We start from the raw sequence: 104,756 nt of genomic DNA on the forward strand, positions 1-104,756 counted from the left end.
AGCTTCTCTAAGCTATATCCTTGTTTTCTAAGTTCATAGATCTGAACTTTATCATCATAAGTTAATTTCATAATAAAAATACCCCAAAAGTTAGATTTTTTCTGTCTAACTTTTGGGGTGCAGTTCATTTTGAAATTTTGATATTATGCGTTTTTTTAATTTTAAAGACTTTTTAACTATTTTCTACGATTTGTTAAATTTATCAAGGTTAAAAAAATGCTACAAGACAGTAGCCATCCTGAAGTTTCTATCTTATTTTTAATACTAATTGAGTTATAAAAGGGCATGCTCAAATAACACCTCATCTGTGTACAATAAAATGGACTAGGTAATCATTTTAGGGAATTGACCGATTACAATAGTATAGATCCGTGAATGCCATCTGCTTCAGTCTTTTTTCTGTTAATGTAGTATAATAAAGGGTGTAGGGATTCTATTTTTTAAAAGGATTTTTCTAAGAACGAAACTCCAATTAGAAAGAGGAGAAGCATGAAGCAATCACTTGAATTTTTAAGAGAAAGAATCACCGATAAGATGCCCTTAGAGGATATGGTAGCAATCTTTGAAGACTTGTGTCGTGATCCTATTGATGATGAAATGATTTTGTTTGAAACAGGGACATTTACTAGTATATCTGATAAGCCCTTGTTTCAACTATCGTTGGTAAGGCAAGCTCCAAATGAAGATGAAGAGTTTTATCAAGTTCACCTTGATATTTTCTATGAAGCAAGTCAAGACAATCAAATCTTTAGTGAATCGACCTGGGATGAAGATTTAGAGGAAAATATTTTTGACTACATTAGAAATTCAGAAGTATTTGCCTATGCTAAAGAGCAGGAATACCTAGCAGTCAAAATGTATCTTGAAGAAACTTAAGAAAAGGTAGTAATATGTTTGATTTTTTTAAGAAAAAAACACACAAAAAACTTGAAATCGATCTTCAAAACAATTCAATGATAATCAACGGAACTATCTTAGCTTTTCCTTTGTCCTTGAAAGATATTGAAGTTGTATTGGGGAAGCCTGACCGGGTTGTCAAAAAAGAAAATAAGTTTATCAAATACATTTATGACAAAGCTGGAATTGTATTTGAACATTCGTTCTCAATTAATAATCATTTAAAAAAATGTAAGACCTACATTGATGAGGAACATTTAATTACTGAGCTTTGTTTATATTTTGGAGAGAAGGTCAAACCCATGTGGGACGAGGAAGAATTACCTCTCAATTCTTGCAATACCCTGATAACTTGTAATGGAAAAAGCCCTTATTTTATTTCTGATAGACAGAGAGTAGGGGATTTTAACCTGATTTTATGGACCCCTTACGGAAGAAATTTTAATGGAATTCCAGAGACCATCACAGACACACTATCAATTTCCTACTTCCCAGAGGTCAAACATGAACGGGAAAGCTACAAGTTAAAAGAAACTGACGAAGAACTGCTACACTTTGACAATATAAATTTTAAACTAACTATTATCCAAGTTTTGATGTACGATTTACGAGTACTGAAACCCTTTTTTGACATCTATGATTTTGCGGAAGAATTTAGTGAAGAGGATATCGACACAGAAAGTATGGAGATTATTCAGCCGGCCCTTGAATATATGATGAATCTTCCTATACCTAAGAAATATGCTGAACAAGTCCAAGAAATCTATATGGATGGAGGAAATGAAATTTATCTGAATTTGATTCCTCAGTGGGACGGTGAAGATGATGGTTTCGCTCTAAATGAAGTTAGTCTTAAAGAACTGCGACAGTTTCCAAATCTGAAGCAAGCGACTATCATAAGCAGTAATTTTGAACATGTCAAAGAAACCTTTGACAGGCAAGGGGTTCAAGTGAAGTTATTATAATTGTTGCATTTATCTGAATAAATCATAAATGGATGGGATAAGTTTTTTAAGGATAAGGGCTAAAAAGGAAAGAAATCTGGTGATAGATAATGAACATTCTTGATCTTAATTCTAATCAGAAAGATACGATATTGTTAATCCACCCGATGTTATCATCGGCTCAAGGGATGAAGTCCCTGATTGCAGACCAGATGGGGCAAGAGTTTAGATATATCATTCCGGATTTGTCGGCGCATGGGCAATCATCTCTAGCCCTCTACGAATCGGCTCTCAAGGAAAGCCAGATGATTTATGATTATCTAAAGGCTCATCATATAAAAGACTTGTGTTTAGCCTTTGGCGCATCCTTGGGTGGAGTTGTATTACTGCAATTGTTGAATTACAAGGACATCAGGTTTGGAAAACTTGTTTTTGAAGGAGTTAGTTTATGGACAAATGCGCCCTTGCTTGATGTCTTTACTAGGTATTTATTGTTAATAAAGCATAGAAAAGCTCTGCGAAATAGAGATCTTGCTGTTCGTAAGATGGTTGCACTTTATGGAGAAAAAGGAGAGATGATGGCGGATTCTTTCATTGCTATGGATGAAGAAAGCATCAAACATATTTCCCATGATTGTGCCTTCGTAGCTTTGCCTAACCTTACGCCAGAGGAACAAAAAAATTGTGTTTTCTTTTATGGTTCAAAAGAATTCGACTTGATATCTGCTAAAAAAGTTCTCCCTAAAAAGTATCCTCATGCCACATTTCATATTTGGCAAGGATATGATCACTGTCGCAAGATCACTGAAAATTCGGTAGTTTACTGTAAATTATTAAAAGAAATGATTGTAAAGAAAAATACCAGTTTTAATGAGGTAACACATGACAAGTAAAAAATCTGATCTTGAACATTATAGAAATATGTTAAAACAACCTTGGGGAAAGATACAATATGAAATAACCTTTGCCCAACTTGCTCATCTGGAAGGTAAGAAAATTCTTGATTTTGGATCTGGATTTGGCTTGGTCAGTGAATTTCTTTCTCGCAAGAATCAAGTTATTTCTGTTGAACCTAATGAGGAAATGCTCTATGCCAACTCTTCCACCTCCTATGAAAAATTGTGGGGAAGTATTGACCAACTCGCTCGTTTTACGGATAAATCCTTTGATCTTGTCCTTTGCCATAATGTTTTAGAATATATAGATCCTAATAACCGAAAAGACTATCTTCTGGAGTTCAAAAGAATTTTAAAAGATGATGGCTTGATTTCAATTATCAAGCATAATCAAGTTGGAAAAGTACTACAAAGTGTTGTTTTTGCTAATGATATCAATCAAGCATTTAGTTTACTCAATGGTGAAAATTTTGAGAGTCCATCTTTTGCAAGTGGTTCTACTTATACGATAGAGGAATTATTAGCTTTGTCTGGTCTTAAATTAGAAAACTATTTGGGGATTCGAACATTTTACAGTCTACAACCAAATGAATTTAAGAGCAAAGAAAACTGGTTAGAAGAAATGACAAAGATTGAACTTGCAGTATGTGATTTAAAACCCTATAAAGATATTAGTTTTTTACAACATTTGTGGCTAAAAAAATAATAGAAGCATAGGTTTTGTTTTAAAGTAAAATAAAAACTGTCGTATATGAAGAAAGAGTGAATGAGATGATTTCTTCAGTTTGTAACTTGATAAAATTTTTTCTACAAATTTATTTTTCGAATTTTGAAAGAAAAATTCTTAGACAGTTCAGGATTGTATCTATTTTAGTTTACTACTTTCAATTTTTGTTTTTAGAAATTTCATTATATAATAAAGTATATCAAAAAAAGATATATTGATAGCTTAAAGATGTAAATAGATATTGAGGAGAAAATGAATGCAAAAAATAATGTTGATTATCAATCCAACCTCTGGTGGCGAAAAGGCTTTAGATTATAAGGAAAAGTTAGAAAATAAGGCTAAAAAATACTTCGAGCAAGTCGATACCAGAATTACACAAAAAGCGCAAGACGCAACCAACTTCGCCACAGAAGCTTCTCGGGAGCATTATGAGGCAGTTCTCGTTTTCGGTGGAGATGGGACTGTCAATGAAGTAATCTCTGGTATCGCTGAAAGAGACTATATTCCAAAACTAGCAATTATACCTGGAGGAACTGGAAATCTCATTACGAAATTATTAGAAATCAATCAAGATATTGATTGTGCAATTGACGAGCTTGATTTCAATTCTACAAACAAGATTGATATCGGAAAATCCAATGGAAATTATTTTGGTTATATCTTTAGTATTGGTTCACTACCAGAAGCCATCCATAACGTTGAGATAGAAGATAAAACAAAATTTGGCATGCTAGCCTATGCGGTTAATACTGTAAAGTCTGTCGTGACAGATCAAACATTTAACATTCAAGTTGAAACAGAAAATGGAAACTATATTGGTCAAGCAAGTCACGTTTTAGTTCTCCTCACCAATTATTTCGCTGACAAGAAGATTTTTGAAGAAGATAAGGACGGATATGCTAACGTTCTGATTCTTAAGGATGCATCAATTCTTTCTAAATTATCTGTAATCCCTGACTTATTAAAAGGGGATGTCGTTGAAAATGATCACATCGAGTACATAAAAGCTCGTCACATCAAAATCTCTTCAGATAGTGAATTAGAAACGGATGTCGATGGTGATAAATCTGATGACTTACCAGTAGAAATCAAGGTACTAGATCAGCATATCCAAGTCTATTCTCAACCGAAAGCATAATCTTATTTACCTTTAACAACAATTTTTTAAACAAAGGAAAACCTATGAAATTTAAAAAATTAGCAACTCTTGGTCTTTGCTCAACGCTTCTTTTGACCTTAGTGGCTTGTAGTCAAGTTCAAAAGTCGAGTGATGGAACTACAGAATCTTCAGTAACTCAAACACAGTCCAATCAGGTTTCCTGGAAAGCCTCTTATACCAATATGAATAGCAAACCAAGTGAAGAAGAAGTCAGAAAAGCTTTGGCTGCGCATTTGGATAAAGACAGTGTGGATGCATTTTTCAATCTTGTCAATGATTATAACAATACTGTTGGTTCAGTAGGCTTAACTGGAGATTTTTCTACATTCACCAAAACCGAGTATGACGTAGAAAAGATTAGCAATCTTTGGACACCGAAAAAAGGTGATTTTGTAGGTACCAACTGTCGGATTAACAGTTATTGTTTATTGAAAAATTCAATCGAAATTCCTAAGTTAGAGAAAGATGATTCCCTCTTGTTTGTCGATAATGATGCCATTGATAAAGGAAAGGTCTTTGGTGCAGAAGACAAGGATGCGTTTGATATTCTATTTTCAAGAGTTAAAACTGAAGCAACAACTGATGTCAAGGTTCATGCTGCTAAGATGGAAAACTTCCTTTCTCAATTCAAATTTAATGAAAATGCAAGAATGCTCTCAGTAGTTGTCCATGATGACTTAGATGGTCAATCCCTCTTTATCGGCCATGTCGGAATTCTTGTACCAAGTGAGGATGGCTGCCTCTTTGTTGAAAAGTTAACCTTCGAGGAACCTTATCAAGCCATCAAATTTGCGACCAAGGAAGATTGTTACAAATATCTAGATACAAAATACGAAAACTATACAGGTGAAGGTCTAGAAAAACCCTTTATTATGGATAATGATAAGTGGGTTCAATTCTAAAGGATGATTTGCCTAAAGAGTGGGATAAGAAGTTACCAATCGAATGATAGCTAAATTGATATGATTAGAGGACAGCAAACATGGATGAACATACATTAAGAGTTGTAAAAATTGATAAGAAAGCTATTTTTGAATTGATCTACGAAACGTTTATAGCGCAAGAGCAAGAACTGCTGGACCTGTCGCCAGTAGATCTTATCAATGATTGTGCTATGGATTGGGAAAAGGGAGAGTTTATCTTTGCAGCACATCTTCAGGAAAATAGTCTGGGAGAATTGAATCCTCTTCCCAACGATATTGATATCCAAGATTTGCTGCAAAAACTACCTGTTACAACAGATTCCGTTCTTGGCAAAGAAGTGATTTATAGAGACTTTTCATTCGATCAATTAAAAAAATAGTATAATAGTAGTAAATAAAATAGTCATAAGGAGACACAATGGATATTAAAGATTTTACAGAAAAAGAACAAGAAATGATTAAAAAGGGACTAACTTTCTCTAAGCTGAACGACAAAGAAACTGCCGATAAGATTATCGCTTTAATTCCTCAAGATATGATTAAACGAATTCCATTTTTTGTTAGAAAACATGCCATTACACGTACTGTTAAGAGAATCTCGATCGAGTATCCAGAGTTGTATGCCGTTGCTGAACAAGAAGGCCAACTTCCTGAAAAGGAAGCTCAAGAATTGCGCCAAATTCTTACAGATATTTTCCAAGAAAAAATGAACAAGCATAAGATTAAATAAGCTTTGAGATTTATCAATAAGATGTCGATTGAGCATTAGGAGTTGAGAATGGCTATTGATGGCGTTAAAATCATTGACAGTGATCAAGGGTATGACATTTACAATGAGGTAGTTGGTCGCTATAGAGACGGTGATCATGTGTCCAATATTATCAAGGATATTCTCGATGCGGAAAAAGATTACTGTCAAACAGACTTTTTTACAGAAATTTATTGGACTGCTCTTGCCTATTCACTGTGGAAGATTGGTCATCTGACAGATGATATCAGAGATAAAACCTTGGAGCTTCTCAAAAAAGGTCCTGATCCATTTTGGATGGAAATAGATCCAAAGGCTTTGAAGCAAAGGCAAAAAGTCTTGGAAAAACTTGCAGTTCAGTTGCAAACTGAAAATCCTAGACCTCTAAAGGTTCCTAAAGCAAAAGCTAATACTCAATGAAAATCAAAGAGCAAACAAGGAAGCTAACTGTAGACTGTACTTAAGTACGGCAAGGCGAAGCTGACGTGGTTTGAATTTGATTTTCGAAGAGTATAAACGCAAACCTTACTTTGAAGAAGGAGATATCCTTGCTGTTAAGTTCGAAGATGAATATGGTCTTGTCTTTGTATCTATGGTGGAGCAGAGTCCTAGAAAGCTTGAGTATCATCTAGCTTGCACGCGCCTCTTACAAACCAAAAAGCCCACCATCGATGATTTTTTGACCAGTCAAATCTCCTGTAAGATGGACAATACCAAGTTTGCTCTGGTTACAGATTGCTGGTTCAATCACAAAGATTTAGGGCAATTATTAGATAATATTGAAAAAATTGGACAGGTGAAACTCAGCCCATTTAGTCTTTGGATGCTAGCACCTGCCCAAAATTTAGAAGATATTTATGAAGAAATCACAAGAGATAAAGGTTCCTCTGGCCTTCGGTTCATCGAAACCTATAAACTTGTCGACGATATTTTTCCAGTTTAATGCCTATGTGATAATGGGAGAAATGGTCAATCATTCCCACATGCTGTGTTGGGCTCTGACACCATAGCTATCTAGGGAGCCATCTCTATTAAACTTGGCTTCAATCCGGTATCTTTTCCAGAGGTCGTAATCTGCTGTTTGAATGGTTAGGATAAAGTTGGCATCGGTATCAGAGACATTATAATCAGCAGGATTGACTTCAAAGATATCGATTAATTTTCGTGTTTGAAAATCTTGAAGCTTGAGATTGGCTAGCTTGACATGATTGATAGAAATTTCCTGCAACTGACGAGTATCCTTGGGCGTTCTGTAGTAGGTGACGACGCAGTTTTTGAGTTGATCAGTATCTTTGCTTGTGGGAGTGAGGCTCATAAAGCCATAGGACTTATCATCCCGCTTGACTTCGAGAAGCTGTCCGTAGTAGAAGTGGTCGTTTTTGGGATTGGTGATTGGACTATCTGCACTTTTATCTTCGAAGGTGAACCCATGCTCCAAAAGCTCGGAAGCCTTGGTCTCCCCGATAATGACAGTGGTATCTTGAATGGTGACTGGAACAGGTTGAGCTGGAAGCCCACTCATCATCATGCAAAACATAAAAACATAACTCGTTAAAAAAGCTGTCCCGATAAAAGCGTTGGTTGATGCATAGACATGACTGTTATGAAAGTTTTTTCTTATAGCCAGTACAACAAATTTACCAATACTTTTTAAAACCATACTAACAAGTACGATGAAAAATTGTTTTTTCAAACATTCATAAATGGCTTGAGGAAAGCTATTGCCATGATAGTAGAAGCCAGCCAATAGGAGTAGATTGACTATTAGATAGATCAGCAAGAACCAATGAATCTCTTTAAGGGCATTGGCATCAGTGATTTCTTCATAGTCAATGTGAATTCTTCCTTGAACAGCATGGCCAAGTTTATAAATCCATTTGGGAATGTCTTTGCCTTTTTTAACCGCAACTACAAGTCTAATATAGAGATAGATAGTAAAGGACAAGGATAGAAAGAAAAGAGCATAAAAACCCAAAACAATACTAGTGAACATGACTACTTCCCCCGTTTTTCAATTGCTAGAGAACAATTTTCTTAGCTCCATTATAGCACTTTCTTGGGAAACAGAGCTAGAAATATCCGTATGATACTAACTGATTCAAAGGAGGAAAATCATGGGAATGATTGCTAATTATCAATATTTACCAGACGATGAATTAGAACAAATAAAAGCTCTTTCTAACCAGGAAGATGACTTGTTAGACTTTGCTGAGGATTCCGCTGATAGTCATGATATTTTACTAGATATTGACAAAATGTGGGATGTCTTGGTCTTTGTCTTGACAGGATTTAGTAGTTCAGAATTTTTGGACGACAATCCCTTGAGAGAAGCTGTTTTAGGGGTGACTCCTCTAGAGGATGTATCTGAATATATCGCCTATACTGAAAAAACCAAGATAGCCGAGATCGTAGAAAGTCTAGAAAGTTTTGACATGCACAAAGCCTTGGCAGACTTTAGTATGGAAGCATGCAAGAAAGCTGACTTGTATCCTGATATTTGGGATTATCTTGAGGAAGAGGAAGAAATTAAGGATGACATTTTAACCTGCTTTGTCAAAATGAAAGACTTTTACAAGGAAATCTTAAATCACAAGGGGAATGTCCTAGTTACCATTTGTTAAGATTTTATGTCATCCATTAGAAAGGTAGTCCCATGAATCCATTTCTAGAAAAATACATTACATTAAAAAAGCAATACCTGGATCAAGATGGAAAGCCTTCAAGTGTTGCGGCACTTTATGATTTGGCTGATGAATTAGCTAAGTCTGATGATTTAGAAGCGAAGAAAGTCTTAGTTGACCTCTATGAACAATTGGGTCTCTACACTAGTGCCTATAGCTTATTTACTGAAATCTTAGACAAACCTGATCGAAAACAGATAAAGAAACTGAGCCGTTTACAAGAAATGAGTCAGAGTCATGGCGATCGTTTTGCCCTTCCTCGTCCTCTAAGAAAAGAAGAGAAGAAGCAAAGGCAGGACTTGTTAAAAGACTTACCCCATTTTCTCTATCATCCAGATCCCTTAGCTACAGGTTCATTTGTTGAAGGAGAAGCCAAGATTTGTCCATCTTGTGGGAAAGAAAGCAATGTTTATTATACCCTTATACCTTATTGTATCGAAGAGATAGAACATCTCTGCCCAACTTGCATTGCAAACGGTCATGCAGCCAAAAAATTCGATGCAGAATTTATCCAAGATGCCGAGTGGCAGGGTGAATTGGATCCAGAAAAGAATCAGCTACTTTTTTGTCAGACCCCAGGCTACTCTAGTTGGCAGGGAGAATATTGGCTTTCTTGTTGCCAAGATTATTGTGCTTACTTGGGTACAGTTGGAACTCGAGAATTGAAGGATATGGGAATCGCTGAGCAAGTCTTGGCAGACTATGAAGCGCGTGAAGAATATCAAGAGGTAGAAGACTACTTGGTCAAAGATGGGCCTATCTGTGGTTATTTGTTTAGATGTCTCCATTGTCAAAAATACCAGATCTGGGTTGATGCAGATTAAATCGAAATGTGATTAGCTATGAAAATTAAAGAGAAGACTATGGAAGAACTAGAATTATTCGAAGCTGCCTCCAAAGATTTATTTGATACTATGCAGGGATTTAAAGACAAGCTATCTGCTCAATTTCCCCTATTAGATAGTGATAACTGGCAGTATGATAAGGGATCGATAAAAGTTTGTAAGGCTGATGAGTCAGGATTCAAAAAAAGATGTAGGGTCGGAATCAGTTACAACTTGAAAGTCTCCCTATTAAACGAAGATTCCGAGCAAATCTGGTTACTGTTTAAAGACTGGTTTAATACTAGCAGATTGGGTCAAGTTGAAAGAAATCCTAATAATGAGGATTTGGGAAGATATGATTTTTCAGCAAGTTCCCCTCTTGGAGATCAGGTAGATTGTTCCATTTATTTGCCTAATGAGTGGAATATCCCTCAGATTAGCTTTTCAGGCTATCTAACAGCTCGCTATAGGGCTTGTGATCTTGATAAATCGCAAGGATAAGACGGAGGTTTTTAGAGATGAGAAAGATTGATTGGGACAAGATAAAGACTCGCTTAGATGCCTTGCTGATCATTGATGAGTATCTGACCGATCCGAGTGAGGATTGGCTCAGACTCGTGATTAAGACTGAGGAAGACTATGGACTCCGCTACCTTATTGACAATGGCTCTGGTGATTCTTTGGAAGTGATTTTGACTGATAAAATGATCCTTATAAAAGGCTTTGATCATGAAAGTAGTTTAAGCCAGTTTGCTGTTGACGAGTGGAATCAAGACGTCATTGATAGTTTTTATAAAGGACTGGATGAAAAGTATCTCTCACTTTATTCAGAAGACCAAAAAGATGAAACAACCTTCTTTATCTGGTATGATGGTCACATGCATCAACAGACTTACCAAGATAAGGATGGTGGAGAATGGTTGCTCTCTTACCTTTTTGATAGCTTTGAGCGATTTCATGAGTTTGTGACTGACTATTATGAAATTACCGTAGATAAAGATTTACTTAGGAAACTCTACATGGATGGACAACTTTCAGACATAGAAGTAAAGCAATTAATCATGGAGAGTTAAGAGAGTAATCATGAGAGTGAACTATAAAAATACCCCTGAAAACTATCGAGCTATGGCGGAAATAATCATCCCACCATTGCTTAATTTACTCAAAAGTTTAACCTTGTTAGAAGAGGAAATTTTTGAGCGTAACAGAGCACTGGATAAGGAAAAAGAAGGCCTTGGCATCCCAGCAAATCAAATTCATCCCAAGTGGAATGAACTTATGGATGACTATTTTCATAGGCAAATGCAACTTCTAACTGGACGAGTGACTCAAAATTACTTGGAAGGAGGAGTTCGAATTTCTTATGGCTCCCCAAGTGAGTATAACTATGTTCAAACGAATGATTTTTCTGTAGATTTTATCATGACAAAAGCTGAAGAAGCAAGAGTCATCACTCATTATCAAGAAGCTTTAGAAATGAAGCATCAGTTTGTACTTAGATTGGTGGATGGAAATTGGCTACTTGATGAGAAATTTTACGGTTTTGAGGATGAGGAAACTTGGTATGGCGACTTACTTTGAGTAAGAGAGCTTTGTTTTCCAACTGATATTAGAAAAAGGAGAAGTCCTATGAATTTTTTAAAAAATCTATTTACTAGTAAGAAAGAAAAGTCAGAGAAGAAAAAACAACTGAACTTGTCCATGCCTCTCTTCAAAGGCCAGCAAGCCTATTCTTTAGACCAGGTTGTTCAGGAATTGAAATCTCATTGGGGGCTTCAAGTTTCCGAAATTTCTGGGGATGATTCTAGTGCAACCTTTGAGATTGATGGTGCTCTCGTTGCGCTGGCTTTAATGGATTTTCCTATCCCAAGTCAAGAATTTGAAGAATTGTATGCCTATTCTTACCTCTGGCAGGATGTTGAGAAGGAAACACAGGAGCACACACAACACGCCATTGTTTCTATTTTGTCTGACAATCTTTCGCCAGTAGAAACTTATTCCCTATTAACTAAAGTCAATGCCTCTATCCTAAAAACTAGTCAATCAGCTATTGGTATTTATCAGGGTTCTACCACCTTACTCTTGCCCAAAGATCTTTATCTAGACCTGGCTGACCTTTTGAAAGAAGAAATGCTTCCCCTTCAACTCTGGATTTATATGGGAATTATCAACCAGGGAGATAAAACTAGTATTTACACTTATGGTTTGAAAGAGTTTGGAAAAACTGAGATTGAAATTATCGAGTCTCCTATGAATAGCGATGACTTATATTATTTCCTCTTGTCTATTCTTCAGTATGTTTTAGGCAGTGATGTCACCTTAAAGGACGGTGAAACCATTGGCTTTTCAGAAGATCAAAAAATCAAGATCACTGAGTCAAAAGCAGTCTATTTGGAAGGCAATTCCTTGAAATTAGATGTTTAGACCATGATTTATAATTGAGTGTCCTTCCTAGATTGGGGGTTTTATGAAGCGTGATATAAAAAAGTATTATCTCTACCGATTTCTGGCCTATAGATTTGAAAAACTCTCTTGTAAGAATCCAAGTCTCAAGGAAATAAAACCAGAGAAGAGAGAAAAAATCGTTCTAGAGGCTACTCGAACTAGTCAAAAGATTATTCTAGTCCTTGGAATTCTTTATGTTTTGCTATATTCTGCTATGTTCATTTACCTAAGGCTCAATGATTTTCAAAATCCCTTATTGACTTGGTTTACTGACTACATCGATTATTTAGGTGAACTGATAAACGGAGAATGGGGCGGCAGTTGGCGTCAAAAGCAAGCTAGTTTTTTGATGATTGCTATAATGGCTTTACCGATTGTACTGATAGAAGGCGGCCCCTTCTTCTTGCTGGTTTTATTAGTTGGGAATTGGACATTAAAGAGAAAGATAAGATTTGAGAGAGAAGATAAAGGAGTAGAAAGCCATGGGTAGAACGGTGATTATAGGTACTTTAATTGCTTTTGCAATTTTTAATCTGCTACTCGGTCTGGGCTTTTATCTCTTTCTAAAAAAGAGGAAAGAGAATGGACAGTCATTGTACGAATCCCCTGTAAACCAACAAACTCGAACAGAAAAACTGGGTCTAGGCGAGATTTTGGTCTACCTGTCCCTGATTGTAATCGCAGGGATCTTTGCCTTTCAGACCTTAAATCGAGGCGGTGTGGGGAATTCTATTTTAGCCAAAATGATCCTCCTCCCAGCTATAATGGCTCTTTTCAATGCAAGAAAAAGGACTGGAAAGTCTTTACTTGCCCTCCTTATAACCTTTATGGTCTTTCTGGTAGGAGTCATGTTTAATCTCACGATTGGTTTACCACCTCAAGCACCGATTTTGCAAATTAATGAAAGTAAAATCACTTTGGCAGAAACCAAAGCAAGCGACCTGATGGAAGCTGGATTTGATATCTATGTAAGACAGGGAGATGGTGCTAGCGACTACGAAGACCTCCTGACAGATGGCAATTTCCAAAAGTATTCAGGAGATAAATCAGTCACTATCGAAAAAGGTTTCAGACTTGATAGCAATGCTGTTCCCTACGCTCCCTATCTCTTTGCAAAAGATGGCATAGTTCTTGGGAGTATTTCCTTTTACGGTGCTGAGGACCAGAATGTGGCTTTAGAAGATTCTAAGATTATTCAGGTTCGATTTGACAAGGAAAGTATTGAGGCAGCTAAAAAACATTTTATCACTCTCAAATTAGATGAACTTGACTTGACTACTCGACTGGATGTTTCTCTTGTTCAAGAAACTTTTAAAAAGCATCTGTGGTCAATTCCCTCATCACATACAAGTGATGTCACTCAATTGTGGTATGGATTAAAGTGGTCCAGCAACAGTGACTCTCTATTTTGGAATGAGTATTATAGTCTCATCCGTCTGGATGAAAATTACTTGATGACTGATTTTGAGCTAGCTGTTCAAGTAGCACGAGATGACTAGATAGGATTTTGAATAGTTGATTATGCTTATAATTCATTAAAGAAACTAATCTATTTAGTTTCTTTTTTTGTTTTTTGATTTAAATTTAAAACGATTTCCATTTTTAAGTTAAATAAATTTCACGAACGAAAAAATGAATTTATTTAAAAAAGTTTCTAAAAATACTTTACAAGAATACGAAAACATGATATAGTAATGAAGCTTAGAAAATGAGATGATGTTTTCTAGCAAATATAAACCCGAGTAAAAAATGCCTACGGACAGGCAGGGTTGAATGCCGAAGCGTGGTTGAAAAGCCACATTATTGATAGGGTTAAAAGCCTACTTTTATAAGTTGATGTTAGGACACTTGTCCTAATTCGTATAGATTTGTTAGTGTGGTGAAAGCACACGTCATCTTGTGAAACGATCAATAAAGTACGTAATATTTGCTACTAGAGAGTTAGGAAACATCAGGAACAGACATACTCAAAAGAAACAAACATAAACACGTCAGTAGATTGTAGAGCAGGTGCCAACCTGCTCTTTTTTCATAAGTATCCTTTAGAGCCTTACATGGTTAAGGTGTAAAAAATATGATAAAGGAGTATGTCTTTATAATGTTAAATCAAAACCAAGCTCCCATCTATGAGGGGTTGGTCAAGTTACGAAAAAAAAGAATTGTACCATTTGACGTACCTGGTCACAAGCGTGGCCGTGGTAACCCAGAGTTGGTTGAACTGTTAGGGGAAAAATGTGTAGGTATAGATGTTAACTCTATGAAGCCCTTGGATAATCTGGGGCATCCTATCTCGATTATCCGAGAAGCAGAGGAGTTAGCAGCAGAGGCTTTTGGTGCTGCTCATGCCTTTTTAATGATTGGTGGCACAACCTCATCTGTTCAAACTATGATTCTCTCCACCTGTAAAGCGGGAGATAAAATTATCCTTCCTCGAAATGTCCATAAATCAGCCATCAACGCTCTAGTTTTATGTGGTGCTATTCCCATCTATATCGAGATGAGTGTGGATCCAAAAATCGGTATTGCTTTGGGGCTTGAAAATGATCGTGTAGCACAAGCTATAAAGGACCATCCAGATGCTAAGGCTATCCTGATAAACAATCCAACCTACTATGGGATTTGTTCAGATCTTAAGGGACTAACAGAGATGGCTCATGCTGCAGGAATGAAAGTCTTAGTAGATGAGGCACACGGTGCCCATCTGCATTTTACAGATAAACTTCCTCTATCTGCTATGGATGCAGGAGCTGATATGTCAGCTGTATCCATGCATAAGTCTGGTGGCAGCTTGACACAAAGTTCGCTTCTTTTAGTTGGGGATCAGATGAATCCTGAGTACGTTCGTCAAATTATTAACCTGACACAGTCAACATCAGCATCTTACCTGCTGATGGCAAGTCTTGATGTTTCTCGTAGAAACTTAGCCCTTCGTGGTAAAGAGTCCTTTGAGAAAGTTATTGAGTTATCTGAGTATGCTCGTCGTGAAATCAATGCCATCGGTGGCTACTATGCCTACTCAAAAGAGTTAATAGATGGTGTATCTGTTTGTGATTTTGACGTGACCAAGCTGTCAGTTTACACCCAAGGTATCGGCCTAACAGGTATCGAGGTTTATGATCTCCTACGAGACGAATATGATATTCAAATTGAGTTTGGTGATATTGGTAATATCTTGGCTTATATTTCGATTGGAGACCGAATTCAAGATATCGAGCGCTTGGTCGGTGCTTTAGCTGATATCAAGAGGCTTTACTCGAGAGATGGAAAAGATTTGATTGCTGGCGAATATATCCAACCAGAGTTGGTGCTATCTCCTCAGGAAGCCTTCTATGCAGAGAGAAGAAGCTTAACATTAGACCAGTCCGTTGGCCAGGTCTGTGGGGAATTTGTCATGTGCTATCCTCCAGGAATTCCAATCCTAGCGCCAGGTGAACGGATTACACGAGAAATTGTCGATTATATTCAATTTGCCAAAGAACGTGGTTGTTCCCTCCAAGGAACTGAAGATCCAGAGGTTAACCACATCAATGTTATTGAGAGAAAGGAGAACTAAATGGATTTATGGTTTTCTGAAGTTCATACTCCAGATGTGAAATTGTCTCTGAGAACAGCCAAACAACTCTACGCTGGTAAAAGTGAATGGCAGGATATCGAAGTTTTAGACACGCCTGCTTTTGGGAAGATATTGATTTTAAATGGGCATGTCTTGTTTTCAGATGCAGATGATTTTGTCTACAATGAAATGACAGTTCATGTTCCAATGGCTGTCCATCCTAATCCAAAGAAAGTTTTGGTTATTGGTGGTGGTGACGGAGGTGTTGCCCAGGTATTAACACTCTATCCTGAACTGGAGCAAATCGATATTGTAGAGCCTGACGAAATGCTGGTTGAGGTTTGTCGAGAATACTTCCCAGATTTTGCTGCAGGGCTAGATGATCCTCGTGTTACCATTTACTACCAAAATGGGCTACGCTTTTTGCGAAACTGCGAAGATGACTACGATATTATCATCAACGATGCGACAGATCCATTTGGACATACGGAAGGGCTCTTTACCAAGGAATTTTACGGTAATAGTTATCGAGCTCTGAAAGAAGACGGTATCATGATTTACCAGCATGGGAGTCCCTTCTTTGACGAGGATGAGTCAGCTTGCCGAAGCATGCACCGCAAGGTCAATCAAGCATTTCCAATCAGTCGGGTTTATCAGGCTCATATCCCAACCAGCCCTGCTGGCTATTGGTTATTTGGATTTGCATCGAAAAAATACCACCCTGTCAAAGATTTTGACAAGGAAGGCTGGAAAAAACGCCAGCTTTTCACAGAATACTACACTGCAAACTTACACGTGGGAGCCTTTATGTTGCCCAAATATGTTGAGGACATTTTAGAAGAAGAGGAAGGAAAAAAATGAGTCGTTTACTAGTTATTGGATGTGGGGGCGTTGCCCAAGTTGCTATTTCAAAGATTTGTCAGGATAGCGAAACCTTTGCAGAGATTATGATTGCTAGCCGTACCAAGTCAAAATGTGATGACTTGAAAGCTAAATTAGAGGGCAAAACAAGTACTAAAATTGAAACAGCTGCTCTTGATGCTGATAATGTCGAAGAAGTCATTACCTTGATTGAAAGCTACAAGCCAGAAGCCGTTTTGAACGTAGCTTTACCATATCAAGATTTAACCATTATGGATGCTTGTTTGGCAACAGGTGTTCACTATATCGATACGGCTAACTACGAAGCAGAAGACACAGAAGACCCTGAGTGGCGTGCTATCTACGAAAAACGCTGTAAGGAACTTGGTTTTACAGCCTACTTTGACTACTCATGGCAATGGGCTTATCAGGAAAAATTCAAAGAAGCAGGCTTAACCGCTCTTCTTGGTTCTGGTTTTGACCCAGGTGTAACCAGCGTCTTTTCAGCTTATGCCCTCAAACACTATTTTGATGAAATCCATTATATCGACATTTTAGACTGTAATGGTGGTGACCACGGTTATCCATTTGCGACGAATTTTAATCCAGAAATAAATCTACGCGAGGTTTCTGCGCCAGGTTCTTACTGGGAAGATGGAAAATGGGTCGAAGTCGAAGCTATGTCTATCAAGCGTGAGTATGATTTCCCTCAGGTTGGACAAAAAGACATGTATCTCCTTCACCATGAAGAAATTGAATCATTGGCCAAGAATATTCCAGGTGTCAAACGCATTCGTTTCTTTATGACTTTTGGTCAATCTTATCTAACGCACATGAAATGCTTGGAAAATGTAGGGCTCCTTCGTACAGATACCATTAACTTCAATGGACAAGAAATCGTTCCAATCCAATTCTTGAAAGCCTTGCTTCCAGATCCAGCCAGCCTTGGACCGCGCACGGTTGGTAAAACCAATATCGGTTGTATCTTTACAGGTGTCAAAGATGGCGTTGAAAAGACTATCTACATCTACAATGTTTGCGACCATCAGGAATGTTACGCAGAGGTTGGTTCGCAAGCTATTTCTTATACGACAGGCGTTCCAGCCATGATTGGGACAAAATTAGTTATGGATGGTACTTGGAAACAACCAGGAGTTTATAACCTTGAAGAATTGGATCCAGACCCATTCATGGAAGCTTTGAATGAGTATGGTTTGCCATGGGTTGTGGTTGAAAATTCACAAATGGTGGACTAATGAAGCTAGAACAAGTACCAACACCATCTTACGTCATTGACTTAGCCAAATTAGAAGCCAACTGTCGCATTTTACAATATGTACAAGAAGAAGCTGGTTGCAAGGTTTTGCTTGCCCAAAAGGCTTATTCCCTCTACAAAACCTATCCCTTGATTAGCCAGTATCTATCAGGTACGACAGCCAGTGGACTCTATGAAGCTAAGCTAGCTAGAGAAGAATTTCCAGGAGAAGTCCATGTATTTGCGCCTGCTTTCAAGGAATCAGATATGGAAGAGCTACTGCAAATATCTGATCATATTGTTTTTAACTCAGAGAGACAACTACGAAAATATGGTCAAACTTGTCGAGAAGCTGGTATTAGTGTCGGTTTACGCCTCAATCCTCAATGTTCTACCCAAGGAGATCACGCGCTCTATGATCCTTGTGCTCCTGGCTCTCGTTTTGGAGTAACTTTGGATAAGATACCAAGTGATTTATTGGAATTGGTTGACGGACTTCATTTTCATACTCTTTGTGAGCAAGGGGCAGATGATTTAGAAACAACTTTGAAAGCTGTAGAAGAGCAGTTTGGAGCCTATTTGCATGAGGTCAAATGGCTCAATATGGGAGGCGGACACCACATTACGAGAGCCGACTATGATGTGGACTTGCTGATTTCTGAGATTAAACGTATTCGTGAAACCTATAACCTTGACGTCTATATCGAACCAGGAGAAGCGATTGCACTCAATGCTGGTTATTTAGCTACTGAAGTCTTAGACATCGTTGAAAATGGGATTGAGACTTTAGTCTTAGATGCTTCAGCAAGTTGTCATATGCCAGATGTCCTTGAGATGCCCTATCGTCCCCCATTGAGAGATGGCTTTGAAGCGAAAGAAAAAGCCTATACTTATAGACTTTCTTCCAATACCTGCCTAACGGGTGATATCATAGGTGACTATAGTTTTGAAAATCCAGTTGAGATTGGAGATAGACTTTATTTTGAAGATATGGCAATCTACTCCTTTGTTAAGAATAATACCTTTAACGGGATTGGACTGCCAAGTTTGTATGTGATGGATAAAGAGGGTGAGTGCAGTCTAGTCAAGGCCTTTGGTTACCAAGACTTTAAGGAGAGATTATCATGATGGACAGTCCAAAGAAATTAGGTTATCGTATGCCTGCCGAGTACGAACCACACCACGGTACTCTCATGATATGGCCTACTCGACCAGGGTCTTGGCCATTTCAAGGTAAGGCTGCAAAAACAGCTTTTAGCCAAATCATCAAAACTATTGCTCAGGGGGAAACAGTCTACCTTTTGGTGGAGGAGGACTATCTATCTGAAGCGCAAACCTATCTTGGAGACAAGGTTGTTTATCTAGATATTCTGACAAATGATGCCTGGGCTCGTGATACAGGTCCGACGATTCTTCTTAATGATAAAAGGGAAAAGTTGGCAATCGATTGGTCTTTCAATGCTTGGGGTGGTGCTGTTGATGGTCTCTACCAAGACTATGAAGATGATGACCAAGTAGCCAGTCGTTTTGCTGAGACCTTGGAAATGCCTGTTTACGATGCCAAACCTTTTGTCCTAGAAGGCGGAGCGATACATAGCGATGGTCAAGGAACCATTCTCGTGACTGAAAGTTGCTTGCTTAGTCCTGGTCGCAATCCTCACCTGACTAAAGAGGAAATCGAGAATACCTTATTAGAGAGCCTTGGAGCTGAAAAAGTTATTTGGCTTCCTTATGGTATTTATCAAGATGAAACCAATGAACACGTTGATAATGTTGCTGCCTTTGTTGGTCCTGCAGAGCTTGTTTTAGCGTGGACGGATGACCAAGACGATCCCCAGTATGCCATGTCTGCAGCTGATTTAGCACTTTTAGAGAAGGAAACTGATGCAAAAGGCAAGAGTTTCACTATTCATAAACTTCCAATCCCAGCCATTCATCAAGTGGTTACAGAGGAGGATTTGTCGGGCTATACTTATGAAGAAGGCGAAGAGGAGCGTTATGCAGGTGAAAGACTAGCAGCTTCCTATGTGAATTTTTACATTGCTAATAAGTCTGTCTTGGTGCCACAATTTCAGGATGTAAACGATCAAGTAGCCTTGGATATTCTCAGTCAGTGTTTCCCAGACCGTGAAGTTGTCGGAATTCCTGCAAGAGATATTCTATTAGGTGGTGGAAATATCCACTGTATTACCCAACAAATTCCAGAATAGGAGAAAAAGATGAGAAATGTAACGGTTGCAGCTATTCAGATGCAATGCGCTAAGGATGTGGAAACCAATATCCAAACAGCTGAACGTTTAGTTCGTCAAGCTGCTGAGCAAGGAGCCCAAATTATTCTCTTGCCTGAGTTGTTTGAACGTCCCTATTTCTGCCAGGAACGTCAATATGACTTCTACCAGTATGCCCAGTCTGTTACAGAAAATACGGCTATTCAGCATTTCAAAGTGATTGCCAAGGAACTAAAGGTCGTTTTACCGATCAGTTTCTACGAAAAGGATGGCAATGTTTTATACAATTCCATTGCTGTCATTGATGCAGATGGAGAAGTACTAGGCGTTTATCGCAAAACGCATATACCAGATGACCATTATTATCAAGAGAAATTCTTCTTTACTCCTGGAAACACAGGCTTCAAAGTTTGGGATACTCGCTATGCGAAAATTGGTATTGGGATTTGTTGGGATCAGTGGTTCTCTGAAACAGCCCGTTGTCTTGCCTTAAAAGGCGCAGAATTACTCTTTTATCCAACAGCCATTGGTTCGGAGCCTATTTTGGATACAGATAGTTGTGGTCATTGGCAACGTACTATGCAAGGACACGCAGCAGCAAATATTGTCCCAGTTATTGCAGCCAATCGTTATGGCTTGGAAGAAGTCCAGCCTTGCGAAGAAAACGGCGGTCAAAGTTCAAGTCTGAATTTCTACGGTTCATCCTTTATGACCGACGAAACAGGAGCTATTTTGACTCAAGCAGAACGGCAAGCAGAAGCCATATTGTTAACTACTTATGACCTGGACAAGGGGGCAAATGAGCGCCTAAACTGGGGCTTGTTTAGAGACAGACGACCAGACATGTATAAAGATATTGTCAGATGAAAAAGCCTAACGTAGGCTTTTTTCTGTAGATACTATAATAATTTTTGATAATGTCCTAGGATTCTGATAAAATGGGGTATAAGAAATTAATAAGAAAGAGAAGCACCATGCAAACACAAGAAGAAATGAATATTCTGGTACCTGAAAAACTAGCGGAAATTGAACGTGATTATGATGTTACCGTATTGTGGGCAATTGAGTCTGGCAGTCGCGCTTGGGGCTTTGAGTCTCCGGATAGTGACTTTGATGTGCGTTTCATTTACAAGCATAAGCAAGATTTTTATCTTAGTTTGAACGATCATCGCGATGTCATAGAACTACCAATTGACGATACCTGGGATGTGAGTGGCTGGGATTTGGACAAGGCTTTAAAGTTGCTTTATAAGTCAAATCCAACTCTCTTTGAGTGGTTACAGTCGCCAATCGTTTACCAGCAAGACGAAGGCTTTATTGACCGTATTCGTCCGCTTGTTAGTCAGTATTTTTCAGAGAAAAAGATGCTCCACCATTACTTGAATACTGCTAGAACTCAAATGAATAAGTATCTTTCAGGAGACAAGGTCAAACCTAAAAAGTACTTCTATGCTCTGCGTCCCATTTTAGCTTGTCGTTGGATAGAAAAATATCATTCTGTTCCACCGATTTTATTTGATGATTTAGTGAAAGAATTGCTTCCTGATGAAATGAAAGAGCATGTGTCTAGACTGCTTGATATCAAGATAAATGGACTTGAAGGTATGGAAATTGAGCCGATTAAGCCCATCCAGGACTACATCATCAAAAATATCCAAGAACTAGATGATTACGTCCAAAGTGTTACCGAGGAGAAGAAAGATTGGGAAGCTCTTAATCAATTTTTCCTTGAAGAATTAAGTCGTGACTGAGGTTAGATATGGGAAAATGGACTTGTAGATGTGGTCAAGCAATGAACGACCACAAAGCGCCTGATCCAATGAGATATTCGGTTTATTCGGATGAGTTGCTTGAGGATATTTTTAACAATACTGACGAACATGATAGAATTTCCTATGAAGACATTTCGGAGGCTTCCTTTTATATGTGGAAGTGCCCAAATTGTGGTAGTTTTATGGTCTTTGGCGAAGAGGATAATAAAGATTGTTTCACTTTTTATGAGCGCCAGACCAGTGCAAAAGTTGAACCACTTTTCGATCCTGATCAGGAGTTGAATCTCGTTGTCGTTGAGTTTCAGGAAGGTGGAAATGGATATACTTATATCTGTGATGATCCAAGTATTCATATTGGGCATGGTGTGATTGTACCAACTGGAAAGGAAAATATTGAAAAAATAGCTCTGGTAGTCCAGAAATATCATGCTTTCCCAAGAGATATCACTTATCCCGCTGAAAAGTTAAAAAGGGTTATCCGTAGGTATTCTATTTTTGATCCCGAGACTTCAAAAATAGTTTGTAAAAATATACTTGAGCATGGAAGAATTCTAAATGCTTGCTCGAAAAAAGTAAAAATAGAGTCTAAACAAATTTACCATGCAATCAAAACTCCTCTAGGCTATTTTTGGTTGGAGTTAAATAGAGTTCCAATTCCGATGAAAATCACACAAATTCAAGTACAAGATAAAAAGTATCAGGTTGATGGAGCCTTTTATATAAAGCCTGCCAAGGTAAACTACAGAAAATTGTTAGAACTTGAATTATGTGCAGATTTTGATATTGATGCCTCTCGTTGGATTGACGTTCTATCAGACGAAAATGTTTGGGGAAATACCTGGGAACTGAATGGCCTTCAATTTGGAATTACTGCAGGAGAGTCCCCAGAATTTGAAGATGAAGTAGTTGCAAGAAAATTTAGCCGTATCCCACTTTATTATGACTGGCATCCAGAATATGAAGATTATTATGGCTTTAGCCTAGCATGGAAAAAATACGAGTCTGATAGTGATTTGTCGATTGATTTCTATACTACATAAGATGGAGGATTATAAGTATGAATCAAGCCTGGGAATTATTGTTTGAGGGGAAGATTGAAGAGGCCAAGAAATTAGTCTCAGAAAACTTCTCATTGGAAACATGCAAGGATTATGACCTTCTCAATTTAATGGGTTATATTAAGTTCTTTGAAAAAGATTACAAAGAAGCTTTGCTGATTTATCAAAACTATCTAGATGTGGCAATTTCAAGTCAAGATAAAGAAAATGAACATATAGGATATCACCAGTTAGCCATGGTTTATCGTGAAATGAATGACTATCAAACAGCTCTTAACTATATCAATAAAGAGCGAGAAGTTATTGAAGATTCTTTTTCAGAGGATGCACTAAAATTTTCTGTCAATAATTATGAGCAAGGTTATTTACGATTAAAGATAGGGGAAATACCAAAAGCAATCATGTATATGGAACAGTCCTTAAAGCAAGCATTACAAACAGATGATCTGATAGCTCAAGCCTGTTCCTTCAGAGGTTTGGGAGAGATTTATTCTGTAGAAAAATCTGAAAAATCGCAAGAGAATTTTTTACAAGCTATCGATCTTTTTGAAAAAGCAGGCGATCAGGTTGGAGCTCAAGAAGTTAAAGACTTACTAAACAAGAAAAAGTAGCCCACTCAGGCTACTTTTTTAAAATTCTTTATAAACATAAGGGTTCTCTGGTTTGTCAACTTTAATGAAAGATTGAACTTCAAGGGTTGGAAGGATTTGGTTGAGTTCCTTGTGATAGTGATTGTTAATCTTCCCTTTTACTCTCACCCAAGTGTTATTTTCGTAATGATTGGTATTTCCAGTGGTCAAAAGGCCAAAAACTCCTGAATCAGCGATACAGTGCATAATACCAAAGCGAAAGATAAATTGACTATTAGCGTGATTCGGATCATTGTAGACAAAGCCTGTGAACTCGATTTCCTTGCCTTCAAATTCATTTGGAAAATCATAGATAACTTCCATGACTTCCAAGTAATTCTCATCCTTGATGACAATGCTTGATTGAGCTAAGTATTTATCAGCACTCTTACGAACAGTGTCTACATAAGTTGTGTGTGAATAAAACCTACTCGTATCTGGTTTAAGATACTGACTGCTCGTTCCTTCACTTGCTTGGATTGCCTTGTCAGTTCCTTCCGACAAAGGGAAATAATAGCCTTTTGCAGATACAGTTTGTGAGTCTAGTGCAACAGTTGGAAAGGCAAATCCAACTAACAAAGGTAAACTTAAGAGGACAAAACTAGCAAGCTTGGCTGCAAAACTATGTAAGTGACTATGTTCTTTCAAACGCTTGAAGCAAATATAGGCTTGAACGATGGCTAGCAAGAAAGACAACACCATTGTTATATAAGCCAGATAAGAGTAGTGGAGGTTTAGATATTGATTGAGCTTACCAGATAGGTGTAGATAAAGGGTTAAGAAAAAATAACTAATCAAAATAAGAAATCGTATCATATCATCACCCCGACTAGATAAGAATAGACAAGAACAACAAGAGTCACAATGGTCATGAACTGCCAAATAAAGCGAGTTTTAAGATAATTCTTCATCATGAGTAGGTTTTTGACATCAAGCATTGGTCCAATAACTAGAAAGGCAAGAACTGGCGCAAATCCGAAACTAGAGAGCAGCGAAGAGCCAATAAAGGCATCCGCTTCACTACAGAGTGATAGAAGGAAGGACAAGACCATCAAGAGAACAATAGCAAGTAGTGGTGTTGCGCTGATAGAAGTCAGGATCCGGGTTGGCACATATACTTGGACTATACTTGCAAAAAGACAGCCAAAGACCAAATAACGTCCCATATCAAAGAATTCATCAATAGCTTGGATAAAGACCTGAAGAAGTTTCTGACCTTTGGTCAAGTGAGAAAAATCATGTTCATGACAAGCCAGCCTATTTTCCTTTTGAATCGATCCTTCCCAGAAAAATCCAAGTAAGATACCCAATATAGTAGCAACAAGAATCGAACCTAAAGCGCGGAGTAAGACCATTTTAAATGAATTACCAAAGGCTGAATAAGTTGCAAAAAGTACGATGGGATTGATGATAGGAGCTGTTACTAGAAATGGAACAGCTGTATAGCTTGGAACCTTCTTCTCCAAGAAACGGTTGATGATCGGAACAATTCCACACTCACAAGAGGGGAAGAGAAACCCTATAAATGTACCAAAAAAGATCCTCCCCAAACGATTTTTAGGGAGAAATCTATATACTTTTTCAGGAGTCACATAGACTTCAATAGCACCAGAGATAATACTACCAATCAAAACGAAGGGTAGGGCTTCAATGATGATTGATAGAAAAATAGCACCAGCTTGTAAAATACTAGAAGGTAGGCTTTGAAAGAAATCCATCTATTTTTTCTTTTCTGCCTTTTCTTTCTTTTCTTTGTCATCTGGAAATGTCACTTGCTTTAAATCAGGTAGTTTAGCGAACTCTTCGAACATCTTATCTAAGTCATCAGTTTTTGTAAATTTAACAGCCATTGGGCATACCTCAATTCTTATTGTTTCCTCTATTATACTATTATTTCAGCCAAAAGGTTTAATTTTAAATTGTTAAGACCAATGAATTTTTATCTTCAACAAATACCAAGCTAACTGTGACATTAATGAAAACAAGCTTTCTTCCTTATGGTATAATAGTCTCATGGATAAAAAATATGAAAAAATTTCCCAAGATTTGGGTGTAACCTTAAAGCAAATTGATACGGTCTTGTCTTTGACAGCAGAAGGAGCAACCATTCCCTTTATCGCTCGTTATCGGAAAGACATGACTGGTAGTTTAGATGAAGTAGCTATCAAAGCTATTATCGACCTTGATAAAAGTCTTACCAACCTCAATGACCGTAAGGAAGCTGTTTTGGCAAAAATCAAAGAGCAAGGTAAGTTGACCAAAGAGTTAGAAGAAGCCATCTTAGCTGCTGAAAAACTCGCAGACGTTGAAGAGCTCTATCTTCCCTATAAGGAAAAACGTCGCACCAAGGCAACGATTGCGCGTGAGGCGGGACTCTTCCCACTTGCTCGTCTAATCCTACAGAATGTTTCTGACCTAGAAAAAGAAGCAGAAACATTTGTCTGTGAAGGTTTTGAGACTCCACAAGATGCTTTAGCGGGTGCAGTTGATATTTTGGTCGAAGCTCTCTCTGAGGATGTCAACTTACGTTCAATGACTTATCAAGAGGTCCTTAGACATTCTAAGATTACATCCCAAGTCAAAGACGAGAGTCTTGATGAAAAGCAAGTCTTTCAGATTTATTACGATTTCTCAGAGACGGTTGCTAACATGCAGGGATATCGTACTCTTGCCCTTAATCGTGGTGAGAAGTTAGGCATCTTGAAGATTGGTTTTGAGCATGCAGTTGATCGTATCCAAGCCTTCTTTGCTTCTCGTTTTAAGGTTAAAAATGCCTATATTGAAGAAGTTATTCAGCAATCTGTTAAGAAGAAGGTACTGCCAGCTATCGAGCGTCGTATCCGTACAGAGTTAACAGAGAAGGCAGAAGAAGGAGCTATTCAACTATTTTCTGACAATCTGCGTAATCTTCTTCTGGTAGGACCTCTTAAAGGGCGCGTGGTTCTTGGATTTGACCCTGCCTTTCGTACAGGTGCCAAACTTGCGGTCGTTGATGCGACTGGTAAGATGCTGACAACGCAAGTCATTTATCCAGTCAAACCAGCTTCAGCTCGTCAGATTGAAGAAGCCAAGCGTGATTTGGCTGATTTGATTGGCCAATACGGTGTTGAAATCATCGCTATCGGAAATGGAACTGCCAGTCGTGAGAGTGAAGCTTTTGTCGCCGAAGTGCTCAAGGATTTTCCAGAAATTAGCTATGTCATTGTCAATGAGAGCGGTGCATCTGTCTACTCAGCTAGTGAACTTGCTCGTCAAGAGTTCCCTGACTTAACCGTTGAGAAACGTTCTGCTATTTCTATTGCACGTCGCTTGCAAGACCCACTTGCTGAGTTGGTTAAAATTGATCCCAAATCCATCGGTGTCGGTCAATATCAGCACGATGTTAGTCAAAAGAAACTATCTGAAAGTCTAGACTTTGTTGTTGATACAGTAGTTAACCAAGTCGGTGTCAATGTCAATACAGCTAGTCCAGCCTTACTTTCGCATGTAGCTGGGCTTAACAAAACAATCTCTGAAAATATTGTTAAGTATCGTGAAGAAGAAGGTAAAATCACTTCACGAGCCCAAATCAAGAAAGTTCCTCGACTAGGTGCTAAGGCCTTTGAGCAGGCTGCTGGTTTCCTTCGTATTCCTGAAAGCAGCAATATCCTTGACAATACTGGTGTTCACCCAGAAAACTATGCTGCTGTTAAGGAACTCTTCAAACGCTTAGATATCAAGGACTTGAATGAAGAGGAACAAGCCAAGCTAAAATCCGTTTCAATCAAGGAAATGGCTCAAGAGCTAGACCTCGGTCAAGAAACACTTAAAGACATTATCGCTGACCTTCTCAAACCAGGTCGTGATTTCCGTGATTCCTTTGATGCTCCAGTCCTTCGTCAGGATGTCTTGGATATCAAAGACTTACAAGTTGGCCAAAAGCTTGAGGGAGTTGTGCGCAATGTCGTTGACTTTGGTGCCTTTGTTGATATTGGTATTCATGAGGATGGTCTGATTCATATCTCTCACATGAGTAAAAAGTTTATCAAACATCCGAGTCAGGTAGTGTCGGTCGGTGATTTGGTAACCGTTTGGGTGAAGAAGATTGATGTCCAACGTGAAAAAGTAAATCTGTCGCTCCTTGCTCCTAATGAATCTAACTGATTACGTTAAACAAGTTTCTATAGAAGATTTTGGAAAACCTTTCAAACACAAAGCTCAATGGAATACTCGTCTACGGTCGACAGGTGGACGATTTTTCCCTAAGGATGGTCATTTGGATTTTAATCCCAAGGTATATCAAGAGCTTGGTTTAGAGGTTTTTCGTAAAATTGTTCGTCATGAGCTCTGCCATTACCATCTTTACTTTGAAGGCAAGGGCTATCAGCATAAGGATTTAGCCTTTAAGCAACTTTTAAAAGAGGTAGACGGTCTCCGCTTTGTTCCTCCCTTGTCAAGTTCCAATCAAAAACCAAGCTTAGTCTATGCTTGTCAGACTTGTCACCAAATCTATCAAAGAAAGCGAAAAATTGATACCAAGCGTTATCGTTGTGGTCTCTGTCGTGGAAAGCTCCTCTTGTTAAATCGGCCTAAGGACTGATGTAGCAAATCTAGCTTAGTGCTATACTAAGATTAAGAAATACGAAAGAGGAATAAATTATGAATACAAAATTTTATAAAATGAGAAGAAATCGCATGATATCAGGTGTTCTTGCAGGTCTATCTGACAAGTGGAATCTTGATGTAACCCTAGTTCGTTTCCTTTTTGCAATCTTTACAATCGCAAATTTTGGACTCGGGATTATTATCTACATTATCCTAGCTTCGATCCTACCAACAAAAGAAGATATCGAAGCTGAAATGTATGGAACAGGCCCACGCAAGATCAAAAATGCCCAGCCTATCAATGATGACGAAGGTTGGTTTTGGTAATTTTTATTAACTGTTTATATTTTGATAGCAAAAAAAGATACCGCGCGGTATCTTTTTTAAATACTAAACAATTGTCCAAACAGATAGGTCACTCCCATGGTCAGAAGGCCGATACAGAGGTTACGGATCATGGCTGTTTTTGTTGGGGCTTTCCCGAGTTTGGCACTAGTGTAGCCGGTGACTAATAAAGAAATGGCTACGATAAAGACAGTGGCAGGAATTCTGTATTCGCTTGGGAAAATAATAATCGAAAGCATTGGTGGTAGGCTACCAAGTACGAAGGCAATAAAGCTAGATGCAGCAGCATGCCAAGGATTTGTAAACTCTTCATACTCGATTCCGTATTTTTCTTCAACTAAGGCTTTAAGTGGATTTTTTAGAAAGGCTTTATTGACTAAAAGTTGAGCTGAAGTTTCACACTCACCATTTTGAAGATAAGCAGCATAGAGGGATTTTTTTGCAGCTTCGAGATCCTTATCCAAAAGTAATTGTTCACGCGCTACAGCGGCTTCCTCAGTGTCTTTTTGAGTAGATACAGAGACATACTCGCCTCCAGCCATAGAAAATGCACCTGCTAAGATTGCTGCTAAACCTGAGAGAAAGATAATCCAGATATTGCTTGTCGCACTGGCAACCCCGATAACAACACCTGCAATGGAAATAATCCCGTCATTAGCTCCAAGAACACCAGCACGTAGGATATTTAAACGACCAGCAAAGTTTGTATCTATTTCATGTTTATTTTCTGACATAGTATTCTCCTTTATATCTAGTATAAAGTATAGGAGAAGTGAAAACAAACATTTTTAACTATCTGAAAAAAGTTCTACAATTCTAATAAAAGATTGCTATTTATCTCAATCAGGCATAGCCATAGCTATTGCTTATGCCAATATATAACAAAGTTGTATTTGTAACCTAGTGTAATAGGTGATACAATGAACCTAATGAAATCTTTGGAGGTCTGATGATGACTCGTGAATTTAAATTTGAAACCCTACAATTGCATGCAGGACAAGTGGTAGATGCGACTACCAAGTCACGTGCAGTCCCTATTTACCAAACAACTTCCTTTGTATTTGAAGATACACAAGAAGGTGCAGACCTTTTTGCCCTTCAAAAAGCTGGTAATATCTATACTCGTATCACTAACCCAACAACATCAGCTTTTGAAGAACGTATTGCTGCTCTTGAAGGCGGAGTAGGAGCCCTTGCCACTGCTTCTGGGATGGCAGCTCTTACTTATACTATTCTTGGACTTGCTCACGCAGGAGACCATGTTGTTGCAGCTTCAACTATCTACGGTGGTACTTTTAACCTCTTGAAAGAAACCCTTCCTCGCTATGGAATCACTACAACTTTTGTTGATATCGATAATCTAGAAGAGATAGAAGCAGCGATTAAAGACAATACCAAACTTGTCTTGATTGAAACCTTAGGAAATCCAGTCATCAACATTCCTGATATTGAAAAAATAGCTGAACTTGCTCATAAACATCAGATTCCTTTGGTTGCAGACAATACCTTTGCAACACCTTATCTTATCAATGTCTTTTCTCATGGTGTAGACATTGCAGTTCACTCGGCAACTAAATTTATCGGTGGACACGGTACAACTATTGGTGGTGTTATTGTTGATAGTGGGAAGTTTGACTGGGTAGCTTCAGGGAAGTTCCCTCAATTTGTCAATGAAGATCCAAGCTACCATAATTTAAGCTACACTAGAGATGTAGGTGCAGCAGCCTTCATCGTTGCCCTTCGTGTTCAATTGCTACGTGACACTGGTGCAGCTCTGTCACCATTTAACTCATTCTTGCTCTTGCAAGGTCTTGAAACACTTTCTCTCCGTGTTGAGCGCCATGTTCAAAATGCTGAGAAAATCGTTGATTTCCTTGTTAACCATCCAAAGGTAGAAAAGGTCAACTATCCAAAACTAGCAGATAGTCCATATCATGCTTTGGCTGAAAAATACCTACCTAAAGGTGTTGGTTCAATCTTTACCTTCCATGTTAAAGGTGGAGAAGTAGAAGCTCGTAAGGTGATTGATAGCTTAGAAATCTTTTCAAACCTAGCCAATGTGGCAGATGCAAAATCATTGGTGGTTCATCCAGCAACTACCACTCATGCCCAGTTGTCTGACTCAGATTTAGAAGCAGCAGGAGTAACAAAAAATCAAATCCGTCTATCAATTGGTCTTGAAAATGTTGATGATTTGATTGAAGATTTGCGTCTTGCTCTTGAAAATATTTAAAAATAGATAAAATTTATCTGGTTTAAGCTCCTTCTCACGAATAATAAAGTGAGGAGGATTTTTATGTATAGTATTTCATTTCAAGAAGATTCGCTCTTGCCAAGAGAACGACTGGTGACAGAAGGAGTAGAGAGTTTGAGTAATCAGGAATTACTAGCTATTTTACTCAGAACGGGGACACGCCAATCTACTGTTTTTGAAATTGCACAAAAAGTATTGAATCAATTAAATTGCTTAACTGATTTGAAAAAAATGACACTACAAGAACTACAGGGATTATCAGGTATTGGTAGAGTGAAAGCTATTGAGTTGCAAGCGATGATTGAGCTGGGAAGTCGTATTCACAAACAAGAAACCATTGAGGCAGAGAGTATCCTCAGTAGTCAAAGACTGGCTAAAAAGATGCAAGCTGAACTGGGAGATAAAAAACAAGAGCACCTGGTGGCGATCTATCTGAATACACAAAATCAAATCATTCATCAGCAAACCATTTTTATCGGCTCAGCTACTAGAAGTATTGCTGAACCACGGGAAATTCTCCACTATGCTTTGAAGCATATGGCAACATCTATGATACTGGTTCATAATCATCCATCTGGTGCTGTCATGCCAAGTAGAAATGATGACCATGTTACGAAGCTTGTCAAAGAAGCCTGTGAATTAATGGGGTTGGTCTTATTGGATCATCTTATCGTCTCACACTCCGATTATTTTAGTTACCGTGAGAAGACGGATCTGGTGTAAAAAACCTGTATATGATACAGGTTTTACAATTCATTGACGACATAGTCGAAAAGTGTTTTATCTTTGGGGCGATTTTCAAAGAGAAATTCAGGATGCCATTGAACACCGAGGTAAGGGAAACCATCCGTTGTTGTAACAGCCTCGATAATTCCATCTTTAGGATCATGAGCTACAACCTTGAGATTTGGAGCTAGGTCCTTAATACTCTGATGGTGGAAAGAGTTGATATGAGAGATTTCTCCATAGATTTCTCGAAGAATAGTATCAGGCTCGGTGACTAAACGTTGAGTTGTATACTCGGCTGAAGTATCCTGCCAATGGTCTTCAATATCTTGATAAAGAGTTCCTCCCATAGCCACATTAAAGAGCTGGGTGCCTCGACAAACAGAAAAAATTGGTTTCTTTTGTTTGATTGCTTCTTCAATGAGTGCCAACTCAAAAAAATCGCGTTGAAGGTGGTAGTCATCGCTATCGATCGTTTTAGATTCACCATAGAACTTTGGATCGACATTTTGTCCACCAGTTAAAATGAGTTTATCAATCAAGCTAATGTAGTAACTGGCCATTTCTTGATCACCAATTGGTAGGATAATGGGAATTCCCCCAGCTTCCTTGACTCCTTCAACAAAGCCCTTCGCAGCATAGCTCATCATCAGCTCATCATCAGGATGAGCTTTTTCGTTTCCTGTAATCCCAATAACTGGTTTTTTCATAAATGCTTACGCTTTCTAATCCTCTTTTCTCATGAAATAGAGGAGAGTTTGCAATTCACTAGTTAAATCCACATACTGAGCTACCACATCTTTTGGTAGTTGGAGATGAACGGGTGAAAAGCTTAAAATTCCTTTAATACCTGCTTCAACAAGAAGATTAGCTACTTCTTGTGATTTGACACTCGGAACAGTTAAGATTGCAGTTTTAACATCTGCATTTTTTATTTTCTCCTTGATTTGGGAAATTCCATAAATTGGGATTCCATCGGGAGTTTTTGTCCCAACCTCAGGATGATCATCCAAATCAAAAGCCATAATGATTTTCATTTTGTTTCGTTCGTGGAAACGGTAGTGAAGGAGAGCGTGCCCCATATTACCAATACCCACCAACATAACATTTGTAATAGAATTATCATTTAGAAGATCAGCAAAAAACGTCATTAGTTTTTTGACATCGTAGCCAAATCCACGGCGACCAAGTTCACCAAAGTAGGAAAAATCTCGTCTAACGGTAGCAGAATCAATACCAATGGCCTCGGCAATTTGTTTTGAGTTGGCTCTTTCAATCTTTTCTGCATGAAATCTTTTAAAGATACGATAATAAAGAGAAAGTCTCTTTGCTGTTGCTTTTGGAATAGCAGACTGTTTTTCTTTCACAAAATCACAACCTTTCTAAATACTATTTTATAGAAAGATTGTGAAAAAATCAACAAAAATAAGAAAAAACTAAGAAAAATCTTAGCTTATCTTCGTAAAATCATAGTGAGATAGAAAACGATAGAGATTTCCCAGAAGCCCCTGATAGATTTCTTTTCCATTATAGGTCAGAGAAGTAATGACAGTAGTATCTGGAAGAGTCACACAGCCTGAAAGTGATAGCATGAGTGCTTCATAATCTTCGTATTCTAAAACGCGATCGACTTGATAGGTGTCTTTGTAAGTTAATCGAAACATGATTGCCTTCTATCTTTCGCTTTTAGTAAAGACATCACGTTCAACAAGACTATCCATCAAGAAGTAAAATTTCTCTTGGTGGATATGAGTTTTTTCTGACTTAAAGATATCGACTAAACGTAGACCAAATTTATCAGTGATGTTGATTTTTGCACCTGTTAAGTCTTTGTTGATGATAATCTTAAGTTGGAAACCTTCCCCACTATTTGGAACTTTTTCAAGAAGACGTGTTAGTTCATAGTTACCAACCTTAGTTTCAAAAAAAGTGTTATCTTTTAGAGTGAACTTTTTGACGGTTGGGCTAAGTGTGTAATTATAACGGCAATTTTTAAGACTAATGGTTTTTTCGAATGCCATTGAGTTAACCTCCAATGATTTCTTTTAGAGTTTGTGCGAGAGTGATTATTTCTTGCTCTGTATTTTGAGGTGAAATGCTGACGCGAACGGATTCGTGTAAGCGAGGAGAGTCTTCACCGTAGAAAGCCTGAAGAACATGACTAACTTGAACGACACCTGCAGTACAAGCAGAGCCAGTTGAAATAGAAATACCTTCAAGATCTAGACGAAGGAGTAGTAGATCATTACGTTGACCTGGGAATCCAATATTAAGGACATAAGGTAGCTGGTCATTTCCTTGATTGAGGTAATAGTCTGTGTCAGCCATTTCCTTTAAGAATGTTTCTTTTAGTTTTTGAACCTTTTCAAAGTTTTGTGCTTGGTTTTCAAGATCATCCTTTAGAGCTGCTACCATTCCCACAATGGCAGGAAGATTTTCTGTTCCTGCTCTTTTTTTCTGCTCTTGATCGCCACCATGAAGGTAGGAGTCAAAATCTGTAGATGCAGCATAGAGAAAACCAACTCCTTTTGGACCATAAAATTTGTGTGCAGAAGCGCTAAGAAAATCAATTCCCAATTTTTCGGGAAGAATCTCTAATTTACCAACTGCCTGAACCGCATCGACATGATAGACGGCTGGATGATTTTTTAGAACTTCCCCAATTTCAGCAATAGGTAAAAGTGTACCAGTTTCATTGTTTGCAAACATAGTAGAAACAAGAATGGTATCTTCACGCAGTGCATTTTTGACCTGGTCTGCAGTAATTTCTTGATTTTCAGGCTGTAAAATAGTCACTTCAAAACCGAAATTTTCAACCAAGTATTTGATGGGTTCTAGAACAGCATGGTGCTCAATCGCAGTAGTGATAATGTGCTTTCCACGATTTTGATGGCGAAGGCAGTAGCCGATGATAGCAGTATTATTGCTTTCAGTACCACCAGTGGTAAAGAATATATGTTGTGGCTTTGTTCCTAGTAAACTTGCTAGTTCTTGACGAGCTTCTCGTAATAGTTTACCTGCTTGGCGCCCATGTCCATGAATACTAGAAGGGTTGCCATAAGTTTCCTGCATGACTTGAGTCATTGCTGAGATAGCAACTGCTGACATAGGAGTCGTAGCAGCATTATCCAAATAAATCAAAAGCTCACCTGATTTCTATTTAAATAGTGGACTAACTGGTTTTCTTTCGTGAATACGAACCATAGCATCACCAATCAATTCGCTAGCAGTGATGTATTGTACGTTTTTAGGTGTTTTCCCTTTAGTTGCAACAGAGTCTGTTACCAAGATTTCCTTGATATTTGCTGCATCTAACAATTCTGCAGCACCTTCAACAAAAAGTCCGTGACTTGAAACAGCATAGATTTCAGTTGCGCCTTCGCGTTCCACGATTTTAGATGCTTCAGAGAAAGTACGTCCAGTGTTAAGAATATCATCGATTAAGATTGCTTTTTTACCTTCAACATCACCAATGATATAGCCTTGGTTGCGTTCAGAATCATCTTGCGCATAGTCGATAATCGCAATTGGAGCATCAAGATATTCAGCAAGGCTACGAGCACGTTTTACACCAGAGTTCTTAGGGCTAACGACAACCACATCTGAACCAACGAGTCCTTTATCACAATAGTGTTTTGCAAAAAGTGGAATTGTGTAGAGGTTATCAACTGGAATGTCAAAGAAACCTTGAACCTGAACGGCATGGAGGTCTAGAGTCAATACGCGACTAACTCCAGCTTTGACCAACATATTTGCAACAAGCTTGGCAGTAAGTGGTTCGCGAGAAGAAGCGATACGGTCTTGACGCGCGTAGCCAAAGTAAGGAAGGACAACGTTAATCGTATTTGCACTAGCGCGAACACAGGCATCAACCATAATCAAGAGTTCCATCAAGTGATTGTTGACAGGGTAGCTGGTTGATTGGATGATATAGACGTCATAACCACGGACACTTTCTTCGATGTTGACTTGGATTTCACCGTCTGAAAATTGACGGGAAGACAACTTCCCAAGTGGTACACCAGCTGCATCAGCAATTTTTTGAGCAATTTCCTGATTGGAATTGAGAGCGAAAAGCTTCATGTTTTTTGTATCTGACATTGATAAACCGTCCTCTATAAACTATGTGAAGCTATGTAGTAAACTATTTTTCTTAAAAATCCTTGTCTCTTAGTCTGAGAAAAGCTTATTTGAAGAAAGTATTTGCGACACAGATTCTATTATTTTTTATCCCTTCTATTCTATCAAAAAAAGAAGATTATTTCAGTATTTTTTCATATTTTCTATAAAACGAACTAATTTTGAGGGTGCTTTTTTGTAATGGATTTCATTGGCTTGTAAAAATTCTTGGAAATCAAGACTACCTTGGTTTCCATCTTCCACTTCTAATTCAAGCTCATAGTCAACAATATCAAAGTATTGGCTTTGATCAAGTGCCATGAGTCCAATCGGAGTTTGCTTTTCGTAGCGAACAGTAGTTAGGCAACCTAAAACTACCCAGCCACTGGTTGAAAGTCCACGGCTAGTCAATTCGTCAAGAATCATTCCTTGTGGAAGTTTACATTCTTTAAGACAATGGTTTGCTTCCTCAAGGCTGAGATCTTGATTGTACTCCATATTTCCAACTTTTTGTGGGATTTTTATGGTCAATTCAGCGCTATTTTCAAAAGTACGAATGCGCATAGCGATTTTATGTTTACGAAGGTAAAAATCGGGCGTGTCTAGGTAGTAATTTTTTTGTGTAATAGGTGTGACTCCTGAAAAGTGCTCCTGCAATCTTTGATATTCGTCCTTGTTTAGAAGTGTTTTCATTTCAATTTCTAAATGTTTCATTTTTTTTACTTTTTCCTTATCTTTGAAAGCGATTGTATGGTATAATAAGCATTGTATTTATTGTATAAGATTTTTCCTAGAAAATCAAAAACTAGATAAATCGAAGTGTATAGAGAATTGGATGAAAAAGATATATGATTACAGAATGGGAAGAATTTTTAGATCCTTACATTCAAGCTGTCGGAGAGCTGAAGATAAAACTCCGAGGTATTCGAAAACAATACCGCAAACAAAATAAACATTCTCCAATTGAGTTTGTAACTGGTCGAGTCAAACCGATCGAAAGTATAAAAGAAAAAATGGCTCGTCGAGGGATTGGATACGATACGTTGGAACAGGACTTGCAAGATATTGCAGGTTTACGCGTCATGGTTCAATTTGTAGATGACGTGAGCGAGGTTGTTGCCATCCTTCGTAGGAGGCAAGACATGAGAGTGGTACAAGAACGTGACTACATTACTCATCGAAAGGCTTCAGGCTATCGTTCTTACCATTTGATTATTGAGTATACAGTTGATACGATCAATGGGGCAAGAACGATTCTGGTGGAGATTCAGATTCGTACTTTGGCTATGAATTTCTGGGCTACCATCGAGCATTCTCTAAATTATAAATATCAAGGGGATTTTCCAGAAGAAATTAAGAAACGCTTGGAAATCACAGCAAGAATCTCTCACCAATTGGATGAAGAAATGAGTAAAATTCGTGATGATATCCAGGAAGCACAGGCACTCTTTGATCCATTGCATAGAAAGTTAAATGACGGGGTAGGTAATAGTGACGATACCGATGAAGAATACAGGTAAACGAATTGATCTAATCGCTAATCGCAAACCTCAAAGTCAAAGAATCTTATATGAATTAAGAGATCGACTAAAAAAGAATAACTTTATATTAAATGATAAACATCCCGATATCGTGATTTCCATAGGTGGGGATGGGATGCTTTTGTCTGCTTTTCACAAGTATGAAGACCAGCTGGATAAGGTTCGCTTTGTGGGAGTTCATACGGGGCACTTGGGCTTTTATACGGACTATCGTGATTTCGAACTGGATCAACTGGTTACTAATCTGCTTTTAGACAGTGGAGCTCGAGTATCCTATCCGCTTTTAAATGTAAAGATTTTTCTGGAAAATGGAGAAGTAAAAATTTTCCGTGCTTTGAATGAGGCTAGCATTCGGAGAGCTGATAGGACTATGGTTGCCGATATTATCATTAACCAAGTGCCATTTGAACGTTTTAGAGGAGATGGCCTGACGGTATCGACGCCAACTGGGAGTACAGCCTATAATAAATCTCTTGGTGGAGCTGTTTTGCACCCTACAATTGAGGCCTTACAATTGACAGAAATTGCGAGTCTCAACAATCGTGTCTACAGAACCTTAGGTTCTTCTATCATTGTGCCTAAGAAGGATAAGATAGAATTGATACCAACTCGTAATGACTATCATACGATTTCTGTTGACAATAGCATTTATTCTTACCGTAATATTGAAAGAATAGAATACCAGATAGACCATCATAAGATTCATTTTGTAGCAACACCAAGCCATACTAGTTTTTGGAATCGTGTCAAGGATGCCTTTATTGGTGAGGTGGATGAATGAGGTTTGAATTTATTGCTGACGAACATGTCAAGGTAAAGACCTTTTTAAAAAAACACGAAGTCTCGAAAGGTTTACTTGCCAAAATCAAGTTTCGAGGTGGAGATATTCGCGTAAACGGTCATCCACAAAATGCAACCTATCTCTTAGATATTGGGGATGTAGTTGTCATCGATATTCCTCCTGAGGAAGGTTTCGAGACACTGGAAGCCATTGATTATCCACTGGATATTCTGTTTGAAGATGATCATTTCTTGATTTTAAACAAACCCTTTGGTGTGGCCTCGATTCCTAGTGTCAATCATTCTAATACCATCGCTAACTTTATCAAGGGCTATTATGTGAAACAGAACTATGAAAATCAGCAGGTCCACATTGTAACCAGACTAGATCGAGACACTTCGGGTCTTATGCTTTTTGCTAAACACGGGTATGCTCATGCTAGGCTAGACAAACAGTTGCAAAAGAAAGCTATTGAAAAGCGCTATTTTGCTCTGGTTAAAGGAGATGGGTTTCTGGAGCCTCAAGGTGAAATCATTGCACCGATTGCTCGAGATGAAGATTCCATTATCACTAGACGAGTTGCAAAAGGTGGCAAGTATGCCCATACTTCCTATCGTATAGTGGAGTCTTATGGCGATATTCATCTAGTTGATATTCGACTGCATACAGGAAGGACACACCAGATTCGTGTCCATTTCTCACATATCGGTTTCCCTTTGCTTGGTGATGACCTCTATGGTGGTAGTCTTGAACATGGCATAGAGCGTCAAGCTCTGCATTGCCATTACTTATCGTTTTATCATCCTTTTCTTGAAGAGCAGTTGGAGATGGAAAGTCCACTGCCGGATGATTTCAACACTCTTATAACTCAGTTATCAAATAATAATTTATCTTAAAAGGAGTCAAAACTCATGGAAGTTTTTGAAAATTTAAAAGCCAACCTAGTTGGTAAAAATGCACGTATTGTCTTGCCTGAAGGTGAAGAACCACGCATTCTTCAAGCAACAAAACGCATCGTAAAAGAAACAGAAGTTATCCCTGTCCTACTTGGAAATCCTGATAAAATTAAAATCTATCTTGAAATCGAAGGAATCATGGATGGTTATGAAGTAATCGATCCTGCACATTACCCTCAATTTGAAGACATGGTAGCATCACTTGTAGAACGTCGTAAAGGAAAAATGACTGAAGAAGAAGCTCGCGAAATATTGGTTAAAGACGTGAACTATTTTGGTGTTATGTTAGTATACATGGGCTTGGTAGATGGAATGGTTTCAGGAGCTATTCACTCTACTGCGGCAACTGTTCGCCCAGCCCTTCAAATCATTAAAACACGTCCAAATGTTAGTCGTACTTCAGGTGCCTTCCTTATGGTTCGTGGCACTGAGCGTTACCTATTTGGTGACTGTGCCATCAATATCAATCCTGATGCTGAAGCATTGGCAGAGATTGCGATTAACTCTGCTATCACAGCTAAGATGTTTGGTATCGAACCAAAAATTGCGATGCTAAGCTACTCAACTAAAGGTTCTGGTTTTGGTGAAAGCGTAGATAAAGTTGTTGAAGCAACTAAGATTGCTCATGATCTTCGTCCTGACCTTGAAATTGATGGGGAATTGCAATTTGATGCTGCCTTCGTTCCAGAAACAGCTGCTCTTAAAGCACCAGGAAGTAAGGTTGCTGGACAAGCAAACGTCTTTATCTTCCCAGGTATTGAAGCAGGGAATATTGGTTACAAGATGGCAGAACGTCTCGGTGGATTTGCAGCGGTTGGTCCAGTATTGCAAGGTTTGAACAAACCAGTTAATGACCTTTCACGTGGATGTAATTCAGACGACGTCTTCAAACTTACTCTTATCACAGCAGCCCAAGCTGTACACCAATAAAATACAAGATAGCTCCTTTTCTCTTAAAGGAGCTTTTCAAGTAGGGAGTAATTGAAGAAGGCCTTTTGTTTTTTACTAGACTTTGGGGCAAGTTATACTCATAATCAATTATTTTCAAAAAGCAACCTAGTCCATTGTCTGCTGACAGTGGACTTTAAAACGGTTTTTTCCAGTCCTTGAATAACTTCTTGAAGCTTATCAATGACGGCTTCTAATGTTTGGAAAGCCTTATTTTTAAAGCCTCGTTTTCGAATTTCTTTCCAGACTTGTTCAATAGGGTTCATTTCTGGTGCATAAGGTGGAATTAGAGGGGATTGCTTTGGGCAGTTCCTTTTTAATGTAAAAGGAGTAGAATCATAGCGTTTCTAAATTGTTAATCATTCAAAACAGATTGTGATGGGACTATTCTAGCTTTAGAATTCTTCAAAAATTAACATTTAAGGTAATCAATTACTTAGAAGAGTACAAAAACATTTAATTTATAGGGATTCTAAGTCTAGAATTGCATGGATATTTATGAAAACAGAATATTCGATAGATAGGATTGTTCTATTCTGAAAGATTTGAGCTGTCAATTGTGTAGGATAGTATTATTCTATGTTAGATTCCAGTAAAAATGATTGGATAAATGATATTAAAGAAAAATCAAAATCATAATTTTGTTTAATATGGTATAATATTTCTAATAATTTAAACATAATGAGGTAGTAATTTATGGATGAAGTTTTATTTTTTGGAGAAGATGACTTCGATATTCTTGATATTGATGGTTATGAACTAAAACCCTCATCGTTTTTTAATAAGTTACCAGAAATAGCCAAACCTTTAGTCAAAAATGCAAATAAAATCTTATCTGAAGTAGAAAAAATGTTATATTCTGCTCCAGCCTTTATCAATGTTGTCCAATCTAGTATACCTGAAGAGGTTTTTCAGGCAATTCTTTCTCCAGAACAACGGGAACAAATTGCTCAAGGAGTGTTAAAATTAATGACAAAGAAAGATGGCTCTCTCTTGGCTGTATTAGTAAACACTAATACTAATAAAGTCATTGGAAATGTACCATTGAAATCTGTTAAGTTGACACCAGAATTAAATAAAGCGTTAGCCGATTATTCGTCACAAATTCAAATGGCTCAGATTGCAGAGGAGATTCAGAATGTACAATATGCTATTGAGGACGTCAGAAAAGGACAGGAGTCAGATAGACTTGCAATAGCCTATAGTTGTCAACAGAAACTCTTGCAAGCTAGAGAAATATCAGATTCAAACATTAGAACAATGATGTTACTGCAAGTTATTTCAGATGCAGAAGATAGTAGAAATCTCTTAATGCTTAGTCAAAAATCAAATGTAAATTTTATCAAAGAACAACCAGATTCTACTTGGGGTAAGTTATTAAAAGGGGATAAACCAGATAAAATTGAAGCTCGTATGAATGAGATTAGAGATGGATTAGCAGCTGTAAATATTGTTTCACTATCAGCAGCAATAGCTTATAATGAGTTGGGCGAGAAAAAAGCTGCTCAAAAAAGTTTGGATTACTTTGGGAAATTTATTAACGAAACTTATCTCAGTTCTCAGGAATTAGTAGAGAGACTCGATCTACTTGATCCTTCTCCTACAAATTACTGGACAAAAGAATTGCCAAAAATTGAAACTTCTATAATGAAATTGCCAAATAAACCAGATTCTATTGAGACAGAGGTGTTAGAATGAAAAAAATAAAAAAATGCAAGACATGTACTAGGGATTTACCATCAAGTTATAAGCACAATAAGTGCGAATCATGTAGAAACAAAAAAATAGATGAAGCAAAAAAGATACTTAAAGTTGTTGGACAAGTTGGAAGTGTGGTTACTCCAGTTGTAGTTGGTATGTTGATGAATAAAACTAAGAATAAGAAGAAATAAACTAATCTATTAAGTACCTAGAAAGGAAACTCTCAAATTGTCCTACAAATTTCTACTCTTCGACCTCGATCACACCTTACTCGATTTTGATGCTGCTGAGGATATAGCTCTGACGCAACTCTTAGAAGAAGAAGGAGTAGAGGATATCCAAAATTACAAAGATTATTATGTGCCCATGAACAAAGCCCTTTGGAAGGATTTGGAACAGAAAAAAATTACAAAGGATGCGTTAATTAACACTCGTTTTGAAAAATTGTTTGCTCATTTTGGTATTGAAAAAGATGGGTCCTACTTAGCAGAGCGCTACCAGTTTTTCCTTTCCAAACAGGGGCAGACTTACCTAGGTGTGGAAGATTTATTAAAAAATTTGATAAAACAAGACTATGAGCTCTATGCTGCGACAAATGGCATTACTGGCATTCAGACGGGACGTTTGGCTCAATCGGGTCTGGCACCTTATTTCAATCAAGTTTTTATCTCTGAACAGCTGCAAACACAAAAACCGGATGCTCTCTTTTATGAAAAAATTGGTCAGCAGATTGAAGGTTTTAGCAAAGAAAAGACGCTGATGATTGGAGATTCCCTAACCGCCGACATTCAAGGTGGCAATAATGCTGGAATTGACACGATTTGGTACAACCCTCATCACCTAGAAAATTACACACAAGCCCAGCCGACTTACGAAATCCATTCTTATCAAGACTTGCTGGATTGTTTAGATAAACTGTAAAAAGTGGTTTAGATAGCCACTTTTTGCTATAATAGAGGCAGTAAAAACGAAGGAGTTGGCTATGGAACACTCGTCTTGGCATGCTTTGATTAAGGAGCAATTACCCAAAGGTTATTTCGGTAAAATCAATCAGTTTATGAACCAGGTCTATGCTCAGGGAACCGTTTATCCACCTAAGGAGAAGGTTTTTCAAGCTCTCTTGACAACACCGCTTGAAGAAGTTAAAGTGGTGATTCTAGGGCAAGACCCCTATCATGGGCCAGGTCAGGCGCAAGGCTTGAGTTTTTCTGTTCCTAACTCTATCCCGGCTCCGCCATCCCTGCAAAATATCTTGAAAGAATTGTCAGATGATATCGGAGTTAAGAAATCACATGATTTGACAGCTTGGGCTGAGCAAGGAGTCTTGCTTCTTAATGCTTGCTTGACTGTTCCTGCTGGTCAGGCCAATGGTCATGCTGGTCAGATATGGGAGCCATTTACAGATGCTGTGATTCAGGTGGTCAATCATCTAGATAGGCCAGTCGTTTTTGTACTCTGGGGAGCCTATGCACGCAAGAAGAAGGCCTTAGTTACCAATCATCAGCACTTGATTATCGAATCAGCCCATCCCAGTCCGTTGTCGGTTTATAGAGGATTTTGGGGTTCCAAGCCTTTTTCCAAGGCTAATGCATTCTTAACAGAAACAGGACAAGAGCCAATCGATTGGCTTAGATAAGGAGAGAATATGCCTCAGCTAGCGACAATTTGCTACATTGATAATGGAAAAGAATTGCTCATGCTTCATCGCAATAAAAAGCCTAATGATGTCCATGAAGGAAAATGGATCGGTGTAGGTGGAAAGTTAGAGCGTGGAGAAACTCCACAAGAATGTGCTGCTCGTGAGATTTTAGAAGAAACTGGTCTAAAAGCAAAACCAGTATTAAAAGGAGTTATCACCTTTCCAGAGTTTACACCGGACTTGGACTGGTACACCTACGTCTTTAAGGTGACAGAATTCGAGGGAGAATTGATTGACTGTAATGAAGGAACATTAGAATGGGTTCCTTACGATGAAGTTTTAAGCAAACCGACCTGGGAAGGTGACCATACCTTTGTCGAGTGGCTTTTAGAAGATAAGCCCTTCTTTTCAGCTAAGTTTGTCTATGATGGTGATAAATTATTGGACACTCAAGTTGATTTCTACGAATAAAGGAGAAAGCAGATGCTAGTAATCAAAAATGGTCGTGTCATGGATCCAAAGTCTGGTTTGGATCAAGTTTGTGATGTTTTGGTTGATGAAGGGAAAATTGTTCAAATTGCTCCTGAAATCCAGGAAGAAGGTGCTCAAGTAATAGATGCTACTGGTCTTGTAGTTGCGCCTGGTTTGGTGGATATCCATGTTCATTTCCGTGAACCAGGTCAAACACATAAAGAAGACATTCATACAGGAGCACTAGCAGCAGCTGCAGGTGGTTTTACGACAGTCGTAATGATGGCTAATACCAATCCAACTATCTCAGATGTTGAGACTTTAGAGGAAGTTCTTCAATCAGCAGCAAAGGAAAAGATTAACGTTAAGTCTGTCGCAACGATTACCAAAAACTTTAATGGCCAAGATTTGACAGATTTTAAGGCGCTTTTAGAAGCTGGTGCTGTTGGTTTTTCTGATGACGGGATTCCTCTTGAAAGTAGTAAAGTTGTCAAGGAATCCATGGAAGAAGCGAAAAAACTAAATACTTTTATTAGTCTTCATGAAGAAGATCCTGGCTTAAATGGTACGCTTGGTTTTAACGAAAATATCGCTAAAGAACACTTCCATATCTGTGGGGCAACAGGAGTAGCTGAGTATGCTATGATTGCTCGCGATGTTATGATTGCCTATGCAACAAAAGCTCATGTCCATATTCAGCATTTATCTAAAGAAGAAAGCGTTAAAGTAGTGGAGTTTGCTCAGGGGCTAGGTGCGCAAGTCACAGCAGAAGTAGCGCCACAGCATTTCTCTAAAACAGAAGCACTCCTTTTGACACAAGGTAGCAATGCTAAGATGAATCCTCCACTTCGTTTGGAATCAGATCGTCGTGCCGTGATTGAAGGTCTCAAGTCGGGTGTCATCACAGTTATTGCGACAGACCACGCGCCTCATCATGCAGATGAAAAAAATGTTGAGGATATTACCAAAGCGCCATCTGGTATGACAGGTTTGGAAACATCTCTTGCTCTCGGTTTGACTTATTTGGTCGAAGCTGGTGAGTTAAGTTTGATGGAATTGCTCGAAAAGATGACCTATAACCCAGCCAAACTTTATAACTTTGAAGCAGGTTACTTGGCTGAGAACGGTCCAGCAGATATCACTATTTTTGATGCCAAGGCTGACCGTCTTGTGGACTCCCATTTTGCTTCTAAAGCGTCTAACTCACCATTTATCGGTGAAAAGTTAAAAGGGCAGGTCAAATACACCATCTGTAAGGGCCAAATCGTTTATCAAGCAGAGTAGGAGCTTGAGGATGAATTATTTTCGTAAACTTAGAGATAGAAAAAGAAAGGCTTGTCACGGAGTGTTTTGTCCTGCTGCCAACCGTACTAAACTTCAATATGAAACCAAGGAAAAAGCTGACCACGCCGTAGACTATGATAATGGTGGCTTGGTTAGGAGCTATTATTGCGACACTTGTAATTGTTGGCACACGACATCGAAAGCTAGTAATCCACCATTAAGCTTGAAAAAATACGGCTTAAAGCTTTTTGGCTTGGATGAAAAGGAGTAGAAAGAGAAGGTATGTACTCAACTCAACATCTCAAAGATAAAATTATCTTATTTTTAAAAATATTCTTTCCGATATTGATTTACCAATTTGCTAATTATTCGGCCTCCTTTGTTGATACAACAATGACGGGTCAGTATAATACACTGGATCTGGCAGGAGTTTCCATAGCTACAAGCTTATGGAATCCTTTTTTCACCTTTCTGACAGGGATTGTATCAGCCTTGGTCCCTATTATTGGTCACCATTTGGGACAAGGAAAAAAGAAAGAAGTTTCTTCGGATTTTTATCAATTTCTTTATTTGGCTTTAGCCTTATCTATCGTACTTTTTGGCTTGGTTTTCTTTTTAGCACCAATTGTGTTACAATTCATGGGACTGGAAGTGGCTGTATCCAGCGTTGCCATACGTTATCTGTGGCTCTTAGCCATCGGTATTATTCCTCTCTTGCTTTTTAGTGTTATTCGATCGCTACTTGATACGCTAGGACTGACAAAATTGTCTATGTATCTCATGCTCCTCTTGCTACCCTTAAATAGTGGTTTCAACTATGTATTGATTTATGGAGCTTTTGGTTTTCCTGAGTTAGGAGGTGCAGGAGCAGGTCTGGGAACTTCCCTTGCCTACTGGGCTTTGTTGCTGATTTCGATTTTGGTCTTGTTAAAGCATAAAAAGCTCAAGGAATATCAACTCCAAAAACCTATGCCCCTACAAATCAAAAAAATCAAGGAAGCTATTTATCTTGGTCTACCAATTGGTGGGACGGTATTTGCTGAAGTAGCCATTTTTTCAGTTGTTGGTTTGATTATGGCGAAATTCTCATCACTTATTATTGCAAGTCATCAGTCAGCTATGAACTTTTCAAATCTGATGTATGCTTTTCCTATGAGTATTTCAACTGCGATGGCCATTGTGATTTCTTATGAGGTAGGAGCTAAACGGTTAGACGATGCAAAACAGTATATCCATATTGGCCGTTTAACAGCTATGGTATTTGCAGTTTTAACACTTAGTTTTCTCTACATCTATCGTGAAAATGTAGCTAGACTATATGGTCAAGATTCAGAATTTATTCAACTGACAGCATCTTTTATGACCTATAGTTTGTTCTTCCAGTTAGCTGATACCTTTGCGGCACCTTTACAAGGAATTTTAAGAGGTTACAAGGATACGATTGTTCCTTTTTGTCTTGGTCTTCTCGGATACTGGGGTGTTGGGATTCCGCTTGGCTTATATCTTGATTATTCGACTAGTTTAGGTGCGTACTCCTATTGGATTGCTCTTATCATTAGTTTAATGGTAAGTGGAATTCTTTATCAGTGGCGTTTACAAGTTATTATGAAAAGATTCAAATAATTTGTTGAAAAATGATGAAAAAACAACTTGTGAAATTTGTATTTTACACAAAGAAAAGTCTTGATTTCATTGGCTTTTCTTTTTTTATATTGTGAAAAATTATCAAGCATAATCTTTGACTCTAGTTAACCTATAAGTTAGAATAGAACTATAAGAAATTAAACTTAGAAAGGCAAGATTATGTCAACTTTAGATAAAAATCTTTTGCTTGAGATGTTCCGTAAGATGGAAGAAATTCGTCGTATGGACTTAAAAATTGCTCAATTAGTAAAAAAAGGAAAAGTGCCAGGAATGACGCACTTTTCTGTTGGTGAGGAAGCTGCCAACGTTGGGGCTATGTTAGCTCTAAACGAAGACGACCTCATAACATCGAACCACCGTGGTCACGGACAAGCCATTGCTAAAGGAATCGACCTTAATGGTATGATGGCTGAAATCCTTGGTAAGTATACTGGAACTTGTAAAGGTAAAGGTGGATCAATGCACATCGCCGACCTAGATGCAGGTAACCTTGGTGCTAATGGTATCGTAGGTGGTGGTATGGGGATTGCAGTAGGTGCAGCCCTTACTCAACAAATGAAAAACACTGGTAAAATCGTTGTCTGCTTCTTTGGTGATGGAGCAACTAACGAAGGTGTATTCCACGAAGCTGTTAATATGGCTTCAATTTGGAATCTTCCAGTAATTTTCTACTGTATCAATAACGGTTATGGAATTTCAGCAGATATTAAGAAAATGACCAATGTTCAACATATCCATGAACGTAGCGCAGCTTATGGTATTCCTGGTATGTTTATTGAAGATGGTAACAATGTTATCGATGTCTACGAAGGATTTAAGAAAGCAGTTGACCATGTTCGTTCTGGTAAAGGTCCTGTCTTGATTGAAAGTGTAACCTATCGTTGGCTTGGTCACTCATCATCAGACCCTGGTAAATATCGTACACGTGAAGAAGTCGATATGTGGAAGGAAAAAGATCCAATCGAAAACCTCCGCAAGTACCTTGTTGAAAATAAAATTGCTAGTGCAGAAGAACTTGAAGAAATTCAGGCTCAAGTCAAGGAAGCAGTGGAGGCATCTGTTAAGTTTGCAGAAGAAAGTCCATTCCCTCCGCTTGAATCAGCATTTGAAGATATTTACGCAGACTAAGGAGAAGTAGAGAAAATATGGAAACTAAATTAATGTCTTTCCGCGATACCATTATCCTTGCAATGTCTGAGGAAATGCGTCGTGATGAAAATGTACTCTTGATGGGTGAAGATGTCGGTGTCTTTGGTGGAGACTTTGGTACATCTGTAGGTATGCTTGAAGAATTTGGACCAGAACGTGTACGTGACTGTCCAATTTCAGAAGCTGCAATTTCTGGTGCTGCTGCTGGTGCTGCTATGACTGGCCTTCGTCCAATCGTTGATATGACTTTCATGGACTTTTCAGTTATTGCCATGGATGCTATCGTCAACCAAGCAGCTAAAACTCGCTACATGTTTGGTGGTAAAGGCCAAGTCCCAATGACTATCCGCTGTGCAGCTGGTAACGGAGTAGGTTCTGCAGCTCAACACTCACAATCATTGGAATCTTGGTTTACTCATATCCCAGGATTGAAGGTTGTAGCTCCAGGTACACCAGCTGATATGAAAGGGCTTCTTAAGTCTTCTATTCGCGACAACAACCCAGTTATCATTCTGGAATACAAATCAGAATTCAACCAAAAAGGTGAGGTTCCTGTTGATCCAGACTATACTATCCCACTTGGTGTCGGAGAAATCAAACGAGAAGGAACGGATGTTACAGTTGTAACCTATGGTAAAATGCTTCGTCGTGTTATGCAAGTAGCTGAAGAGTTAGCTGAAGAAGGCATCTCAGTAGAAGTAGTAGACCCACGTACTTTGGTTCCACTTGATAAAGACATCATTATTAATTCAGTTAAGAAGACTGGAAAAGTAGTTCTTGTCAACGATGCCCACAAGACAAGTGGTTTTATCGGTGAAATCTCAGCTATCATTTCTGAATCAGAAGCATTTGATTACTTAGACGCTCCAATCCGTCGATGTGCAGGTGAGGATGTACCAATGCCTTATGCACAAAATCTTGAAAATGCAATGATTCCGACAGTTGAAAGCATCAAAGATGCCATCCGTAAAACATATAATAAACAATAATACATAAAATAAATTATGTAATATGTATTAGTATTTTATGTTTAGTTTTAAATTGATAAAAAGCGACAGTTTTTTGACGAATCGATAATATTTGGCAAAAAACTTAGTAAGTCTACTAGGTTGGCCGCCTAATAGCGGCAACCGTAGCAACTTGAGACACGTTCCGTGTCCAAGTTGCTTGTAGAGTTGAATCCGGACGGAGGACCGTGAAAAAAAGATAGATTTCCTTGTGTTCATCGAACACAGCGTCAATCTCCTATTTTTTCTTTGTCCTCTACGTTCTTGATATCTTAGATTAGAGCACGGGCTAAAAGCCCTTTGCATCATAAAATTGAACTCGGGCTAAAGTCTGGGTGAAAAAGATAAACTTTCCTAGAAACTAAAGTTTCTTCGTCAAGTTTCCTATTTTCACTGAGACTTTTGACGCCCTTAGTATCTTATAATTGAATTCGGACGGAGGTCTGCGAAAAAAAGATAGATTTCCTTGTGTTCATGCAACACATCGTCAATCTCCTATTTTTTCATTGCCCTCTTCGTCCTTAATATCTTGTAATAGAATAGGAGAGGTCATGGCTGATGATAAGCTAAGAGCGACTCCTGCGGCTAGAAAATTAGCGGATGATTTAGGAATTAATCTCTACGACATTTCTGGCTCAGGCGCAAACGGTCGTGTCCACAAAGAAGACGTGGAAACATTTAAAGACACTAATGTGGTTCGCATTTCACCACTCGCAAAACGAATTGCACTAGAGCATAATATTGCTTGGCAGGAAATCCAAGGAACTGGTCACCGTGGTAAGATTATGAAGAAGGATGTTTTAGCCTTCCTTCCTGAAAATATCGAAAACGATACGATTAAATCACCTGCTCAAATTGAGAAAGTCGAAGAAGTTCCAGATAACGTAACACCTTATGGAGAAATCGAGCGTATTCCGATGACTCCTATGCGTAAAGTTATTGCTCAACGTATGGTTGAGTCTTACTTGACTGCTCCAACATTTACGCTTAACTACGATGTAGATATGTCTGAAATGCTTGCCCTTCGAAAGAAAGTGCTTGATCCAATCATGGAAGCAACTGGCAAGAAAATCACTGTTACCGATTTGCTTTCACTAGCAGTTGTTAAGACGCTTATGAAACACCCTTACATCAACGCTTCATTGACAGAAGATGGTAAGACAATCATCACTCACAACTATGTCAACCTTGCGATGGCAGTTGGTATGGATAATGGATTGATGACACCAGTTGTCTATAATGCAGAAAAAATGAGCTTGTCTGAGTTGGTAGTTGCATTTAAAGACGTTATTGGACGTACCTTGGATGGTAAACTAGCTCCTAGCGAATTGCAAAATTCAACCTTCACCATCAGTAACTTGGGGATGTTTGGTGTTCAATCATTCGGTCCTATCATCAATCAACCAAACTCAGCAATTCTCGGAGTTAGCTCAACAGTTGAGAAACCAGTTGTAGTTAATGGTGAAATCGTGATTCGTCCAATTATGAGTCTTGGATTGACAATTGACCACCGTGTCGTAGATGGTATGGCTGGTGCTAAGTTTATGAAAGACTTAAAAGCTTTGATTGAGAACCCAATCTCAATGTTGGTTTAAAGTATTTGTTTTAGAAAAATAGATAGAGGAAGTAAGATATGGCCTTAGAAGTAATTATGCCAAAAGCCGGCGTGGATATGACAGAAGGACAAATCGTCCAATGGAATAAAAAAGTCGGAGAATTTGTAAAAGAAGGAGAAATCCTTTTGGAAATCATGACTGACAAAGTCAGCATGGAATTGGAAGCAGAAGAAGATGGATACTTAATCGCTATCCTTAAAGGGGATGGTGAAACTGTTCCAGTTACAGAAGTAATCGGCTATCTTGGTGAAGAAGGGGAAAATATCCCATCAGCAGGAGCTGCTGCACCAGAAGCTAGCCCAGTACCTGCAGTAAGTGCTTCAAACGATGATGGTAAGAGCGATGATGCTTACGATATCGTTGTTATTGGTGGTGGACCTGCTGGTTATGTTTCTGCTATTAAAGCAGCTCAATTAGGTGGTAAAGTGGCTCTTGTTGAGAAATCTGAACTTGGTGGAACTTGCTTGAACCGCGGATGTATCCCAACTAAGACTTACCTTCACAATGCTGAAATCATCGAAAATATCGGTCATGCAGCAAATCGTGGTATTGTGATAGAAAATCCTAACTTCACAGTTGATATGGACAAACTTTTAGAAACAAAATCTAAAGTTGTTAATACTCTTGTTGGTGGTGTTGCAGGACTCCTTCGTAGTTACGGAGTTGATGTTCATAAGGGTATCGGTACAATCACTAAAGATAAGAATGTCTTGGTAAATGGTTCTGAATTGCTTGAAACTAAGAAGATTATCCTTGCTGGTGGTTCAAAAGTAAGCAAAATCAACGTTCCTGGTATGGAATCATCACTTGTGATGACGAGTGACGACATCCTAGAAATGAACGAAGTACCAGAAAGCCTTGTGATCATTGGCGGTGGTGTTGTCGGAATCGAACTTGGACAAGCCTTCATGACGTTCGGTTCAAAAGTTACCGTTATCGAAATGATGGACCGTATTGTTCCAGCTATGGATGCGGAAGTATCTAAGAATCTTCGTTTAATCCTTGAACGTAAAGGTATGACTATCTTGACAGACACTAAACTTCAAGAAATCATTGAAGAAGATGGCAAACTTCGTATCAAGGTTGAAGGAAAAAATGATATCATTGCTAACAAAGCTCTTCTATCAATCGGACGTGTTCCAGACCTTGAAGGTATCGGTGAAGTTGAATTTGAATTAGAACGTGGCCGTATCAAGGTTAACGAATACATGGAAACTTCTGTTCCAGGTATCTACGCACCAGGTGATATCAACGGTACTAAGATGTTGGCTCACGCTGCCTTCCGTATGGGTGAAGTTGCGGCTGAAAATGCGCTTAAAGGAAACCACGCTGTTGCCAAATTGAACTTGACTCCTGCAGCTATTTATACACTTCCTGAAGTAGCAGCTGTTGGTTTGACTGAAGAACAAGCTCGTGAAAAATACGATGTTCAAATTGGTAAATTTAACTTTGCTGCAAACGGACGTGCAATTGCATCAGATGCTGCTCAAGGATTTGTTAAAGTCATTGCAGACAAGAAATATGGTGAAATCCTTGGTGTTCATATCATTGGTCCTGCTGCTGCAGAGTTGATCAACGAAGCGTCAAGTATCATCGAAATGGAAATCACTGTTGAAGAAATGCTTAAGACAATCCACGGACACCCAACATACTCTGAAGTTATGTACGAAGCATTTGCTGATGTTCTTGGAATGGCCATCCATTCACCTAAGAAAAAATAAAGATAGATAGTTTAGACTGGAATTTTTTTCCAGTCTCTATCGTATAAAGGGATATCATGAAATATATTATCAATCATTCAAACGACACTGCCTTTAATATCGCTTTAGAGGAATATGCTTTTAAACACCTTTTGGACGAGGATCAAATCTTCCTTCTTTGGATTAACAAACCGTCTATCATTGTTGGTCGTCACCAGAATACTATTGAAGAAATTAACCGTGATTATGTTCGAGAAAATGGTATTGAGGTGGTCCGCCGTATCAGTGGTGGTGGAGCTGTTTACCACGATTTAAACAACCTCAACTACACCATCATTTCAAAAGAAGATGAAAACAAGGCCTTTGACTTCAAGAGCTTCTCAACTCCAGTTATCAATACCTTAGCTCAACTAGGCGTTAAAGCTGAGTTCACAGGCCGTAATGACCTTGAGATTGATGGCAAAAAATTCTGTGGCAATGCCCAAGCCTATATCAATGGCCGTATTATGCACCATGGTTGTCTTCTCTTTGACGTGGACTTGTCAGTCCTAGCTAACGCACTTAAAGTGTCTAAAGATAAGTTTGAATCAAAAGGGGTTAAATCAGTCCGTGCTCGAGTAACTAATATTATCGATGAGTTGCCAGAAAAAATCACTGTTGAAGAATTCCGTGATCTACTTTTGGAATACATGAAAAAAGAATATCCTGAAATGACAGAATATGTATTTTCAGATGAAGAATTGGCTGAAATCAATCGAATCAAAGAAACTAAGTTTGGAACTTGGGACTGGAATTATGGGAAATCACCTGAATACAATGTCCGCCGTGGAACAAAATTCCCAAGTGGTAAGGTTGAAATCTTCGCTAACGTCATTGAATCAAAAATCCAAGACATCAAGATCTACGGTGACTTCTTCGGTATCGAAGATGTTGCAGCCGTGGAAGATGTTCTTCGTGGCGTTAAATACGAACGTGAAGATGTTCTTAAAGCCCTTCAAACCATTAACTTAGGCCGTTACTTCGCAGGGATCACTGCAGAAGAAATTGCTGAGGCAGTGGTTGAATAAAGCAAAAAGAAGTTGGTTTTTCCCAGCTTCTTTTTTTGTAGCTATTATTTACATAAATTATATTATGTAGTTTATAAGCTGTCTAAAGCATTTTTCTGTTCATCATTGACAATATGGGTATACAAGTCAGTAACTTGTGTGCTGGCATGTCCCAGTTGATGGCTTACCAAAACCTGCGACTTGGTTGCATCATAGAGACGAGTTGCAAGCGTATGGCGTAGTTTGTGGGGAGTTACCCGAACTTTGAAGTCTTCTGAATACTTGGCCACCATCTTTTCGACACTAGAAGCATCGATACGGTTTGGAACACCTCGATACAAGGTCAGAAAGAGAGCTGTATCAGTCCTTTCTGTCTTATAACGTTTGTCTCGAATAGCAAGATATTGCTCCAGATAAGGCTTAGCAAAGGCGGCTACATTTACCGAATCGCGTTTCCCACCTTTTCGAGTGACGTCAATGACCATCATCTTAAGATTGAGGTCACGAAGGTCTAGGTTAACAGCTTCAGATAAACGGACACCAGATGCCAAGAGAAGGGCGATAATGGCCAAATCACGTTCCTTATTTTTTTTAAACGATGATAGAGCACGATTTGAGAGTTGTTGTGGGTACTCTTGGTCGATATAAGTCAGAAAACCTTCTGTTTCATCACCTAAAAAGAGTTTTTGCTTGATATTCTCAGCCCGTGCAGCCAAGGTTTCTTTCTTTTTCTTGGTAGCAACCTTCTTCATGACATTACGATAGAAATAAGGTTCCCCTTGCTCGTTTTCAACTTCCTCAGTTAAATACTTATAAAGACTAGAAAGAGCTGATAAAGTACGGTTAATGGTTGTTTGGAAGACACCATTTTTAGTTGTATTAGCATTAAGCAAAGGACGTTCACGTAAGTAAAGAATAAAAGATTCCATGTCTTTCTTAGTCATGTTCTCCAGAACATCCAAAGGAATATTTGCCATAGTATCAGCATCCGATATACCAGATTCCAAAACCCAGGTGAAAAATCGATCGTATTCCTTTAAGTATTCGTACAATGTCGTAAAACTGTAGGGAACGGCCAATTTTGATTGGTAGTATTCCAGAACGTACCAGGGCATAACTTGTTTGAGTTTATCAATCCGTTCTAATAAGATCTCGCGTTTCATGTTTTTCTCCAAATATTCTATACTAGTAGTATAGCATAGCTAGTTATATTTTTCAAGAAAATTATAGTTTTTCGGAAAGATGTTATAGGGGAGATTTAGGAATGTTCAAATAAGACTAACAATTCTAGAAACCGTCTAGATTCGCTAAGTAAATAATTGATCATTAATTTATTGACTTAAAAAATTTCTAAAGCTTCTACAGTTTAAGTTTATTAGAATACAATATAAAAACTCGATACCATTATTTAGGAATCGAGTTTTGATTCATATGATTCGGTCTATCATTTTAATTACTAATCTTAGACCACTAATATACAAGACATAATATAATTTATGTAAATAACTAATTCTACAACAATAAATCTTTCACTTTTCCAATTTCACTTTTTGGAATCACGAGATGAATCATATCACCTAGATACATCCTTGTAGATCCATTAACTGTCTTACTTTTACCATTATGTACTTGGGTTGTGATGAGTACGTTGTGTGGTAAATTGAGTTCATGTACTTGCTTACCAGCTATTTTGTCTGATACTGGAATTTCAATTAGGGTAATTTCTCCATCATTAGTTGCTGTTTCAGGTAACATTTTTTCTAGCATGGCTTCATAGACGGGCGCCCCTTTGAGCAGATCCATAACAATATAGGCAACTAGGGTCACCATACCTAATGGCATGAGATTTCGGATATCACCGACCATCTCAGTCACAAGAATCATAGCTGTCAAAGGAGCTTTTGAGATAGCACCAAAATAGCCACTCATTCCAAGAATCACAAAGATAGGGAATTGCTGCTGGCTAACAAGGCCAAGATTGACACAAATAACACCGACCAGAGCTCCAAGTAAGGATCCTAAAGCTAAAATAGGTAGGAAAATTCCACCAGGAAGTCCACTTCCGTAACTGATCATGCTCCAGATAAAGCGAATGATGAAGTAAATTAAGAGAATTTGGAAGCTAAAATCTTGTTCTGTTAATGATAAGACAACCTGATTTCCCCCCCCAAGTATTTGAGGTAGGAATATTCCCACAGGAATAATCAGGATAAAAGCAAAAATTGGATGATAAGCTTTGTCAATGTGAACCTTTTTCCCAATCCAATCATAAACTTTGCCGACATTCAGAACGGCTTTCTCATATAGATATCCAGAAACTCCAAGAAAAATCCCCATAACCAGATAAATCCAATATTGACTAAGACTCATGAGAGGGATATCATCCGGCATATCAAGCACAGGAGTTAAGCCAAAGATGAGAAGGGAAACGAAGTTTGCTACTAGACTAGCAGCCAAGGTAGAAACCCAGAAGAATCTTGAAAAATGGTGATAGACTTCTTCCACTACAAATAATAACCCCGCAATCGGTGCATTAAAGGCTGCAGCAAGTCCAGCAGCAGCTCCGCTAGCAATCAAAGAACGCTCCTCAACAGGGCTAGACTTGAGCCATTTAGCAATTCCTTTTCCTCCAGCGGCACCTAGCTGAATACTGGGACCTTCACGACCTAGCATGAGTCCGCTAGCAATTGCCAATATACCTAAAATATATTTTTTCCAGAGAACACTCCACCAATTGAGAGACATGAGACCTTTTAACTCCGCTTCAACTTGAGGAATACCAGAACCTTTAATATCTTTTTCTGAGCGTGTTAATTTGGCACTAAGTAAGCAAATGAGGATATAAAACAATAAAATAATCAATAGATTCCGTATCAGATTCTCTTGGTCTTGATAAAATCCTTGAACGATATGAAAGCCTTTTTCGATCAAAAATCGAAATGATCCTACAATAAGTCCTACGACTAATCCAACAATAATACCTCGCCCTACTTGAGCTAAGATCGTACTGGACGCGAAGGCAAACTCTTTCTTGGAACTAAGTATTTCCGACTGTTCCTCCATAATTTTCTCCTCTAATTATCTTTTTCAGCTTCTGAAACGATTGTTTTAATCGGTTCAAAGCTTGTGCGATGAATGGGTGTAACACCGTGCTTTTCTAAACCTTCTAAATGTTTAGCCGTTCCATAACCAGCATTTTGAGAAAAATCATAACCTGGAAATTCCTGATCATAGTTAGCCATGATTTTATCTCTGGTAACCTTAGCAATGATGGATGCAGCTGCAATGGATAGGGAATTCGCATCTCCTTTGATGATGGATGTCTGAGAAATCGGCAAATCCAACTTCATAGCATCAATCAAGAGGTGCTCTGGTTGAGGCTCAAGCTGATAAATAGCTTCTTTCATGGCTAGTTTCGTCGCTTCGTAGATATTGACTTGATCAATGACTTGATTGTCCATAATCCCAATACCGATTGCTAGGGCATTATCTTTGACAGCCTGAAAAATCTCTTCATGTTTTTTCTTGGGAATCTTTTTACTGTCATTCAAGCCTTTTATTTTACAATTTTTGGGCAGAATGACTGCTGCAGCAACAACAGGACCAGCTAAGGGACCTCTACCAACTTCATCAACTCCAGCAATGAAGCTTATTCCATTCTCGTAAAGCTCTTTTTCATAGCTAAGCATAGCCTCTAAGCGGAGATTTTCATCAATGTCAGATTGAAGGGCTTTTTTCCGCTTTTGAATTTCTTTTTGGACACCTGAACGAGAATCTTTTTCAAATTCCTTGAACAAGGGACTTTCAAGTTCAGTTATCTTTGCTAATGCTTCTCTTATTTCTTTAATCGTTGCCATTGAGGTCTTCCAATGTATCTAATGTATAGTTGCCTAGTTTTCCATCACGAACTTCCTTGACAAAGAGGTTGTAAAATCGATCGTAATCATCACGGAAACCAAGGATACGCGTCATATCCATGATAATTTCTGGAGCTTCATCATCCAGATTCATTTGTTTGAAACGTTCTTGAAGCTTATCGGGATAATGGGTTTTAAAGTAGTTGAGTCCAAAAATCGTCACTTCATCCATTGGAAGCAACTGATCTTTGATAGCTCCAGTCAATGCGAGTTTAAGGGCGACCGTTTCATCTTCGAATTTTGGCCAGAGAATCCCTGGGGTGTCCAAGATTTCAAGGTCCTTATTGGTTTTAAGCCATTGTTGGCCTTTTGTCACACCTGGCTTGTTACCAACTACAGCAATTTTCTTACCAGCCAAACGGTTCATCAGCGTTGATTTACCAGCGTTTGGAATCCCGATAATCATGGTGCGTAAGGTTTCAATTTGAATTCCACGTTCCTTTTGACGAGCAATCTTATCTGCCATGAGCTTCTTAGCAGCATCCGTTACGACTTTTACAGTAATTTGTTCTTTAGAATTAATGGCCAGTGTTTGAATTCCTTGGGATTCAAAGTGCTGACGCCATTCTTTTGTTAATGCTGGGTCTGCTAGGTCTGCCTTGTTCAAAATCAATAGTCTTGGTTTATCTCCTACAATTTTAGTTAGCATCGGATTTTGACTAGACAAGGGCAAACGTGCATCTACCAAAATAGTCACAAAATCAACAAATTTTAAATTTTCCTGAACCTGACGACGCGCCTTAGACATGTGTCCAGGAAACCATTGAATAGTTGCCATTCTGTAAAATTCCTTTCTCTTATTGGATTTATATCTATTTTTCCAGTTTCAAAAATTAAATACAAATCCTTTTTCTAAAATAAATCACTATCTTTTATTATAACATGATTTCTCGTATTTGACGCTTGATTCAATGCCGATTGTAAAATGTTTTCTAAGTAAATCAGTCACAAATGAAAATCGTCATCGTCTAAAACGATTGAAAAATAATAGTGTTCACCATGATTTTTTACATAGTTGCTAATAAACTTTATGTTTGGAAAAGGGATTTCCAGATATCAATAGTTGGATCTTGTTTCTCGTAATACCAATTATCATAAGTATGTGTCAGTTGGCCATTCTTGTAGCAAAAGACATCCCCACCTAGTATAATTTGATTATTGGCTTTGAGATTATCAAGTAAGTCTGGGATTACTGAATAATCATAAGCGTATGCATCAATCCCTAAGTCACGTAAATCAATTCCTCTTTTATTTATATTCTCAATATTCTGTTTCATAAAGTTCATTTCTCAAGTTTCTCTTGATAAGCAAAATCGATAACCACTTTGCAGTCGTTATCGATTTTAATGATTTTTAATCTTTTTCACCTAGCTGACTATTGATTCTCATCATGATACTTGCAATTTTTTCTCCCCAGTATGGATCTGAAGCATAAAGAACATTCATACCTGATGATTTATTTCCTAGGTATGTTCTGCCATTATCGATGTAATTTTCGCGAATCCACTTAGCTGCACCTAAGATACCCTTGTCAACATCGTCGAAGCTTTTAGCTGAATCATATGGTGTTGTATCGTAAGCTGCGATACCGAAGAAATTATTTTTATCCTTAGCAATTTGGCTACGTCCCCATGAACTTTCAAGGGCACTATGGGCGATTAGATAGAGAGCGTTGATCTGATAGCGTTCTTCAGCTTCTTTAAAGATTGCCCCCTTACCTGCCAGACGACTTCCCTTGATATTCATAAGAGAATAGACTTTATCTAATTCCTCAGCCGTGTAATTGCTTGGTTTTCTTAAATCTCTAAATAAGAAAGGATTTTTAACTGTAAAGTTTTCAAAGTTAATACCATCAGCTGAATAATACTTTTTACCAATAGTCATTGATGAACTATGTGGTGCAACTCGAATACTTGCGTAAGGTGACAACTCATGGTAAAGATAACGACCATCCGTAGTATAGTGAGGAATGAATTCACTATCTGAGCTGACCGCTACTAGATCACTCTTGTTCATATATCCTGAAAGTCCTGATATTTTGACTGGAAGTCGACCACCTTGAACTTCAGCCCCAGTAACCGAAACAATGCTACCTTGTGAGATATAGCTGAGTCTATCACCAGAAGCACTGTATACATAAGCTGTAATTGGTGTTACTTTATAATAGGATGATGGATCAGAAATCCATTTTCCATTGCTTTGGAATGAATAGTCTTTACCTTTGATTTTGAAAGTCCCTGTTACATATACCCCATCATCTTTGAGGTAATACCAAGCATCATAGTTCTTATCAAAAATCCATTCATTCTTAGCCATATAGCCACCAGATTTTAGATAGTAAGCACCCTGCCATTGATTTTCAGCATAGGTGCCGTCCGACTTGAGGTAGAACCAGCTATTATATTTCTTATCAAAGATCCATTCATTCTCAGCCATGGCTCCACTATCTTTTAGATAGTATTTCGATTTCCATTGGCTACTTAGCATGTCACCATCTTTATTAAAATAGTACCATGTACCGCTGATTTTTTCCCACTTGTCGCGAATAATTTTTCCTGATTCTGTAGCATAATACCACTTATCCTCAAGTTTTAACCAGGAATTTTCCACCATAGCACCACTACTTTTGAGAAGATAATCATTATAAATAGTATTGCTTAACATTGTGCCAGATTCATCAAATCGGTACCAAACACCAGCTATCTTTTTCCAAGTATTACGAGTAACTTTCCCGTCCTCAGTGGCATAATACCATTTATCAGCAATTTTTACCCAAGAATTTTCTGCCATAGCACCACTAGTCTTGAGAAGATAATCATTATAAATAGTAGCACTTAGCATGGTACCAGATTCATCAAATCGATACCAAACACCTGCTATCTTTTTCCAATTATTACGAGTAACTTTCCCGTCCTCAGTGGCATAATACCATTGGTTGTCAATTTTTACCCAAGAAGATTCTGCCAAAGCACCGCTATTATTCAATAGGTAATCATTAAAGATAGTATTACTAAGCATGATGCCATCTTGATTAAAATAGTACCAAACACCAGCTATTTTTTTCCAATTTGAAACGGGCTGATTATCCTCATAATAACGCCATTGGTTATTTTCTTTTTGCCAACCTTCTTTGTTAACTACCTCTACTACTGCTTCTTTTGAAGGTTGTTCTTTGGTCTCTGGAGTTTGAGAAGTTGCTTTTTCAGCTTCGCTTTGATTTTTCTTCTCATTGCTTACTGTATTGGTAGCAATCTTTTCTGATGATTGAACATTATTGGTAGCTTGAGAATCCTCGGCATAGACGGTCGTTTTTGCAAAACCTGCCATAGAGAGGGCAACCGTACTTGCCAGCAATATTTTTTTCATTCTTTTCTCCTTACAAATACCTAGATATTGTATTTTATGTTTCTATATATTGTGTAAAAAACAGTATTTATCCACTATATTATACAATATTCTGTTAAATATAAAAGTAGTATCTTTCAGAAGAAAAGAACTTGTAATATTTTTAAAATATTTTAGAAATAAAAGTCAATAAAAAGTAGTCGAACATCAGCTGAACGACTACTTTTTTATAACATTATGCCTGACCATAGACTTCTTTACGATTTGTTTTGGTTGCTTTAGTAGAATTCTTCCAAAGGTTTGGATTGATGAAAATAGTGACAATCGCTAGTATTGCAAAACCAATCCCAACATGCCAGTAGGGTGTATCCAAGGTTGTAGAGCGTCCTGAAAGATTGACAATTCCTCGGAAAAGTGTACCCGCTGTAATAATCGCTACTGCCGAATTCCATAGATTTAGACTAATACGAGAGAAATGAGGGAGAACCTTGAGAAAGATTGCTAGTAGAATCCCTCCTACAAGAGGTGCTGCAAATAAATAGTGCATATGAACAGAAGTTTCTCCAAAACTAAAAGCTTCATAAATTCTAGAAAATGCAAAGAAGAAAATAGTGATTAGTGTATAAGAAATGACTGTTTTTTTTAACCGTTTTTTGCCAAGATTAGTAACCGATGTAGACAATGTCACTCACCGCCCTTTCTGAAATTTTGTTTCCACCAGTCGTTGGTTTATTGATAACCTGACCGTTGAAGTAAAGTGTAGATGATCCACCACCATCAAGATTGTAGGCAGTCTTTACTCCATAAGATTTCATGACTTCAGCTAGCTGATAAAGAGAGAGACCTTCACTTTCTGAGGTACGTCCATCTGAAACAACGATGATATAGTGGTTTTCATCGATCATACCAATAGCTGTACGAGGATTTGAAGCCATTGCTTGTCCTACTTCTGTACTGGTATCAACTGCAATTTCACCATTTTCGACCAAAGCTGGTCCAAAAGCCAAGAGATTGACGACACCGTCATTTACTAGTTGCTCAGCTGATATCTGATCTTCGTAAATAATCTTAAAAGAGCCGTCTTTATAAATAGCTAAGTCCCCATTACTAGAATCTTCACGAACAGTATCACGATAGACAACGCCATTACGGATAACATAACCTGTAGAGTTAGCACCATAGTAGTCCCCGTTTACCGATAAAATGGCATTGTTGTCAGCTGCGGTTACAGAGGTTTTTGCAGTTACGTTAGTTCCATAAGCATTTTGAGCAAAGGCAGTTTTCAGATAATTTGATGAGCTCAGAGTAATATCAGCAACGTAGACTTGTGTATTATTGACCGTCGTTTCAGAAAAATTGACGGAAATATTGTCATCTTTATAACTAGAGTCAGTGACAGTAGCTGTCTTAGCAGCTTGACTTGCTGCTGCAGCATTGGAACTTGTGCTAGTTGTGGCAACTGTCGAGATAGTTTCAGCGAGGACAAAGGTCTTTAGCATGGAGTAACTAAAGGATCCTGTCAAGAGTAAACCGAGAATCGATGCATAAGCATATGGTTTCTTTATAAATTTCATAATACAGTTGATGTCCTTTCCTTAAAGATGAATTTCTTCTGCACTGTCCAAGAGACAGCGAAGAGAAGGATGCCGACGATAACTTTGGCGATCAGAAGGTTGATACCAAAGACTGTAAAGAAGAGACGAATCATTAGCGTGTCTAAGACAAAGAGTCCAACTGCTAGACCAAAGTATCCCATCCCTGTTTTCACAAGGCTATCGTCATTTTTAAAGACTAGTTTTTTATTTGTAGAATAGTTGAAAATAGAACTAGTCACACGAGCGACTCCGTTTGCTAGAAAGATTCGTAGACTCGTCGGAACTGTCGGCAAAATCAAGATTGCTAGGGCGTAAACGACATAGTCTACAACAAAGCTACTGAGAGATGATAAGGCAAATTTAAAGATATTTTTATAGATCATGAGCCCGTCTTGGATTGGGCGGAAGTGTGAAGCCTCATTGTCATTAATATAGACAGTTTCAATAGGAACTTCTAAAATCTCATATTCTTTCGTTGCTTCGAGCAACATATTCATTTCATATTCGTAACGTTGGCCTTCAATCTTAAGCATAAACGGTATCAAGTTTGTAGTAAAAGCACGAAGACCTGTCTGCGTATCTGTTACTCCTACTCCTGTTTGAAGCTTAAAGAGAGCTTTGGTTAAGCTGTTACCAAAACGGCTACGAAGAGGAACTTTTCCTGAAAAGGCACGTACACCCAAGATTAGCTTGTTTGGATTTTCGGAAGCTTTATTAACCGTGCGGAAAATATCCCATACCTTGTGCTGTCCATCCGCATCTGCTGTGACAACCGTACCATAAATGTTTTGTTCTTGGATATAAGTAAAGGCTGTTTTTAGAGCCTGCCCTTTACCTTGGTTCACTTGGTGACGGATGACAGTTGCATATTGTTCTGCTTTGTCAAAGATTTTTTGGCACTCTGATGAACTGCCGTCGTCTATGACTAAGATATGAAAATCATTCTTTTTGTGAATTTTTTCGATGAGTTTGATAAGTTGCTTATCTGGTTGATAAGCTGGAATGACTATGTAGTTCATATCGATACCTCTTTCTTTGATGATGGTATAACTATACAGAACATCGCTTAAAGATACCTTATATCAGTTTTCTTTAAGATTAGGTTTAAAAAACTTTAAGCTTAAAGAAAGACTTATCACTTAATAAGAAATATGGTTTGAATTTTCAGATAAAAATAAATATACAAAAATCCCCAAATAGTAACTGTATTTGAGGATGAATCTTATCACAAAGTGAGAGTTCTTAATCTATCTTCTCTCTTAATTTTTCAACAAAGAGATAAGCTGCTGGGCAGGTCAAAGTGTTTTTGATTGTTAGATTATTGATTTGATAGATTTTTTTACGGTCTGTATGTGGGAACTCGCGACAAGCTTTGGGACGGACGTCGTAGATTGAACAAAGATTATCGCCTCCTAAGAAGGGACAAGGCATTGACTTAAAGACTTTATCACCGTCTTCATCTACTTGCAAAAACTCAGCTTCAAAGGCTGGCAATTTCATTTTAAAGTATTTTGCGATACGTGTGATATCTGCTTCTTTGAAGTCTGGACCAAGACTCTTGCAACAGTTAGCGCAGGCTGTACAATCAATTTCAGTAAAAACTTCTTGATGGATTTCAAGGGCAATTTTATCCAAATTTTTAGGTGCTTTCTTTTTCAGATTTCCTAAAAACTTCCGATGCTCTTTTTGTTTTTGCAAGGCTAGTTGGTGATAATATTCGATATCGATTTCTTTTGACATAGTTTCTTTCTATTTTTTTAATGTTGATACAAATATTTTTGGTTTATACATAAGATAAATTATGTAAAATTGTTTTAAGACATAATTTTAACAATAATGAGTCTCTCCATGCAGAACGAAAACTACTGCTATACTATCATTCTTTCTAAAAAAGGTTTGATGCAGTTGGTTAAAATGCCTTCTATCCATGATTTTTGTGCGGATGATAGGTTTTCTGCATTTAAAGTCTCCTTTAAAAAATCACGTACCTGGTCGGGTGCTATTTCAAACTCAAAAGCCTTCATTTTGTAGAAAAAATCAAATAGATTATTAGATAGGTATTCTCTTGAAAATGGGATTTCTCCAGTTTTTCGATACGTGGTTAAAAGTCGAGAAAAGCGAGCTTTTTCTTCTGGAATATCTTGAAAATAAGAGTTTAACAACCATACTTGCTTTTGTTTTCTTTCAAGGGGATCTTGACTAGCAATGCGTTGATCCTTTTCGAGTTCTCTTTGATACTGTTTTGATTTTATAGAACGTTCTGCACGATTTTTACCAAAGAGAATTTTTTCCCATTGGCGCTCTTCTAGAGTCAGTGTTTCGCTCAGTCCAAAGTAATCTTGATAGACACGTTCAGCTGGTCCCATTGCTAGAACTAGATTATCCGCATATTGTTTAGCAATCTTGTCTCGCTTCTTTCGTTCCTTTTCTGCTTTGATGCGAAGTTCTTGCTCATAGTCAATTTTTTCTTTTCCTAGTTTAACTAGATAGAGTTGATCGTCAGATTTTCCAAGTAGAAAGGGTTTAATAAATTTCTCAAGAACTTCTTCCATACGAGCTTTCTTCACAGGCTCTGCCTTAGTCCAACTTCCACCTTGAAAAACCTCCAAAAAGAGTTGATAATCCTTTTCTGGTGAGAATTGATTACCTCGATTTGACTTAAAAGCTCCCTTTTTCCATAGCCAGTTGATCAGTCGCTCATCAAAATCTGTTTTATTAACTCGAATGCTTTCTTTTTTCTGGGCTTTTCTGGTCAGATTTTCAAGCTTTCTGAGAAGTTTTTCCTCCTCTTCTAGCTGTAGATCTAGGTTGATTCTTTGGAAATGGCGAACACAGTCACTCCCAATGGGAAAGAGACGTTTGCCGGTAACACCGTTAAAAAGTTCATAAGCATACTTAATAGCATTGCCACAGACACAATTACTCCGACCGATTCCATTAAAAATCAAGGAAACTTCACTCCATTCTTTGGTAGCTTGTTCCCAAGTATCGGCTTTAGAGGCCTCTAAAACTGCATCATATAAGTTTTTTCTAACAGGAATGGACATGATACCTCCTTTCTTTTTATAGTTTAACGACTTCTACTTGGTCTTTACCAAGTAGAATCAAATATTTCTCAACTGTTTCTATCTGATAAGAGCGAGATAGAGCCTCTGCATAGAGATCTAATTGTCCTCGATAGCGTTCAACAAGCTGACTAGCATGCTCATAACGGTCTGTCTTGTAGTCAAAGAGAACAATTTTATCCTCATAAACTAGATAACCATCTAAAATTCCACGGACAACAAAGTTTTCTTGGCTTTTCTCGTCTCTTTTTAACATTGAGAAAGGTTGTTCTCGATAGAGTTTATCTTGATTTGCAAGAATCTCTTGACCTAGAGCTGTATCAAAGAAAGACAAGATTTTTTCCAGATTAACTTTATCTTTAACAGCTGAAGTTGCCTGAACTTGCTCCAAGGCATCTGTCAAGGTTTCCAAAGTAGGTTTCTTAGCGAGATTGATTCGTTGCATCAATTCATGAGTAGCACTACCAATTTCAGCTCCAGTGACTTTTTCTTTCTTGGAGAAGTCTGGAAGTTCAAACTGAATAATAGTTTCTTTTGGTTTAGATTGACCAGCAACTACTACACCTTCCATATCCATGACTGGTTCATAAAACTTCTTAATCTGGCTTGGGGTCTGAACACTCGGAAGATTAATCGCTACACGGTGGATTTCATTATACACTTCCACTTCTTTCAGCATTTGTAAAGCTTCCTTAATGGTATCAGACTGACGGTTGCTTGCCTGAGAAAGATCTTGGAGTTGGCTTTTAGTTTCCAATTTACCGATAGCTTCTTCTGTCAGTTGTTCTTCAGCCTCGAAACGAACAATAAAGTGTAAGTCCTCTTTAGAAAAAGCTTGATAGATGGCCCAAATCCAGTCCTGGAAATTTTGAGCATCTAACCTGGTTTGACGAGTTAGGAGACCTTGCCCATTTGTCATAAATACTTTAGACTCCAACTTTTCTCTTGATCCCTTTCCGACTAGATAGAGTTTTTTTTCAGCACGAGTCATGGCTACATACAGTAAACGCATCAACTCAGAATAGCTTGCTAATTGGAGCTCCTCCTCATTTTGACTATAAGTCAAGCTTGGGATGGATAACTTAATCGTAGATGGAACATATTCCTCTTTTGCATTTGTAGCTACTCTAGCTACGTACTTAAGACCAAGGCCATTTTTACGACTTAGGATAACTTCAGACATGGAATCTTGCTTGTTAAATTGCTGATCAATATTAAGGATAAAGACATAAGGAAACTCAAGGCCCTTACTTTTATGAATACTCATAAGTTCTACAGCATCCTTAGGTGGTGCCACAGCAACATTAGCAAGATCATGTTGGGCTTCCAAGACCTGATCTATCATTCGAATAAAGCGAGATAATCCCTTGAAATTACTCTTTTCAAACTGATCAGCTCGTAAAGCTAAGGCATAGAGGTTAGCCTGTCTGGCCTGTCCATTTGGTAAAGCACCGACATAGTCATAGTAAAAACGGTCGCTATAGATTTTCCAAATGAGATCATAAAGTGAGTGCGTTTTAGAATACAAGCGCCAAGCCTGGACTGTTTCCATGAAGAAGTTTAGTTTCTTTTGTAATTCAGCTTTGATTAAATCCTTTTGAAGACCAATTTTCTTCTGAACATTAACTAGTTTCTCATAAAAGTTTTCTTGAACCTTATCCTCGGATTTCTGAAGAGCTAATCGAGCCAATTCATCTTCATCAAAGCTAAACATTGGAGACTTCATGAGAGCAACCAAAGCGAAATCTTGAAGAGGGTTGTGGATGACACGAAGAGTATCCAACATAACCTGCACTTCTAGGGATTGCAAATAGTTTGATTGGGCACCGTCTGTCTTGACTGGAATACCATAGTCAGACAAGGCAAGTAGGACCTGGTCATTGCGACTTCTGCTGGCAGTTAAGAGAGCCATGTCCTTGAAAGGTACACCCTTATCATTATGAAGGTGAATTATCTCCTTAAGCACCATGCGCATCTCACCAGTCAGTTTGTTGCTTGTAAGTTCTTCCTCATCATCAGAATCGCTATCATCCTTATCATATAAGAGAACTTCTGCCTTGTTTTCAGGATTTGCTTGAATATCAGTATTTCCAAAAACAAGTTGATGCATACCATCGTATGAAATTTCCCCAACTTCCTCGTCCATAAGATGCTTAAAGACATCATTTGTAGCATCTAGAACCTCTGAACTACTACGGAAATTTTCCTTAAGCAGAATTAACTGACCTTCTTTGCCATCTTGAGCAAATCTATGAAATTTTTCGTTGAAGATTTGGGGATCTGCCTGTCTGAAACGATAAATAGATTGTTTAATGTCACCCACCATAAAACGATTATGACCGTTTGAGAGGAGTTCTAACATTCTTTCCTGGATGTGGTTGGTATCCTGATATTCATCGACCATAACTTCGTGGAAGCGTTCCTGATACTCTTGACGCACATGTGGGAAGTTTTCTAAAATCTCAATGGTATAGTGGCTAATATCAGCAAATTCAAAGGCATTTTCTTCGCGTTTACGCTTTCGATAGGCATCAACAAAATCACTCATAAAAACTTGAAAAGTCTTTGCTAAGTCCCAAGACTCTTGATGATATTTTTCCTGGAATTTTAGTAAAGTAATTTGGTCATTTAGTGCAATTAGCTTTTCAAACTTGTCTTTTCTCTCTTGGTTGTACGCTTCTTTCAGTTCTAGGAGTTCGGCCTTACGACTAGCATTTGTAAGAGCACGACCTCCCTTATCCTTAGAGATACTAACAACTCGGTCTAAAACTTCTAGATATTGATTAAAAGTTGATTCGTTGGTTAAAGCTCCGATTTCATCAAGTACTTGTTGAACAGACTCTAAGTAAGTCGCCTTACCGAATTCCTTGGCATCATTATCCAGATGATAACGGAAAAAGCTTTCTAAATCCCAAAGTCTTTCTTTTATATCCTCTGCAAGGATTTCTTTAGCAACCGTAAAATCAGCCTTTTCAAAGCCTTTTAGAAAGGAACTTTTTAGCCAAGCCTGAGGATTACTTGTGGATTGCAAAAAGTCATAAATCATATAGACCTGTTTACGCAGTCCACGCGCATCCTTGCTTCTACCTGCAAAGTTCTTGACCAATCGACTAAAATTATCTTTATCCTTACCTTGGTAGTGACTTTCAAAAACTTGGCGAAAAACCTCATTTTTTAAGAGAAGCTGCTCACTTTCATTCTGAAGAATGCGAAAATTTGGAGCGAGTTCAAGGAGATAACCATGCTTGGTCAGGAATTTCTGGGTAAAAGAGTCCATGGTTCCGATGGCAGCGTTTGGTAAATCAGCTAATTGTCTTCCAAGATGTTTTTTAAGCTCCAAATCTTGAGCCTCTTGGATTTGTTGGCTGATTTTCTTTTCCAAGCGTTCTTTTAACTCGGTTGCTGCCTTTACCGTAAAGGTTGAGATAAAGAGTTGGCGAATTTCTACACCACGCGCTAGTTGATCAAGAATTCGTTCAGCCATGACAAAGGTTTTTCCTGAGCCAGCTGATGCTGAGACCAGAATATTTTGACCAGAACTATAAATAGCTTGAATTTGCTCAGCAGTTTTCTTGGGTTTCTTGTCAGATTGAGCTTCTTCTATTTGCAACTTTTCAATCTCTTCTTGGGATAAAAATTTCATCGCTCCAACTCCTCTCTAATTTTATTAAACCATGCTTCCTTATCATTGCTCTTAGCAACCTTATCTAACAATCTAGCCTGACCTAGATGGTAATTGGCTTCAAAACCTGTAATAGCTTGATATTGTTGAACATAAGGTGCAATGCTTCTACCATCTTCTGTATAAGGATTGATAGCAAAACTACCAGATAAAATCTTCTCTGCCGCCTTCTTGTAGATAAGCGCGTTATAGTCAAGCAACAACTGGAATTCATCATCAGACAACTGATAAGTTTTGTTTTTATTATATAGTTCACCAAGGTTCTTTATCTCTTTTTCGAGAAATAGCCCTTGATATTTCATACTCTTAGTCGTTTCTGCTAAAGCCTTTGAAAGAGTTTTAACAGTTTGTAAGGACTGAACTGGTTCAGCCATCTCTAAATACATAGCACCAAAGAAATCGTTATTTCCTTCTTTCTTAAGAGCAGCTAGATAGGTTGGTAATTGTGAATTAAGGCCGTTATAGAAGAGAGGGAAGTTAAACTGAGTTAGAGAAGATTTGTAATCGACAACACCTATAGCTCCATCTAACTTTAGACGGTCAATGCGGTCAACCTTACCACGAATATAGACATTACGACCATTATCTAGCTGAATAAAGACTTGTTCCTTGCCACCAAAGACTGCCTCTTCCTGAATGGTTTCAATTTCAGAATTGTGACGCAGAATGTGTCCAGTAGCGCGTGCTACATCCAAAAGAACTTCCTGGGTTAATTGGGCTTCCAAACTTTCTTGATAAATGGCTTGAAACTCACGTTCTTGACTGGTTTCAGAGATTGCTTGTTCTAAACGATGATCAAAGGATTCATCACTCGGAAGTTTCAATACACGTTCAAAGATACGATGCAAGAAATTCCCGTGACTTCGTGCATCAGGTCGCAGACGCAATTCTTCCTGCAAGCCTAAGACATAACGAAGGTAATAGCTGTATTCATTACGATAAAACTCTGTTAATCCAGAAGTTGATAGATAGAAATCCTGACCTTGAGGATACAAGGCATCTAAAGTATCTGCTGCTAAGGTCTTACTTTTTGGACTTGTCGGTAGGACAGGATTATCAAGACCTTTACCCTCCAACTTTTTATCCATAACGCGGGCTAAAACTTTGACAAAGGTTAAGTCTTGGTCACTTGTCTCCGTCTCACCTTGCTGATGATAGGTAACCAGACTAGACAAAAGACTGTGATAAGAACCGATATCATCCTTTGATAGGTTTTTTCGATCGATTCTTTTTTCAATCTTGTAAAATCCAAAATCCTGCAATTCTTTCAGATATACCGACTCTTTACTCTCATTTTCATTGAGTAAACTTGGTGCCGATAAGACCAATTCCTTCCTAGCAGAATTGACCAAAGAAAGCATGGTATAGCGATTCTTCTTGAGATTCTCTTGACTTGCAATCAATAATTGAGAGCCATCTTCAGTACCTTGGTTTAAAACTTCTCTTTCTTCATCACTCAAAAGACTAGTATTTTGGGTGATTTTAGGTAGATGATCCTGGGTTAAGCCAAGAGCATAGATGTAATCAGAAGTCAAAGGCGAAATCAAATCATAGCTTTGCACCAGAACCGTATCTACCGTTGCTGGGATTGTACGATAATTTGATAAGGACATCCCTGAATGAAGAAGAGCCAAAAAATCATCTAAAGTGACCTGAGTCCCCTCAAATACGGTCGCAAATTGCTCCATTACGTGGCAAAATGCTTTCCAGACCTCTTCTTGTCTTTCTTGCTCTGTCGCATCCATCGTTTCAGATAAGGATTGTAATTGCTTGGTAACAGATGCATCCTTCAAAAAGTTATTCCATTTTGTAAGGATATTTTCAGTCTTTTGCTTACGACTGGATAATAAAGTTTCTAGTGGATTTAGGACACGGACACGCAGCTCATTTAATTTTTCTAAATCAAATTTTCCATGATGATTTTTTGTAAATTCTTGTTTAAAGTTAGAAAGTCCATCAATACCTAAATAGCGGATATATTGTTCAAAGCTATCGATTTCTTCTTGAGTAAGGTCGGTATATAAGCCGGTTCGTAAGAGGTTAATCAAATCTTCCTGACGGAAATAGTACCGTTTGAGACGTCCCACAGACTCTACAAATTGAGTCAAAGGATGATGAGCCATAGACTCAATTTTACCCAGATAGAAGGGAATCTGATATTGATTAAAAATTGTCTGCAAGGACAGTTTATAGGAATCTACGTCACCAAGTAAGATACGAAAATTCTTATAGCTAAGTTCTGGCTCTTGGTGCAATTTCTGGCGAATGCTACGAGCAACTAGCTCCAGCTCTTCTTTTTGTGTTAGACAAGACCAGATTTGCAGGTCTTCTCTATCCTTAGCATCCACTTCTAAGCTAATTTCAGAATAATCATAAGCACTTTCCAGTGATTTTGAGGCCTTGGCAAAAGCATCCAAGTTTTCATGTTCTTGACAGGCATCTTCTGTCTTGGTCTGATATTTAAAAGCTAAATGACGTAGAAATTCAACACTGGCTTGATAGAGGTTCCCTTCACTAAAAGGGCTATTATAGGCTCTCTTAGACGCATATACACCAATAATAATCTCAACACCCTTACGATGAAGCAAATCCACTAGGTGTTCCTCTTCTGCAGAAAAACGGGTGAAACCATCAATGACTAGTGCAATCTTACTAAAATCACTACTTACCTTGTTTTCTTCGATAGCATCAATCAGATAGGATAATGGACTCCCCTGTGAAACTTGACCTTGATTTAAATACGCTGTTACCTTTTCAAAAATTAAGAGTAAATCAGAACGTTTATCAGCATCTGTCAAACTTTCCAAGTCCAAAAAACTCATCTTTGCAGTTGAAATTTCATGATAAATCTCAATCAGTTGCTGGATGAATTGCGGATCTTGTTTAATAGCCCCATAAACACGTAAATCCTTAGCGTCTATCTCAGACAGACATTTATAGAAAGCCATACCAAGACCGATATCATCGAGACTTGACCTCTCAGGAATATCATTTAAAACTAGATAACGAGCCATTTGAGCGAAGCGCGTGACTGTGATAGCAAAAGAAGCCTGCTGACTCAAGCACTCCAGCACGGCACGTTCCTTTTCAAAAGAAAGAGAGTTAGGGGCGATATAAAAGACTCGTTTGCCTTGGGCAACTAGTCCTTGAGCCTCCTTGGTTAGGATTTCTGTCAAAGAAGTCCGAATATCGGTATAAAGTAGTTTCATCTCAGCCTCGTTTGATTTTTTCATTACCTTTCATTATACCATTTTTTGACTGCTAATCCTATAAATAGAGGGCTCTTTAACATCTCAAGAAAAGAAAAATGCCAGAAATTTCCGGCATTGATTGATAAGCACTAACTTCATGAAAATACGAGAATCCATAATTCCCAAAATGCAGCAATGTTAATCATGATATGGAGCAAAATAGGATAATAGAGAGAATGAGTTTTTCGGTAGAGGAAAGCTAAAATTGCTCCTCCACTTGCATAGGTGAAAAAGGCGAGCGGTGTTATACCATCAGCAACATGCACATAGCCAAAGACACAGGCTGATAGTAAAACATCTCCATACCAAGGTGAATCTTTAAAAAATGTATTCATCAGAACTCCTCGGTAAACCAATTCTTCTGAAATTGGTCCTAGCAGACAAGTAATAAGCAAAAAATACAGCAACTCTTGTCGCCCTGTCATCTCAATCATTTCATTTAAAGCCATTTGATTGGACGTGGCTGGGGTTAAAAAGGAAAACACAATACCTGAAAGATGATTGACTCCATAAGCAAGAAGCAAATAAACTGGATATCTCCATTTCCACTTCAACTCAAGAATTTTCCTACCTTCGAATACTAGTAAATAAAGAATAGCTATAAAAGTAACGATGAGCTCTAAAAAAGCAAGAATCAAGAAATACTCTCGACTAGCAACTACAAATCTAGCTGAAAAGTGATTAAAAATCCACCAAAACCAAGTCTTCCTATAAATGATTACCAATAAGGCTAGTAAAATCTGTACTACTCTTTTTTTCATGCCAAGTCCTCTGCTTTTTTATCCATTATCAGTATATTGCAAATTTAGTATAGCATATATTTGCCAAAAAGCTTCTTCCAATCATGAATTGTAATTGAAACGTCCTAAATTGACATAGTAATCCTTATTTCCACTAAATTATGCTATAATATAGACAAAACACGTGAAAAGGAACTACTATGATTAAACTACTTGCCCTTGATATGGACGGAACTCTGCTCAACGAAGCCAAAGAAATTCCTCAGGCTCATATTGATGCCATTCATAAGGCTATCGAAAAAGGCGTCAAACTGGTTCTCTGTACTGGTCGTCCTCTCTTTGGGGTTCTTCCCTACTACAAGAAACTAGGACTAGATTTGCAGAATGAATACGTCATCGTCAACAATGGTTGTTCTACCCACCAAACTAGTGACTGGGGCCTTGTTGACTGGCGAGAACTTAGCAAATCAGACATTGAATACCTAAATGAACTTGCAGAAAAAAGTGAGGTTCAATTGACTCTCTTTGACGAGGAACACTACTTCGTTCTCGGAGGCGAACCAAATCCTGTCGTAAAATACGATGCGACACTCGTCTTTGCTGATCTGACTGAAATCTCACTGGAAGAAGCTACTAGTGGTAAGTACCGTATGTTCCAAGGCATGTTCTTAGGTACAAAAGAACAAACAGATGATTTTGAACAACGATTTGCTGATGAACTTTGTCAGAGATTTAGCGGAGTTCGTTCACAACCAGTTATCTATGAAGCAATGCCACTCGGTACCACAAAAGCTTCTGCTCTTTCTCGTTTGGCAGAGATTTTGGATATCCAAGCTTCTGAAATCATGGCCATGGGTGATGCCAACAACGATATTGAGATGTTAGAATTTGCAGGGCTTGGGATTGCCATGGGAAATGCTAGCGACTATGTCAAATCTCTCGCGGATGCCGTAACTGCTAGCAATGAAGAAGACGGTGTTGCACGCGCTATTGAGAAATATATTTTGTAGAAAATAAGCCCAGTCAACTAGCATTTCTAGCCAACTGGGCTTTTTATTTTTTAGAAACTTAAAAACTTTAGAAACTCTTTAGAAATGCTTGACGATTCTTTGATATCTATGCTTTATACTAGAATTATAAAAATAAAACATCTTAAAGGCTAAAGGAGAAAACTATGAAAACAGTCCTCGAAATCCATGGCTTGTCCAAACAATTTGGCAAACAACCTATTCTACAAGATCTTAATCTCTCAGTAAAAGAAGGAGATATCTATGGGCTTATCGGAAAGAATGGTGCTGGTAAAACTACTCTGATTAAAATCATTACCCAATTATTATCTGCTGACTATGGAACCATTTCCCTCTTTTCCAGTCAAGGTTATAAGGAATGCACCAAAGCCCTATCCCGAGTAGGTTCAGTCATTGAATCCCCAGTAGCACACAATCATTTAACAGCCTATCAAAATCTTAAATATTATTGTACTATTCGACATATCCCAAATGCTGATCAAGTCATTCAGGAAACGTTAAAATATGTAGGGTTATCAGATACAGGTAGAAAAGTTTTTCGAGATTTCTCTCTTGGGATGAAACAACGTCTGGGCATTGCTATTGCTCTCCTATCAAAACCAGACTTTCTCATCCTTGATGAACCCATCAATGGACTTGACCCAATCGGTATCAAAGAGTTTCGTCAAATGATTCAACGTCTGAATCAAGAACTAGGAATGACCATTCTCATCTCTAGTCATATCTTGTCAGAACTCTATCTCGTTGCCAATCGATTTGGAATCCTTGACCAAGGGAAGATCATTCGAGAAATCAGTAAGGCCGAATTTGAGACACTTAATGAAGACTATATCGTTCTGAAAACAAGTGAAAAAGAAAAAGCTAGTCAAATCTTAAAAGACAAAGTGCGTCTTGAGTTTAAAGTTGTGAATTCAGAAAATGAGATTCATATTTTTAGTCATGAACAAGATGTCAAACGAATTCTCAAAGAACTTACTCTAGCAGATGTCGCTGTTGATGAGATTTACTATGCTCGTCAAAATCTTGAAGAATACTTCACACAATTAGTAAAATAGGAGGAAGATCATGATTCATACAATTCAAGCAGACTTTTACCGTCTTTTCCGTTCCAAAGGTTTTTGGATTACAGAGATTGTTCTCTTTGCACTCATGTTAATGGGAGCTACTATTGGGGCTACAGGACATCTAATGTCAGTTAATACAACGCCCCCAGAATCAGAAATTCCAACCCAAGGTTGGAATGGTGTGCAAGCCCTGATTAACGCATCGAGTCAAGGTTCAAACCTCGTTTTTCTCTGTATTATCCTTGCTTGCCTCGTTCTGGGAGTTGACCTTATCGGAAAACTCTATAAAAACAGTTTGACAGTAGGGGTTTCTCGTACAGAATTCTTTCTAGCCAAATCTGTTGTATTAGCCAGTATCGCTCTAATGCAAATTCTTATTAGCCTAGTTATTGCTTTCGTACCAGCAACTATCCTAAACGGAGTAGGAACCATGCCAGAAGGATTTATTGGCAATCTCCTTCTAACGATTGGTCTTCAATTCCTCTGCCTTCTTGCTTGGCTTTCCATTATTTCCTTCATTCTCTATGTGACTCATTCTTATCTGGCTGTTTTCATTGGCTATTTAATCAGTTCTATCTTGCTTTCAATGCCGATGCTTATATTCCCAGATATTGAGATTTTACGCTATTTATCCTTAAATGTTGCCTATGCCATGACTGCCTATAGTCAAGCTGTTCTATACACCATTATCGTTACAGTGACTGTTATTCTATTCTTTACCATCAGTGGACTTGCTGTATTCAAGAAGAAAAGCTTATAAAAATGACCTCCTCTATTCAAAAAGAGGAGGTTTTTTGTTTTAAAAGAGAATCTTAACTGTAAACCAAGCACCATCTGTACTTAGTTGTAGTTCTGCTCCAAGGAGATGGGAAAGTTCTTCAGTAATATAAAGACCTAAACCAGAGGATTCTTCTGTATCTGAGAGATTTTCAGAGTAAAATCGCTGACTGAGATTTTCAATTTTGCGAATGGGTTGTTTGACCAGATTTGAAATTTCCAAACAAATGTGATTATCCACTTCCTTCAAAGAAAATCTCGCTTCATCCTTCCCATGTTTTAAAACATTGCCAATGAGATTTTGCAACATACGGTCTAATAAATCCGAATCTGTCAGTAAATACAAACCAGATTCTACTTGCAAATCAAGGTCAATCTTTGCCGTTTGAAAAGAATCATAATAGGTTAGTAATTTTTGCGTCATAAATGTCGAGACTTCTAACTCAGATAAGTCAGGTTTAACTGCTCCTTCCATTAACCGACGATAGTCCAAAAGAGCCTCTAGACGTTTTGAAACTTGATTGAGATGGTGGGAAATTTTTTTCAAACTCTCAGACTCAGGATTTTCTGTTTTAAGCAATTGCTGAGTATAACCCGACGCAATCGTTAAAGGCGTCCGAATATCATGTGCAATATTGCTAATAGCCATGTCCAAAGTCTGCTTTTCACGTTTCATAATCAAGCGTGACTGCTCAACTTCTTGAAAGAGATGATTGATTTGCTGGTAAAGATGTAAAAAATCCTTGGAGAAAGTTGACACTCCGATTCTCTTCATACTTCCAGTCAGAATCTTATCTTCAATCTGTTGGCTCAAGTTAACGAGTGCTAGATGATAGCGAATCAACCATATCGTCAATAGGATAATGACCAGCACTAGCAAAGATAGTAAAATGTAGATCATTGCTCATCTCCTTTTAACCGAACACCAACTCCCCAGATAGTTTCAATATACTCTTGCTCTGGATCCAGTTGGCCTAATTTTTTACGGAGATTACTTAAATGAGTGTTGAGAGTATTGTCGCCTGGTAAATAAGTATCCTCCCAGACCAATTCATAGAGTTCTTCTTTCGTGAAAATTTTCTTAGGATGTCCCAGTAAGGTTTGAAGAATCAAGCACTCTTTCTTAGCTAGGCGAATAGTTTCCTGGCTATTTTTGATTTCAAAACTATCTGCATCAAATTGAATATTTTTTAACTGTTGAATCAATTTGTCAGGATTTTCGATTTCAGCTGCTTGCTTGTCACTATTTTGACGTAATTGAACCGTAACCCTGGCAAAAACTTCATCCAAATCAAAAGGCTTTACGATATAATCATTAGCGCCATCTAAGAGATATTGACTGATGAGCTTTTTATCGCTTAGGGCAGTTAGCATGATGACAGGAACTGAACTATCTTGTCTAATGGCTTTTAAAACCTGATCGCCATTTTTTCCTGGAAGCATAATATCTAACAAGATTAGATCAATGTCACCTTGTTCAAATCGTATCATTCCTTCAGTACCAGAAAAAGCCTGAATCACCTCATGCTCCTCAGAAAGAAGAGTTCTCAAAATTTCTTGAATCTCATTATTATCTTCAACGATAAGTATTCTAGCCATAAACACCAACCTTTCTAATAGTATTATATCATGTTTTTTTAGGAATTTCGGATAAAGAAAAACTCTCCTTCATAACTAGATACGAAGAAGAGTTTACTTTATGTTTTAGAATAAAGCTGTCAATGCGGTAATAATCCCAAAAACGATGCCTGGTGCATTGGCTGCTGCCAAAGGAATATCACGTTCTTTTTTAAAGAGTCCGTAGTATACCCAAAGACTGCAGTTAATTGCAGCTACTGCTGGTTGGATAAAGTTTCCTTTTTGACCCGCAAGGTTGTTCATAATTTGAGGAATATATGAGATATACATCATTACAGACATAAAGGTTGCAATCCAACCTAAAGTTTTCATTTGTTTTTCAGTCATTTTCTTCTCCTTTCAAAAATTTTCAATTATACACTATTTGTTTTAATCGTGTAAGCAAAAAACTTTTTGTTATGAAAATGTAAATTATCACAAGATTGTGATAAGAGTATTCATAAAAATGGCGGTGGGACAGAAATCGATAGACAAAGTCTCGATTTCGTAGTCCCAGCCCCGCGAGGATGATTAGGAGCTTTTTGGAGTCTAAAAGACGAACAAAAAGTTCAATCAGCTACCGCGTCAAAGTTTGATTGCTAATAAAAAGTGAGGTCGGGATCTTTTGTCCCAACCTCAATCTTATTCATTTAGAAAACTTACTTCTTCTCAATCGGTGCTACACTGGCTAGGAGTTTTTTGAGGCCGACTTCTGGGAAATTGATTTTCAATTCCTGAGTAGATCCACTTCCTGAAACTTCTAGAACAGTTCCTTCACCCCATTTCTTATGAAGGACAATATCACCAATAGACCAGTTGGTTTCACCAGAAGCCGATTTAGAACCGGCTGAAAACTGTCCAAAAGGTAGTCCTTTTGATTCAATTGATCTTGGTGCTGCGTTGCGTTTACGATCTTGTAGAGCTTGAGCTAGACTCATGCCTTGACCAAAGGCGACACTTCCACTACTATAGGATGCTTTGAAGCTGCTATTAGCTGGACGCGCCAAACCTTGATAAGTTAACAAATCTGAACTAATCTCATTGATAAAGCGTGTTGGACGATTATAGTTCGTTCGACCAAATAGCAAGCGTGAGTTAGCATTGGTTAGATAAAGGATTTTCTCTGCGCGCGTGATACCGACATAGGCTAGACGGCGTTCCTCTTCTAGTTCATCCATGTCTTCTGCTGCACGACTAAGTGGAAAGACATTTTCTTCCATCCCAATCAAGAATACAACTGGAAACTCGAGTCCCTTTGCCGCATGGAGCGTCATCAAGGTTACTTCTGATGTTTCCTGACTGCCAGAGTCTGTATCTGCAATCAAGGCCAAATCGTTCAAGAAGCGACTGAGCTTATCCAAGCCAGTTTCTTCTTCCTGATTATCTGGATTATCATCAAAGTTCTTGGTAACAGAAAGGAACTCTTCGATATTTTCAACACGAGCCTTACTTTCTAAGGTTGCTTGAGCATTGAGAATATCCACGTAGCCTGTTTTTTCCAAGACTGCTTCCACTAACTCAGTAATGCTTAATTGATCCAGTTGCTCCCGCAAATCAAGAATCATATTGGCAAAATCCCAGATTGACTGGGCTGCCTTACCTTTAATCCCTGATAACATGATGTTAGCTGAAGCATCTAGCATAGACATATTTTGTAGGTTGGCAAAGTCACGGATTTTCTCTACTGTTCCTGGTCCAATGCCACGCTTTGGTTCATTAATAATCCGCTCAAAACTGATATTATCACTCAAATTGGCGATGAGATTCAGATAGGCGATAATATCACGGATTTCCTTACGGCTGTAGAATTTTGTTCCACCGACCATGGTATAAGGAATATTGGACTTGAGCAGAGCTTCTTCAATGGTACGAGACTGGGCATTGGTACGGTAAAGAACTGCAAAGTCCTTGTGAAGGAAGTTTTGGCTTCGACCAAGTTCATCAATGGTTTTGGCGACAAAGACAGCCTCGTCTTGTTCATCATTAGCACGATAGTAGACAATTTGTTCTCCATCCGCATTTTGAGTCCAGAGATTCTTAGGACGGCGATTTTTATTGTTTTTGATAACATCATTAGCAGCTTGGAGGATGGTCTTGGTCGAACGGTAATTTTCCTCCAACAAAACAACCTTGGCTTGAGGATAGTCCTTCTCAAAATCCAAGATATTCTGCATATCAGCACCACGCCAACCGTAGATAGACTGGTCAGCATCCCCAACTACGCAGATATTTTGGAAACGAGAAGCCAAGAGTTTAACGAGTTGATACTGAGCATGGTTGGTATCTTGATACTCATCAACATGAATGTACTGGAACTTTTGCTGGTAGTATGTCAAGACATCGGGATTTTGGTCAAAGAGACGCAGAGTAAACATAATCAAATCATCAAAGTCCACCGACTCTGACTGACGAAGTTCTTTTTGATAGGCTGTATAACACTTTGCTACAATTTGCGTGTACATATCTCCTGCCTGGGCAGCATAAGCAACATCGTCAATCAGATCATTCTTAGCATTGGAAATGGTTCCCAAAATAGTCCGTTCATTCCATTTTTTAGGATCCAAGTTTAACTGCTTGAGGATGCGTTTCATGAGCGTTCGCTGCTCTCCTGGATCTACAATCGTGAAATTGCGATTATAGCCAATATGATCCGCATCGCGACGTAGGATACGCACGCACATAGAGTGGAAGGTCGCGATCAAACAATCCTGAGTAGCTGGGTTGAGGTTATAAGCACGCTCCTTCATTTCACGGGCAGCTTTATTGGTAAAGGTAATGGCCAAGATATTCCATGGGTTGACCATCTTTTCATCAATTAAGTAGGCAATACGGTGGGTTAAAACACGAGTCTTACCAGATCCCGCCCCCGCCATGATCAGCAAAGGTCCTTCTGTGGTTTGAACGGCCTCGACTTGACGGTCATTCATTCCCTTTAATAATTCGTTCATTTTCTTTTCCTTATTCTTCAAGTCAATGCTTCTATTATATCAAAAAAGTTTGAAAATAACTTTTCTTAGGAGCCTTCTGATTATTTAAGTTGGCAAGACAAGAAAAGGCTGGGACAAAAGTCCTAGCCTCTCAATTCTCTTTTGATTGTCGAGCAAGGCGCAGTGGTTGAGTGGGCTCTACTACGCTGATTTCATCAGCTTTTACAGCCCTACTCAACTGTGCGGAGGTGGGACGACGAAATCGAATTCTAACGAATTACCGATTTCTGTCCCACTCTCAGTAATTCTTCTATTAGTCCTTTATAGACTGCAAAAGCGTCATTAGGGCTTGGGCAGAACGACGTCCTGCTTCTACGATAAATTCATCAAAGGAAACGGATGCTTCATGGTTGGCATTGTCACTCATGGCACGAACGACTAAGAAAGGAAGGTTCAAAGCCTGAGCTGCTTGAGCAATAGCTGCCCCTTCCATCTCTACAGCAAGAACTTGAGGGAAATGCTCTTTTATCGCTTTGATTTTATCTTCTCCAGCAACAAAACTGTCTCCTGTCGCAATCAAACCTAAATGCCAAGTTTGGTCCAGTTTAGACAAACTCTCTTGAATCAAATTGATAAACTTTTTGTCTGATTCAAAATAGAGAGGCTGTTGAGCCATTTGACCGTAATCATAGCCAAAGGCAGTCACATCAACATCGTGATAGGTAAGCTTGTCTGCAATCACTACATCGCCTACTGCAATCCCATTTGCCACTGCACCAGCAGATCCAGTATTAATCACTGCATCCACCTGAAAGTGATCTGCTAAGATAGCGACACTCATAGCAGACATGACTTTTCCGATTCCACTCTCTACAAGTACAAGCTCGACAGAACCAACTTTTCCTGTGTGATAGCTATTTCCCAGAACCTTTTCTTCGCTGGCATCGTCCAAGTGTTGAATCAAGTAAACTAGCTCTTCTGGCATAGCTGCTATAATTCCAATTTTCATGATAGACCCCTTAAAAAAATCTCATTGCTAAAATTAACAAAATCAAGAGAAGAATAACTGCAAATAGAATCTTATTCAATTTAGAATTAAAGACATTTCTCTTAGTATTTTCAATCCGACGACTTTTGTGAATAGAGGGTTCAACTTCGATAGTCAGTGTATCCTGACTAAAACCATGATCTCTGCTTCGTGAATAGCCAAAATTTTGAGAAGAAGTCGGTAAAATCTTAGTTTCCTCATCATCTAGCAAGGGAGGACCTGAGATGTCCTCTCCTCGATTGGCACGTTCAATCATTTCATCTGTTAATAAAGGTTTACCCATGGGTTCCTCCACTATTTTTTTGTAATTCCCAGTACTGGATAGCCATGATGGTCTTAGCATCACAGATATCTCCTGACTGGATCAGTGCTTTAGCTTGGTCAAGACTGACTTCAAGCAACTCCAAAGTCTCATCTTCATCCTGAGGACGAGGATTTTCAACTTTTGTCAAATCGATTGCCAAGTAAAGTTTTAAGCGCTCGTTACAAAATCCAATCGCTGAGTAAAAATCATAAAGAAGGCTTAATTTACCAGTATAGGCCGCTTCTTCTTCTAATTCACGAAGGGCTGCAGCTTCTGGATCTGCATTCTCCCCAATTTCAAGCTTACCTGCTGGAATTTCATATGAGACTTTTTCAATCGCCTTGCGATATTGTTTAACAAGGACAATCTTATTTTCTGGAGTGACTGCAAGGACACAAACTGCTCCATTGTGGAAAATCAAATCACGTTGCGCTCTACCTTTGCCAGAAGGTAGTTCAACCTGGTCTTGAACCAATTGGAAGATCGGTCCTTTATAGATTTCTTTACGACTTATAGTCTTTTCTTCGAATTCCATCGTTAGCTCCTATTTATTATTAGGATGATGAGGGAGGCGAGTTGCATATTCATCCTTATTGACTTGACGACCTCGTCCAATAGCAATGGCATCAGCTGGGACATCTTTAGTAATGGTTGAACCTGCTCCAACAAGAGAATTATTTCCAAGCTCTACTGGAGCAATGATAGTTGAATTTGAACCAACGAAAACATTGTTACCAATGGTTGTTTTAAACTTGTGTTGACCATCGTAATTTACAGTGATTGTTCCAGCACCAAAGTTGACATCACTACCAACTTCACAGTTACCAATATAAGTCAAATGACCTGCCTTAGTATTCTCCCCAATGCTAGATCCTTTGACTTCAACAAAGTTTCCAATGTGCACATCTTTTGCAAGGCTTGATCCTGGACGGATATGAGCATAAGGACCAACTGTAACACCATCAGCAACTGAGCTTTCCTCAATCATTGAATTGGTAATCACTGCTCCTGCTCCGATACTACTATCAACGATATAAGTTCCGTTGGTCAAAACAGTTCCTGCACCAATCTTACTAGAACCTTTGAGGGTTACATTTGCTTCTATTTGAACTTCTGGAGCGATCTCAACATCAATGTCAATGTAAGTAGCTTCAGGATTCACAAAACTAACTCCATTGATCATATGCGCTTGGTTAATACGGCGACGCATAATGCCTTCAGCTGTCGCAAGGGCAACACGGTCATTAACTCCGAGACTTTCATCAAAGTCTTTTAGAGTATAAGCACCAACTTTTTCCCCTGCTTCACGGAAAATGCCGATGACATCAGTGATGTAGTATTCACCTTGGGCGTTGTTGGTATTGATATTTTTAAGAGCTTCAAAAAGACGAGCATTATCAAATACATAGGTTCCTGTATTGATTTCCTTGATTTGTTTTTCAAAATCAGTCGCATCCTTCTGCTCCACGATACGAAGCACTTCAGCATTCTCATTACGAACAATACGTCCATAACCAAATGGATCTTCAGCTTCTGCAGTAAGAATTGTAGCTACGTTCTTGTGATTAACGTGGAAATCAATCAAGTTCTTTAGACTTTCACCAGTAATGAGTGGTGTATCACCAGCAATAACCAATGTTTGTCCAGAAAGTCCTTCAAGAATTGGCTCAGCCATCATAACCGCATGACCAGTTCCTAATTGCTCAGACTGTCTTACAAAATCAGTTTGACCAGCTAAAACTTGTTCAACTAGCTCTGCCTTATGACCAACAACCGTTACTGTTTTTTCAGGATTGATTGCCCCTACACTACGAAAAACATGCTCCAGCATTGAAATTCCTGCAACCTTGTGCATGACTTTTGGTAGATCTGACTTCATACGAGTACCTTTACCCGCTGCTAAAATAACTGCATAATTTGCCATATTTTTCTCTTTTCTATAGAAATTCCTTTTAATTATATCATATTTTTGCTCTTTCAAACACAAAAGAGGGCAAATGCTTTAAAACATCGCATTCTCTAGATGATTTCGAGTATTTTTTTTTGATTTTTTTCACCATTTACGATACACTATAAAAGTATGAGAAAGAAAATAAATCCTGTTTTTATTTTTACTGTATTAGCTACTCTTGTGGGTATTTTAATCATCAATAGACCCAAGTTTGAAGACCATCCAGTCAAAACAAAGCAAAATCCAGTTCAAGTAGAAACTCAAGCTTTACATAATATCAACAAGCCGATTATTGATGTTTCTGGCTGGCAAAGACCATCAGAGATCAATTATGACACCTTAGCTCAAAATATTTCAGGTGCAATCGTTCGGGTTCATAGTGGAGCTCAAGCTTCTGTTGAAAACGATGCTTCATTTAAAAATGGGGTTGATAAGGCTTATAAAGAACACATCACAGAATTTCAAAAACGGAATATTCCAGTCGCTGTTTATGCCTATGTAGCTGGTAAAAATGTCGAAGAAATGGAAAAAGCTGCCGAAGTTTTTTATAATGCTGCTTCTCCCTATAATCCTAGCTACTATTGGTTGGATGTTGAAGACAAGACTATGTCTGACATGAACAAGGGTGTTGAGGCCTTTCGTGCTAAATTAGCTTCATTGGGAGCTAAAAATATCGGTATCTATGTTGGTGTCTACTTTATGGAGGAGCATAGTATCAGTACGGAAAATTTCTCAGCAATCTGGATACCGTCCTATGGAACCAACTCGGGTTACTACGAGAGTGCTCCAAAAACAGATCTTAACTATGAACTTCACCAATACACCTCTCATGGAAGCCTTGGAGGCTTTGAAAATCATCTGGATTTGAACCTTATTTCTTCATCAAAGAACAAGGAAGAAACCTTTAGAAAATTATTTTTAAATCCTTAATCACTATCACCATAAGCAAGTCAGACATTGCTTTCTGCTTGCTTTTCTTTATTTTTCAGTATTAAATCACTGTTTTATCTTTATAGAATATGAATCTCGGAGGAACTCTATGTTATCATGGCTATCAAAAATTATTAAGGGAATTGTTATTGCCCTAGGTTTCATTCTACCAGGGATTTCTGGTGGCGTTCTTGCCGCTATCTTGGGAATTTATGAAAGAATGATTCGTTTTCTTGCCCATCCTTTTAAGAATTTAAAAGAAGATGTACTCTTTTTCCTTCCTGTCGGTATTGGGATGCTTCTAGGTATCGGACTTTTCTCCTATCCAATCGAGTATCTTTTAGAGAATTATCAAGTGTATGTATTGTGGAGTTTTGCTGGAGCTATCATTGGTACCATCCCAAGTCTTGTCAAAGAATCAACTCGTGACTCTGATAGAGATAAGGTTGACCACATATGGTTTTGGGCAACCTTCATCATCTCAGGTATCGCCCTCTATGCCTTGAATTTTGTAGTTGGTTCTCTATCTGCAAGCTTCCTTAACTTTACACTGGCTGGTTGTTTGTTGGCGCTTGGTATTTTGGTTCCAGGGCTTAGTCCTTCCAATCTTCTCTTGATTCTTGGCCTTTATGGCCCTATGTTAACAGGGTTTAAGACTTTTGATTTATTTGGTACCTTCCTTCCAATAGGAATTGGAGCTGCTGCTACTCTTATAATTTTTTCAAAATTTATGGACTACGCTCTCCGAGTCTATCAATCTCGTGTCTACCACTTTATCATCGGAATTGTTCTTTCAAGCACAATCTTAATCCTCATTCCAAATGCTGGTAATGCTGAAAGCATCAGCTACAGTGGATTATCTCTTGTGTCTTATGTCATCATTGCCTTTTTCTTCGCTCTAGGTATTTGGTTAGGTATTTGGATGAGTCAATTGGAGGATAAGTATAAATAATGGCAAAAAAAGTAAAAGTCAAGAAAACCTTGGTCCAACAAATTTTAACCAAGGCAGGAATAAACCATACAGGTATTCAAATTAATGCCCTGGAAGGTGAGATGCCTCAAGGTTATGAAAAGAGTCAGATTTTTAAGACTCTAGCACTTCTGGGAGATAAAACTGGACCAATTATTGGAATCGTGCCTATCACTGAACATCTTTCTGAAAAGAAACTTGCTAAGATTTCTGGTAATAAGAAAGTCAGCATGATTCCACAAAAAGACCTAGAAAAAACAACAGGCTATATCCACGGTGCCAATAATCCAGTTGGAATCCGTCAAAAACATAACTATCCTATCTTTATCGACCAAACTGCTCTTCAACTGAATGAAATGATTGTTTCCGCAGGGGAGGTTGGTCATAGTATCATTATCAATCCTCAAGATCTAGCATCCTTTGTTAAAGCTGAATTTGCAGATATCTTGGAGGCAAGTAACGCATGAAATTCTATTTTATTCGTCACGGTAAAACACTTTGGAATCTCGAGGGACGTTTTCAAGGAGCGAGTGGGGATTCTCCACTCTTAGATGAATCCATTGAGTCCTTAAAAAAACTAGGGCAGTATCTCCAGGAAACTCCATTTGATGTGATTTATTCTAGTGATCTTCCTCGTGCTAAAACTTCCGCTCAAATTATCCAAAGTCAACTGAAAAATAGCTGTCCATTAGAAGAGATACCCTCACTAAGAGAATGGCAACTTGGAAAACTTGAAGGTGCAAAATTTGCAACCTTAGAAGCCATCTATCCCGAGCAATTAAAAGCTTTTCGCACCAATCTAGCGAAGTTTGATTCGACTATGTTTGGTGCAGAGTCTGTCTATCAAACAACTCAGCGTACCATTCAATTTATCAAATCATTAGAGTCCAAACCTTTTGAACATGTTATGATTGTTGGTCACGGGGCCAATCTCACAGCCAGTATTCAAACTCTTTTAGGCTATGATACTCCACTACTTAGAAAAGATGGCGGTCTCGCAAATGCCAGTGTTACAATTCTCGAAACCAAAGACTTTAAAAACTTTAACCTCTTAGTCTGGAACGACACTTCTTATCAAAATTAGAACTGAACTTAACAATCACTGTTAAGTTCTTTTTAGATTTTGTAGAATATCCGTGAATTTATTTGACTTTTATGATAAAATGGGAGTATCGCAAAAAAGACTCATCGTATCAAGAATTGAGTAAAAACTAGGAGGAACCCATGTCAACAGAACATATGGAAGAATTGAATGACCAGCAGATCGTTCGCCGTGAAAAAATGGCTGCGCTCCGCGAACAAGGAATCGATCCATTCGGTAAACGATTTGAACGCACTGCTAACTCACAAGAATTAAAAGATAAATATGCTGACCTTGATAAAGAACAATTACACGAATTAAACGAGACTGCTACTATCGCTGGACGTTTAGTAACAAAACGTGGTAAGGGTAAAGTTGGATTTGCCCACCTTCAAGACCGCGAAGGACAAATTCAAATCTACGTTCGTAAAGACGCTGTTGGTGAAGAAAACTACGAAATCTTTAAAAAGGCTGACTTGGGAGACTTCCTTGGTGTCGAAGGGGAAGTGATGCGTACTGATATGGGAGAACTCTCTATCAAGGCGACTCACATTACACACTTATCTAAAGCCCTTCGTCCCCTTCCAGAGAAATTCCACGGACTTTCAGACGTTGAAACAATCTACCGTAAACGCTACCTCGATTTGATTTCTAATCGTGAAAGCTTTGACCGCTTCGTCACACGTTCAAAAATCATTTCTGAAATCCGTCGCTACCTCGATGCTCAAGGTTTCCTTGAAGTAGAAACACCTGTACTTCACAATGAGGCTGGTGGAGCATCTGCGCGTCCATTTATCACTCACCACAATGCTCAAAATATTGATATGGTGCTTCGTATCGCGACCGAGCTTCACTTAAAACGTCTTATCGTCGGTGGTATGGAACGCGTTTATGAGATTGGCCGTATCTTCCGTAACGAAGGAATGGATGCTACTCATAACCCTGAGTTCACTTCTATCGAAGTTTACCAAGCTTATGCAGACTTCCAAGACATCATGGACTTGACGGAAGGCATTATCCAACATGCTGCTAAATCAGTTAAAGGCGATGGTCCAGTCAACTACCAAGGAACTGAAATCAAAATCAATGAACCATTTAAACGTGTTCACATGGTTGATGCTATCAAGGAAATTACTGGTGTCGATTTCTGGCAAGAAATGACTTTGGAAGAAGCCAAAGCTATCGCTGCTGAGAAGAAAGTTCCAGTTGAGAAACACTACACTGAAGTTGGTCACATTATCAATGCCTTCTTTGAAGAGTTTGTTGAAGAAACCTTGATCCAACCAACCTTTGTCTATGGACATCCAGTAGCTGTATCTCCACTGGCTAAGAAGAATCCTGAAGACGAACGCTTTACTGACCGTTTCGAACTCTTCATCATGACTAAGGAGTACGGTAATGCCTTTACTGAGCTCAACGATCCAATCGACCAACTTAGCCGTTTTGAATCCCAAGCTAAAGCTAAAGAACTTGGTGACGATGAAGCGACAGGTATCGACTACGACTACATCGAAGCCCTTGAATACGGTATGCCACCAACAGGTGGTTTGGGAATCGGTATCGACCGTCTCTGCATGCTCCTCACTGACACAACAACTATCCGTGATGTATTGCTCTTCCCAACAATGAAATAAAATACAAATCTCCTAGTCACATTCTAGGAGATTTTTTTGTGTTAATAAAAAGACAAACTCGATTTTGAGCTTGTCTATTTGTTGTTCAATTAGAATAATCCAAGAACTGTTCCATCGCTTTCAACATCCATGTTGAGAGCTGCTGGTCGTTTTGGAAGTCCAGGCATGGTCATGACATCGCCAGTTAGGGCAACGATGAATCCTGCACCTAATTTTGGTACCAATTCACGAATGGTAATTTCAAAGTTTTCAGGTGCTCCAAGTGCATTTGGATTGTCTGAGAAGCTATACTGGGTCTTAGCCATACAGATTGGCAATTTGTCCCAACCGTTTTGAACAATTTGAGCGATTTGTGTTTGAGCTTTCTTCTCAAAGTTCACTTTGCTACCACGGTAGATTTCAGTAACAATCTTTTCAATCTTTTCTTGAACAGAAAGGTCATTGTCATACAAACGTTTATAGTTAGCTGGAGTTTCAGCAATAGTCTTAACAACTGTTTCGGCAAGTGCTACTCCACCTTCTGCACCATCAGCCCATACGCTAGCTAATTCAACTGGAACATCGATTGAAGCACAAAGTTCTTTCAAAGCTGCAATTTCAGCTTCTGTATCAGAAACAAATTCATTGATAGCAACAACCGCTGGAATACCGAATTTACGAATATTTTCAACGTGGCGTTTCAAGTTAGCAAAACCTGCACGAACCGCCTCCACATTTTCCTCTGTAAGAGCGTCTTTAGCCACACCACCATTCATCTTAAGAGCACGAAGGGTTGCGACAATGACAACTGCATCTGGAGATGTTGGCAAGTTTGGTGTCTTGATATCAAGGAATTTCTCAGCACCAAGGTCCGCACCAAAACCAGCTTCAGTAACTGTATAATCAGCCAAGTGAAGGGCTGTTGTCGTTGCCAAGACTGAGTTACATCCGTGTGCGATATTGGCAAATGGGCCACCATGTACAAAGGCAGGTGTTCCATAGATGGTTTGAACCAAGTTCGGTTTGATAGCGTCTTTCAAAATCAATGCCAAGGCACCTTCAACCTGTAGATCACCTACTGAAACAGGTGTACGATCATAACGGTAACCAATGACGATATTGGCCAAACGACGTTTCAAATCTTCAATGTCAGTTGCCAAGCAAAGGATAGCCATGATTTCTGAAGCAACAGTGATATCAAATCCATCTTCGCGAGGAATACCATTAAGAGGACCACCGAGTCCAACAGTTACATGACGAAGGGCGCGGTCGTTTAAGTCAACAACACGTTTCCAAAGAATACGACGTTGGTCAATTCCTAGCTCATTTCCTTGGTGCAAGTGATTGTCAATCAAAGCAGAGAGAGCATTGTTTGCAGTTGTAATAGCGTGCATATCTCCAGTAAAATGAAGGTTGATGTCTTCCATTGGTAAAACTTGGGCATAACCACCTCCAGCAGCGCCACCTTTAATTCCCATGACAGGTCCAAGAGAAGGTTCGCGGATAGCAATCATGGTTTTCTTACCAATCTTATTCAAAGCATCAGCAAGTCCGATAGTGATAGTTGATTTTCCTTCACCAGCAGGTGTTGGGTTGATAGCCGTAACAAGAATCAACTTACCAACCGGATTTGCCTCAACTTCACGAATTTTATCAAAGCTAAGTTTAGCCTTGTACTTTCCATACAACTCCAAATCATCGTAAGAAATACCCAGTTTCTCTACAACATCAACAATAGGCTTCAACTCAATACTCTGTGCGATTTCAATATCTGTTTTCATTCAAAACTCCTCTAACCTCTTATATGATAATTCATTATAACACAAAACAAGATTTTTAACATCCTTAAACTCTCTAAACGTTCGTAAATATCACAATACTTCAGACTTTCTTTGCTTCTTTTTAAATTTTTATATGCCTTTATAGGTTTTAACTATAGTTGAAAGCTTTCTACTAACTCAGAAAGTAGCTATCAATTTCGGATAAATCATGTAGAATTTCGTCATTAGAAACTCCTATATACTCAGCTAATTCAATTGAATACTCAAAACGAAGACGTGTATTGATAGATAAATCAAAAGAGTAATCCTGTAATCGTCCTAGTTTATGATATTTATCCATAATATCATTAAAAATAATTTTGTATTTATCATCTAAGTTTTTGATATGGTTATCTAAGTTTTCCCTGTAATTTTGAATTAATTCCTGTTCCCTATCACTTAAAATCCCTTTGCCTATTTCCCAAATTATTGAAGTAGCTATTGAACCTACTACTGCTCCTAAGACAGGGACAGGAATAAGTGTTTGACCAACACATGAACCAATTGTCGCTAATGTTGTATCCAATGTATTGATAGTTATAAAATTTATAAATTCATCCTCAGTAATCTCATTTGTTCTAAGTTTAGTAATAATATCTACCATGCCGTAACTTGCTGTTACAAACGCACTTGCATTAGGAGCACTCATTTTAAAAACATTAGTGAGACCATAAATCGCGTAACCTGATATACAACCTTTTACCGCACCTTCCACTGTTTCCAGTCCACAGTCTAACCAATCTGATTGTTCAAATTCAAAAATTGTTTTTCCTTCTTTGTATTTCCCATACACAGCTGACATTAATGCTAAACCACCTTGTAAAAAAGCTGCGTTTCTTGCAATCTTGTTAGCTTCTTTTATTCTTGGTAATGAATTTTTTTGTGCTACTAACCGTTTTCTATTTAACTCTTGTTGTTTTAGTCTGACAGTTTTACAAATATTCTTCTCCTCGGAATCTAAAATGGAATTTATTGAATTTCTTTGAGCATCATCATAATTTAGAACAGATGATTTCATCCAAGATTTATATGAAGTAAGTCCCTTGCTTTTGGTAATATCATTGATCATTTGTCGTATATCAGTAATTTGTTTAATAGACAATTTTTTACCATTAAATTCAACTTCTTTGGCGCCAGCCATAATTTTTTCGTATACTAACACGTGATCTTTTGGAAACATCATTTTCATTTTTTTACTGTAATGAAATGATTGAGCTAGTTCATCACGTAAATTATTATAAAACTTCATTTGAATAGTATTTCTACCAATTAACAAATCAGCTGGTCCATTATCATTCAATACTTTTACAATAGGATTTAACCCTTCAAAAGCTCTTCTCGCATTCACAATTCCTGCTTCTGCAAATTCAGCAATAAAACCGTGACCGCCGTATTCACCTCCACGATTCTTTAGAATAACGTCTTCAATGTTATCTCTAGCATAGTTTAAGATTTTAGAGGCATTGTCCTTGTTTAAAATGACATGTCGAGATTCATCCTCAATCATTTTCATGGCAATTTGTAAGTCTTGAATTCTCAAGTTGTTTAAACAATTGACATATGCACCTATCCCTTGATAAAATGCTCTATTAACAGCCTGATTCATCATTTATTTTAATTTCCTTATTAATCATCGAAGTAAGTGAGAGGGTTGAATTTACTAAAGCACCTGCTTGATATTTTTCTTCTTCAGAAAATAAGCTATAGTCCAGCCCAGTTAAAGATAAGTTGGCTAAATAAATCCCCTCAGTTTGCTTTTCAATTAAATTAATTAATTCACTAATTTCTATTATTGATTTATCAGTTTGTCTAATTAATAACTCAATTTTCTTTTGTTCATCAAGCGCTTCTTTAGCTACTTCTTCATTTTTTTTATTAGCAAAAACACCTGCTCCGACAGACGCTGTTAACATTAAGCCAGCAATCCCCCAACCAACAGGGCCCGCCATGGCTAAAAAGGCATTGCCAGCAGCCATACCTCCTCCTCCTGCTGCTAGACTTCCTCCACCTAACCAAGCTAATGCCGCACTATTTGCTGCTGCACCTGTCAAGCTAGAAATTGCTGTTCCTGTTGATGCGACACCAAAAGTAGTTGCAACTCCCATAGCTGCAGTAGGACCTAAAGTTGCGACTGTCACACCTAAAGCACTTAAAGAAGCTGTAGCTGCCGTACTACCGCTGGCTAATTCTGCTTCTTTGATTGCCTGAGTAATAGCTAACTGCTTATCTTCGAAATTCTGTATTTCAACAATTATTTCGTCTAATTTTGTTTCAAATTCTTTCGGTTTATTTGCTAATTTACTAATTCTTTCTTCAATGATTTTGACAACTTTGATCGCCTTGTCTCTACTTTTATAAAGCTCAGTCGATTTATTCGTTAGATCTGTGGCTTTTTCATTATATGTTTGAATAGATTCATGATAGTTCTCAACAGCTTCGGACCTTAGTTTACCATTAAAAAGATCTATTGAATCAATTTGAGATTTTGCTTCAGTTGCAACTTTTCCAGCTTGATTGATTGTGCTAGTTGTCACCTCTGTTACTTGTTGAACAGTATCATTCGCTACTGTAGCAGCTTGACCTGAAACGTCTGAAACAACATTTCCTATCTTATTTGATACATCTCCTATTACTTTTACAGAATCTGATAATAAATCTCCTGTAACTTTCCCAGCGCTATCTAAAGCTTTTCCAGCTTCATTAAGTACACTACTGGTTGTCTTACTAGCATCATCAATTACTTTACTAGCTTCTTTAACCATATTATCTGCAAACTTAAAAAAGTCCATAACGGCTTCCCCTTTTCATATATAACTAAAATAATTATCTTATATCTTAAATTAATTGTCAATAATAATATAGTTATAAAGTTTAGTTATATTTTATCGCTTTCATTTTACTTACTGCTCATTTTTTTGTACAATAGTTCTATGAAAATTTTAGTTACATCTGGTGGTACAAGCGAAGCAATAGATCGAGTTCGCTCCATTACCAACCACTCTACTGGTAGACTTGGTAAAGTTATAACTGAGGCTTTACTAAAGGCTGGGCATCAGGTCTGTCTGATTACTACGCAACAAGCGTTAAAACCAGCACCACACTCAAATTTATCCATCATTGAAATCAAAAACACTTCCGATTTACTTCGAGAGATGAAACGGATTGTTCCTGATTATCAAGTTTTGATTCATTCCATGGCAGTCTCTGACTATAGTCCTGTTTACATGACTGATCTTGACCAAGTCCAAGCAAGCCAAGATTTAAGTGAGTTTTTGCATAAGAAAAATATGGAAACAAAGATCTCCTCTAAGGATGAGGTGCAAGTCCTATTTCTCAAGAAAAATCCTAAAATTATTTCTCTTGTCAAAGATTGGAACCCCAGTATTCATCTCATCGGCTTTAAACTGCTTGTTGATGTTACCAAGGAGCATCTGATTCAAATCGCTAGAGAAAGTCTTAAAAAGAATCAAGCTGACTTGATTGTCGCTAATGACCTCACTCAGATTAATGCTGATCAACACCTGGCTTACCTAGTAGAAGAAAAAGATTATCAGATTGCTGCTAGCAAACAAGAAATTGCTGACTTGTTAGTGGAAAAAATTCAGGGATTTGATCGTTAGAAAGGAAAATTATGGCTCGTATTACACTCGCTGTGACAGGCTCTATCGCCTCTTACAAAGCTGCTGATTTGGTAAGTGGCTTGAAGAAACAAGGGCATTCTGTTACTGTACTTATGACCCAGGCTGCGACTGCCTTTATTCAACCTTTAACCCTTCAAGTCTTATCTCAAAATACCGTACATCTCGATCTTATGCAGGAACCTTATCCTGATAAAGTCAATCATATCGAGCTTGGCAAAAAAACAGACTTGTTTATCCTTGCCCCTGCGACCGCTAATACGATTGCGAAAGTCGCGCACGGTTTGGCTGATAATATGGTAACTGCTACAGCTCTTGCCTTGCCAAACTATGTTCCAAAACTAGTAGCACCTGCTATGAATACCAAAATGTATGACCATCCAGCAACTCAAACAAACTTAAAAACTTTAGAAACTTATGGTTATACAATTATTGCTCCAAAAGAGTCCCTACTGGCCTGTGGCGATGTAGGACGTGGTGCTCTTGCTGATCTTGATACTATTTTACAACAGATAAAGGAAAAACTTCATGAACAAACGCTCTAATATTGCTCCTATTGCTATCTTTTTTGCCAGCATGATTGTCATTCATTTGCTGAGCTCTATTGTCTTTAATGTCTTGCCATTTCCAATTAAACCAACCATTGTCCATATTCCAGTCATCATTGCTAGTATCATCTACGGACCACGGATTGGGGCCATCTTAGGTTTCTTGATGGGGATGATTAGCTTGACTGTCAATACGATCACTATTCTCCCAACTAGCTACCTCTTCTCTCCATTTGTACCAAACGGTAACATCTACTCCCTAGTTATTGCGATTGTACCACGCATCCTTATTGGTTTAACTCCGTACTTTGTCTATAAACTCCTCAAAAACAAGGCGGGGCTTATCTTCGCTGGAGCACTCGGTTCCCTCACAAATACTGTATTTGTACTAGGCGGAATCTTCTTCCTCTTTGGAAATGTTTTTGACGGAAATATCCAAAAACTATTAGCTACTGTTATCTCAACAAATTCTATTGCAGAACTCATAATCTCAGCAATACTGACCCTAGTTATTGTTCCGAGACTTGAAAAAATCAAAAAATAAGAGGTCGGGAAAATCCCGGCCTCGATTTTTATTTGACCTAAGTAACTGACTCTGTATTTAATTAAGATTACAGACTTCTAAAAGTCCCTTTGACGAGACTATCTAAAAGCATGATTGTAAAAATTCACGGATATGAGAAAAAGGTTCAAACTTGATAAAATCTTTACTTTCCCACAGCCTTTTTATCTGCTTATTATTGGGCAAGACGTGCTTCTTCTAAAATCTTTTCAATTTTTGTCGTCAGCAAATCAATAGCTACTGTGTTGGTCACTCCTTCTGGAATAACGATATCTGCATAACGCTTTGTTGGCTCGATAAATTGATGATACATGGGTTTTACTACACCAAGATACTGGTCAATGACGCTGTCTAAACTACGACCACGCTCTTCCATATCACGCTTAATACGACGAATAATACGGACATCATCATCTGTATCTACGAAAATCTTGATATCCATCAAATCACGAAGACGTTTGTCCTCCAAAACCAAGATTCCTTCTACGATAAAGACATCTTGGGGTTCTTGACGATAGGTTTTAGAACTTCTGGTATGGGCAGCATAGTCGTAGGTAGGAATATCAACTGGACGTCCTGCCAACAACTCTTTGATTTGCGCAATCATCAAATCAGTATCAAAAGCAAAAGGGTGGTCATAGTTGGTCTTGATACGTTCTTCAAAGGTTAGATGTGATTGATCTTTATAGTAGGAATCATGCTCAATCATAGCTATTTTCTCGTTTGGAAAATGCGATAAGATTGCTTTAGATACGCTTGTCTTTCCTCCTCCAGATCCCCCTGTTACTCCGATAATGATTGGTCTATTTTGCATTGTAGCCTCCTTGTATTTTCCCTTGTCTATTTTACCATATTTTTGATAAATTTTACAGATGGAGTTTTCTACAAAATAGAAGAAAAAATCCTCATAGCTAGAAGCTACAAGGATTTGTAATTGATTAATCGAAGTTAACGTATTCTTTAGAAAGTTCAAGAACTTCTTCCATTGTTGAACATTCAGTAAGAGCACGGTTAGCGTATTCTTGCATTTTAGCAGTGTCGAGTTTCTTCATCAAGCTACGTGTACGAAGTACAGATGTTGCTGACATAGAGAACTCATCCAAGCCCATTCCGACAAGAAGTGGAACAGCTGTTTGGTCACCAGCCATTTCACCACACATACCAGCCCATTTACCTTCAGCGTGAGCTGCTTTGATAACGTTGTTGATCAAACGAAGGATTGATGGGTTGTATGGTTGGTAAAGGTATGAAACTTGTTCGTTCATACGGTCTGCCGCCATTGTGTATTGGATCAAGTCGTTTGTACCAATTGAGAAGAAGTCAACTTCTTTTGCAAATTGGTCTGCAAGCATAGCTGCTGCAGGAATTTCGATCATGATACCAACTTGGATGTCATCCGCAACTGCAACACCTTCAGCAAGAAGGTTAGCTTTTTCTTCATCGAAGACTGCTTTAGCTGCACGGAATTCTTTCAAAAGCGCAACCATTGGGAACATGATACGCAATTGACCGTGTACAGAAGCACGAAGAAGAGCACGGATTTGAGTGCGGAACATTGCGTCTCCAGTTTCAGAGATAGAGATACGAAGAGCACGGAATCCAAGGAATGGGTTCATTTCATGAGGCATATCGAAGTAAGGAAGTTCCTTGTCACCACCGATATCCATTGTACGGACAACAACTGGTTTACCGTTCATTCCTTCAAGGACAGCCTTGTATGCTTCGTACTGCTCATCTTCAGTTGGGAAGTCTTGAGAATCCATGTACAAGAACTCTGTACGGTAAAGACCTACAGCTTCTGCACCGTTGTCATTAACACCTTCAACGTCTTTTGGAGTACCAATGTTTGCTGCCAATTCGAAGTGTTTACCATCAGCAGTAACAGTTTGAGCATCCTTCAAAAGTGCCCATTCAGCTTTTTGTTGAGCGTAAGCTTCACCAGCTGCTTTAAATTCAGCCGCTTGTTCTTCAGTCGGGTTGATAATCACTTCACCTGTAATACCATTAACGGCAAGTAGGTCACCATCTTTGACGATTTCAGTGATATTATTTGTACCCAAAACTGCAGCGATTTCAAGTGTACGAGCCATGATAGCTGAGTGACTTGTACGACCACCAATGTTTGTTACAAAAGCTTTTACAAAGTTTTTGTCTAATTGAGCTGTATCAGATGGAGTCAAGTCGTGAGCAATCACGATCACTTCTTCATTGATAGAAGCTGGGTTTGGCAATTTTTTACCAAGGAGGTTAGCCAATACACGTTTTGTTACGTCGCGGATATCTGCTGCACGTTCTTGCATGTATGGGTTGTCTTCCATGCCTTCAAAGATTGTGATAAACATGTCTGTAACTTCTTTCAGACCCGCTTCTGCATTCACTTTCTTAGCACGGATAGTTTCTTTGATTTGACCAATCAATTCAGGGTCAGCAAGAACCATCAAGTGGGCGTCAAATACTTGTGCCGCTTCTTCACCAAGCGTACCTACAGCCTTCTCGCGGATAAGAGAAAGCTCGTTTTGAGAAGCTTCAAGAGCAACATCCAAACGAGCCTCTTCTGCATTTGTATCTTCGACTGTAACAGTCTCGAATGATAAATCCGGTTGAACGAGTAGATATGCTTTTGCAACTGCAACACCGTCAGATGCTGCGATTCCTTTAAGCATTTCTGTCATTTCCTTATGCCAATCCTTCTTTTTCCATTGTTTCTGAGATTGCAGCGATAGCGTCATCAGCGTCTGCACCTTCAGCAGTGATTGTAACGTCAGCACCTTGACCAACACCAAGGCTCATTACACCCATGATAGATTTAAGGTTAACTGATTTACCTTTGTACTCAAGAGTGATATCTGAAGCAAATTTGCTAGCTGTTTGTACCAACAATGTTGCTGGACGTGCGTGAATACCTGTTTCTGCCACTACGTGGAAATCTTTAGAAGCCATAGTTTGACTCTCCTTTAATAGTTTTCTTGTTGAGTTACATATCTGATAACCCTTACAATTTAGTATTATATCACCTTCATTGATATTTTTCAAGTATTTTATGGACTTTCTTCAATTTCCTTTCAGATAACTTGCTGAAAATCTTCTATTAAATTTAGCAAAACACAGTATGTAGTTTTTGTCGAGACACCTATAATGAAATCATTGCTTTTTCTGTAATTATTTTTCAATACTACACTATATATTGTGTTTGTTAGTAAAATCAGTAAAATAAGTACACAAGATTTAGTTTTAGAAAGTTGACAAAGTTTTTTTTTCTGATATACTAAGAAAGTAATAATTTTTTAAAGAGGAGTTACAGAAATGGTAACCGTATATTCTAAAAACAACTGTGTCCAATGTAAAATGACGAAACGTTTTTTAGACAGTAATAATGTTGAATATAAAGAAATCAATCTTGATGAACAGCCTGAATACATTGATCAAGTAAAAGAGCTTGGCTTTAGTGCCGCTCCTATCATTCAGACACCAACAGAGGTTTTCTCTGGTTTCCAACCAGGTAAACTCAAACAACTTGCTTAAGAATCAAGACAAAAGCTTCTATGTCTATCTTAGAAGCCTTTCTTTTGTAATTAGATAAAGGATTTTTTATGGGATTAAAACAACTTGAAGATGTGACTTACTTCCGTCTTAATAACGAAATTAACCGTCCTGTGAATGGACAAATCATGCTTCACAAAGACAAGGAAGCTCTTGAAGCCTTCTTTAAAGAAAATGTTGTACCAAATACAATGGTTTTCAACTCAATTACGGATAAAATCAACTTCCTCATTGAGCATAACTACATTGAGACAGCATTTATCAAGAAATACTGTCCAGAATTTTTGGAAGAACTGCATCAATTTATCAAGGATCAAAACTTCCAATTTAAGTCTTTCATGGCTGCCTATAAATTCTATAATCAGTATGCTTTGAAAACTAATGATGGGGAATACTATCTTGAAAGCATGGAAGACCGCGTCTTCTTTAACGCCCTTTACTTTGCTGATGGTGATGAAGCGATTGCTATTGATATCGCCAATGAAATCATCCACCAACGTTATCAACCTGCTACTCCTTCTTTCTTGAATGCAGGCCGTGCGCGTCGTGGTGAGTTGGTATCTTGCTTCTTGATCCAGGTAACCGATGATATGAACTCTATCGGACGTTCTATCAACTCAGCTCTTCAACTTTCACGTATCGGTGGTGGCGTGGGAATTTCCCTCAGCAACCTTCGTGAAGCTGGAGCTCCTATTAAAGGATACGAGGGTGCCGCTTCTGGTGTCGTACCTGTTATGAAGCTTTTTGAAGATAGCTTCTCTTACTCAAACCAATTGGGTCAACGTCAAGGTGCCGGTGTTGTTTACCTCAATGTCTTTCACCCAGATATTATCGCCTTCCTTTCAACTAAGAAAGAAAACGCAGATGAAAAAGTTCGTGTTAAGACCCTTTCACTTGGTGTTGTGGTACCAGATAAATTCTACGAATTAGCACGTAAGAATGAGGAAATGTACCTATTCAGCCCTTACTCTGTAGAGCTTGAATACGGCGTGCCATTTAACTACATCGACATTACAGAAAAATACGATGAATTGGTTGCAAATCCAAATATCCGTAAGACAAAAATCAAGGCGCGTGATTTGGAAACTGAAATCTCTAAATTGCAACAAGAATCTGGTTATCCTTATGTGGTCAACATTGATACAGCTAACCGTGCAAATCCTGTCGATGGTAAGATCATCATGAGTAACTTGTGTTCAGAGATTCTTCAAGTCCAAGAACCAAGTCTTATCAATGATGCTCAGGAATTCCTAAAAATGGGTACTGATGTCTCATGTAACCTTGGTTCAACAAACGTGGTCAACATGATGACTTCACCGGACTTTGGTCGCTCTATCCGTGCAATGGTACGTGCCTTGACCTTCGTTACAGATAGTTCACACATCGTCGCTGTTCCTACTATCGACCACGGAAACAGCCAAGCTCACACCTTTGGACTTGGAGCTATGGGACTTCACAGTTATCTTGCTCAACAATTGATCGAATACGGATCACCTGAGTCTGTTGAATTCACAAGCATCTACTTCATGCTTATGAACTACTGGACCTTGGTTGAGTCAAACAATATCGCACATGAACGTGGTGTTACCTTCCACAACTTTGAAAAATCAGACTATGCTAACGGAAGCTACTTTGATAAGTATTTGACTGACGAATTTCTTCCAAAATCAGACCGTGTTAAAGAACTCTTCAAAGATATCTTTATTCCTACTGCTGCTGACTGGGCTGAACTTCGTGATAAAGTTAAAGCAGATGGGCTTTACCACCAAAACCGCCTTGCTGTAGCGCCAAATGGTTCTATCAGCTACATCAACGATGTTTCTGCTTCTATTCACCCAATTACGCAACGTATCGAAGAACGCCAAGAGAAGAAAATTGGTAAGATCTACTATCCCGCTGCTGGTTTGTCAACAGAAACAATTCCTTACTACACTTCTGCTTATGACATGGATATGCGTAAGGTCATTGATGTTTATGCTGCTGCGACTGAGCACGTGGACCAAGGACTTTCACTCACACTCTTCATGCGTAGTGATATTCCAACAGGCCTTTACGAATGGAAGAAAGAAAACAAACAAACAACACGTGACTTGTCTATCCTTCGTAACTATGCCTTCAACAAAGGTATCAAGTCTATCTACTACGTCCGTACCTTTACCGATGATGGTGGAGAAGTCGGTGCTAACCAATGCGAGAGCTGTGTGATTTAAGTCATCTCTCAAAAGTATTACATTCACTCAATCCATTAAACGTATTTTGCTGATAAAATCATGTAAGAACATAAAAGTCGGGCATCCGACTTTTTGTTCGATTATAGCATAGAATTATGATAAAATAAGAATGATTATGTTATCGCATTACTACACACAGAAAGAGATTTCAAATGAAAACTTACTACAAAGCCATTAACTGGAATGCCATCGAAGATGTCATCGATAAATCAACCTGGGAAAAACTGACTGAGCAGTTCTGGCTCGATACGCGCATCCCTTTGTCAAACGACTTAGATGACTGGAGAAAGCTTTCTAACAAGGAAAAAGACCTTGTCGGTAAAGTTTTTGGAGGTTTGACCCTTCTTGATACCATGCAATCAGAAACTGGTGTCCAGGCTCTTCGTGCTGATATTCGTACACCTCACGAGGAAGCTGTTTTTAACAATATCCAATTTATGGAATCTGTTCATGCTAAGTCTTACTCCTCTATCTTTTCTACCTTGAATACTAAGTCAGAAATCGAAGAGATTTTCGAATGGACCAACACCAATCCATATCTTCAGAAAAAAGCTGAAATCATCAATGAAATCTACCTAAACGGAACGCCACTTGAAAAGAAAGTAGCTAGTGTTTTCCTTGAAACCTTCCTCTTCTACTCTGGTTTCTTCACTCCACTCTACTATCTTGGAAATAACAAGTTGGCCAACGTAGCTGAGATCATTAAGCTCATCATTCGTGATGAATCAGTTCATGGAACCTACATTGGCTACAAATTCCAACTCGGTTTCAATGAATTGCCTGAAGAAGAGCAAGAAAAACTCAAAGAATGGATGTACGACCTTCTCTATACTCTTTATGAGAATGAAGAAGGCTACACAGAGAGCCTCTATGACGAAGTCGGATGGACCGAAGAGGTTAAAACCTTCCTTCGCTACAATGCAAATAAGGCTCTTATGAATTTGGGGCAAGATCCTCTCTTCCCTGACTCAGCGGACGATGTCAACCCAATCGTTATGAACGGGATTTCAACTGGTACATCAAACCACGACTTCTTCTCTCAAGTTGGTAATGGCTATCTACTTGGTGAAGTTGAAGCTATGCAGGATGATGACTATAACTATGGACTAAATTAATACCTAACCTAAAAAAACATCTAAGTTTAATTACAAACCAGATGTTTTTTTTTGTTTATTTTTGTTTTCTTTAAGTTGCTTAGCTGTTTAAAATATGATAAAATAATATTAGATTTGGGGGTGGTTCAATGCTGAAGCAAGAAAAATTAGATACTATTTTAGAAATTGTTAATACAAAAGGAACTATCACTGTTAAAGAGATTATGAATCGCCTTGATATTTCCGATATGACAGCTAGACGATATTTACAAGAGTTAGCGGATAAGGATTTACTGGTTCGAGTTCATGGAGGAGCTGAAAAACTTCGAACAGGTTCCTTATTAAATAATGAGCGTTCTAACGTTGAAAAACAAGGGCTACAAACAGCAGAAAAACAAGAAATTGCTCGCTTTGCAGGTCACTTAGTTGAAGAAAGAGAAACTATTTTCATTGGTCCAGGTACCACATTAGAATTCTTTGCGCGTGAACTTCCTATCGATAACATTCGTGTTGTTACCAATAGTTTGCCTGTATTTCTCATTCTAAACGAGCGTAAGCTAACTGATCTCATTCTAATCGGTGGTAATTATCGTTCAATTACTGGAGCATTTGTAGGTACTTTAACCCTTCAAGATATCGCTAGTTTGCAATTTTCAAAAGCCTTCGTTAGTTGTAATGGTATCAAGGATCATGCTATCGCTACTTTTAGTGAAGACGAAGGTGAAGCACAGAAATTAGCACTAGAAAACGCCAATAAAAAGTATCTCCTAGCTGACCATAGCAAATTTGATAAGTTTGATTTCTTTACATTTTACAACATTTCAGATATCGATACTATTATCACTGATTCTAAATTAAGTGACGAAACACTCCTATCCCTATCTAAACAAACTAAAATTATAAAGTCAAAACCTTAAACTCTACAACTAGTCATAGAATCTAGTAGCTACTACTATTTTCATGGCTAGTTTTTTATTTTATATTAAGCCTGCAATCTAAAATATTTCAATTATTTTTCAAAATCTATGATTTCTGTATTTTTAATTTAATAGATTCCTAGAATCTGTCTTTTTATATTCCATTTTATAGTCATTTAGTTTTAAAAAAGCACTCTAATGATTCAAAGATATTGGGGACTTCCCTTAATAGACTTCCTGCAAAACAAAATATGATACAATAAAACTATGAATTATGAATCAAGTAAACCATTAACTGATGCACGATTTAAACGCCTTGTTGGTGTTCAGCTCACTACTTTTGAAGAGATGTTAGCTGTGTTAAAAACAGCTTATCAACGTAAACACGCAAAAGGTGGACGAACCTCTAAGTTAAGCTTAGAAGATCTCCTCATGGCTACTCTTCAATACATGCGAGAATACCGTACTTATGAACAAATTGCGGCTGATTTTGGCATTCACGAAAGCAACTTAATCCGTCGGAGTCAATGGGTTGAAGCAACTCTTATTCAAAGTGCTTTTACGATTTCAAAAACTCATCTTAGTGCTGAGGATACGGTGATTGTGGATGCAACATAGGTAAAAATCAATCGTCCTAAAAAAATCAACTAGCTAATTATTCTGGTAAAAAGAAATATCATGCTATGAAGGCTCAAGCGATTGTCACAAGCCAAGGGAGAATTGTTTCATTGGATATCGCTGTGAACTATTGCCACGATATGAAATTGTTCAAAATGAGTCGCAGAAATATCGAACAAACTGGTAAAATCTTGGCTGACAGTGGTTATCAAGGACTCATGAAGATGTATTCACAAACTCAAACTCCGAGAAAATCAAGTAAACTGAAGCCACTAACTCTTGAAGATAAAGCCTATAACCATGCGCTATCTAAAGAGAGAATCAAGGTTGAAAATATTTTTGCCAAAGTAAAAATGTTTAAAATGTTTTCAACAACCTATCGAAATCGACGCAAACGGTTTGGATTACGAATGAATTTGATTGCTGGCATTATCAACCGTGAACTAGGATTTTAGTTTCGCAGGAAGTCTACTACTATTATAAGATGTTTTTTGATTTTAGGATAGTATAAGGTAAGCGCGTCATAACAAGGTATCTATCCTATTTCCCCAACTTCCGGTATACTAGATAAAAATAGTTATCGGAGGAAAGGTATTGTACTATAATAATTCAACTAAACAAACGATTTAGGTCAAGTTCACCTTGTTTGTGGCAAGACAGATATGAGGCAGGGAATAGACTCCTTAGCCTATGTAGTTAAAAGTCAATTGGAATTAAATCCCTTTTCAGGTCAAGTCTTTCTCTTTTGTGGTGGACGTAAAGACCGCTTTAAAGCCCTTTACTAGGATGGTCAAGGATTTTGGTTACTTTATAAACGCTTTGAGAACTGAAAACTGACTTGGCCAAGTACAGAAAAGGATGTTAAAGCTCTAACACCTGAACGCGCCATTAAATCATTGGTTATGGGACGGAGTAAAAGAGTCCAGGGGACTCTTTTAGCCTGAGCTCAGTTTTAAACAGCGAGGGTGGTTGTTTTCTCAAAGTTTTGAAGGAGCTAAAGCAACAGCTATTATTATGAGGTTGTTGGAAACAGCTAAACGTCACCAATTAAATAGCGAGAAATATCTATCCTATCTTCTAGAATATCTTCCAAACGAGGAAACTCTCGTAAACAAAGAGGTTTTAGAGGCTTATTTACCATAGACTAAAGTTGTACAAGAAAAGTGCAAATAAGAAATCTCCGGATTAGGAACTATCAGTGAGTTCTCTAGTCTGGAGATTTTTCAATATACTTCGTTATTGGGCGGTTACGTTACTTACTATTGAACGGAGCAAGACGGACCGAAAATCATATAATTAAAAAGCTAGAGTTCCACAATTGGGAATCTCTAGCTTTTTTGTACTGAGAACTATTTTCTTTGATATTCTTTTCTAGAAAATTTATAGAATTAAGATTCTCAGCTTTTCTTTATTAGAGTATTGGTTTACTCTTCTTCCTCACGTTTTTTAGCGAAGAGGAGTCCGCCTGTCGCTGCTGCAAGAAGTGCTAAAGCAAGTGAAGCGTTAGATTGTTCTGTACCAGTATTTGGCAATTCTTTCGCTCCTGCTTTCTTAGCTGGTGCTTGAGCAGGTGAATCTTGGTTAGCAGCTGGACTAACTGCTACTAAACCATCTGATTTCTTAACAGACTTATCCGCTGGGATTACTGCTGTTGATCCGTCTGGGAAGGTTACAGTTGCTGTTCCATCTTTACCTACTTCAACATCTTTCGCTGTTGGGTTAGCTTTCTTAACTTCGTCTGCTACTTTAGCTTTTTCTGCGTCTGTTAAGTT

General features: G+C 38.3%; 103 protein-coding genes and 7 pseudogenes. 67 read left to right on the forward strand and 43 right to left on the reverse strand.

Annotated features, from left to right (window positions below; translation table 11 throughout):
* Positions 1–71, reverse strand: a pseudogene (locus QM928_RS03185) (transposase); the annotation flags it as partial.
* A 418-nt stretch (positions 72–489) separates the two neighbouring features.
* Between QM928_RS03185 and QM928_RS03190 the strand changes: the two are divergent.
* From QM928_RS03190 to QM928_RS03235, 10 genes and pseudogenes are all read left to right on the forward strand, one after another.
* A complete protein-coding gene (locus QM928_RS03190; RefSeq protein WP_414294539.1) occupies positions 490–876 on the forward strand; it encodes a hypothetical protein in 387 nt (128 codons plus the stop codon).
* 14 nt (positions 877–890) lie between these two features.
* Entirely contained in the window at positions 891–1,862 is a 972-nt protein-coding gene (locus QM928_RS03195) for a DUF6892 domain-containing protein (RefSeq protein ID WP_414294538.1), read from the forward strand.
* Between the two features lie 89 nt (positions 1,863–1,951).
* Positions 1,952–2,734, forward strand: a complete 783-nt coding sequence (locus tag QM928_RS03200; RefSeq protein ID WP_414294537.1) for an alpha/beta hydrolase — start codon at positions 1,952–1,954, stop codon at positions 2,732–2,734.
* Positions 2,724–3,443 (forward strand): class I SAM-dependent methyltransferase, encoded by a 720-nt coding sequence (locus QM928_RS03205; protein ID WP_414294536.1) that lies wholly within the window; start codon positions 2,724–2,726, stop codon positions 3,441–3,443. The genes QM928_RS03200 and QM928_RS03205 overlap by 11 nt, the downstream gene beginning before the upstream one ends.
* Before the next feature lie 277 nt (positions 3,444–3,720).
* On the forward strand, positions 3,721–4,602 hold the full coding sequence (locus QM928_RS03210; protein ID WP_414294535.1) for a diacylglycerol/lipid kinase family protein: 882 nt from the start codon (positions 3,721–3,723) through the stop codon (positions 4,600–4,602).
* 44 nt (positions 4,603–4,646) lie between these two features.
* Positions 4,647–5,525, forward strand: coding sequence for a DUF4300 family protein (locus QM928_RS03215; RefSeq protein ID WP_414294534.1), 879 nt, complete (start codon positions 4,647–4,649; stop codon positions 5,523–5,525).
* A gap of 80 nt (positions 5,526–5,605) precedes the next feature.
* Positions 5,606–5,926 carry a hypothetical protein gene (locus tag QM928_RS03220; RefSeq protein WP_414294533.1) on the forward strand — a complete coding sequence of 107 codons (321 nt, stop codon included), beginning with the start codon at positions 5,606–5,608 and terminating at the stop codon, positions 5,924–5,926.
* A 38-nt stretch (positions 5,927–5,964) separates the two neighbouring features.
* Positions 5,965–6,276: a hypothetical protein gene (locus QM928_RS03225; protein WP_414269072.1), complete on the forward strand. Its 312-nt coding sequence runs from the start codon at positions 5,965–5,967 to the stop codon at positions 6,274–6,276.
* Positions 6,277–6,324: 48 nt separating this feature from the next.
* Positions 6,325–6,699, forward strand: a pseudogene (locus QM928_RS03230) (hypothetical protein); the annotation flags it as partial.
* Between the two features lie 112 nt (positions 6,700–6,811).
* A pseudogene (locus QM928_RS03235) lies at positions 6,812–7,237 on the forward strand (hypothetical protein); the annotation flags it as partial.
* A gap of 30 nt (positions 7,238–7,267) precedes the next feature.
* Here QM928_RS03235 and QM928_RS03240 read toward each other — a convergent pair.
* Positions 7,268–8,287, reverse strand: a complete 1,020-nt coding sequence (locus tag QM928_RS03240; protein ID WP_414294532.1) for a hypothetical protein — start codon at positions 8,285–8,287, stop codon at positions 7,268–7,270.
* Between the two features lie 121 nt (positions 8,288–8,408).
* On the opposite strand from QM928_RS03240, the gene QM928_RS03245 reads away from it, so the two are divergent.
* From QM928_RS03245 to QM928_RS03325, 17 genes are all read left to right on the forward strand, one after another.
* A complete protein-coding gene (locus QM928_RS03245) occupies positions 8,409–8,915 on the forward strand; it encodes a YfbM family protein (RefSeq protein ID WP_414294531.1) in 507 nt (168 codons plus the stop codon).
* Between the two features lie 32 nt (positions 8,916–8,947).
* Positions 8,948–9,799 carry a CbrC family protein gene (locus QM928_RS03250; protein WP_414294530.1) on the forward strand — a complete coding sequence of 284 codons (852 nt, stop codon included), beginning with the start codon at positions 8,948–8,950 and terminating at the stop codon, positions 9,797–9,799.
* Between the two features lie 18 nt (positions 9,800–9,817).
* Entirely contained in the window at positions 9,818–10,300 is a 483-nt protein-coding gene (locus QM928_RS03255) for a hypothetical protein (protein ID WP_414294529.1), read from the forward strand.
* 17 nt (positions 10,301–10,317) lie between these two features.
* The gene (locus QM928_RS03260) at positions 10,318–10,872 is read left to right on the forward strand and encodes a hypothetical protein (protein ID WP_414294528.1); all 555 of its coding nucleotides are present in this window, start codon (positions 10,318–10,320) and stop codon (positions 10,870–10,872) included.
* A 10-nt stretch (positions 10,873–10,882) separates the two neighbouring features.
* Positions 10,883–11,380: a hypothetical protein gene (locus tag QM928_RS03265; RefSeq protein ID WP_414294527.1), complete on the forward strand. Its 498-nt coding sequence runs from the start codon at positions 10,883–10,885 to the stop codon at positions 11,378–11,380.
* A 48-nt stretch (positions 11,381–11,428) separates the two neighbouring features.
* The gene (locus QM928_RS03270) at positions 11,429–12,223 is read left to right on the forward strand and encodes a DUF4261 domain-containing protein (protein WP_414294526.1); all 795 of its coding nucleotides are present in this window, start codon (positions 11,429–11,431) and stop codon (positions 12,221–12,223) included.
* Positions 12,224–12,266: 43 nt separating this feature from the next.
* On the forward strand, positions 12,267–12,734 hold the full coding sequence (locus tag QM928_RS03275; protein ID WP_414294525.1) for a hypothetical protein: 468 nt from the start codon (positions 12,267–12,269) through the stop codon (positions 12,732–12,734).
* Positions 12,727–13,743, forward strand: a complete 1,017-nt coding sequence (locus QM928_RS03280; RefSeq protein ID WP_414294524.1) for a hypothetical protein — start codon at positions 12,727–12,729, stop codon at positions 13,741–13,743. Before QM928_RS03275 ends, QM928_RS03280 begins: the two co-directional genes overlap by 8 nt.
* Before the next feature lie 599 nt (positions 13,744–14,342).
* Positions 14,343–15,797 (forward strand): aminotransferase class I/II-fold pyridoxal phosphate-dependent enzyme, encoded by a 1,455-nt coding sequence (locus QM928_RS03285; protein ID WP_414294523.1) that lies wholly within the window; start codon positions 14,343–14,345, stop codon positions 15,795–15,797.
* Positions 15,798–16,658, forward strand: coding sequence for a polyamine aminopropyltransferase (gene speE / locus QM928_RS03290; RefSeq protein WP_000366713.1), 861 nt, complete (start codon positions 15,798–15,800; stop codon positions 16,656–16,658). It begins immediately after the preceding gene.
* On the forward strand, positions 16,655–17,914 hold the full coding sequence (locus QM928_RS03295) for a saccharopine dehydrogenase family protein (RefSeq protein WP_414294522.1): 1,260 nt from the start codon (positions 16,655–16,657) through the stop codon (positions 17,912–17,914). Before speE ends, QM928_RS03295 begins: the two co-directional genes overlap by 4 nt.
* Positions 17,914–19,041, forward strand: a complete 1,128-nt coding sequence (nspC, locus tag QM928_RS03300; RefSeq protein ID WP_414294521.1) for a carboxynorspermidine decarboxylase — start codon at positions 17,914–17,916, stop codon at positions 19,039–19,041. The genes QM928_RS03295 and nspC overlap by 1 nt, the downstream gene beginning before the upstream one ends.
* Entirely contained in the window at positions 19,038–20,123 is a 1,086-nt protein-coding gene (gene aguA, locus QM928_RS03305) for an agmatine deiminase (RefSeq protein ID WP_414294520.1), read from the forward strand. The genes nspC and aguA overlap by 4 nt, the downstream gene beginning before the upstream one ends.
* 9 nt (positions 20,124–20,132) lie before the next feature.
* Entirely contained in the window at positions 20,133–21,008 is an 876-nt protein-coding gene (gene aguB / locus QM928_RS03310; protein ID WP_414294519.1) for an N-carbamoylputrescine amidase, read from the forward strand.
* 107 nt (positions 21,009–21,115) lie between these two features.
* Positions 21,116–21,892, forward strand: coding sequence for a DNA polymerase beta superfamily protein (locus QM928_RS03315; RefSeq protein ID WP_414294518.1), 777 nt, complete (start codon positions 21,116–21,118; stop codon positions 21,890–21,892).
* A gap of 8 nt (positions 21,893–21,900) precedes the next feature.
* Positions 21,901–22,953, forward strand: coding sequence for a hypothetical protein (locus QM928_RS03320; protein WP_414294517.1), 1,053 nt, complete (start codon positions 21,901–21,903; stop codon positions 22,951–22,953).
* A 17-nt stretch (positions 22,954–22,970) separates the two neighbouring features.
* Positions 22,971–23,582: a tetratricopeptide repeat protein gene (locus tag QM928_RS03325; RefSeq protein ID WP_414294516.1), complete on the forward strand. Its 612-nt coding sequence runs from the start codon at positions 22,971–22,973 to the stop codon at positions 23,580–23,582.
* Positions 23,583–23,600: 18 nt separating this feature from the next.
* On the opposite strand, the gene QM928_RS03330 is transcribed toward QM928_RS03325, so the two are convergent.
* Genes QM928_RS03330 through QM928_RS03340 form a run of 3 tightly spaced genes read right to left on the reverse strand, consistent with a single transcriptional unit; the run spans position 23,601 to position 25,450 of the window.
* Positions 23,601–24,416 (reverse strand): TIGR03943 family putative permease subunit, encoded by an 816-nt coding sequence (locus tag QM928_RS03330; protein ID WP_075231371.1) that lies wholly within the window; start codon positions 24,414–24,416, stop codon positions 23,601–23,603.
* The gene (locus QM928_RS03335) at positions 24,413–25,318 is read right to left on the reverse strand and encodes a permease (protein ID WP_075231370.1); all 906 of its coding nucleotides are present in this window, start codon (positions 25,316–25,318) and stop codon (positions 24,413–24,415) included. Before QM928_RS03335 ends, QM928_RS03330 begins: the two co-directional genes overlap by 4 nt.
* Positions 25,319–25,450, reverse strand: a complete 132-nt coding sequence (locus QM928_RS03340; protein ID WP_148131582.1) for an SPJ_0845 family protein — start codon at positions 25,448–25,450, stop codon at positions 25,319–25,321.
* A gap of 163 nt (positions 25,451–25,613) precedes the next feature.
* Here QM928_RS03340 and QM928_RS03345 point away from each other — a divergent pair, with 163 nt between their 5' ends.
* From QM928_RS03345 to QM928_RS03355, 3 genes are read left to right on the forward strand one after another with little or no spacing between them, the layout of a single operon-like run.
* Entirely contained in the window at positions 25,614–27,743 is a 2,130-nt protein-coding gene (locus QM928_RS03345) for a Tex family protein (RefSeq protein ID WP_414294515.1), read from the forward strand.
* A complete protein-coding gene (locus QM928_RS03350; RefSeq protein WP_414294514.1) occupies positions 27,730–28,179 on the forward strand; it encodes a SprT family protein in 450 nt (149 codons plus the stop codon). Before QM928_RS03345 ends, QM928_RS03350 begins: the two co-directional genes overlap by 14 nt.
* Before the next feature lie 59 nt (positions 28,180–28,238).
* Entirely contained in the window at positions 28,239–28,511 is a 273-nt protein-coding gene (locus QM928_RS03355) for a PspC domain-containing protein (RefSeq protein ID WP_414294513.1), read from the forward strand.
* 56 nt (positions 28,512–28,567) lie between these two features.
* Here the strand turns inward: QM928_RS03355 and QM928_RS03360 are convergent, their stop codons facing one another.
* Positions 28,568–29,263, reverse strand: a complete 696-nt coding sequence (locus QM928_RS03360; RefSeq protein ID WP_414294512.1) for a VIT family protein — start codon at positions 29,261–29,263, stop codon at positions 28,568–28,570.
* 218 nt (positions 29,264–29,481) lie between these two features.
* Here QM928_RS03360 and QM928_RS03365 point away from each other — a divergent pair, with 218 nt between their 5' ends.
* Together QM928_RS03365 and radC are read left to right on the forward strand one after the other, a co-directional pair.
* Complete coding sequence (locus QM928_RS03365) at positions 29,482–30,762, forward strand: O-acetylhomoserine aminocarboxypropyltransferase/cysteine synthase family protein (protein WP_414294511.1); 1,281 nt, start codon at positions 29,482–29,484, stop codon at positions 30,760–30,762.
* 63 nt (positions 30,763–30,825) lie between these two features.
* Positions 30,826–31,506, forward strand: coding sequence for a RadC family protein (gene radC / locus QM928_RS03370; RefSeq protein WP_414294510.1), 681 nt, complete (start codon positions 30,826–30,828; stop codon positions 31,504–31,506).
* 23 nt (positions 31,507–31,529) lie between these two features.
* Here radC and QM928_RS03375 read toward each other — a convergent pair whose 3' ends face one another.
* The 7 genes from QM928_RS03375 to QM928_RS03405 all read right to left on the reverse strand — a co-directional run bounded on the left by QM928_RS03375 (position 31,530) and on the right by QM928_RS03405 (position 36,342).
* A complete protein-coding gene (locus QM928_RS03375) occupies positions 31,530–32,219 on the reverse strand; it encodes a gamma-glutamyl-gamma-aminobutyrate hydrolase family protein (RefSeq protein WP_075231365.1) in 690 nt (229 codons plus the stop codon).
* A gap of 15 nt (positions 32,220–32,234) precedes the next feature.
* The gene (locus tag QM928_RS03380; RefSeq protein WP_075231364.1) at positions 32,235–32,876 is read right to left on the reverse strand and encodes a redox-sensing transcriptional repressor Rex; all 642 of its coding nucleotides are present in this window, start codon (positions 32,874–32,876) and stop codon (positions 32,235–32,237) included.
* Between the two features lie 81 nt (positions 32,877–32,957).
* Positions 32,958–33,173: a DUF4649 family protein gene (locus tag QM928_RS03385; RefSeq protein ID WP_070460469.1), complete on the reverse strand. Its 216-nt coding sequence runs from the start codon at positions 33,171–33,173 to the stop codon at positions 32,958–32,960.
* Positions 33,174–33,182: 9 nt separating this feature from the next.
* Positions 33,183–33,530, reverse strand: coding sequence for a DUF1831 domain-containing protein (locus QM928_RS03390; protein WP_248034256.1), 348 nt, complete (start codon positions 33,528–33,530; stop codon positions 33,183–33,185).
* Positions 33,531–33,534: 4 nt separating this feature from the next.
* Positions 33,535–34,650 carry a cysteine desulfurase family protein gene (locus QM928_RS03395; RefSeq protein WP_075231362.1) on the reverse strand — a complete coding sequence of 372 codons (1,116 nt, stop codon included), beginning with the start codon at positions 34,648–34,650 and terminating at the stop codon, positions 33,535–33,537.
* A gap of 15 nt (positions 34,651–34,665) precedes the next feature.
* Positions 34,666–35,610 carry a ribose-phosphate diphosphokinase gene (locus tag QM928_RS03400; RefSeq protein WP_075231361.1) on the reverse strand — a complete coding sequence of 315 codons (945 nt, stop codon included), beginning with the start codon at positions 35,608–35,610 and terminating at the stop codon, positions 34,666–34,668.
* A gap of 162 nt (positions 35,611–35,772) precedes the next feature.
* Positions 35,773–36,342, reverse strand: a complete 570-nt coding sequence (locus tag QM928_RS03405; protein WP_414294509.1) for a CYTH domain-containing protein — start codon at positions 36,340–36,342, stop codon at positions 35,773–35,775.
* 134 nt (positions 36,343–36,476) lie between these two features.
* On the opposite strand from QM928_RS03405, the gene QM928_RS03410 reads away from it, so the two are divergent.
* From QM928_RS03410 to pta, 4 genes are read left to right on the forward strand one after another with little or no spacing between them, the layout of a single operon-like run.
* Positions 36,477–37,148 carry a GTP pyrophosphokinase gene (locus QM928_RS03410; RefSeq protein ID WP_414294508.1) on the forward strand — a complete coding sequence of 224 codons (672 nt, stop codon included), beginning with the start codon at positions 36,477–36,479 and terminating at the stop codon, positions 37,146–37,148.
* Complete coding sequence (locus tag QM928_RS03415) at positions 37,132–37,950, forward strand: NAD kinase (protein ID WP_414294507.1); 819 nt, start codon at positions 37,132–37,134, stop codon at positions 37,948–37,950. Before QM928_RS03410 ends, QM928_RS03415 begins: the two co-directional genes overlap by 17 nt.
* The gene (locus QM928_RS03420) at positions 37,947–38,846 is read left to right on the forward strand and encodes an RluA family pseudouridine synthase (protein WP_414294506.1); all 900 of its coding nucleotides are present in this window, start codon (positions 37,947–37,949) and stop codon (positions 38,844–38,846) included. The genes QM928_RS03415 and QM928_RS03420 overlap by 4 nt, the downstream gene beginning before the upstream one ends.
* A gap of 15 nt (positions 38,847–38,861) precedes the next feature.
* Entirely contained in the window at positions 38,862–39,836 is a 975-nt protein-coding gene (gene pta / locus QM928_RS03425; protein ID WP_049509200.1) for a phosphate acetyltransferase, read from the forward strand.
* Between the two features lie 104 nt (positions 39,837–39,940).
* On the opposite strand, the pseudogene QM928_RS03430 reads toward pta, so the two are convergent.
* Positions 39,941–40,141 (reverse strand): annotated as a pseudogene (locus QM928_RS03430) (transposase); the annotation flags it as partial.
* Positions 40,142–40,550: 409 nt separating this feature from the next.
* On the opposite strand from QM928_RS03430, the gene QM928_RS03435 reads away from it, so the two are divergent.
* The 13 genes from QM928_RS03435 to QM928_RS03495 all read left to right on the forward strand — a co-directional run bounded on the left by QM928_RS03435 (position 40,551) and on the right by QM928_RS03495 (position 53,132).
* Complete coding sequence (locus tag QM928_RS03435) at positions 40,551–41,552, forward strand: hypothetical protein (protein WP_153225333.1); 1,002 nt, start codon at positions 40,551–40,553, stop codon at positions 41,550–41,552.
* A complete protein-coding gene (locus tag QM928_RS03440) occupies positions 41,549–41,746 on the forward strand; it encodes a hypothetical protein (protein ID WP_153225334.1) in 198 nt (65 codons plus the stop codon). Before QM928_RS03435 ends, QM928_RS03440 begins: the two co-directional genes overlap by 4 nt.
* A 37-nt stretch (positions 41,747–41,783) precedes the next feature.
* On the forward strand, positions 41,784–42,476 hold the full coding sequence (locus QM928_RS03445; RefSeq protein WP_153225335.1) for a YjjG family noncanonical pyrimidine nucleotidase: 693 nt from the start codon (positions 41,784–41,786) through the stop codon (positions 42,474–42,476).
* A 61-nt stretch (positions 42,477–42,537) separates the two neighbouring features.
* A complete protein-coding gene (locus QM928_RS03450) occupies positions 42,538–43,191 on the forward strand; it encodes a uracil-DNA glycosylase (RefSeq protein ID WP_153225336.1) in 654 nt (217 codons plus the stop codon).
* A 9-nt stretch (positions 43,192–43,200) separates the two neighbouring features.
* Positions 43,201–43,665 carry an NUDIX hydrolase gene (locus tag QM928_RS03455; protein ID WP_001135775.1) on the forward strand — a complete coding sequence of 155 codons (465 nt, stop codon included), beginning with the start codon at positions 43,201–43,203 and terminating at the stop codon, positions 43,663–43,665.
* A 12-nt stretch (positions 43,666–43,677) separates the two neighbouring features.
* On the forward strand, positions 43,678–44,949 hold the full coding sequence (locus tag QM928_RS03460) for a dihydroorotase (RefSeq protein ID WP_414294505.1): 1,272 nt from the start codon (positions 43,678–43,680) through the stop codon (positions 44,947–44,949).
* A gap of 10 nt (positions 44,950–44,959) precedes the next feature.
* Positions 44,960–45,220 carry a hypothetical protein gene (locus QM928_RS03465; RefSeq protein WP_075230518.1) on the forward strand — a complete coding sequence of 87 codons (261 nt, stop codon included), beginning with the start codon at positions 44,960–44,962 and terminating at the stop codon, positions 45,218–45,220.
* 11 nt (positions 45,221–45,231) lie between these two features.
* Positions 45,232–46,572, forward strand: coding sequence for an MATE family efflux transporter (locus QM928_RS03470; protein WP_414294504.1), 1,341 nt, complete (start codon positions 45,232–45,234; stop codon positions 46,570–46,572).
* Positions 46,573–46,752: 180 nt separating this feature from the next.
* Positions 46,753–47,721, forward strand: a complete 969-nt coding sequence (locus tag QM928_RS03475) for a thiamine pyrophosphate-dependent dehydrogenase E1 component subunit alpha (RefSeq protein WP_311522290.1) — start codon at positions 46,753–46,755, stop codon at positions 47,719–47,721.
* A 17-nt stretch (positions 47,722–47,738) separates the two neighbouring features.
* Positions 47,739–48,731: an alpha-ketoacid dehydrogenase subunit beta gene (locus QM928_RS03480; protein ID WP_414294503.1), complete on the forward strand. Its 993-nt coding sequence runs from the start codon at positions 47,739–47,741 to the stop codon at positions 48,729–48,731.
* 569 nt (positions 48,732–49,300) lie between these two features.
* Complete coding sequence (locus QM928_RS03485; protein ID WP_049503337.1) at positions 49,301–50,344, forward strand: dihydrolipoamide acetyltransferase; 1,044 nt, start codon at positions 49,301–49,303, stop codon at positions 50,342–50,344.
* A 38-nt stretch (positions 50,345–50,382) separates the two neighbouring features.
* Positions 50,383–52,086, forward strand: coding sequence for a dihydrolipoyl dehydrogenase (gene lpdA / locus QM928_RS03490; RefSeq protein WP_414294502.1), 1,704 nt, complete (start codon positions 50,383–50,385; stop codon positions 52,084–52,086).
* A gap of 56 nt (positions 52,087–52,142) precedes the next feature.
* Positions 52,143–53,132 carry a lipoate--protein ligase gene (locus QM928_RS03495; protein WP_311522293.1) on the forward strand — a complete coding sequence of 330 codons (990 nt, stop codon included), beginning with the start codon at positions 52,143–52,145 and terminating at the stop codon, positions 53,130–53,132.
* A 71-nt stretch (positions 53,133–53,203) separates the two neighbouring features.
* On the opposite strand, the gene xerS is transcribed toward QM928_RS03495, so the two are convergent.
* The 14 genes from xerS to QM928_RS03565 all read right to left on the reverse strand — a co-directional run bounded on the left by xerS (position 53,204) and on the right by QM928_RS03565 (position 72,727).
* A complete protein-coding gene (gene xerS, locus QM928_RS03500; RefSeq protein ID WP_414294501.1) occupies positions 53,204–54,274 on the reverse strand; it encodes a tyrosine recombinase XerS in 1,071 nt (356 codons plus the stop codon).
* A gap of 349 nt (positions 54,275–54,623) precedes the next feature.
* Positions 54,624–56,174, reverse strand: coding sequence for a chloride channel protein (locus tag QM928_RS03505; protein WP_414294500.1), 1,551 nt, complete (start codon positions 56,172–56,174; stop codon positions 54,624–54,626).
* 11 nt (positions 56,175–56,185) lie between these two features.
* Positions 56,186–56,968: a ribonuclease HII gene (locus QM928_RS03510; RefSeq protein WP_414294499.1), complete on the reverse strand. Its 783-nt coding sequence runs from the start codon at positions 56,966–56,968 to the stop codon at positions 56,186–56,188.
* The gene (gene ylqF / locus QM928_RS03515; RefSeq protein ID WP_248034236.1) at positions 56,955–57,806 is read right to left on the reverse strand and encodes a ribosome biogenesis GTPase YlqF; all 852 of its coding nucleotides are present in this window, start codon (positions 57,804–57,806) and stop codon (positions 56,955–56,957) included. Before ylqF ends, QM928_RS03510 begins: the two co-directional genes overlap by 14 nt.
* A gap of 250 nt (positions 57,807–58,056) precedes the next feature.
* Positions 58,057–58,305: an Imm40 family immunity protein gene (imm40, locus tag QM928_RS03520; RefSeq protein WP_248034235.1), complete on the reverse strand. Its 249-nt coding sequence runs from the start codon at positions 58,303–58,305 to the stop codon at positions 58,057–58,059.
* A 76-nt stretch (positions 58,306–58,381) separates the two neighbouring features.
* Positions 58,382–60,394 carry a glucosaminidase domain-containing protein gene (locus tag QM928_RS03525; RefSeq protein ID WP_414294498.1) on the reverse strand — a complete coding sequence of 671 codons (2,013 nt, stop codon included), beginning with the start codon at positions 60,392–60,394 and terminating at the stop codon, positions 58,382–58,384.
* Between the two features lie 214 nt (positions 60,395–60,608).
* The gene (locus tag QM928_RS03530; protein WP_414294540.1) at positions 60,609–61,055 is read right to left on the reverse strand and encodes a hypothetical protein; all 447 of its coding nucleotides are present in this window, start codon (positions 61,053–61,055) and stop codon (positions 60,609–60,611) included.
* Positions 61,036–61,947 (reverse strand): phosphodiester glycosidase family protein, encoded by a 912-nt coding sequence (locus tag QM928_RS03535; protein ID WP_414321988.1) that lies wholly within the window; start codon positions 61,945–61,947, stop codon positions 61,036–61,038. Before QM928_RS03535 ends, QM928_RS03530 begins: the two co-directional genes overlap by 20 nt.
* A complete protein-coding gene (locus tag QM928_RS03540) occupies positions 61,944–62,987 on the reverse strand; it encodes a glycosyltransferase (RefSeq protein ID WP_414294496.1) in 1,044 nt (347 codons plus the stop codon). The genes QM928_RS03535 and QM928_RS03540 overlap by 4 nt, the downstream gene beginning before the upstream one ends.
* 223 nt (positions 62,988–63,210) lie before the next feature.
* On the reverse strand, positions 63,211–63,708 hold the full coding sequence (locus QM928_RS03545; protein WP_414294495.1) for a YkgJ family cysteine cluster protein: 498 nt from the start codon (positions 63,706–63,708) through the stop codon (positions 63,211–63,213).
* A 128-nt stretch (positions 63,709–63,836) separates the two neighbouring features.
* Positions 63,837–65,015 (reverse strand): hypothetical protein, encoded by a 1,179-nt coding sequence (locus QM928_RS03550; protein WP_414294494.1) that lies wholly within the window; start codon positions 65,013–65,015, stop codon positions 63,837–63,839.
* Positions 65,016–65,031: 16 nt separating this feature from the next.
* Complete coding sequence (addA, locus tag QM928_RS03555) at positions 65,032–68,676, reverse strand: helicase-exonuclease AddAB subunit AddA (protein ID WP_414294493.1); 3,645 nt, start codon at positions 68,674–68,676, stop codon at positions 65,032–65,034.
* Positions 68,673–71,924, reverse strand: a complete 3,252-nt coding sequence (gene rexB, locus QM928_RS03560) for an ATP-dependent nuclease subunit B (protein ID WP_414294492.1) — start codon at positions 71,922–71,924, stop codon at positions 68,673–68,675. Before rexB ends, addA begins: the two co-directional genes overlap by 4 nt.
* Before the next feature lie 137 nt (positions 71,925–72,061).
* Positions 72,062–72,727 (reverse strand): lysostaphin resistance A-like protein, encoded by a 666-nt coding sequence (locus tag QM928_RS03565; RefSeq protein ID WP_414273409.1) that lies wholly within the window; start codon positions 72,725–72,727, stop codon positions 72,062–72,064.
* A 179-nt stretch (positions 72,728–72,906) separates the two neighbouring features.
* On the opposite strand from QM928_RS03565, the gene QM928_RS03570 reads away from it, so the two are divergent.
* From QM928_RS03570 to QM928_RS03580, 3 genes are all read left to right on the forward strand, one after another.
* Positions 72,907–73,716: a Cof-type HAD-IIB family hydrolase gene (locus tag QM928_RS03570; RefSeq protein ID WP_281334938.1), complete on the forward strand. Its 810-nt coding sequence runs from the start codon at positions 72,907–72,909 to the stop codon at positions 73,714–73,716.
* Between the two features lie 164 nt (positions 73,717–73,880).
* A complete protein-coding gene (locus tag QM928_RS03575) occupies positions 73,881–74,789 on the forward strand; it encodes an ATP-binding cassette domain-containing protein (RefSeq protein ID WP_414294491.1) in 909 nt (302 codons plus the stop codon).
* Between the two features lie 10 nt (positions 74,790–74,799).
* Complete coding sequence (locus QM928_RS03580; RefSeq protein WP_371607723.1) at positions 74,800–75,558, forward strand: ABC transporter permease; 759 nt, start codon at positions 74,800–74,802, stop codon at positions 75,556–75,558.
* Between the two features lie 39 nt (positions 75,559–75,597).
* Here QM928_RS03580 and QM928_RS03585 read toward each other — a convergent pair whose 3' ends face one another.
* The 8 genes from QM928_RS03585 to glmU form a co-directional block, all read right to left on the reverse strand.
* A complete protein-coding gene (locus QM928_RS03585) occupies positions 75,598–76,476 on the reverse strand; it encodes a sensor histidine kinase (protein ID WP_371607722.1) in 879 nt (292 codons plus the stop codon).
* Positions 76,473–77,174, reverse strand: coding sequence for a response regulator transcription factor (locus QM928_RS03590; protein ID WP_414294490.1), 702 nt, complete (start codon positions 77,172–77,174; stop codon positions 76,473–76,475). The genes QM928_RS03585 and QM928_RS03590 overlap by 4 nt, the downstream gene beginning before the upstream one ends.
* Positions 77,175–77,279: 105 nt before the next feature.
* Positions 77,280–77,540 (reverse strand): SemiSWEET family transporter, encoded by a 261-nt coding sequence (locus tag QM928_RS03595; protein WP_006150712.1) that lies wholly within the window; start codon positions 77,538–77,540, stop codon positions 77,280–77,282.
* A gap of 311 nt (positions 77,541–77,851) precedes the next feature.
* Positions 77,852–80,140, reverse strand: coding sequence for a DNA helicase PcrA (gene pcrA / locus QM928_RS03600; protein ID WP_414294489.1), 2,289 nt, complete (start codon positions 80,138–80,140; stop codon positions 77,852–77,854).
* 292 nt (positions 80,141–80,432) lie between these two features.
* Positions 80,433–81,128, reverse strand: a complete 696-nt coding sequence (locus QM928_RS03605; RefSeq protein WP_281334944.1) for a 5'-methylthioadenosine/adenosylhomocysteine nucleosidase — start codon at positions 81,126–81,128, stop codon at positions 80,433–80,435.
* A 10-nt stretch (positions 81,129–81,138) separates the two neighbouring features.
* Positions 81,139–81,450, reverse strand: coding sequence for a cell wall synthase accessory phosphoprotein MacP (gene macP, locus QM928_RS03610; protein WP_281334945.1), 312 nt, complete (start codon positions 81,448–81,450; stop codon positions 81,139–81,141).
* The gene (locus QM928_RS03615; RefSeq protein ID WP_153225360.1) at positions 81,443–82,006 is read right to left on the reverse strand and encodes an NUDIX hydrolase; all 564 of its coding nucleotides are present in this window, start codon (positions 82,004–82,006) and stop codon (positions 81,443–81,445) included. Before QM928_RS03615 ends, macP begins: the two co-directional genes overlap by 8 nt.
* 9 nt (positions 82,007–82,015) lie before the next feature.
* Positions 82,016–83,395, reverse strand: a complete 1,380-nt coding sequence (glmU, locus tag QM928_RS03620; protein ID WP_153225361.1) for a bifunctional UDP-N-acetylglucosamine diphosphorylase/glucosamine-1-phosphate N-acetyltransferase GlmU — start codon at positions 83,393–83,395, stop codon at positions 82,016–82,018.
* Between the two features lie 156 nt (positions 83,396–83,551).
* Between glmU and QM928_RS03625 the strand changes: the two genes are divergently transcribed.
* The 5 genes from QM928_RS03625 (at position 83,552) to lysS (ending at position 88,037) form a co-directional block, all read left to right on the forward strand.
* Positions 83,552–84,352, forward strand: a complete 801-nt coding sequence (locus QM928_RS03625; RefSeq protein ID WP_281334946.1) for a glycoside hydrolase family 25 protein — start codon at positions 83,552–83,554, stop codon at positions 84,350–84,352.
* Between the two features lie 109 nt (positions 84,353–84,461).
* Positions 84,462–85,304 (forward strand): DUF368 domain-containing protein, encoded by an 843-nt coding sequence (locus QM928_RS03630; RefSeq protein ID WP_248034219.1) that lies wholly within the window; start codon positions 84,462–84,464, stop codon positions 85,302–85,304.
* Complete coding sequence (locus QM928_RS03635) at positions 85,304–85,789, forward strand: aminoacyl-tRNA deacylase (RefSeq protein ID WP_414294488.1); 486 nt, start codon at positions 85,304–85,306, stop codon at positions 85,787–85,789. Before QM928_RS03630 ends, QM928_RS03635 begins: the two co-directional genes overlap by 1 nt.
* The gene (locus QM928_RS03640) at positions 85,786–86,406 is read left to right on the forward strand and encodes a histidine phosphatase family protein (RefSeq protein WP_414294487.1); all 621 of its coding nucleotides are present in this window, start codon (positions 85,786–85,788) and stop codon (positions 86,404–86,406) included. The genes QM928_RS03635 and QM928_RS03640 overlap by 4 nt, the downstream gene beginning before the upstream one ends.
* Before the next feature lie 140 nt (positions 86,407–86,546).
* Positions 86,547–88,037 carry a lysine--tRNA ligase gene (gene lysS / locus QM928_RS03645; RefSeq protein WP_414294486.1) on the forward strand — a complete coding sequence of 497 codons (1,491 nt, stop codon included), beginning with the start codon at positions 86,547–86,549 and terminating at the stop codon, positions 88,035–88,037.
* Between the two features lie 89 nt (positions 88,038–88,126).
* Here lysS and QM928_RS03650 read toward each other — a convergent pair whose 3' ends face one another.
* The 3 genes from QM928_RS03650 to QM928_RS03660 form a co-directional block, all read right to left on the reverse strand.
* Complete coding sequence (locus tag QM928_RS03650; RefSeq protein WP_414294485.1) at positions 88,127–89,797, reverse strand: formate--tetrahydrofolate ligase; 1,671 nt, start codon at positions 89,795–89,797, stop codon at positions 88,127–88,129.
* 172 nt (positions 89,798–89,969) lie between these two features.
* Complete coding sequence (locus QM928_RS03655; protein WP_414294484.1) at positions 89,970–91,445, reverse strand: hypothetical protein; 1,476 nt, start codon at positions 91,443–91,445, stop codon at positions 89,970–89,972.
* Positions 91,426–92,625 (reverse strand): hypothetical protein, encoded by a 1,200-nt coding sequence (locus QM928_RS03660; protein WP_414276057.1) that lies wholly within the window; start codon positions 92,623–92,625, stop codon positions 91,426–91,428. Before QM928_RS03660 ends, QM928_RS03655 begins: the two co-directional genes overlap by 20 nt.
* Before the next feature lie 141 nt (positions 92,626–92,766).
* On the opposite strand from QM928_RS03660, the gene QM928_RS03665 reads away from it, so the two are divergent.
* Genes QM928_RS03665 through QM928_RS03675 form a run of 3 tightly spaced genes read left to right on the forward strand, consistent with a single transcriptional unit; the run spans position 92,767 to position 94,566 of the window.
* Positions 92,767–93,456 (forward strand): phosphopantothenate--cysteine ligase, encoded by a 690-nt coding sequence (locus tag QM928_RS03665; RefSeq protein WP_414294483.1) that lies wholly within the window; start codon positions 92,767–92,769, stop codon positions 93,454–93,456.
* Between the two features lie 11 nt (positions 93,457–93,467).
* On the forward strand, positions 93,468–94,019 hold the full coding sequence (coaC, locus tag QM928_RS03670) for a phosphopantothenoylcysteine decarboxylase (RefSeq protein ID WP_414294482.1): 552 nt from the start codon (positions 93,468–93,470) through the stop codon (positions 94,017–94,019).
* Positions 94,003–94,566, forward strand: a complete 564-nt coding sequence (locus QM928_RS03675; RefSeq protein WP_001042711.1) for an ECF transporter S component — start codon at positions 94,003–94,005, stop codon at positions 94,564–94,566. Before coaC ends, QM928_RS03675 begins: the two co-directional genes overlap by 17 nt.
* A gap of 193 nt (positions 94,567–94,759) precedes the next feature.
* On the opposite strand, the gene udk is transcribed toward QM928_RS03675, so the two are convergent.
* The 3 genes from udk to QM928_RS03690 form a co-directional block, all read right to left on the reverse strand.
* Positions 94,760–95,398: a uridine kinase gene (gene udk / locus QM928_RS03680; RefSeq protein WP_004253618.1), complete on the reverse strand. Its 639-nt coding sequence runs from the start codon at positions 95,396–95,398 to the stop codon at positions 94,760–94,762.
* A gap of 124 nt (positions 95,399–95,522) precedes the next feature.
* Complete coding sequence (ptsP, locus tag QM928_RS03685) at positions 95,523–97,256, reverse strand: phosphoenolpyruvate--protein phosphotransferase (protein WP_025171271.1); 1,734 nt, start codon at positions 97,254–97,256, stop codon at positions 95,523–95,525.
* Between the two features lie 4 nt (positions 97,257–97,260).
* Positions 97,261–97,524, reverse strand: coding sequence for a phosphocarrier protein HPr (locus tag QM928_RS03690; protein ID WP_000146952.1), 264 nt, complete (start codon positions 97,522–97,524; stop codon positions 97,261–97,263).
* A 363-nt stretch (positions 97,525–97,887) separates the two neighbouring features.
* Here QM928_RS03690 and nrdH point away from each other — a divergent pair, with 363 nt between their 5' ends.
* The 7 genes and pseudogenes from nrdH to QM928_RS03725 all read left to right on the forward strand — a co-directional run.
* Complete coding sequence (gene nrdH, locus QM928_RS03695) at positions 97,888–98,106, forward strand: glutaredoxin-like protein NrdH (RefSeq protein WP_000259242.1); 219 nt, start codon at positions 97,888–97,890, stop codon at positions 98,104–98,106.
* Positions 98,107–98,174: 68 nt separating this feature from the next.
* Positions 98,175–100,334, forward strand: coding sequence for a class 1b ribonucleoside-diphosphate reductase subunit alpha (gene nrdE / locus QM928_RS03700; RefSeq protein WP_414294481.1), 2,160 nt, complete (start codon positions 98,175–98,177; stop codon positions 100,332–100,334).
* A 173-nt stretch (positions 100,335–100,507) separates the two neighbouring features.
* Positions 100,508–101,470: a class 1b ribonucleoside-diphosphate reductase subunit beta gene (gene nrdF, locus QM928_RS03705; RefSeq protein WP_075231309.1), complete on the forward strand. Its 963-nt coding sequence runs from the start codon at positions 100,508–100,510 to the stop codon at positions 101,468–101,470.
* Between the two features lie 128 nt (positions 101,471–101,598).
* Positions 101,599–102,366: a DeoR/GlpR family DNA-binding transcription regulator gene (locus QM928_RS03710; protein ID WP_223140922.1), complete on the forward strand. Its 768-nt coding sequence runs from the start codon at positions 101,599–101,601 to the stop codon at positions 102,364–102,366.
* Between the two features lie 267 nt (positions 102,367–102,633).
* Positions 102,634–103,439, forward strand: a pseudogene (locus QM928_RS03715) (IS5 family transposase).
* 189 nt (positions 103,440–103,628) lie between these two features.
* Positions 103,629–103,769: pseudogene (gene tnpB, locus QM928_RS03720) on the forward strand (IS66 family insertion sequence element accessory protein TnpB); the annotation flags it as partial.
* A gap of 172 nt (positions 103,770–103,941) precedes the next feature.
* Positions 103,942–104,127 (forward strand): annotated as a pseudogene (locus QM928_RS03725) (IS66 family transposase); the annotation flags it as partial.
* 281 nt (positions 104,128–104,408) lie between these two features.
* Here QM928_RS03725 and QM928_RS03730 read toward each other — a convergent pair.
* The coding region (locus QM928_RS03730) for an LPXTG cell wall anchor domain-containing protein (protein ID WP_414321989.1) at positions 104,409–104,756 on the reverse strand (348 nt) is incomplete at its 5' end.

The sequence above is a fragment of the Streptococcus infantis genome (assembly GCF_047460405.1).
Classification (GTDB): Bacteria; Bacillota; Bacilli; order Lactobacillales; family Streptococcaceae; genus Streptococcus; species Streptococcus infantis_Q.

Coding starts and splice junctions, on each gene's coding strand:
- QM928_RS03410 (WP_414294508.1), top strand. CDS start 36,477: ATGATTACAGAATGGGAAGAATTTTTAGATCCTTACATTCAAGCTGTC.
- QM928_RS03325 (WP_414294516.1), top strand. CDS start 22,971: ATGAATCAAGCCTGGGAATTATTGTTTGAGGGGAAGATTGAAGAGGCC.
- QM928_RS03315 (WP_414294518.1), top strand. CDS start 21,116: ATGCAAACACAAGAAGAAATGAATATTCTGGTACCTGAAAAACTAGCG.
- QM928_RS03470 (WP_414294504.1), top strand. CDS start 45,232: ATGTACTCAACTCAACATCTCAAAGATAAAATTATCTTATTTTTAAAA.
- QM928_RS03195 (WP_414294538.1), top strand. CDS start 891: ATGTTTGATTTTTTTAAGAAAAAAACACACAAAAAACTTGAAATCGAT.
- QM928_RS03190 (WP_414294539.1), top strand. CDS start 490: ATGAAGCAATCACTTGAATTTTTAAGAGAAAGAATCACCGATAAGATG.
- pta (WP_049509200.1), top strand. CDS start 38,862: ATGGAAGTTTTTGAAAATTTAAAAGCCAACCTAGTTGGTAAAAATGCA.
- QM928_RS03510 (WP_414294499.1), bottom strand. CDS start 56,968: ATGGCAACGATTAAAGAAATAAGAGAAGCATTAGCAAAGATAACTGAA.
- QM928_RS03260 (WP_414294528.1), top strand. CDS start 10,318: ATGAGAAAGATTGATTGGGACAAGATAAAGACTCGCTTAGATGCCTTG.
- QM928_RS03340 (WP_148131582.1), bottom strand. CDS start 25,450: ATGGCTGTTAAATTTACAAAAACTGATGACTTAGATAAGATGTTCGAA.
- QM928_RS03215 (WP_414294534.1), top strand. CDS start 4,647: ATGAAATTTAAAAAATTAGCAACTCTTGGTCTTTGCTCAACGCTTCTT.
- QM928_RS03400 (WP_075231361.1), bottom strand. CDS start 35,610: ATGTCAGATACAAAAAACATGAAGCTTTTCGCTCTCAATTCCAATCAG.
- QM928_RS03210 (WP_414294535.1), top strand. CDS start 3,721: ATGCAAAAAATAATGTTGATTATCAATCCAACCTCTGGTGGCGAAAAG.
- rexB (WP_414294492.1), bottom strand. CDS start 71,924: ATGAAACTACTTTATACCGATATTCGGACTTCTTTGACAGAAATCCTA.
- speE (WP_000366713.1), top strand. CDS start 15,798: ATGGATTTATGGTTTTCTGAAGTTCATACTCCAGATGTGAAATTGTCT.
- ylqF (WP_248034236.1), bottom strand. CDS start 57,806: ATGGCAACTATTCAATGGTTTCCTGGACACATGTCTAAGGCGCGTCGT.
- nrdE (WP_414294481.1), top strand. CDS start 98,175: ATGGGATTAAAACAACTTGAAGATGTGACTTACTTCCGTCTTAATAAC.
- QM928_RS03285 (WP_414294523.1), top strand. CDS start 14,343: ATGTTAAATCAAAACCAAGCTCCCATCTATGAGGGGTTGGTCAAGTTA.
- QM928_RS03710 (WP_223140922.1), top strand. CDS start 101,599: ATGCTGAAGCAAGAAAAATTAGATACTATTTTAGAAATTGTTAATACA.
- QM928_RS03480 (WP_414294503.1), top strand. CDS start 47,739: ATGGAAACTAAATTAATGTCTTTCCGCGATACCATTATCCTTGCAATG.
- QM928_RS03355 (WP_414294513.1), top strand. CDS start 28,239: ATGAATACAAAATTTTATAAAATGAGAAGAAATCGCATGATATCAGGT.
- coaC (WP_414294482.1), top strand. CDS start 93,468: ATGGCTCGTATTACACTCGCTGTGACAGGCTCTATCGCCTCTTACAAA.
- QM928_RS03265 (WP_414294527.1), top strand. CDS start 10,883: ATGAGAGTGAACTATAAAAATACCCCTGAAAACTATCGAGCTATGGCG.
- aguB (WP_414294519.1), top strand. CDS start 20,133: ATGAGAAATGTAACGGTTGCAGCTATTCAGATGCAATGCGCTAAGGAT.
- QM928_RS03525 (WP_414294498.1), bottom strand. CDS start 60,394: ATGAAAAAAATATTGCTGGCAAGTACGGTTGCCCTCTCTATGGCAGGT.
- nrdH (WP_000259242.1), top strand. CDS start 97,888: ATGGTAACCGTATATTCTAAAAACAACTGTGTCCAATGTAAAATGACG.
- nspC (WP_414294521.1), top strand. CDS start 17,914: ATGAAGCTAGAACAAGTACCAACACCATCTTACGTCATTGACTTAGCC.
- QM928_RS03575 (WP_414294491.1), top strand. CDS start 73,881: ATGAAAACAGTCCTCGAAATCCATGGCTTGTCCAAACAATTTGGCAAA.
- QM928_RS03440 (WP_153225334.1), top strand. CDS start 41,549: ATGAAAAAAATAAAAAAATGCAAGACATGTACTAGGGATTTACCATCA.
- QM928_RS03335 (WP_075231370.1), bottom strand. CDS start 25,318: ATGGATTTCTTTCAAAGCCTACCTTCTAGTATTTTACAAGCTGGTGCT.
- QM928_RS03570 (WP_281334938.1), top strand. CDS start 72,907: ATGATTAAACTACTTGCCCTTGATATGGACGGAACTCTGCTCAACGAA.
- QM928_RS03280 (WP_414294524.1), top strand. CDS start 12,727: ATGGGTAGAACGGTGATTATAGGTACTTTAATTGCTTTTGCAATTTTT.
- QM928_RS03360 (WP_414294512.1), bottom strand. CDS start 29,263: ATGTCAGAAAATAAACATGAAATAGATACAAACTTTGCTGGTCGTTTA.
- QM928_RS03275 (WP_414294525.1), top strand. CDS start 12,267: ATGAAGCGTGATATAAAAAAGTATTATCTCTACCGATTTCTGGCCTAT.
- QM928_RS03615 (WP_153225360.1), bottom strand. CDS start 82,006: ATGGAATTCGAAGAAAAGACTATAAGTCGTAAAGAAATCTATAAAGGA.
- QM928_RS03385 (WP_070460469.1), bottom strand. CDS start 33,173: ATGTTTCGATTAACTTACAAAGACACCTATCAAGTCGATCGCGTTTTA.
- QM928_RS03415 (WP_414294507.1), top strand. CDS start 37,132: ATGAAGAATACAGGTAAACGAATTGATCTAATCGCTAATCGCAAACCT.
- QM928_RS03605 (WP_281334944.1), bottom strand. CDS start 81,128: ATGAAAATTGGAATTATAGCAGCTATGCCAGAAGAGCTAGTTTACTTG.
- QM928_RS03540 (WP_414294496.1), bottom strand. CDS start 62,987: ATGAACTACATAGTCATTCCAGCTTATCAACCAGATAAGCAACTTATC.
- QM928_RS03345 (WP_414294515.1), top strand. CDS start 25,614: ATGGATAAAAAATATGAAAAAATTTCCCAAGATTTGGGTGTAACCTTA.
- QM928_RS03405 (WP_414294509.1), bottom strand. CDS start 36,342: ATGAAACATTTAGAAATTGAAATGAAAACACTTCTAAACAAGGACGAA.
- xerS (WP_414294501.1), bottom strand. CDS start 54,274: ATGAAACGCGAGATCTTATTAGAACGGATTGATAAACTCAAACAAGTT.
- macP (WP_281334945.1), bottom strand. CDS start 81,450: ATGGGTAAACCTTTATTAACAGATGAAATGATTGAACGTGCCAATCGA.
- QM928_RS03350 (WP_414294514.1), top strand. CDS start 27,730: ATGAATCTAACTGATTACGTTAAACAAGTTTCTATAGAAGATTTTGGA.
- QM928_RS03200 (WP_414294537.1), top strand. CDS start 1,952: ATGAACATTCTTGATCTTAATTCTAATCAGAAAGATACGATATTGTTA.
- udk (WP_004253618.1), bottom strand. CDS start 95,398: ATGCAAAATAGACCAATCATTATCGGAGTAACAGGGGGATCTGGAGGA.
- QM928_RS03505 (WP_414294500.1), bottom strand. CDS start 56,174: ATGGAGGAACAGTCGGAAATACTTAGTTCCAAGAAAGAGTTTGCCTTC.
- QM928_RS03590 (WP_414294490.1), bottom strand. CDS start 77,174: ATGGCTAGAATACTTATCGTTGAAGATAATAATGAGATTCAAGAAATT.
- QM928_RS03455 (WP_001135775.1), top strand. CDS start 43,201: ATGCCTCAGCTAGCGACAATTTGCTACATTGATAATGGAAAAGAATTG.
- QM928_RS03465 (WP_075230518.1), top strand. CDS start 44,960: ATGAATTATTTTCGTAAACTTAGAGATAGAAAAAGAAAGGCTTGTCAC.
- QM928_RS03630 (WP_248034219.1), top strand. CDS start 84,462: ATGTTATCATGGCTATCAAAAATTATTAAGGGAATTGTTATTGCCCTA.
- QM928_RS03665 (WP_414294483.1), top strand. CDS start 92,767: ATGAAAATTTTAGTTACATCTGGTGGTACAAGCGAAGCAATAGATCGA.
- QM928_RS03585 (WP_371607722.1), bottom strand. CDS start 76,476: ATGATCTACATTTTACTATCTTTGCTAGTGCTGGTCATTATCCTATTG.
- QM928_RS03535 (WP_414321988.1), bottom strand. CDS start 61,947: ATGAAATTTATAAAGAAACCATATGCTTATGCATCGATTCTCGGTTTA.
- QM928_RS03435 (WP_153225333.1), top strand. CDS start 40,551: ATGGATGAAGTTTTATTTTTTGGAGAAGATGACTTCGATATTCTTGAT.
- pcrA (WP_414294489.1), bottom strand. CDS start 80,140: ATGAACGAATTATTAAAGGGAATGAATGACCGTCAAGTCGAGGCCGTT.
- nrdF (WP_075231309.1), top strand. CDS start 100,508: ATGAAAACTTACTACAAAGCCATTAACTGGAATGCCATCGAAGATGTC.
- QM928_RS03640 (WP_414294487.1), top strand. CDS start 85,786: ATGAAATTCTATTTTATTCGTCACGGTAAAACACTTTGGAATCTCGAG.
- QM928_RS03420 (WP_414294506.1), top strand. CDS start 37,947: ATGAGGTTTGAATTTATTGCTGACGAACATGTCAAGGTAAAGACCTTT.
- QM928_RS03220 (WP_414294533.1), top strand. CDS start 5,606: ATGGATGAACATACATTAAGAGTTGTAAAAATTGATAAGAAAGCTATT.
- lpdA (WP_414294502.1), top strand. CDS start 50,383: ATGGCCTTAGAAGTAATTATGCCAAAAGCCGGCGTGGATATGACAGAA.
- QM928_RS03625 (WP_281334946.1), top strand. CDS start 83,552: ATGAGAAAGAAAATAAATCCTGTTTTTATTTTTACTGTATTAGCTACT.
- QM928_RS03495 (WP_311522293.1), top strand. CDS start 52,143: ATGAAATATATTATCAATCATTCAAACGACACTGCCTTTAATATCGCT.
- QM928_RS03660 (WP_414276057.1), bottom strand. CDS start 92,625: ATGGACTTTTTTAAGTTTGCAGATAATATGGTTAAAGAAGCTAGTAAA.
- aguA (WP_414294520.1), top strand. CDS start 19,038: ATGATGGACAGTCCAAAGAAATTAGGTTATCGTATGCCTGCCGAGTAC.
- imm40 (WP_248034235.1), bottom strand. CDS start 58,305: ATGAAACAGAATATTGAGAATATAAATAAAAGAGGAATTGATTTACGT.
- QM928_RS03320 (WP_414294517.1), top strand. CDS start 21,901: ATGGGAAAATGGACTTGTAGATGTGGTCAAGCAATGAACGACCACAAA.
- glmU (WP_153225361.1), bottom strand. CDS start 83,395: ATGGCAAATTATGCAGTTATTTTAGCAGCGGGTAAAGGTACTCGTATG.
- QM928_RS03460 (WP_414294505.1), top strand. CDS start 43,678: ATGCTAGTAATCAAAAATGGTCGTGTCATGGATCCAAAGTCTGGTTTG.
- QM928_RS03270 (WP_414294526.1), top strand. CDS start 11,429: ATGAATTTTTTAAAAAATCTATTTACTAGTAAGAAAGAAAAGTCAGAG.
- QM928_RS03595 (WP_006150712.1), bottom strand. CDS start 77,540: ATGACTGAAAAACAAATGAAAACTTTAGGTTGGATTGCAACCTTTATG.
- QM928_RS03485 (WP_049503337.1), top strand. CDS start 49,301: ATGGCTGATGATAAGCTAAGAGCGACTCCTGCGGCTAGAAAATTAGCG.
- QM928_RS03675 (WP_001042711.1), top strand. CDS start 94,003: ATGAACAAACGCTCTAATATTGCTCCTATTGCTATCTTTTTTGCCAGC.
- QM928_RS03635 (WP_414294488.1), top strand. CDS start 85,304: ATGGCAAAAAAAGTAAAAGTCAAGAAAACCTTGGTCCAACAAATTTTA.
- QM928_RS03550 (WP_414294494.1), bottom strand. CDS start 65,015: ATGTCCATTCCTGTTAGAAAAAACTTATATGATGCAGTTTTAGAGGCC.
- QM928_RS03390 (WP_248034256.1), bottom strand. CDS start 33,530: ATGGCATTCGAAAAAACCATTAGTCTTAAAAATTGCCGTTATAATTAC.
- QM928_RS03250 (WP_414294530.1), top strand. CDS start 8,948: ATGAATCCATTTCTAGAAAAATACATTACATTAAAAAAGCAATACCTG.
- QM928_RS03225 (WP_414269072.1), top strand. CDS start 5,965: ATGGATATTAAAGATTTTACAGAAAAAGAACAAGAAATGATTAAAAAG.
- QM928_RS03450 (WP_153225336.1), top strand. CDS start 42,538: ATGGAACACTCGTCTTGGCATGCTTTGATTAAGGAGCAATTACCCAAA.
- QM928_RS03690 (WP_000146952.1), bottom strand. CDS start 97,524: ATGGCTTCTAAAGATTTCCACGTAGTGGCAGAAACAGGTATTCACGCA.
- ptsP (WP_025171271.1), bottom strand. CDS start 97,256: ATGACAGAAATGCTTAAAGGAATCGCAGCATCTGACGGTGTTGCAGTT.
- QM928_RS03475 (WP_311522290.1), top strand. CDS start 46,753: ATGTCAACTTTAGATAAAAATCTTTTGCTTGAGATGTTCCGTAAGATG.
- QM928_RS03650 (WP_414294485.1), bottom strand. CDS start 89,797: ATGAAAACAGATATTGAAATCGCACAGAGTATTGAGTTGAAGCCTATT.
- QM928_RS03655 (WP_414294484.1), bottom strand. CDS start 91,445: ATGATGAATCAGGCTGTTAATAGAGCATTTTATCAAGGGATAGGTGCA.
- QM928_RS03565 (WP_414273409.1), bottom strand. CDS start 72,727: ATGAAAAAAAGAGTAGTACAGATTTTACTAGCCTTATTGGTAATCATT.
- addA (WP_414294493.1), bottom strand. CDS start 68,676: ATGAAATTTTTATCCCAAGAAGAGATTGAAAAGTTGCAAATAGAAGAA.
- QM928_RS03295 (WP_414294522.1), top strand. CDS start 16,655: ATGAGTCGTTTACTAGTTATTGGATGTGGGGGCGTTGCCCAAGTTGCT.
- radC (WP_414294510.1), top strand. CDS start 30,826: ATGTATAGTATTTCATTTCAAGAAGATTCGCTCTTGCCAAGAGAACGA.
- QM928_RS03240 (WP_414294532.1), bottom strand. CDS start 8,287: ATGTTCACTAGTATTGTTTTGGGTTTTTATGCTCTTTTCTTTCTATCC.
- QM928_RS03245 (WP_414294531.1), top strand. CDS start 8,409: ATGGGAATGATTGCTAATTATCAATATTTACCAGACGATGAATTAGAA.
- QM928_RS03580 (WP_371607723.1), top strand. CDS start 74,800: ATGATTCATACAATTCAAGCAGACTTTTACCGTCTTTTCCGTTCCAAA.
- QM928_RS03375 (WP_075231365.1), bottom strand. CDS start 32,219: ATGAAAAAACCAGTTATTGGGATTACAGGAAACGAAAAAGCTCATCCT.
- QM928_RS03205 (WP_414294536.1), top strand. CDS start 2,724: ATGACAAGTAAAAAATCTGATCTTGAACATTATAGAAATATGTTAAAA.
- lysS (WP_414294486.1), top strand. CDS start 86,547: ATGTCAACAGAACATATGGAAGAATTGAATGACCAGCAGATCGTTCGC.
- QM928_RS03330 (WP_075231371.1), bottom strand. CDS start 24,416: ATGATACGATTTCTTATTTTGATTAGTTATTTTTTCTTAACCCTTTAT.
- QM928_RS03365 (WP_414294511.1), top strand. CDS start 29,482: ATGACTCGTGAATTTAAATTTGAAACCCTACAATTGCATGCAGGACAA.
- QM928_RS03545 (WP_414294495.1), bottom strand. CDS start 63,708: ATGTCAAAAGAAATCGATATCGAATATTATCACCAACTAGCCTTGCAA.
- QM928_RS03255 (WP_414294529.1), top strand. CDS start 9,818: ATGAAAATTAAAGAGAAGACTATGGAAGAACTAGAATTATTCGAAGCT.